98 protein-coding genes and 10 pseudogenes (2 of these 108 only partly in view) are annotated in these 115,343 nt (G+C 66.2%); 58 read left to right on the forward strand and 50 right to left on the reverse strand.

Annotation, left to right across the window (positions count from 1 at the left end):
- Positions 1–919 (reverse strand): annotated as a pseudogene (locus CKW28_RS16910) (acyl-CoA synthetase) (it extends 475 nt beyond the left edge of the window).
- Between the two features lie 34 nt (positions 920–953).
- Between CKW28_RS16910 and CKW28_RS16915 the strand changes: the two are divergent.
- Both CKW28_RS16915 and CKW28_RS16920 read left to right on the forward strand, forming a co-directional pair.
- Positions 954–1,505, forward strand: coding sequence for an NUDIX domain-containing protein (locus CKW28_RS16915; protein ID WP_040547582.1), 552 nt, complete (start codon positions 954–956; stop codon positions 1,503–1,505).
- A gap of 34 nt (positions 1,506–1,539) precedes the next feature.
- Positions 1,540–2,640, forward strand: coding sequence for a DmpA family aminopeptidase (locus tag CKW28_RS16920; protein WP_003926035.1), 1,101 nt, complete (start codon positions 1,540–1,542; stop codon positions 2,638–2,640).
- Here the strand turns inward: CKW28_RS16920 and CKW28_RS16925 are convergent.
- Positions 2,633–4,834 carry a SpoIIE family protein phosphatase gene (locus CKW28_RS16925; RefSeq protein ID WP_003926036.1) on the reverse strand — a complete coding sequence of 734 codons (2,202 nt, stop codon included), beginning with the start codon at positions 4,832–4,834 and terminating at the stop codon, positions 2,633–2,635. The two genes, CKW28_RS16920 and CKW28_RS16925, sit on opposite strands and share 8 nt — an antisense overlap.
- 13 nt (positions 4,835–4,847) lie before the next feature.
- A complete protein-coding gene (locus CKW28_RS16930) occupies positions 4,848–5,267 on the reverse strand; it encodes an ATP-binding protein (RefSeq protein ID WP_003926037.1) in 420 nt (139 codons plus the stop codon).
- Between the two features lie 260 nt (positions 5,268–5,527).
- Here CKW28_RS16930 and CKW28_RS16935 point away from each other — a divergent pair, with 260 nt between their 5' ends.
- Positions 5,528–5,896: an STAS domain-containing protein gene (locus CKW28_RS16935; RefSeq protein ID WP_040547084.1), complete on the forward strand. Its 369-nt coding sequence runs from the start codon at positions 5,528–5,530 to the stop codon at positions 5,894–5,896.
- Positions 5,897–6,029: 133 nt separating this feature from the next.
- Complete coding sequence (locus CKW28_RS16940; protein ID WP_081475514.1) at positions 6,030–6,545, forward strand: Rv2253 family sensor-like surface protein; 516 nt, start codon at positions 6,030–6,032, stop codon at positions 6,543–6,545.
- Here the strand turns inward: CKW28_RS16940 and dapC are convergent.
- The 5 genes from dapC to CKW28_RS16965 form a co-directional block, all read right to left on the reverse strand.
- Positions 6,533–7,639, reverse strand: a complete 1,107-nt coding sequence (gene dapC / locus CKW28_RS16945; protein WP_220096801.1) for a succinyldiaminopimelate transaminase — start codon at positions 7,637–7,639, stop codon at positions 6,533–6,535. The two genes, CKW28_RS16940 and dapC, sit on opposite strands and share 13 nt — an antisense overlap.
- A 17-nt stretch (positions 7,640–7,656) precedes the next feature.
- Positions 7,657–7,980: a ferredoxin gene (gene fdxA / locus CKW28_RS16950; RefSeq protein ID WP_003926041.1), complete on the reverse strand. Its 324-nt coding sequence runs from the start codon at positions 7,978–7,980 to the stop codon at positions 7,657–7,659.
- 300 nt (positions 7,981–8,280) lie between these two features.
- Positions 8,281–8,835: a YceI family protein gene (locus tag CKW28_RS16955; protein WP_003926042.1), complete on the reverse strand. Its 555-nt coding sequence runs from the start codon at positions 8,833–8,835 to the stop codon at positions 8,281–8,283.
- A gap of 199 nt (positions 8,836–9,034) precedes the next feature.
- Positions 9,035–10,897: a hypothetical protein gene (locus CKW28_RS16960; protein WP_131588044.1), complete on the reverse strand. Its 1,863-nt coding sequence runs from the start codon at positions 10,895–10,897 to the stop codon at positions 9,035–9,037.
- A 593-nt stretch (positions 10,898–11,490) separates the two neighbouring features.
- Positions 11,491–14,106, reverse strand: coding sequence for a bifunctional FO biosynthesis protein CofGH (locus CKW28_RS16965; RefSeq protein WP_040547090.1), 2,616 nt, complete (start codon positions 14,104–14,106; stop codon positions 11,491–11,493).
- Between the two features lie 309 nt (positions 14,107–14,415).
- On the opposite strand from CKW28_RS16965, the gene CKW28_RS16970 reads away from it, so the two are divergent.
- Positions 14,416–15,573 (forward strand): hypothetical protein, encoded by a 1,158-nt coding sequence (locus tag CKW28_RS16970; RefSeq protein ID WP_157997572.1) that lies wholly within the window; start codon positions 14,416–14,418, stop codon positions 15,571–15,573.
- Positions 15,574–15,617: 44 nt separating this feature from the next.
- Here the strand turns inward: CKW28_RS16970 and CKW28_RS16975 are convergent, their stop codons facing one another.
- Entirely contained in the window at positions 15,618–15,956 is a 339-nt protein-coding gene (locus CKW28_RS16975) for a hypothetical protein (RefSeq protein WP_050811979.1), read from the reverse strand.
- A 215-nt stretch (positions 15,957–16,171) separates the two neighbouring features.
- A complete protein-coding gene (gene mshB / locus CKW28_RS16980; protein WP_003926048.1) occupies positions 16,172–17,059 on the reverse strand; it encodes an N-acetyl-1-D-myo-inositol-2-amino-2-deoxy-alpha-D-glucopyranoside deacetylase in 888 nt (295 codons plus the stop codon).
- A gap of 544 nt (positions 17,060–17,603) precedes the next feature.
- On the opposite strand from mshB, the gene CKW28_RS16985 reads away from it, so the two are divergent.
- From CKW28_RS16985 to CKW28_RS17010, 6 genes are all read left to right on the forward strand, one after another.
- The gene (locus CKW28_RS16985) at positions 17,604–19,550 is read left to right on the forward strand and encodes a hypothetical protein (protein WP_003926049.1); all 1,947 of its coding nucleotides are present in this window, start codon (positions 17,604–17,606) and stop codon (positions 19,548–19,550) included.
- A gap of 335 nt (positions 19,551–19,885) precedes the next feature.
- Positions 19,886–21,124 carry a hypothetical protein gene (locus CKW28_RS16990; protein ID WP_131588046.1) on the forward strand — a complete coding sequence of 413 codons (1,239 nt, stop codon included), beginning with the start codon at positions 19,886–19,888 and terminating at the stop codon, positions 21,122–21,124.
- A gap of 830 nt (positions 21,125–21,954) precedes the next feature.
- The gene (locus tag CKW28_RS16995; RefSeq protein ID WP_040547096.1) at positions 21,955–23,373 is read left to right on the forward strand and encodes a hypothetical protein; all 1,419 of its coding nucleotides are present in this window, start codon (positions 21,955–21,957) and stop codon (positions 23,371–23,373) included.
- A gap of 639 nt (positions 23,374–24,012) precedes the next feature.
- On the forward strand, positions 24,013–25,446 hold the full coding sequence (locus CKW28_RS17000; RefSeq protein ID WP_131588047.1) for a hypothetical protein: 1,434 nt from the start codon (positions 24,013–24,015) through the stop codon (positions 25,444–25,446).
- A gap of 480 nt (positions 25,447–25,926) precedes the next feature.
- On the forward strand, positions 25,927–27,225 hold the full coding sequence (locus tag CKW28_RS17005) for a hypothetical protein (RefSeq protein ID WP_131807475.1): 1,299 nt from the start codon (positions 25,927–25,929) through the stop codon (positions 27,223–27,225).
- A 318-nt stretch (positions 27,226–27,543) separates the two neighbouring features.
- The gene (locus tag CKW28_RS17010; protein WP_003926054.1) at positions 27,544–28,857 is read left to right on the forward strand and encodes a hypothetical protein; all 1,314 of its coding nucleotides are present in this window, start codon (positions 27,544–27,546) and stop codon (positions 28,855–28,857) included.
- A 132-nt stretch (positions 28,858–28,989) separates the two neighbouring features.
- Here the strand turns inward: CKW28_RS17010 and CKW28_RS17015 are convergent, their stop codons facing one another.
- The 3 genes from CKW28_RS17015 to CKW28_RS17030 form a co-directional block, all read right to left on the reverse strand.
- A complete protein-coding gene (locus CKW28_RS17015; RefSeq protein WP_085975133.1) occupies positions 28,990–30,819 on the reverse strand; it encodes an ABC transporter family substrate-binding protein in 1,830 nt (609 codons plus the stop codon).
- Positions 30,820–30,990: 171 nt separating this feature from the next.
- Positions 30,991–32,868: a translational GTPase TypA gene (gene typA, locus CKW28_RS17020; RefSeq protein ID WP_003926056.1), complete on the reverse strand. Its 1,878-nt coding sequence runs from the start codon at positions 32,866–32,868 to the stop codon at positions 30,991–30,993.
- A gap of 213 nt (positions 32,869–33,081) precedes the next feature.
- Positions 33,082–33,756: a helix-turn-helix transcriptional regulator gene (locus tag CKW28_RS17030; protein WP_003926057.1), complete on the reverse strand. Its 675-nt coding sequence runs from the start codon at positions 33,754–33,756 to the stop codon at positions 33,082–33,084.
- An 89-nt stretch (positions 33,757–33,845) separates the two neighbouring features.
- On the opposite strand from CKW28_RS17030, the gene CKW28_RS17035 reads away from it, so the two are divergent.
- From CKW28_RS17035 to CKW28_RS17045, 3 genes are all read left to right on the forward strand, one after another.
- The gene (locus CKW28_RS17035) at positions 33,846–34,286 is read left to right on the forward strand and encodes a DoxX family membrane protein (protein WP_003926058.1); all 441 of its coding nucleotides are present in this window, start codon (positions 33,846–33,848) and stop codon (positions 34,284–34,286) included.
- A gap of 81 nt (positions 34,287–34,367) precedes the next feature.
- Positions 34,368–34,892, forward strand: a complete 525-nt coding sequence (locus CKW28_RS17040; protein WP_003926059.1) for a DUF488 domain-containing protein — start codon at positions 34,368–34,370, stop codon at positions 34,890–34,892.
- Between the two features lie 77 nt (positions 34,893–34,969).
- Entirely contained in the window at positions 34,970–35,233 is a 264-nt protein-coding gene (locus CKW28_RS17045; protein ID WP_003926060.1) for a hypothetical protein, read from the forward strand.
- Between the two features lie 273 nt (positions 35,234–35,506).
- Here CKW28_RS17045 and CKW28_RS17050 read toward each other — a convergent pair whose 3' ends face one another.
- The 7 genes and pseudogenes from CKW28_RS17050 to CKW28_RS17080 form a co-directional block, all read right to left on the reverse strand.
- Positions 35,507–36,844 (reverse strand): IS110 family RNA-guided transposase, encoded by a 1,338-nt coding sequence (locus tag CKW28_RS17050; protein WP_157997571.1) that lies wholly within the window; start codon positions 36,842–36,844, stop codon positions 35,507–35,509.
- A 121-nt stretch (positions 36,845–36,965) separates the two neighbouring features.
- Positions 36,966–37,694: pseudogene (gene narI / locus CKW28_RS17055) on the reverse strand (respiratory nitrate reductase subunit gamma); the annotation flags it as partial.
- Entirely contained in the window at positions 37,685–38,323 is a 639-nt protein-coding gene (gene narJ, locus CKW28_RS17060) for a nitrate reductase molybdenum cofactor assembly chaperone (RefSeq protein ID WP_003926149.1), read from the reverse strand. The pseudogene narI and the gene narJ, both read right to left, overlap by 10 nt.
- Positions 38,320–39,972, reverse strand: a complete 1,653-nt coding sequence (gene narH, locus CKW28_RS17065) for a nitrate reductase subunit beta (RefSeq protein ID WP_040547128.1) — start codon at positions 39,970–39,972, stop codon at positions 38,320–38,322. The genes narJ and narH overlap by 4 nt, the downstream gene beginning before the upstream one ends.
- A gap of 35 nt (positions 39,973–40,007) precedes the next feature.
- Entirely contained in the window at positions 40,008–43,697 is a 3,690-nt protein-coding gene (locus CKW28_RS17070; protein WP_003926151.1) for a nitrate reductase subunit alpha, read from the reverse strand.
- Positions 43,694–44,914: a nitrate/nitrite transporter gene (locus CKW28_RS17075; RefSeq protein ID WP_050811984.1), complete on the reverse strand. Its 1,221-nt coding sequence runs from the start codon at positions 44,912–44,914 to the stop codon at positions 43,694–43,696. The genes CKW28_RS17070 and CKW28_RS17075 overlap by 4 nt, the downstream gene beginning before the upstream one ends.
- A gap of 93 nt (positions 44,915–45,007) precedes the next feature.
- Positions 45,008–45,412: a (deoxy)nucleoside triphosphate pyrophosphohydrolase gene (locus CKW28_RS17080; protein ID WP_040547132.1), complete on the reverse strand. Its 405-nt coding sequence runs from the start codon at positions 45,410–45,412 to the stop codon at positions 45,008–45,010.
- A gap of 122 nt (positions 45,413–45,534) precedes the next feature.
- Here CKW28_RS17080 and CKW28_RS17085 point away from each other — a divergent pair, with 122 nt between their 5' ends.
- Positions 45,535–45,819, forward strand: a complete 285-nt coding sequence (locus CKW28_RS17085) for a 4a-hydroxytetrahydrobiopterin dehydratase (protein ID WP_003926155.1) — start codon at positions 45,535–45,537, stop codon at positions 45,817–45,819.
- Here CKW28_RS17085 and CKW28_RS17090 read toward each other — a convergent pair.
- Positions 45,764–47,023, reverse strand: a complete 1,260-nt coding sequence (locus tag CKW28_RS17090; protein ID WP_197700654.1) for a mannosyltransferase — start codon at positions 47,021–47,023, stop codon at positions 45,764–45,766. The two genes, CKW28_RS17085 and CKW28_RS17090, sit on opposite strands and share 56 nt — an antisense overlap.
- A gap of 135 nt (positions 47,024–47,158) precedes the next feature.
- Here CKW28_RS17090 and CKW28_RS17095 point away from each other — a divergent pair, with 135 nt between their 5' ends.
- Both CKW28_RS17095 and CKW28_RS17100 read left to right on the forward strand, forming a co-directional pair.
- Positions 47,159–47,737 (forward strand): hypothetical protein, encoded by a 579-nt coding sequence (locus CKW28_RS17095; RefSeq protein ID WP_003926157.1) that lies wholly within the window; start codon positions 47,159–47,161, stop codon positions 47,735–47,737.
- A gap of 46 nt (positions 47,738–47,783) precedes the next feature.
- On the forward strand, positions 47,784–48,818 hold the full coding sequence (locus tag CKW28_RS17100; protein WP_003926158.1) for an Rv1157c family protein: 1,035 nt from the start codon (positions 47,784–47,786) through the stop codon (positions 48,816–48,818).
- Positions 48,819–48,951: 133 nt separating this feature from the next.
- Here CKW28_RS17100 and CKW28_RS17105 read toward each other — a convergent pair whose 3' ends face one another.
- Together CKW28_RS17105 and CKW28_RS17110 are read right to left on the reverse strand one after the other, a co-directional pair.
- Entirely contained in the window at positions 48,952–49,098 is a 147-nt protein-coding gene (locus CKW28_RS17105) for a DUF1059 domain-containing protein (RefSeq protein ID WP_003926159.1), read from the reverse strand.
- A gap of 36 nt (positions 49,099–49,134) precedes the next feature.
- Positions 49,135–49,722 (reverse strand): HhH-GPD-type base excision DNA repair protein, encoded by a 588-nt coding sequence (locus CKW28_RS17110; protein WP_003926160.1) that lies wholly within the window; start codon positions 49,720–49,722, stop codon positions 49,135–49,137.
- Between the two features lie 126 nt (positions 49,723–49,848).
- Between CKW28_RS17110 and CKW28_RS17115 the strand changes: the two genes are divergently transcribed.
- From CKW28_RS17115 to CKW28_RS17125, 3 genes are all read left to right on the forward strand, one after another.
- The gene (locus CKW28_RS17115; protein WP_003926161.1) at positions 49,849–50,145 is read left to right on the forward strand and encodes a hypothetical protein; all 297 of its coding nucleotides are present in this window, start codon (positions 49,849–49,851) and stop codon (positions 50,143–50,145) included.
- A gap of 46 nt (positions 50,146–50,191) precedes the next feature.
- The gene (locus tag CKW28_RS17120; RefSeq protein ID WP_003926162.1) at positions 50,192–51,364 is read left to right on the forward strand and encodes an MFS transporter; all 1,173 of its coding nucleotides are present in this window, start codon (positions 50,192–50,194) and stop codon (positions 51,362–51,364) included.
- A 71-nt stretch (positions 51,365–51,435) separates the two neighbouring features.
- Positions 51,436–52,728, forward strand: a complete 1,293-nt coding sequence (locus tag CKW28_RS17125; RefSeq protein ID WP_003926163.1) for an acyltransferase family protein — start codon at positions 51,436–51,438, stop codon at positions 52,726–52,728.
- An 81-nt stretch (positions 52,729–52,809) separates the two neighbouring features.
- Here CKW28_RS17125 and CKW28_RS17130 read toward each other — a convergent pair whose 3' ends face one another.
- On the reverse strand, positions 52,810–53,253 hold the full coding sequence (locus CKW28_RS17130; protein WP_003926164.1) for a PPOX class F420-dependent oxidoreductase: 444 nt from the start codon (positions 53,251–53,253) through the stop codon (positions 52,810–52,812).
- A 32-nt stretch (positions 53,254–53,285) separates the two neighbouring features.
- On the opposite strand from CKW28_RS17130, the gene CKW28_RS17135 reads away from it, so the two are divergent.
- Together CKW28_RS17135 and CKW28_RS17140 are read left to right on the forward strand one after the other, a co-directional pair.
- A complete protein-coding gene (locus CKW28_RS17135) occupies positions 53,286–53,813 on the forward strand; it encodes a DUF1697 domain-containing protein (protein WP_040547614.1) in 528 nt (175 codons plus the stop codon).
- Between the two features lie 35 nt (positions 53,814–53,848).
- A complete protein-coding gene (locus CKW28_RS17140) occupies positions 53,849–54,700 on the forward strand; it encodes a class I SAM-dependent methyltransferase (RefSeq protein WP_003926166.1) in 852 nt (283 codons plus the stop codon).
- Here the strand turns inward: CKW28_RS17140 and CKW28_RS17145 are convergent.
- Positions 54,655–55,041: an Rv1152 family transcriptional regulator gene (locus CKW28_RS17145; protein ID WP_040547134.1), complete on the reverse strand. Its 387-nt coding sequence runs from the start codon at positions 55,039–55,041 to the stop codon at positions 54,655–54,657. The two genes, CKW28_RS17140 and CKW28_RS17145, sit on opposite strands and share 46 nt — an antisense overlap.
- A gap of 55 nt (positions 55,042–55,096) precedes the next feature.
- Here CKW28_RS17145 and CKW28_RS17150 point away from each other — a divergent pair, with 55 nt between their 5' ends.
- A complete protein-coding gene (locus CKW28_RS17150; protein WP_040547136.1) occupies positions 55,097–55,810 on the forward strand; it encodes an NAD-dependent deacylase in 714 nt (237 codons plus the stop codon).
- A 77-nt stretch (positions 55,811–55,887) separates the two neighbouring features.
- Here the strand turns inward: CKW28_RS17150 and CKW28_RS17155 are convergent, their stop codons facing one another.
- Positions 55,888–56,520, reverse strand: coding sequence for a class I SAM-dependent methyltransferase (locus CKW28_RS17155; RefSeq protein WP_003926169.1), 633 nt, complete (start codon positions 56,518–56,520; stop codon positions 55,888–55,890).
- Between the two features lie 368 nt (positions 56,521–56,888).
- Between CKW28_RS17155 and CKW28_RS24330 the strand changes: the two genes are divergently transcribed.
- Positions 56,889–57,020: a hypothetical protein gene (locus tag CKW28_RS24330; RefSeq protein WP_003926170.1), complete on the forward strand. Its 132-nt coding sequence runs from the start codon at positions 56,889–56,891 to the stop codon at positions 57,018–57,020.
- 99 nt (positions 57,021–57,119) lie between these two features.
- Here the strand turns inward: CKW28_RS24330 and CKW28_RS17165 are convergent, their stop codons facing one another.
- Genes CKW28_RS17165 through CKW28_RS17175 form a run of 3 tightly spaced genes read right to left on the reverse strand, consistent with a single transcriptional unit; the run spans position 57,120 to position 60,012 of the window.
- Positions 57,120–58,121: an NAD(P)H-dependent flavin oxidoreductase gene (locus CKW28_RS17165; RefSeq protein ID WP_095176471.1), complete on the reverse strand. Its 1,002-nt coding sequence runs from the start codon at positions 58,119–58,121 to the stop codon at positions 57,120–57,122.
- A gap of 13 nt (positions 58,122–58,134) precedes the next feature.
- On the reverse strand, positions 58,135–58,890 hold the full coding sequence (locus CKW28_RS17170; RefSeq protein WP_003926732.1) for a 3-hydroxyacyl-CoA dehydrogenase: 756 nt from the start codon (positions 58,888–58,890) through the stop codon (positions 58,135–58,137).
- Between the two features lie 24 nt (positions 58,891–58,914).
- Entirely contained in the window at positions 58,915–60,012 is a 1,098-nt protein-coding gene (locus tag CKW28_RS17175; protein ID WP_003926731.1) for a CaiB/BaiF CoA transferase family protein, read from the reverse strand.
- A 98-nt stretch (positions 60,013–60,110) separates the two neighbouring features.
- On the opposite strand from CKW28_RS17175, the gene CKW28_RS17180 reads away from it, so the two are divergent.
- Positions 60,111–60,914: an enoyl-CoA hydratase gene (locus CKW28_RS17180; protein WP_003926730.1), complete on the forward strand. Its 804-nt coding sequence runs from the start codon at positions 60,111–60,113 to the stop codon at positions 60,912–60,914.
- 284 nt (positions 60,915–61,198) lie between these two features.
- A complete protein-coding gene (tet(V), locus tag CKW28_RS17185) occupies positions 61,199–62,461 on the forward strand; it encodes a tetracycline efflux MFS transporter Tet(V) (protein WP_234785060.1) in 1,263 nt (420 codons plus the stop codon).
- 28 nt (positions 62,462–62,489) lie between these two features.
- Here the strand turns inward: tet(V) and CKW28_RS17190 are convergent, their stop codons facing one another.
- Genes CKW28_RS17190 through CKW28_RS17200 form a run of 3 tightly spaced genes read right to left on the reverse strand, consistent with a single transcriptional unit; the run spans position 62,490 to position 64,920 of the window.
- Positions 62,490–63,194, reverse strand: coding sequence for a CPBP family intramembrane glutamic endopeptidase (locus tag CKW28_RS17190; RefSeq protein ID WP_003926728.1), 705 nt, complete (start codon positions 63,192–63,194; stop codon positions 62,490–62,492).
- Positions 63,194–64,351: an NAD(P)H-binding protein gene (locus tag CKW28_RS17195; protein ID WP_003926727.1), complete on the reverse strand. Its 1,158-nt coding sequence runs from the start codon at positions 64,349–64,351 to the stop codon at positions 63,194–63,196. Before CKW28_RS17195 ends, CKW28_RS17190 begins: the two co-directional genes overlap by 1 nt.
- 44 nt (positions 64,352–64,395) lie before the next feature.
- Positions 64,396–64,920, reverse strand: coding sequence for a gamma carbonic anhydrase family protein (locus CKW28_RS17200; protein ID WP_003926726.1), 525 nt, complete (start codon positions 64,918–64,920; stop codon positions 64,396–64,398).
- A 226-nt stretch (positions 64,921–65,146) separates the two neighbouring features.
- On the opposite strand from CKW28_RS17200, the gene CKW28_RS17205 reads away from it, so the two are divergent.
- Positions 65,147–65,887 (forward strand): fasciclin domain-containing protein, encoded by a 741-nt coding sequence (locus CKW28_RS17205; RefSeq protein WP_003926725.1) that lies wholly within the window; start codon positions 65,147–65,149, stop codon positions 65,885–65,887.
- Between the two features lie 316 nt (positions 65,888–66,203).
- Here the strand turns inward: CKW28_RS17205 and CKW28_RS17210 are convergent, their stop codons facing one another.
- The 4 genes from CKW28_RS17210 to CKW28_RS17225 all read right to left on the reverse strand — a co-directional run bounded on the left by CKW28_RS17210 (position 66,204) and on the right by CKW28_RS17225 (position 70,637).
- Complete coding sequence (locus tag CKW28_RS17210) at positions 66,204–67,346, reverse strand: acyl-CoA dehydrogenase family protein (RefSeq protein ID WP_003926724.1); 1,143 nt, start codon at positions 67,344–67,346, stop codon at positions 66,204–66,206.
- Positions 67,347–67,358: 12 nt separating this feature from the next.
- Complete coding sequence (locus CKW28_RS17215; RefSeq protein ID WP_003926723.1) at positions 67,359–68,159, reverse strand: crotonase/enoyl-CoA hydratase family protein; 801 nt, start codon at positions 68,157–68,159, stop codon at positions 67,359–67,361.
- Positions 68,156–69,313, reverse strand: coding sequence for a thiolase family protein (locus CKW28_RS17220; RefSeq protein WP_003926722.1), 1,158 nt, complete (start codon positions 69,311–69,313; stop codon positions 68,156–68,158). The genes CKW28_RS17215 and CKW28_RS17220 overlap by 4 nt, the downstream gene beginning before the upstream one ends.
- Positions 69,314–70,178: 865 nt before the next feature.
- On the reverse strand, positions 70,179–70,637 hold the full coding sequence (locus tag CKW28_RS17225; RefSeq protein ID WP_003926721.1) for a MaoC family dehydratase: 459 nt from the start codon (positions 70,635–70,637) through the stop codon (positions 70,179–70,181).
- A 102-nt stretch (positions 70,638–70,739) separates the two neighbouring features.
- On the opposite strand from CKW28_RS17225, the gene CKW28_RS17230 reads away from it, so the two are divergent.
- The 6 genes and pseudogenes from CKW28_RS17230 to CKW28_RS17255 all read left to right on the forward strand — a co-directional run bounded on the left by CKW28_RS17230 (position 70,740) and on the right by CKW28_RS17255 (position 77,312).
- Positions 70,740–71,921 carry a thiolase family protein gene (locus tag CKW28_RS17230; protein WP_003926720.1) on the forward strand — a complete coding sequence of 394 codons (1,182 nt, stop codon included), beginning with the start codon at positions 70,740–70,742 and terminating at the stop codon, positions 71,919–71,921.
- 1 nt (position 71,922) lies between these two features.
- Positions 71,923–72,354 carry a Zn-ribbon domain-containing OB-fold protein gene (locus CKW28_RS17235; protein WP_003926719.1) on the forward strand — a complete coding sequence of 144 codons (432 nt, stop codon included), beginning with the start codon at positions 71,923–71,925 and terminating at the stop codon, positions 72,352–72,354.
- Positions 72,355–72,544: 190 nt separating this feature from the next.
- Positions 72,545–73,702, forward strand: coding sequence for a thiolase family protein (locus tag CKW28_RS17240; protein WP_003926718.1), 1,158 nt, complete (start codon positions 72,545–72,547; stop codon positions 73,700–73,702).
- A gap of 171 nt (positions 73,703–73,873) precedes the next feature.
- Positions 73,874–75,031, forward strand: a complete 1,158-nt coding sequence (locus CKW28_RS17245; protein WP_003926717.1) for an acyl-CoA dehydrogenase family protein — start codon at positions 73,874–73,876, stop codon at positions 75,029–75,031.
- A gap of 250 nt (positions 75,032–75,281) precedes the next feature.
- Positions 75,282–75,542, forward strand: a pseudogene (locus tag CKW28_RS24195) (2Fe-2S iron-sulfur cluster-binding protein); the annotation flags it as partial.
- A gap of 612 nt (positions 75,543–76,154) precedes the next feature.
- Entirely contained in the window at positions 76,155–77,312 is a 1,158-nt protein-coding gene (locus CKW28_RS17255; RefSeq protein WP_003926715.1) for an acyl-CoA dehydrogenase family protein, read from the forward strand.
- 604 nt (positions 77,313–77,916) lie between these two features.
- Here CKW28_RS17255 and CKW28_RS17260 read toward each other — a convergent pair.
- Positions 77,917–78,465, reverse strand: a pseudogene (locus CKW28_RS17260) (AMP-binding protein); the annotation flags it as partial.
- A gap of 929 nt (positions 78,466–79,394) precedes the next feature.
- Here CKW28_RS17260 and CKW28_RS17265 point away from each other — a divergent pair.
- From CKW28_RS17265 to CKW28_RS24435, 6 genes are all read left to right on the forward strand, one after another.
- The gene (locus CKW28_RS17265) at positions 79,395–80,456 is read left to right on the forward strand and encodes a hypothetical protein (RefSeq protein WP_003926713.1); all 1,062 of its coding nucleotides are present in this window, start codon (positions 79,395–79,397) and stop codon (positions 80,454–80,456) included.
- A 231-nt stretch (positions 80,457–80,687) separates the two neighbouring features.
- A complete protein-coding gene (locus CKW28_RS17270) occupies positions 80,688–81,599 on the forward strand; it encodes an LLM class F420-dependent oxidoreductase (RefSeq protein WP_003926712.1) in 912 nt (303 codons plus the stop codon).
- Positions 81,600–81,824: 225 nt separating this feature from the next.
- Positions 81,825–81,962, forward strand: coding sequence for a hypothetical protein (locus CKW28_RS17275; protein WP_003926711.1), 138 nt, complete (start codon positions 81,825–81,827; stop codon positions 81,960–81,962).
- A complete protein-coding gene (locus CKW28_RS23650) occupies positions 81,959–82,126 on the forward strand; it encodes a Rossmann-fold NAD(P)-binding domain-containing protein (RefSeq protein WP_157997573.1) in 168 nt (55 codons plus the stop codon). Before CKW28_RS17275 ends, CKW28_RS23650 begins: the two co-directional genes overlap by 4 nt.
- Entirely contained in the window at positions 82,127–82,465 is a 339-nt protein-coding gene (locus CKW28_RS17280; protein WP_081475570.1) for an SDR family NAD(P)-dependent oxidoreductase, read from the forward strand.
- Positions 82,462–82,668 (forward strand): SDR family oxidoreductase, encoded by a 207-nt coding sequence (locus CKW28_RS24435; protein ID WP_061252302.1) that lies wholly within the window; start codon positions 82,462–82,464, stop codon positions 82,666–82,668. Before CKW28_RS17280 ends, CKW28_RS24435 begins: the two co-directional genes overlap by 4 nt.
- On the opposite strand, the gene CKW28_RS17290 is transcribed toward CKW28_RS24435, so the two are convergent.
- A complete protein-coding gene (locus tag CKW28_RS17290) occupies positions 82,634–83,257 on the reverse strand; it encodes an IS5 family transposase (RefSeq protein ID WP_328588361.1) in 624 nt (207 codons plus the stop codon). The two genes, CKW28_RS24435 and CKW28_RS17290, sit on opposite strands and share 35 nt — an antisense overlap.
- Positions 83,248–83,451, reverse strand: a pseudogene (locus CKW28_RS24200) (transposase); the annotation flags it as partial. The pseudogene CKW28_RS24200 and the gene CKW28_RS17290, both read right to left, overlap by 10 nt.
- A gap of 62 nt (positions 83,452–83,513) precedes the next feature.
- Between CKW28_RS24200 and CKW28_RS17295 the strand changes: the two are divergent.
- Positions 83,514–83,678: an SDR family oxidoreductase gene (locus CKW28_RS17295; protein WP_328588399.1), complete on the forward strand. Its 165-nt coding sequence runs from the start codon at positions 83,514–83,516 to the stop codon at positions 83,676–83,678.
- A gap of 506 nt (positions 83,679–84,184) precedes the next feature.
- On the opposite strand, the gene CKW28_RS17300 is transcribed toward CKW28_RS17295, so the two are convergent.
- Together CKW28_RS17300 and CKW28_RS17305 are read right to left on the reverse strand one after the other, a co-directional pair.
- On the reverse strand, positions 84,185–84,790 hold the full coding sequence (locus tag CKW28_RS17300; RefSeq protein ID WP_003923510.1) for a TetR/AcrR family transcriptional regulator: 606 nt from the start codon (positions 84,788–84,790) through the stop codon (positions 84,185–84,187).
- Positions 84,783–87,242: a CaiB/BaiF CoA transferase family protein gene (locus CKW28_RS17305; RefSeq protein ID WP_040545856.1), complete on the reverse strand. Its 2,460-nt coding sequence runs from the start codon at positions 87,240–87,242 to the stop codon at positions 84,783–84,785. The genes CKW28_RS17300 and CKW28_RS17305 overlap by 8 nt, the downstream gene beginning before the upstream one ends.
- 203 nt (positions 87,243–87,445) lie before the next feature.
- On the opposite strand from CKW28_RS17305, the gene CKW28_RS17310 reads away from it, so the two are divergent.
- The 8 genes and pseudogenes from CKW28_RS17310 to CKW28_RS17345 form a co-directional block, all read left to right on the forward strand.
- The gene (locus CKW28_RS17310) at positions 87,446–88,585 is read left to right on the forward strand and encodes an amidohydrolase family protein (RefSeq protein WP_003923512.1); all 1,140 of its coding nucleotides are present in this window, start codon (positions 87,446–87,448) and stop codon (positions 88,583–88,585) included.
- Between the two features lie 3 nt (positions 88,586–88,588).
- Positions 88,589–89,788 carry a thiolase C-terminal domain-containing protein gene (locus CKW28_RS17315; RefSeq protein ID WP_050811856.1) on the forward strand — a complete coding sequence of 400 codons (1,200 nt, stop codon included), beginning with the start codon at positions 88,589–88,591 and terminating at the stop codon, positions 89,786–89,788.
- A complete protein-coding gene (locus tag CKW28_RS17320; RefSeq protein WP_003923514.1) occupies positions 89,785–90,252 on the forward strand; it encodes a Zn-ribbon domain-containing OB-fold protein in 468 nt (155 codons plus the stop codon). Before CKW28_RS17315 ends, CKW28_RS17320 begins: the two co-directional genes overlap by 4 nt.
- On the forward strand, positions 90,242–90,454 hold the full coding sequence (locus tag CKW28_RS17325) for a hypothetical protein (protein WP_003923515.1): 213 nt from the start codon (positions 90,242–90,244) through the stop codon (positions 90,452–90,454). The genes CKW28_RS17320 and CKW28_RS17325 overlap by 11 nt, the downstream gene beginning before the upstream one ends.
- A 271-nt stretch (positions 90,455–90,725) precedes the next feature.
- A complete protein-coding gene (locus tag CKW28_RS17330; protein WP_040545858.1) occupies positions 90,726–91,625 on the forward strand; it encodes a DUF2889 domain-containing protein in 900 nt (299 codons plus the stop codon).
- A gap of 156 nt (positions 91,626–91,781) precedes the next feature.
- Positions 91,782–92,339 (forward strand): annotated as a pseudogene (locus CKW28_RS17335) (NAD(P)H-dependent flavin oxidoreductase); the annotation flags it as partial.
- A gap of 47 nt (positions 92,340–92,386) precedes the next feature.
- Positions 92,387–93,263: pseudogene (locus CKW28_RS17340) on the forward strand (IS5 family transposase).
- Between the two features lie 10 nt (positions 93,264–93,273).
- Positions 93,274–93,723 (forward strand): annotated as a pseudogene (locus CKW28_RS17345) (NAD(P)H-dependent flavin oxidoreductase); the annotation flags it as partial.
- Positions 93,724–94,673: 950 nt separating this feature from the next.
- On the opposite strand, the gene CKW28_RS17355 reads toward CKW28_RS17345, so the two are convergent.
- Complete coding sequence (locus CKW28_RS17355) at positions 94,674–95,264, reverse strand: VOC family protein (RefSeq protein ID WP_234785066.1); 591 nt, start codon at positions 95,262–95,264, stop codon at positions 94,674–94,676.
- Between the two features lie 56 nt (positions 95,265–95,320).
- Here CKW28_RS17355 and CKW28_RS17360 point away from each other — a divergent pair, with 56 nt between their 5' ends.
- The 5 genes from CKW28_RS17360 to CKW28_RS17380 all read left to right on the forward strand — a co-directional run bounded on the left by CKW28_RS17360 (position 95,321) and on the right by CKW28_RS17380 (position 100,592).
- Positions 95,321–96,643, forward strand: coding sequence for an IS256 family transposase (locus CKW28_RS17360; RefSeq protein ID WP_003923522.1), 1,323 nt, complete (start codon positions 95,321–95,323; stop codon positions 96,641–96,643).
- A 19-nt stretch (positions 96,644–96,662) separates the two neighbouring features.
- Entirely contained in the window at positions 96,663–97,601 is a 939-nt protein-coding gene (locus CKW28_RS17365; protein ID WP_061252275.1) for an acyl-CoA dehydrogenase family protein, read from the forward strand.
- A gap of 44 nt (positions 97,602–97,645) precedes the next feature.
- The gene (locus tag CKW28_RS17370; protein WP_003925531.1) at positions 97,646–98,596 is read left to right on the forward strand and encodes an acyl-CoA dehydrogenase family protein; all 951 of its coding nucleotides are present in this window, start codon (positions 97,646–97,648) and stop codon (positions 98,594–98,596) included.
- 7 nt (positions 98,597–98,603) lie between these two features.
- On the forward strand, positions 98,604–99,746 hold the full coding sequence (locus tag CKW28_RS17375) for an acyl-CoA dehydrogenase family protein (protein WP_003925530.1): 1,143 nt from the start codon (positions 98,604–98,606) through the stop codon (positions 99,744–99,746).
- Between the two features lie 105 nt (positions 99,747–99,851).
- Positions 99,852–100,592 (forward strand): FadR/GntR family transcriptional regulator, encoded by a 741-nt coding sequence (locus CKW28_RS17380; RefSeq protein ID WP_040546937.1) that lies wholly within the window; start codon positions 99,852–99,854, stop codon positions 100,590–100,592.
- Positions 100,593–101,042: 450 nt separating this feature from the next.
- Here the strand turns inward: CKW28_RS17380 and CKW28_RS17385 are convergent, their stop codons facing one another.
- The 3 genes from CKW28_RS17385 to CKW28_RS17395 are packed head-to-tail and all read right to left on the reverse strand — an operon-like array spanning position 101,043 to position 104,226.
- Positions 101,043–101,852: an enoyl-CoA hydratase/isomerase family protein gene (locus CKW28_RS17385; RefSeq protein ID WP_003925528.1), complete on the reverse strand. Its 810-nt coding sequence runs from the start codon at positions 101,850–101,852 to the stop codon at positions 101,043–101,045.
- 11 nt (positions 101,853–101,863) lie between these two features.
- The gene (locus CKW28_RS17390) at positions 101,864–103,024 is read right to left on the reverse strand and encodes a thiolase C-terminal domain-containing protein (RefSeq protein WP_040546935.1); all 1,161 of its coding nucleotides are present in this window, start codon (positions 103,022–103,024) and stop codon (positions 101,864–101,866) included.
- The gene (locus CKW28_RS17395; RefSeq protein WP_003925526.1) at positions 103,021–104,226 is read right to left on the reverse strand and encodes a Zn-ribbon domain-containing OB-fold protein; all 1,206 of its coding nucleotides are present in this window, start codon (positions 104,224–104,226) and stop codon (positions 103,021–103,023) included. The genes CKW28_RS17390 and CKW28_RS17395 overlap by 4 nt, the downstream gene beginning before the upstream one ends.
- 2 nt (positions 104,227–104,228) lie before the next feature.
- On the opposite strand from CKW28_RS17395, the pseudogene CKW28_RS24205 reads away from it, so the two are divergent.
- From CKW28_RS24205 to CKW28_RS17410, 3 genes and pseudogenes are all read left to right on the forward strand, one after another.
- Positions 104,229–105,086, forward strand: a pseudogene (locus CKW28_RS24205) (IS481 family transposase); the annotation flags it as partial.
- A gap of 69 nt (positions 105,087–105,155) precedes the next feature.
- Positions 105,156–106,304: an acyl-CoA dehydrogenase family protein gene (locus CKW28_RS17405; RefSeq protein WP_003925533.1), complete on the forward strand. Its 1,149-nt coding sequence runs from the start codon at positions 105,156–105,158 to the stop codon at positions 106,302–106,304.
- Positions 106,301–107,374 (forward strand): acyl-CoA dehydrogenase family protein, encoded by a 1,074-nt coding sequence (locus CKW28_RS17410; RefSeq protein WP_040546941.1) that lies wholly within the window; start codon positions 106,301–106,303, stop codon positions 107,372–107,374. The genes CKW28_RS17405 and CKW28_RS17410 overlap by 4 nt, the downstream gene beginning before the upstream one ends.
- Before the next feature lie 633 nt (positions 107,375–108,007).
- On the opposite strand, the gene CKW28_RS24400 is transcribed toward CKW28_RS17410, so the two are convergent.
- The 3 genes and pseudogenes from CKW28_RS24400 to CKW28_RS17425 form a co-directional block, all read right to left on the reverse strand.
- The gene (locus CKW28_RS24400; RefSeq protein WP_328588364.1) at positions 108,008–108,871 is read right to left on the reverse strand and encodes a 3,4-dihydroxy-2-butanone-4-phosphate synthase; all 864 of its coding nucleotides are present in this window, start codon (positions 108,869–108,871) and stop codon (positions 108,008–108,010) included.
- Positions 108,787–109,368 (reverse strand): annotated as a pseudogene (locus CKW28_RS17420) (TetR/AcrR family transcriptional regulator); the annotation flags it as partial. The gene CKW28_RS24400 and the pseudogene CKW28_RS17420, both read right to left, overlap by 85 nt.
- A complete protein-coding gene (locus CKW28_RS17425) occupies positions 109,358–110,344 on the reverse strand; it encodes a Rieske 2Fe-2S domain-containing protein (protein ID WP_003925536.1) in 987 nt (328 codons plus the stop codon). The gene CKW28_RS17425 and the pseudogene CKW28_RS17420, both read right to left, overlap by 11 nt.
- 1,018 nt (positions 110,345–111,362) lie before the next feature.
- On the opposite strand from CKW28_RS17425, the gene CKW28_RS17430 reads away from it, so the two are divergent.
- Complete coding sequence (locus CKW28_RS17430) at positions 111,363–112,787, forward strand: IS1380 family transposase (RefSeq protein ID WP_095176473.1); 1,425 nt, start codon at positions 111,363–111,365, stop codon at positions 112,785–112,787.
- Here the strand turns inward: CKW28_RS17430 and CKW28_RS17435 are convergent.
- Positions 112,750–113,103: an alpha/beta fold hydrolase gene (locus CKW28_RS17435; protein ID WP_235653873.1), complete on the reverse strand. Its 354-nt coding sequence runs from the start codon at positions 113,101–113,103 to the stop codon at positions 112,750–112,752. The two genes, CKW28_RS17430 and CKW28_RS17435, sit on opposite strands and share 38 nt — an antisense overlap.
- A gap of 228 nt (positions 113,104–113,331) precedes the next feature.
- On the opposite strand from CKW28_RS17435, the gene CKW28_RS17440 reads away from it, so the two are divergent.
- Positions 113,332–114,699 (forward strand): IS1380 family transposase, encoded by a 1,368-nt coding sequence (locus CKW28_RS17440; protein WP_003924782.1) that lies wholly within the window; start codon positions 113,332–113,334, stop codon positions 114,697–114,699.
- Positions 114,700–114,898: 199 nt separating this feature from the next.
- Here CKW28_RS17440 and CKW28_RS17445 read toward each other — a convergent pair whose 3' ends face one another.
- A protein-coding gene (locus CKW28_RS17445) for an alpha/beta fold hydrolase (RefSeq protein ID WP_234784952.1) crosses the window boundary here: on the reverse strand, positions 114,899–115,343 show its 3' portion. It continues 140 nt past the right edge of the window; 445 of the gene's 585 nt are visible here — the last part of the coding sequence; its start codon lies beyond the right edge, outside the window — the gene reads right to left on this strand; it ends in the stop codon at positions 114,899–114,901.

Consider the following 115,343-nt stretch of genomic DNA (forward strand, 5'->3'; position numbering starts at 1 on the left):
CGAGCAGCCGGGTCTGCACCCCGGCCAGCGGCAGACCCACCCAGCCGGCCCGGCGTTCCCCGTCGACGCGGGTGCTCAGCGTGATCAGCGATTCGGTGCTGCCGTACCGTTCCACCGCCCGGTGCCCGGTCAGCTCTGCCAACCGGTCGAACACCGGCACCGGCAACGGCGCGCTGCCCGACACCAGCAGCCGCGCGGCCGACAGCGCCCGCGCCGCCGACGGGTCCTTGACCACACGCGACCACACCGTGGGCACCCCGAAGTACAGCGAGCCGCCGGCCGCCGCATAGGCCTCCGGGGTGGGCCGGCCGGTGTGGACGAACCGGTTGCCGATCCGCAGCGACCCCAGCAGACCCAGCACCAGCCCGTGCACGTGGAACAGCGGCAGCCCGTGCACCAGGGTGTCGTCCGGACTCCACTGCCAGGCCTCGGCGAGCGCGTCGATGTCGGCGGCGATCGCGGCCCGGCTGATCGGCACCCCCTTGGGCGGGCCGGTGGTTCCGGAGGTGTACATGATCAGCGCGGTGGACTCCGGCGCGGGCTCCGGATAGCGGTGCCAGGACCGGGCGTGCAGCCGCACCGGCACCACCGGCAGGCCCTCGGTGTCGGCGGGGCTCTCCCCCAGCCAGGCCACCGCACCGGAGTCGGTGAGGATGTGACGGCGTTCGGCGACGCCGACGTCGGCGGGCACCGGCACCACCGGGACACCGGCGATCAGGCATCCGGTGACCGCCAGCACCGTGGTCGCCGTCGGGGTGGCCAGTACCGCCACCCGTGGGGCGCCGGCGATGCGTTCGGCCACCGAGGTGGCGGCGCCGACGAGGTCGCTGCGGCTGAACACCGTGTCGTCGATCCGGACCGCGTCGGCGATGTCGGCGCCGCGGGCCACCGCGGCGGGGTTCAGGGAAGCCAGCAACACGCCCGAGAGGCTACTCGGCGGGGATACTGGCCGGGTGACCGACATCCGACAGGTGGGCTCGCGGCAGGTGTACGCCAACAGGTGGATGACGCTGCGCGAAGACGACATCCGCCTGCGCGACGGGCGGTCCGGCGTCTACGCGGTGGTGGACAAACCCGACTACGCGCTGGTGATCGCCCGCGACCGGGACCGGTTCCGGCTGGTCGAGCAGTACCGCTATCCGATCGGTCTGCGCCGCTGGGAGTTTCCGCAGGGCACCGCACCGGATCTGGCGGATCTGGAACCGGAGGCGCTGGCCGCCCGGGAGTTGCGCGAGGAGACCGGGTTGCGGGCCGGTCGGCTGCGACGGCTCGGTCAGCTCGACGTCGCGCCGGGGATGAGTAGTCAACGCGGCTGGGTGTTCCTGGCCACCGATCTCACCGAGGGTGAGCACGATCGCGAACCCGAGGAGCAGGACATGCACAGCGCCTGGTTCGAGCGGTCCGAGGTGGAGGCGATGATCCGGTCCGGGCAGATCACCGATGCCCAGTCGATCGCCGCGTGGACGCTGTTCCTGCTGCACGAGCGCACCGCACCGCTATATTGACCACCACGATAATTCATCGCGGAGGAGGAGCGGCGTGGCACGAGCCCGCGACTACGGCGCCACCATCGGCGTCCTGCCCACCGGACCGAACAATGCGATCACCGACGTCGCCGGGGTGCGGGTCGGCCACACCACGCTGATCGAAGGGTCCGGGCCGCGTGTCACCGGGCAGGGCCCGGTGCGCACCGGCGTCACCGTGGTCATCCCCCGCGACGAGCCGTGGAACCATCCGCTGTTCGCCGCGGCGCACCGACTCAACGGCAACGGCGAACTGACCGGGCAGCACTGGGTCGAGGAATCCGGGCAACTCACCAGCTACATCGGGCTCACCAACACCCACAGCGTCGGCGTGGTCCGCGACGCGCTGATCGCCCACGAGAAGAACGCGCGCGGCGCCGACGAGTTCTTCTTCGCGCTGCCCGTGGTCGGGGAGACCTGCGACGGAATCCTCAACGACATCAACGGTTTCCACGTCAAGCCCGAGCATGTGGCCGCGGCCATCGACGCCGCGGCCGACGGTCCGGTGCCCGAGGGCGCGGTCGGCGGCGGCACCGGCATGATCGCCCACGGCTACAAGGGCGGCATCGGGACGTCGTCGCGGGTGGTCGGCGACTACACCGTCGGCGTGCTGGTGCAGGCGAACCACGGTGCGCGGGAACGGTTGACGATCGACGGGGTTCCCGTCGGCCGGCTGTTGCCCGAACCGCCGTCCCCGGCGGCGATGCCGGGCCGTCCGCCGGAGGGCACCGGATCGATCATCGTGCTGGTGGCCACCGACGCGCCGTTGATTCCGACGCAGTGCGCCCGGCTCGCCCAACGCAGCGCGCTCGGCATCGCCCGTACCGGCGGGGCCGGTGAGAACGGCAGCGGCGACATGGCCTTCTGCTTCACCACCGGCAACACATTCGCCGGCGACTTCGCCGCCACCGCCGGCCCGGACGTCGTCGAGGTCCGGATGCTCGCCAACCGGCTGATCGACCGGCTGTTCTACGCCGCCATCGAGGCGACCGAGGAGGCGATCGTCAACGCGCTGTTCGCGGCCGAGACGATGGAAGGCCCCGAGGGCCTGGTGGTGACGGCGTTGCCGCGGGAACAGACCGCCGAGCTCCTCCGCCGATACCGGCAACTCAGGTGAGCGCCGGTTGCCCGGACAGCGTGAACGTCAACTCCACCACGGTTCCGCTGCGGGTGTTGTCCACCTGCACGTCGGCACTGATCGCCCGCATCATCGGCAGCCCCCGGCCCCGGATGCGCGGATTGGGTTCCGGTGTCTTCCAGGTGCCGAAATCCCTGACCTGCAGCATGATCTGACCGTCCCGCAGGTCGGCGTACACCTGCATCGGACCCGGCTCGCGATCGCGGTAGGCGTGTTCGACGGAGTTCGTGCACGCTTCGTTGACGGCCAACACGATGTCGCTGATCAGTAGTTCCGGCGCCCCGGCCGCGGTGAGCCAACCGGTCAGCCGGGCCCGCACCTCGCTGAGCCGATCGGGGGTGGCGGGCAACTCGATTCGCAACGGCGCGAAGGTGTGCCGGTACACCACGATCGCCACGTCGTCGTCGTACCCGTCAGCGGGCGCCAGCGTGTCGAGCATGGCGTCGGCGACCGCCTCCGGCTCGGCGTCGAGCATCGCGGTGAGCACCTGACAGGCCCGGTCCATCCCGGTGTCGATCGGGCTGTCGCGCCGCTCCACCAGCCCGTCGGTGTAGAGCATCAGCGTGGATCCGGGCGTCAGCTGCCGGCTGACCTGTGGGCGGGGCCGGTTCTGCTGCACCCCCAGCGGCACCGAGGCCCCGTCGGTCAGAACCGTCGCATGCGGGCCGGGTCCGGCCAGCAGCGCCGGAACATGACCGGCGTTGCTGTAGCGCAGCGTCCCGGATTCGGTGTCGAGCACCGCCAGCAACACCGTCGCGCAGTACGCGTCGGGGATGAGCGCCGCCACCGCGTCGAGGTTCTCCAGCAGCCGCGCCGGTTCGGCGCCGCTGAGCAGCAGCGCCCGCGCGGAACTGCGCAGCTGCCCCATCACCGCGGCGGCGGGCAGCCCGCGCCCCACACAGTCGCCGACGATGATGCCGATCTGGTGGTCGTCGAGCGGCAGCACGTCGTACCAGTCGCCGCCGATCTCCAGCGGCCGCACGGCCGGTTCGTAGCGCACCGCGAACCCGGGAGGAGGCACGATGTCCGGCAGCATCGCGCGTTGCAGCGTCAACGACGACTCCCGGGCGATCTCGAAGCGCCGGACGTGCTGCACGGCCAGGCTGACATGGCCGACCAGGGCATTGATGAGCCGGCGGCCGTCGATCCCGACCGGGCGGGGCACCCGGTGTTCGAGCCACAGCACGGTGGCCGGGGTGCCCGACAGCACCGCGACGATGCCGCGGGACGTGTTCTGGCCCGCATCGGAGACGGGTTGCACGGTCAGCGGCGGCCAGTCCCGCGCGGCCAGCAGGGTGGTCCGCAGCGACTCGTCGAGGTCGGCCCAGGTGGAGGCCGGCGGGTCGCCGACGACCTGGATGGTGGGTTCGGCGTCCTCCCGGGCCCACGTGACCGCGATGACGCGTCGGGAGTCGATCGCCGGCCGGCACTCGTCCAGCATGATCGAGAGGACCTCGGACACGCTGGTGGCGACGCCGGCGGCAGTGGCCAGCCGGGTCAGCGCGCTCTCCCGGGCGGCGGCCTTGTGCGCGGCGGTGATGTCGCGCATCGTTCCGACGAACGCGGTCCCGTTCGGGTTCACCACGTTCACGCTGATCGCCACCCAGGCCAGATGGCCACTGCGGTGGCGGATCTGGCGTTCGAGTTGCACCCGGCCGTGTTGGAGCAGTTCGAGCAGGTCCTCGTCGGCGCGGGGTTCGTCGACCACCCAGGGGTGCGGCCACCGATACGGCAGATCGTGGCCGTCGTATCCGGTGATCTCGGCGAACGCCTCGTTGATGTCGATGACCGAACCGGTGCGGTCCATCACGAAGAACGCCTCCTGCATCGCGTTGACCAGCGCGCTGCGGAAGGTGTCGCGCCCCGCCAGACCCTCGGCGCGGGCCCGTTGCTGCTCGTAGCGCCGGGTGCCCTCGAGGTATCCGCGCACCGCGACGTCGACCGCGGCCAGGGCCTGCAGGAGGAACTGCAGGGCGGTGTCGGTGTCGACCGGTTGCCGCCGGGAGAGCTCATCGACCAGGCGGACGTGGTCCTCGACGATCTGCAGCACGCTGATCCGTCCGAGCAGGGCCTGGCGTCCCAGGTCGTGTGCCACGGCGAGGCGGCGTTCGCTGCTGTCCTCCAGATAGGCCGCCAACGCCGCCGCGTAGCGGGCCCCGAAGTCCGGGCTCATTCAGGCACACCCGTCATCCGGGAGGTATCCATTTCCACATCTCCACCACCGTGCCGCGGTCCGGGTCGGAGTCCACGACCAGCCGATCCATCAGGCGGCCGGCACCGGGAAGCCCCAGCCCCAGACCGCTCCCCGTCGAATATCCGTCTTCAAGCGCTCGTTCAACGTCCCCTATACCCGGACCGCGATCCTCCGCACACACGACGAGAGCTTTTCGTCCCTCCCGGTCGCCGACTCCGATCCGGATGGAGCCTCGACCGGCGTAGCTGGTGATGTTGTGAGCAACCTCGGCGATCGCCGTGGTGATCATCGTAACGTCGGCCAGCGAAAATCCCAGTTCCCGCGCCCGCAGCCGGCCGGCATCCCGGGCCGCCAGGATGTCGTCGGAGTTCTCGATCTCGATGACGGTTTCGTCCCGGTCGTCGCGGGTCACCGATCCGGCCCCCGACCTTCGCGGAACTGCCGTGGGAGCAATATCACCCTCTCTTCGCTACGGGCCCGGCCTGCGCTTTCGGTTCGGCCTGCGGTGCGGCATGGGGCGCCGACGGGGATGGTGCGCGAATCGCCGCCCCGAGACTAACCTGATCATCACGAGCACGCCGGAACCGCGGAGTTCGACATCTCCGTGGCCATGCCGCAGGCTAGGCTCGCGGTATCAGCAGTGCGGGTCACTCCCAGGAAAAAGGACGGCCGTTGTCAGCTACCGGAGCACTCACCACATCGGTGGAGCATCGCGACGATTCAGCGGTCCTGCGGGTGCAGGGCGTCGTGGATCTGGCCACCGGGGATGCGCTGCAGCAGGCGATCGACGATCTGATCGCGACCAGACCCTCGGCACTCGTGGTGGATCTGTCCGCGGTGGACTTCCTGGCGTCGGTGGGATTGCAGATCCTGGTCGCCACCCATGAGCGGCTGAGCCCGTCGGCACGGTTCGCGGTGGTGGCCGACGGACCGGCGACCAGCCGCCCGATCCAACTGACCCGGCTCGACGAGGTCATCGCGCTCTACCCCACGCTCGATGAGGCGCTCTCCGGGGTGCGCACCGGGGAGCGCGCCGAGTAGACCCGGCGCTCGTCGCACGGTGTTATCGGACCGATACACCTCGGTCATCTCATTTGCCGTGTTCGGCCGATAACCTGGGCCGGTCCGTGTATCGGCCCACCTGAAGGGTCCTTTATCAGCAGTAGGAAACGAGATGACCGTCCGCCGAATGTGTGCTGCGTTGTTCGTCGCAGGGTGCGTTGCGGCTGGTGTGATCTTTCCCCCTGCAGCGGTGACCCCTTCAGCCGCGGCAGCCGTCCACAACTGGACCGGCCGCTACGTGATGATCAGCTACGCCAGCCAGAAGCAGGGCACCAGCATCGCGGCCCGGCAGGCCGAACCCGATTTCAGCGCCGGCTACGTGTTCGTGACGAACTGTGCGGGCGGGACCTGTGTCGCCACCGCGGTGCAGGGGCCCGCACCGCAGAACCCGACGATTCCGCGGCCGCAGCGCTACACCTGGGACGGCGGCAAGTGGCTGTTCGTCTATGACTGGCAGTGGGACTGCTACCGCGGCGACGGTCTGCCCAAGGAGTGGGCCCCGGCCCGGTCGTGGGCGTTCTATGAGCCGCAACCGGACGGATCGCTGCGCGGTATGTGGCACACCGACATCGAGGGCGGCGTGTGCCGCGGCAGTGTGGTCATGCCCGTGGCCGCCTATCCGGCCTGAGCCAGCCGGGCGGCGGCGGCGGTGATGCGCTCGTCGGGTGCGGTCAGCGCGATCCGCACATGCTCGGCGCCGCGGGGGCCGTAGAACTCCCCGGGCGCCACCAGGATTCCACGCCGGGCGAGCCAGTCGACGGTCGCCCGGCACGGTTCGCCGCGGGTGGCCCACAGATAAAGCCCGGCCTCGGAGTGGTCGACGGTGAAGCCGGCCTGCTGCAGCGCCGGCAGCAACTCCCGGCGCCTGCGCTGATAGCGCTCGCGCTGCTGCCGTTCGTGCGCGTCGTCGTCGAGTGCGGCCACCATCGCGGCCTGCACCGGGGTGGGCACCATCATGCCGGCATGCTTGCGCACCGCCAGCAGCTCGGCCACCAGGGCCGGATCCCCGGCGACGAATCCGGCCCGGTAGCCGGCCAGCGACGATGTCTTGGACAGCGAATGGATGGCCAGCAGATTGGTGTGGTCGCCGCCGCACACCGTGGGGTGCAGCACCGACACCGGCGTCTCATCCCAGCCGAGGCCGAGGTAGCACTCGTCGGAGGCGACGATCACCCCGCGGTCGCGGGCCCAGCCGACCACCTTGCGCAGGTGGTCCACGCCGAGCACCCGGCCGGTGGGGTTACTGGGCGAGTTCAGGTAGATCAACGCCGGGGTCTGCGGTCCCAGCTGGGTCAGGGAGTCGGCCCGGAACACCCGCGCGCCGGCCAGCCGGGCGCCCACGTCGTAGGTCGGGTAGGCCAGCTCCGGGACGACGACCGTGTCGTCACCGCCCAGACCGAGCAGTGTCGGCAGCCAGGCGATGAGCTCCTTGGTGCCGATCGCCGGCAGCACCGCATCCGGGGTCAGGCCGGTGATGCCGTACCGCCGTTCCAGCGCCGCGGCGGCCGAGGCCCGCAGGGCGGGGGTGCCGGCGGTGGTGGGATAGCCCGGTGCGGCACTGGCTTCGGCCAGCGCTGCCCTGATGACCGGCGCCACCGGATCGACCGGGGTGCCGACCGAGAGGTCGACGATGCCGTCGGGGTGCGCACGGGCGGCCGCGGTGGCGTCGGCCAGGGTGTCCCACGGGAACTCCGGCAGCCTCGCCGAGACCCGGTTACGCAGTGTGGGGCGCGACGTCCTCAGTCCTCACCCTGCGGCGGCAGATCCTTGACCGCCTGCGGATCGTTCTCGGTCAGGCCGACCTTGGAGGCGCCACCGGGCGAGCCCAACTCCTCGAAGAAGTCGGCGTTGATCTGGGTGTAGCCGGCCCACTGATCCGGCACATCGTCTTCGTAGTAGATGGCCTCCACCGGGCAGACCGGCTCACACGCCCCACAGTCGACGCATTCGTCGGGGTGGATGTAGAGCATTCGGGCGCCCTCGTAGATGCAGTCGACAGGGCACTCCTCGATACACGCCTTGTCCTTGACGTCGACACAAGGTTCGGCAATGACGTACGTCACGAAGTCTCCTCGATCTCCTGTCCAGTGTGGGGCTGCCAGCTGGTGGGGTCTGAAGCCGTTGCCCAGTATGCGATGCCGCTCCTGGGACGTGCGTCTCAGTGTGCCCTAACCCGCGCACCGCCCAGTTAAGGGTGGCGCGTGGTTACAGATACTAACCGTCGCGGTTACCGGCCCAGTAACGGGAGTCACCCTTTCGCGGCGCACTCGGGCCGCCGCGCGAACTGACAAACGCCGAGTGTCGGGTTCGTGTCGCGCCGCCGGACGCGAAACGTGCACGAACCCGACACTCGGCCGAGCCGATCAGGCGTCCTGCTGCTTGACGGCCTCGATCTCGAGGGTGACGGTGACCTTGTCGCCGACCACCACGCCGCCGGTCTCCAGCGGCGTGTCGATGTCGATGCCGAAGTCGCGCCGGTTGAGCACCACCGAGGCCTCGAAGCCGGCCACCTCCCCCTGGCCCATACCGGGGTTGACGCCGTTGAACTGCATCTCGAGGGTGACCGGGCGGGTGATGCCCTTGATCGTGAGGTCACCGTCGAGCAGATAGTCCTCGCCGTCGCGGCGCAGCCCGGTGGAGACGAACGTCGCGGTCGGATGGTTGGCGACGTCGAAGAACTCGGCGGACTTCAGGTGTGCGTCGCGCTGCTCGTTACGGGTGTTGATCGAGTCGATGTCGATCTCGGCCCGTACCGATGCGGTGCCGTCTTCGGCGACCTCGATCGCGCCGTTGAACCGGTCGAAGGTGCCGCGCACCTTGCTGACCATGAGGTGGCGCACGCTGAATCCGACGGTCGAGTGGACCGGGTCGATGTTCCAGGTACCTGCGCTGAGTCGGGTTTCGGCTGCCGTGGTCATATGACGTCTCCTTCACACTCGGGTTGACGTGAATCTGCGAAAAAAGCGGAGTCCTCGTCGACCCGCTGTCCCGCATAACCGGACCACGGTCCAGTTTTATTTCTCGGCCCGGGCCGGACATGGTGAAGCCCTCCCCTCCGCGGCGGGGGATCCGCGGAAGGGAGGGCTCTGGTGGGGGTTCTTCGAGAACCTCAGCGGGTCAGTCGTCGTCCCCTGACGTGTCCAACCCGCCGCCCGTGCCACCGCCGGCTGCGACACCGGCGGTGACCTTGGTGGCGCCGCCGGCGTCCTTGCCGTCGCCTCCACCGGCCTTGGGCGAGTCGGTGTCACCGCCGCCGAGGCTCGGCGACTCGGTCACCGGCCCGTTGACCCGCACCTCGTTGAGGACCGGCTTCTTGACGACCGAACCGGTCACCAACTTCTCGGTGCCGCCGATCTTCTCGACGGGGGCCTTGTCGAGGACCGTTTCCACCTCGCCGACCGCGATCTCGGTGAGATCCAGGCCCTCGCCGGCGGCCACGTCGACCGGCACCAGGTCGGCGACCGGTGCGATGGTCACATCGGTGACGGCCACAGCCGACCGCCCCTTCCCGGGCTTGCCGGGTTTCATACCGTCCTTACCCTTGTCGTCACGCCTGTCGTCCCCGTCCTTGTCCTGATCCGTCTGGCCGTCGTCCGGACCCTCGTCGGACTCACCCACATCCACCGGGGCGCCCGCCTTGGCGTCCATATCGACGGGACCGCCACCGCCCGGCCGCTCGACGAAGTCCTGGGCGGCGTTCTGGGCGCTGATGATGACGCCGTCGATGGTGCGGCCGATCTGTTCCAGCGGGGTACGGATGACCTCGGGCAGCAACCCGAGGACCGCCGCGATGATCGGCTGGAAGCCCTCCCGCGCGGAGTTGATCGAGTAGTTGAGGAAGGTCACCGCCTGCCGGCCGAAGTCCAGCGGGTTCGCGATCACCGCGCGGACCGCTTCGCCGAGCAGTTCGGGCACATCCCCGATTCCGGCGACGAAGTCGGTCACCGCGGTGCGCATCGCTTCGATGACTTCCTCGATGTCACCGATGCCGGGCAGCAGCCCGCCGATGTCGCCGATCCCCGGCAGCAGACCGTCGAATGTGGCCGGCGCCGCCAGCAGCGCCATGCCGTCCATCTCCTGCGGCGGCGGCGACGGGATGAACGGGTCGATCGGGTCGGGCAGCACACCGAGGACGGTGCTCACGACGTCGAAGAACACGTCGCGCGCACCCTCGATCAGTCCGCCCACCAGCGGCACCCCGGCCGCCGCGTCGACCAGCGGGTTGATCAGCCCGGCGATCAGCGAGCCGGTCGGCGCGAAGACGCCGGACACCAGGTAGGAGAGCAGCCCCGGGATGTCGCTCGGATTCTCGATCGCCGCGCCGAAGGTCGCGGCGAGCATCGCGGGCATCCCGCCGAGCGCGGTGAGGGTGTTGCTCACCGACGCACCCAGCGCCTCGGCGAGCGTTTCGATGCCGCCGACGATGTCGCCGATCAGGCCGGGCAGCGGGGCGCCAGGCACCAGCGCGGCGAATCCCGCGGTCGGATCCGGCAGGAATCCGAGGAAGCTGGCGATCAGCTCATTGATCTGGCCGGACACCTGGTTCGCGAGGTCGCGCAACGGTTCGGGCAGCACGCTCGTCGCCAGAGCCAGGTGCGGCGTGAGCTGCTTGATGAAGGAGGTCGGGCTGTCCACTCCGGGCGGAGCGAAGGCCAGATGCACCAACGCGCTGAGCAGGCTGGGGATCGCGCTCGGGTCGGCGATGCCGGCCGCCACGGCGGTCACCAGGTATCTCGGCACGGCGCCGACGCCGGAGAGGATGACGTCCGCTGCCATGCCGCCCGCACTGCCGAGCAGGGCGATGTTGGCGAGGAGGTCTTCGACCACGCCGGCAGGTTCGACTTCCAGCGACACCGCCGGCGGCGCGGCAGCGCGAACCATGGTGTCCGGCGGCAGTGCAGTAATCGGGGTGACGGCGATGATGCCGGCTCCGACGATTGCTACACCGGTCGTCATATAGGACTTGAGCTGTACGTCCATGACTTTGCTCCTGTGTAGTTGTTAATGGGGGCAAGAAAGCAATCTAAGCCAGAACCACCGGGTTTTCTAAGGTTTTTCTTCGTTTTGCGACGGATATTTTCGCTAGTAATAATATTTGCTATAGCGGATTCTTCGCTGGCTTCTCCAGACGTTCACCGTGATTGCTGACCCAGCAAACATCTGAGCCTGGCAAACAAAAGACCCCCGGCCCACCCCGGCCGGGAGCCTCGAGATCGGCCGCCCCGTTTGCCCGACCGTCACACGGATTCGAGAAACCGTGATCAACTGCGCACTGTGCCCACCGCAGGACCTTTGCCAGATCTGCATGTCGTCGATGTGACAACACACGTGGACCCAGCTACCGCCCGGACATCGGCACCCCAGCGCCCACCGAGCCGGGGCAACCGCGGCAAGCGTAGGACGTGCAGAGCCGATAGTTAACTAACGTCGACGTAAATAGATCGTGGTTATCCCAGAAAAATCCCGGGTACGGACGTGCCGGAAGCCCACAGCCAGCAACGCGATTTCGGCGTGCGCACGACCGCTGAGCGACCGTCAGCACGCCGAAATCGCAGTTTGACGCGACGGTGTTGCTAGGCGGCGAGTGGGGTGTAGGTGGTGGTGCGTTGCCGGGCGGGCCGGCCGATGCCTTCGGCGATCGCGACGAGTTCGGCGACGGTTTTGGCCGATCCGTGTTCGGAGCCGGCCATGCGGGAGATGGTTTCCTCCATCAGGGTGCCGCCGAGGTCGTTGGCGCCGCCCTGGAGCATCACCTGGGTGCGTTCCACACCCAGTTTCACCCAGCTGGTCTGGATGTGGTTGATGCGTCCGTGCAGCATGATGCGGGCCAGGGCGTGCACGGCGCGGTTGTCGCGGTGGGTGGGTCCGGGCCGGGCTCCGCCGGCCAGATACAGCGGTGAGCTCTGGTGCACGAACGGCAGCGGCACGAACTCGGTGAATCCGCCGGTGCGGTCCTGGATGTCACGCAGGATGCGCAGATGCCCGATCCAGTGCCGCGGGGTGTCGACGTGGCCGTACATCATCGTCGAGCTGGACCGCAGCCCGACCTCGTGGGCGGTGGTGACGATCTCGATCCACATCGAGGTGGGCAGCTTGCCCTTGGTCAGCACCCAGCGCACCTCGTCGTCGAGGATCTCCGCGGCGGTGCCGGGAATGGTGTCCAGTCCGGCTTCGCGCAGGCTGATCAGCCATTCCCGGATCGACAACCCGCTTCGGGTGACGCCGTTGGCGATCTCCATCGGCGAGAACGCGTGCACGTGCATCGACGGCACCCGCGCTTTGACCGCGCGGACCAGATCGGCGTAACCGGTGACGGGCAGTTCGGGGTCGATACCGCCCTGCATGCACACCTCGGTGGCGCCGGCGACGTGGGCCTCCCAGGCCCGGTCGGCGACCTCCTCCACCGACAGCGAATACGCGTCGGCGTCACCTTTGCGCTGGGCGAACGCACAGAACCGGCACCCGGTGTAGCAGATGTTGGTGAAGTTGATGTTGCGGTTGACCACGTAGGTGACGTCGTCGCCGACGGTGTCGCGGCGCAGCGAGTCGGCCAGCGCGGCAACGGCATCCAGCGCCGGTCCGTCGGCGGTGGCCAACGCGAGGTATTCGTCGTCGGTGCAGCCGGCCGGATCGCGTTCGGCCGAGCGCAGCGCGGCCAGCACATCGGTGTCGATGCGTTCGGGGGCGCGCGCGGTCAGCTCGCTGATCTTGGCGCGGATCGAGTCCCAGTCGCCGAAGGCCTCACCCAGATCACTGCGGGTCCGGGTGTGTCGCCCTTCGGTGTCGATCGCGGTGTGCAGATCCACCCGGCCCAGCGAGCCGGCGGCCTCATCGGGTTCCTGCCAGGGCCGCCCGACCGGGCGCACATCGCGGGCCAGTCCGGTGGCCGGATCGGCCAGGGCGTCGACGTGGGCGCGCACCCGCGGGTCGATCCAGGCGACCCCGGCCTGCACATAGGCCGGTTGGGCGGTGAGCCGTTCGGTCAGCTCGAAGCCGGCCTCGGCGGTCACCGCGGCCAGCTCATCCAGCGCCGGCCACGGCCGTTCCGGGTTCACATGGTCCGGCGTCAGCGGCGACACCCCACCCCAGTCGTCCACCCCGGCGCCGAGCAGCGCCAGACATTCGCTGCGCGACACCAGGTTCGGCGGCGCCTGAATGCGCATCTTCGGGCCCAGCACCAGCCGCGCGGTGGCGATGGTGGCCACGAACTCCTCGAACCCGGCGTCCGGTGCACCGGCCATCGCGGTGTGCTGTTTGGCCCGGAAGTTCTGCACGATCACTTCCTGCACATGGCCGAATTCCTTGTGCGAGCCACGGATCGCGTGCAGGGTCTCCGCCCGTTCCCGCACGGTCTCGCCGATGCCGACCAACAGCCCGGTGGTGAACGGGATCGACAACCGCCCGGCGTCATCGAGCGTGCGCAACCGCACCGCCGGATCCTTGTCCGGGCTGCCGTAATGCGCCATCCCCTTGGTCTCGAACAGCCGCCGCGAGGTGGTCTCGAGCATCATCCCCATCGACGGGGCGACCGGTTTGAGCAGCGACAGCTCCGACCAGCTCATCACCCCGGGATTCAGATGCGGCAGCAGACCGGTCTCCTCCAGCACCCGGATCGCCATCGCCCGCACATACGCCAGCGTCGAGTCATAACCCCGCTCATCGAGCCACTGCCGGGCCTCCGGCCAGCGGGACTCGGGCCGGTCCCCCAGCGTGAACAGGGCCTCCTTGCAGCCCAGTTCCGCACCCCGCCGGGCGATCTCGACGATCTCGTCGGGCTCCAGGTACATGCCGCGGCCCGCAGCCCGCAACTTGCCCGGCACCGTGACGAACGTGCAGTAGTGACAGGTGTCCCGGCACAGATGTGTGACCGGGATGAACACCTTGCGCGAATACGTCACCGGCAGCCCTCCGGCCGGCCCGCGCCGCCCGGCCGATTCCAGCCCGGCGTCGCGCACCCGCGCCGCGCTGGCGCACAGATCGGCCAGCGCCTCGCCGCGGGCCGTCATCGCGATCGCCGCCTCGTCGACGTTCAGCACCATCCCGTCGCGGGCCCGGCGCAGCACCCGACGCAAACCAGCCGCACTCGGCGCTCCCCCACCGGGCCCCGCAGCACCGGACCCGGCCGCGCTGGGCGGGGGCGGAACCACCGGTTCGGGCAGATCGACACCGCGCTGAGGATTCACAGCCACCGGCGGCGGACTCCGGTGCGCTCTGAGATCACTGAGCCTGGCATACCCGTCACAGTAGTCCGCGCCCCGAGACCGGTGCCCGGTACGGGTGCGGTTGACGGTGGAGAGCCGACCGGAGTCGACGCCCCGGCCTGAAAATCGGCCCCGGGAATCGACCCAGGAAATCGACCCCGGGAATGGGCTGAAATCCGCTCGAGATCGGGAGAAAACGGTGCCGTCACTTTCGTTCTCGGCGCCCTGCGACGTTAAGGTTGAGTCCGGTCGGGGCGCATCGGATCGGGTCGTGTCAGGGCGTGTCAGGGAAGGAATATGGCTGCTGTCCGGACTTCTGTCCACTCATACCTGCTGGCCGGGGTGGCCGCCGTCGGCGCCGCCGCCGTCGCGTTCGCCCCGGTGCAGGCGCTGCCGCCGGACATCGCGGTGACTGCCGAGCAGCCGGTTCTGGATGCCTCGGCGTCCCGGGAAGCGGTTGCGCTGCTGGCCGCCGTGCAGGGGCTGGCGGTGCGGCCCGCATCCCCGCCGGTTGCCCCCACCGCCCCCACACCCGACGAAGTGCAGGCGGCGGTGACGGCGATACAGGAGCTCGCCGCGCCCGGCGCGCCCGCAACGACAGCTGCGGCCGACTCCGCGATCGAGGTGGGGACGGCGGCGTTTCCCGGCGCGGCGAACGCGATCAAGGACGTCTACAACCTGATCGAACCCTACGTGGCCTGGGGTGTCGAGGTGGCCCAGTGGGCGGTCGGCTGGGTGCCGTGGGTGGGTCTGCTGTCCGGTCAGATCGGCATCTTCTACACCTTCGGTGAAGCGATCGTGTACAGCGTGGTCTTCAACGTCGCGGATTGGATCGGCGGAACGGTCGGCTTCGGTGAGGGTCTGGCCAATATCGCCGCCGCCACGTCGCAGGCGGTGACGGATCTGATCCGCGACGAGATCAACTGGGTGCGCAGCTTCTTCCCACCGCTGCCGCCGCTTCCGCCGGTTCTCCCGGCGGCCCTCCCGATGAGCCTCCCGACGAGCCTCCCGACGAGCGAAGCCCACCCGGCCCAGCAGGTCGGGATCGCGAAGGCGGGTGCCGCAGCCGAGGTGGCGGGATCGCCGACGGCGACCACGGTCGTCGAAGGTGACCTGCCGGCCGATGAGGCGCCTGAGCCGCCGGCCCAGGCTCAGCGACAGCCGGTGCAGCGCGGTGCTCTGCTCGCGGAGACCGACCCGGTCGAGGACGATTCGTCGGCGCCGGACGCCGGGGAGAGCCCCGCCCCGGGCGTCGACGTCCGGCCCGGACCGCGCCCGGGCACCGCGCTTCGCGACTCGCTGCAGGAGGTCGCCCGCGCCGCCACGGCGAGTGTGGAGCGGGCCCGCGGGGCCGCCGACCGGACGGACCGGCGGGCCGGGGGCGCCACGGTCACCAAGAAGCCGACGGCCGGGGCCGCGAAACCCGGTGTACGCAAAGTCGCCGGCGGCGACTGACCCGAACGGCGACTGACCCCGACTGCGACGGACCCGAACGGCGGCTAGGCCGTTCGGCGCTTCAACACGACCGTCGGCGGGACCATCCCGCACACCAGCAGGATCAGCAGCGCCAGCGCGCCGAGGCCGCTGGAGCCGAACATGATGTTGCCGCCGGGACCGCCGAGGGTGAACACGCCGACAGCGGCCAGCCAGGTCCACATGGGCAGCGCCGCCAGTCGCACCGAGTCGGTCCACAGCAGCGCGGTCCATACCAGGGCGACGTTCAACGCCCCGCTGAGCACCGCGCTGACCGGGAAGGGGACGACACCGATCCGCAGCGGCAGGAAGAACACGGCGAGGATCGCCGAGAGGATGCCGTTGACCGCGAGCACGCCCAACACGATCGCCGGCGTGGCGCGGCCGAGCGCCGAGGTGGTCAGGTCGGGATGCTGTCGAGCAGTCCGACCAGCGAACCCACCACCCACTGGAAGTTGTCCAGGCGGTCCTGCCAGTGCTGCAGGTTCGGGTCCAGATCCGGGTCCATGGACGTTCCCCTTCACGCGTCGCTGATGTAGGTGGAGCCTACTCGGTCGCCGGGCCGCTGTTCCAGGGGCGGCTAGTCCAGGGTGAGACCTGCGAGCAGGTCGGTTTCGAACCCGCGGGCGTCGGTCGGACCCTTGCTGCCGGACACCAGGATGTAGTGCTCCTCGGCCAGGATCGGCATCGCGATGTTGTTCGACAAGGTGAAGGCCTGCTCCCCGGGCGCGACGGTGACCTGGGTGGCGTGCGCCTTGAGCGCCGCGATCTTGGCGGGCAGGCATGCGGTGGTGTCGATGACGGCGTCGATCCGCTCGTCGGGATAGCCGAACGGCACGTCCTCGATCGACACCCGGATCCAGTCCGCGGGGACGTCGCCCAGTTGGCGGAGGCCGGCGTCGATGGCGCTGCGGGCGTGGACCGTCCAGTAGAACTTCGGTACCTGCCACGGTTGGTCGGGATGGCCGTCGTCGGCGCCGGCCGCCGCCACGGCCGCGGTGGTGACGCGGTGCGCCTGGATGTGATCGGGATGCCCGTAACCGCCGTTCGGATCGTAGGTGACCACGACGTGCGGCCGGAGGCGGCGGATGATCCGGACGAGGGCGCCCACCGCCTCGTCAATATCCGCGTCGATGAAGCGCGGATGGTGCCGGCGCGGGGTTCCGACCATCCCGGAGTCGCGCCAGCGGCCGGCGCCGCCGAGGAACTCCGGTTCCTCCACGCCGAGCGCCTCCAGCGCCCGGGTGAGCTCGCAGATGCGGTAGCCGCCCAGTTGGTCGGCGTGGTCGACGGCGAGGCGCGCGTACCGGTCGCCGATGACCTCGCCCTCTTCCCCGAGCGTGCAGGTGACGACGCGGACGTCGGCGCCGCGGGCGGCGTAGTGGGCGATGGTGCCGCCGGTCATCAGCGTCTCGTCGTCGGGGTGGGCGTGCACGAACAGCAGGCGGGGTAACGCATTGGGGTCCATCGCGCGCCACGCTACAACGTGTTTCCGCCCGCTAACTCCCCTACGTTCCGTCGTGGCGTTGCTGTGTCCGTCTCCCGGTGCCTGACAGGTTCACCCGGCACGATTGTTCTCAGCTTTCTCTCCGCTCACGGTCGCCCCGGCGACACGGCACCGCTCACGCGTTGTTCTCACCTGGACCGATGTCGCTGGAACCGGTCCGCCGGTTGTCGAGTCCGGCTCTCGCATCGCTGCGAACCGAGCGGGAGAGCGCGAGATATGCCTGCTACCAGCGCTTGCGCCGGATTGCCCCGGTGACCGGGCTGCGCTGTACGGCGCCCGCAGTCCGGCGCAGCCGGATTGCCGACCAGGGCGAGGAAGGGCGAGGAAGGTTGACCCCCGCCGGCGGATCGGCACCCCGACCGGCAACCCTCCTTGTTACCGACACAAAAAAACCCTCAGAAACCGATAAGTTTTGTCGGCCACTGAACTAGATTGCTGAGTAGCAAGTCGGGGAATATCTGGAAAACAGGGGGCGAGAGCTGTGAGAGCTCATTTCAATGCATTTGTGACGTCCGGTGTCGCGATCGTGGGGGCCGGCATCATCGCCACACCATCGCTCATCACAGCTCCACCGGCCGACATTCTGGTCCGCGCGGACGCGAACACGTCTCACGCCGTCAACCTGGCGGCGGACGCCGACGCGCTACAGCTGCAGGAGCAGTTCGACGCGCTGCTGGCGGCCACCGATCTGATCGAACGCATCCAGCAGGCGGTCGGCTACATCATCGAAGCCGGCTTCGGCAGCGGCTTCGACCCGCACGAGTCCGCCGATGATCCGATCGACGGCACCTTCCGCCTCATCGAGGGCTTCGGCGCGTCGGCGGTGCGCACCGCCCGGGGCGCGGCGCTGCTACCGCTCGGAGTCATTGCCGCGCTTCAGGCCGTCGCAGAGGGTGGCGACCCCGCGGAGGCGTTGGCGCAGTTCATCCGGCAGGTGATCGACGGGCCCGGTTGGGCGGTCAACCCGATTCTGTATGCGTTGCGCGACACGCTGATCGTACCGCTTGGTGGGGACCCGGGCTTCTTCGCCGACGTCCAGTTCGGTTTGGCGCAGGCCGGCACCGCCCTCGGTGACGTCATCGTGGCGCTGCTGGGTCTCGATGACAGCGACGTGATCGGCCGGATCCAGGAGGCGGTCGATCGAATTTTCAGCGACGGGTTCGGCAGCGGCTTCGACCAGCACGAGTCCGCCGATGATCCTGTCGACGGCATGTTCCGGTTGATCGAGGGGGTGGGCGCGTCGCTGATCCGCACGCTGTCCGGTCTCGCCCTGCTCCCGCTCGGCCTGCTGAGCGTCCCGGCCGCCCTCCTCTCCGGTGACGATCCGCGGGTGGCGCTGGCGGAGTTCATCCGAAACACCGTCGACGGGCCGTCATGGGCGGTCAACCCGATCCTGTTCGCGTTGCGCGACAGCCTGATCGAGCCGCTGGGCGGCCAGCCGGGGGTGTTCGCCGACATCCAGAACCAGCTGCAGTCGGTGAGCAAGCAGATCGGCAACACCATCGTGGATCTGCTCGGCCTGCCGACGGTGTCGACGATGGCGGCCGGCGCCGCGGCCTCGGACGCGATGAGCGTCGACCCGCTCACCCGGGCGCTGGAGGCCATCGATTACATTGTCGACAAGGGTTTCGGCAGCGGGTTCGAGGGGCACCGTCCCGCCGAAGACGTGGTGGACGGATTCTTCCGACTGACCGAAGGTTTCGGTGCGGCCGCGGTCCGCACCGTCTACGGCGCGGCCCTGCTCCCGCTCGGCCTGATCGACGTCGCGGCCTCCGTCGTCGATGGCGGCGACACCCGAGCCGCGTTGGCGGACTTCATCACCCAGACCGTCCACGGTCCGTCCTGGGCGATCAACCCCGTCCTGTTCGCATTGCGCGATGCGCTGATCGAACCCCTCGGCGGCAAGACCGGCGTGTTCGCCGATGTCCAGAATCGGCTGCAGTCGGCGAGCAAGGACGTCGGGGCGGCCATCGTGTCACTGCTCGGGCTCGACGCCGCGGCGGCAGAGGGCAATTCGACCGGATCGCAGAATGTTCTTCGCACGGCGGGTGAACGGAACGAGCCGGGGCAGGCCGGCGCGATGCGTTTCGCTCAGGACGGTCCGACCGCCCTTCCCGGTGGTGGTGAAACCCTCGTCGTCGAGAGTCCCGCTGCGGACGGGCTGAAGCAGGAGCAACCCGACAAGCCGAAGATCGAGCACCGGAAGGTGGAGAAGCGCGAGCTGCGGACCGGTCTTCTGCCGACGCCGGTGGATCTCGGGACGCATCGTCAGCCGCAGCGTGCTCAGACGCCGGTTGAGCTCCAGCAGAAGCCCGGTGGGGTGAAAGTCGACCGAAACCACAAGCGGTTCACCAAGTTCACGACGCACGAGTCCGGATCGCCGCAGGGGGCGTCGTCCGAGGCCCCGTCCTCACCGGACAGGTCGAACGACAAGCCCACGACCAAGAAGTGAGTCCCCGTGCGCTGAGCAGCGCCTCGGACTCGGTGATCGGCCCCCTCTGGCGAGGGGGCCGATTTCCGTTCGGATGGCGTCGAATTACTGAGAATCCCGGCGGTGTGACGCCGAGCCGACGGGCGAATAATTTGCCATCTGCAAATGGCATAATCGTTGCCGTTATCGAGGTTTCCGTCGCCGATATGCACGAATCTTCTTGCTTGCCAAGGCGGCCAGCGTTATCCCGGCGGTATTGACCGGACGCCATGATGTTCGCCAGCTATCCACTGTTTTCTTATGAATTACTCAGCTAGAATGAATGACTCGAATTCGCCGGGTACACAGGAGTTGCTATGTCGTGGGGCGCCGGCCCTGTTGTCGCCACCGCAGTGGCGATCGTCGGCGCAGCGGCCATTGCCGTCAACCCCATCGTCCCTCCCCCACCGGACATCCGGGTGTCGCCATCGGATCTCACCGCCGACGGACACCCGATGGACGTTCTGGACCCCGATTTCCTCAAGAAGGTCGGCGCCGGGGGCGGCTGGCCCAATCCACTCCAGATGCTCGACGGCGTGGTGTCGGGTTGGATCACCGACGGTTCCGATGACGAACCGCGGCATACGATCGACGACCTGCTCAGTGCCGCCAACCCGCCGGCAGGTGTCGGCGGCCGCGCCGGGCAGCCGATCTACGACGTGTGGGTACCCCCGGCCGACAACGGTTCCGGCAGTGAGAACCTCGGACTGGCGCCGATACCGGACATGTCCGGCGAGCTGACCGGCCCGATCGCGGATCTGGTCGCCGGTCTCCCCACACCGCAGCAGGCGATCATCGACGTTGTCGAGACGCTGGTGACGATCGGCACCGAATTCGGGGAGGCGGGCCGGGCATTCATCGATCAACTCGGGGCGGCGACCGGGTTCACCGGAGCCGTCGAGGTGTTCAGCGGCCTCGGTGAGCGATTGCGGGAGCTGGTGATGCTCCCGTTCACCCTGGCGACGGCGCGGGACTCGAACCGGATCGACCGCCTGGAGTTCTTCTGGCAGCGTTCCATCGAGTTCGTCCGTGCGGTGATCGACTCGTTGATCCGCCTGCTGCCGGTGTCGGTGCGACCGCCCGAGCAAGGCATCTCTTCTGAGCCCCGCGGGGTCGGCAAGTCGGCCGTCCGCGATGCCGGGACGGTCGAGACGCCGGCAGGCCCGCCCGCGCCGGCCGGCTTCACCCGGACGGTCGAGACGCCTGGAGTGCCCGCCAAGGGTGGCGAGGACGCATCGAGTTCGTTGCCGCGTGACGTCGGCGACGATGCCGCCCAACCCCGGGATGAGGTCTCTCCCGACCCGGCGACGGCCGACGCGTCCGACGAAGCGGTCACCGACGCCTCCGCGACGCTGATCATCGAAGATCCCGAGGGCACGACACCTCCGTCGGCGGCTGCCGGTCCGCCCGTCAAGTCGACAAAGCCCGCCGGGACCGTCAGTGGCCCGTCGACCGGCACCCAGATCCAGCGCGGTGTCACCCGCCCCGGCCTCGCAGGTTCCTTGTCTGCCGGAGACGACGACGCCGGATCCGACAGGGCCGCCGGTACGCAGTAACCGACGCCACGCGCCGTCTGCGATTAACCGCTCGGGTCTACCGCAAGCACCGAATCGATTGCTACGGTTACGCACCCGCGGCATTCGCGCTCTGGTGCACAGCGATTTCAGTGCGGAACTCCGCGCGACGAATCCGTAGCGATATTTGCCATGGCAATCAAGTCGAGTTCCGGCGATTTCGCTCGTGAATCACGAGTCCAGCCGGAAGGAGTTCGCTACATCCGCAGAAATTGAGGTGGGGAGCCCCCCGGAAGTGAAGTTGTCCGACATCACGGCTGGAAGGGCCCCCCGAGGCGGCAGAACCGCCTGCGACGAGGCTACCAGCGCGGAGCGCAAAACGGATGGCCAAGTGGGATTTTTCCTCGGTGTGGCGTTCGCCACGATGCACCGATCCCGGCGCCGATGAATTTGCCTGCACCAAAAAGACCAGGGTGCGGTCCTCGAGAAACCCGGCGCTGGCAACGCCGCGCCGCATCCTCCGCGTCCGACTGGGGCACCGCCAACCGCTGGCGCTGTTCCTGGCCGCGCCGACCCGCTCAGAGCCGTTCGCGCGCCCAGCGAGCTTTCGCGGGGGCGGAGCAAAGCAGCCCGACGGCGACGCCGGAGGCGGCGACCACTCGCAGACAACGGCAGAAGTCCGAATCCGATCGTCGCCGAGATGGGCCCAGGCGTCTGGGCCAACGCTTGGAACCTTCTGAGCAGCCGGTCAGGAGTCCCCGCCGCGTGGCTGAGAGATTCTCAGCGATTTCAAAAGTTTTGACATCCACAACCCTACTGTCGGGTAAGTTTACGGACGTCCGACATCTGCAAACGGCTGGAAGGAGTCGTGCATGTATGCGCGTCTGCGGTCATTCACCACGGCAGGCGTGGCGCTTGTCGGGGCCGGCATCATCACGGTGGCCCCGACAATCGCCCCGCCCGTACCCGACATCACGGTAGAGGCGAAATACTCGTCCGCCTCGGTTCAACCGACGGCGTTCGCGAACCCGTTGGACGCCTACGGGCAACTGTTCCAGAACACGGCCGAGAATCTCCAGGGCCTGTTCAGCGTCCTCTCCGCGAACCCAGCCCCGATCTTGCAGCAGATCGTTGCCAATCAGGTCGAGAACGTCGAAGCGTTCTTCCCCGAACTGGTGTCCACACTCCAGTCTCTTGCGTATGCGTTCTCGCCCGAGAACCCCCAGGGCGTGTTCTTCATGATCGAGACCGCTGTCGACCTGCTGCGGGCCGGCGAGATACAGCAGGCATTCGACGTCCTGGCAATGGGTCCGGTGATCGTGATCGGTTTGCCGTTGCTCATGGGCAATCTGGTGCCCGCCGCGATTGATCTCATCGGGAAGCCTCTTCAGAACCTGACCAATGTGATCACCTCGTTCGCCACCGACCCGGGGACCCTGCTCGGCCTCGTCCTCGCCCCCCTCAACCCGGTCATGGCCTTGGTGGGTGGCACTGGACTGGCTCTCCAGAACATCGTCGAAGCAGCGGGTGATCCCGCGCAGCTCGTCAGCGCGTTGATAGCGGCACCGGCCACCATCCTGGACGCGGCGCTCAACGGCTACACACCGGATGGTGGCCTGTTGCTCGGCGGACTGCTCGGCTCGGGAGTCGACGGAAATACCGGTGGAACGATCGCGCTCCTGCATGGGGTTCGGGTGGCGATCGCTCAAGTTCTCGGCTACACACCCAATCCGGTCTCGACCATGATGTCGACTCACACCGTCTCGACAGAGACGCCTGTCGAGATCGACTCCCTCGATGAAGGAGATCTGGTCGAGAATCAATCGGCCGGAAGCCAGGCGACGGCGGAAACGAACGATGGTCCCGCCATCCGGGAGGCAGGCGTGCAGCGACTGGCCGCCCCCACGGAGCCAACCGTCGAATCCGGGCTCGAAGCCGACTCGAAATCCGCTGAGGACGGCGACACCTCAGTTTCGGCGGCCGAAGAGACCACCGGTGCGAAGGAGGCGAGCCTGACCGCGGTCGAGAGCCGCGCCTCGCTTGTTCGTGACAGCCTCCGGGCGGTTCCGGGCGAGACCGTCGCCGACGGTGCAAAGCCCCGCGAGCAGTCGGGCCCTGTCCGCGGCGTTCGAGGCCAACTCCGCACTACGGCACCCAGCGTCCAGAACGGAGTTGCAGCGACGTCGGCCGTCGGTGAGCGCGTAAGCACCAACGCCAAGGATGCTTCCGGTTCGTCGACTTCGACTGCCACCGGCAGCAACGACAGGGGTCCGGGCGACGCCGACGAGTAATCCCTCTGATGGTGGGGCCCCTTGCGATCAAGGGGCCCCACTGTTTCTTTCCGAATTCTTTTCCGAACCCGCCGGTTCATCGGCACACGACCTGCGCACCGCAACCGCCGGCAGACGGTACCGGCTACGCGGGCGAAGTTCCGCCGGCGATGCTGATTCCGCTGCCCTGTCGTCACGGCGCGGGGCAGACTCGGCTGTATCGGCGTGTCGTCTCAGGTAAAGCATTCGGACCTTCGCCACGGGACGAAGGCGCACTCTCCTCAGCATGGCACGAGCCGAATCAACGGTAACTTCAGGGCGGCGGCGACGCACCCTGCCCCACCCGACCTCTCTCACGCAAATCGATACCGCCGTTTCGGTGTCGCATTATCGAGCGACATCATCGGATATCCACCTATCCAGCTAACACGTGTTGCCAAGATCGTCCGGGTAGCCAGCGAACAATGAGCCGGATCGACATTCACTTCTTCCGAAGTCATAGGCACAGTCCAAAATCAGTCGACACCATGGATTCCGGACAGCCGGTACGCCGACACTGAGAATCTCTCAGTTTTTTTCCCAGATTGCGCCGCAACCTTATTACTGTGCGGTAAATTCTCAGTTGTCCGACATCTGCAAACGGCTGGAAGGAGTCGTTTCATGCTTGCGTCCATCCGTCCGTATGCGACGGCCGGAGTTGCCCTGGTGGGCGCCGGAGTCATCGCTGCCGCCCCGGTGGTCGCTCCGCCCATCCCGGAGAGTCACGTCACCGTTCCACAGGTTTCGTCCCAGGCGGTGGAGCTGTCCGCCTTCTTCGACCCGCTGACCACCTGGATCGAGGTCTTCACGGCCGCGTTCGAGAACGGCGGTGTGATCGCCGAGGAGGTCCTGAGCAACCCGGCTCCTGTCCTGCGACAAATCCTCGCCAACCAAATCGGTTACCTACAAACAATTGGGACTGCAGGGCAAGGCCTGGTCGAGGGGTTGACCGAGTTCCTCTCGCCCGACAACCCGGACGGTTTGATCGCCGGCTTGCAAGAGGCGGTAGCCGAGCTCACCGCGGGTAACTTCGCCGGCTTCGTCGCGGTCGCCGCGAGAACCACGCTCCTCGGTCCTGTCATAGCGATCGGTTTGCCACTCTTGGCTTCCGGGCTGTTGGAGATCCCGGCGGAGATCGTGCAGAACGTCGCCAACGTGGTCACCACTCTCACCAGCCCACTTGGCCCGGTGACCATGGCCTTGCTGAGCGGTGCGGGCACCGGCCTCGGGGTGGCGAATGCCTTCGGCGACAGTATCCAGCTGGCAATCAATGCGATTGGCGAGGCCGACCCGCTGGGCGCCCTCACCGCGCTGCTCAATGCGCCCGGTGTGATGGCCGGTGCGCTGTTGAACGGTTACTCCAGCTTGGAAGGCTTCGATTATCCGGGGCTTCTGGTGGGAGCGGACGGTATTCCCGGACTCGTGGAGGTACTCACGGTCACCCTTCCTCGGGCGATCGCCGATGCGCTGGGCGCCTCCGGCGGCGTTCCGACGAACCCCTTCGGCGGATTGTTCAGCGCCGCCGAGAAGTCCGCGCCGTCCGCGGCGGGCGGTGTCGGCGACCCGAGCACCGGAAGTGGCGAGTTCGTCGCTGTCGGTTTCGATGACGGAGACGGGGACGCGAGCGGAGGCGACGCCGTCGGCGACAACACCGGCCAGGGGTCCGATGCCGAGACCGTCGAGGTCGCAGGCTTTGTCGACAAGCCTGCCAAGAAGGCGAGCAACGCCGCCCTGACCGACGCCACTTCCGAGAACGGCGGGGTCGAGGTGGTCGAGACCGACGCCGGCTCGGATGAGCTCGACCTTTCCGTCGATGTCGGTGCCGACGACGAAACGCCCAGCATCGGCGGCACAAACGCCGACGGCCCGACCGCTGGTGGCTCGGGCGGTGCCACCAAGAACCGGGGATTGACCAAGGCCTCGCTCGGAGATGCCACCGGCGGGGGCTCGGGCAACGACTCCGGCTCGGCCACCGGTTCCAGCCGGACCACCGGCGGTTCCGTCGCCGGAGGCGGTTCCGTCGCCGGAGGCGGTTCCGACTCCGGCGACGAGTAGGTCGATCACGTAGCCGATCACGAGGTCGATTACGTAGAGGTCCTTGCCGCGGCACCCCTCCTTTCTCAGCCCGGCAACAGGACACGGCCCCGCCTTCCGTGGTGTCGAGAGACCCACGGGAGGCGGGGCCCCCTCTGGCGTGTGCCGCCGCTGTCCCGCGCTCGCGCCCGGAGGATATCGAGCAAATACCGTTGATCAGCCGTACGGCAACTCCGCAGACCGTACGGCAACACCTGCGGTTCGACCGTGCCCGCTCACATCGCGCCCTGATCGATTGTCTCGTACGCCCAAACACGCCTACCCACAGGGCATCTCACGAAGCGATGTTCGCGACTGGGAGATCTCAGATTTTTGGCCAACCTCTTCCGCAATCTTATTACTCTGCGGTAAGTTCCTGGTTGTCCGACATCTGCAAACGGCTGGAAGGAGTCGTTGATGCTCTCATCCATCCGACCGTATGCGACGGCCGGCGTCGCCCTGGTGGGCGCCGGCGTCATCGCGGTCGCCCCGACGGTCACGCCACCTCTGCCGGACATCAAAGTGCCGGCGACCGTGGCCTCCCCGGTGCAGCTCACCGTCAGCCCCATCGAGTTCTACACCGGGCTGTTCGAGCGAACGACCGGCAACGCGAGTGCACTGGTCGAGAAATTCCTCGCCAACCCGGCGCCGATCCTGTCGCAGATCATCGAAAACCAGGTGGCGAACCTCGAATTCGCCATGGAGGTCATCCCGACCTCCATCAACGACGCCATCGAAGTATTCAACACCGTCGGACGGGCCCAGCTGGAAATCGCGTTCCAACAGCTCGCCGAGGGAGATCTCTACGGCGCCGTGCAAACGGTGCAGAACATCATGCTGCCCGTGGCACTCCCGCTCCTCGAAGCGCTGGGCGCTCCGCTACGGCCGATCATGATGGCGTCCGACAATCTGAACAGGGTCGTCCAGCAGGTCATCCCCTCACTCATTCTGGCCGGCCCCATCGCGCTCATCGGGCCCATCAACGCCACCATGGCCGCGGCCGTCTATGTCGTGCAGAGCATCGCCGACGGTGTGATGTCCGGCGACCCGATCGAGGTCGTGAACGCTCTGATCAATGCCCCCGGCGTGGTCATCGACGGCTTCCTCAACGGCGGTTACGGCGGCGTACTGAACGGGGGCATCCTCTCCGTCGCGGGAATGGGCCCGCCCGGACCGATCGACCTGCTGCTGACTTTCCGGGAACAGATCGCACAGGCGCTTGTCCCGCAGGGTCCGTACGCCCCGACCACGTCGGCCGCCTCCGCTGTTGAGGAATCAGCTCCTCCGACGGCGCAGGTCACCAAGACAACGCTCGGAAACAATGTGGTCGATGTCGAGGTGTCCGCGACCAGCCTTGACACCACCACGTCGTCTGCCGCGGGGCCCGAGGGCAACAGCACCCCTGTCGCCAAGACCGGGAACGACGGTGCCGGCAGCGAGAATCCGGTCGAACAGGTCGAAAGCGAAGGCTTGTCGGACACCGGCCTGTCGGATGACGACTCGACGACGGCGCTGAAGAACGACGAGTCGACCACACCGAGTGGCGGAACCGACCTCAGCAACGGCAACAAGGTGTCGCCAACCGCGACGACCGCCGCGACAACGCAGAACGGCGTCGCCAAGAACCGGGGCCTGACCAAGGCCTCGCTCGGGGATGCCACCGGCGGGAGCTCGGGCGGCGACTCCGGCTCGGCCACCGGTTCCAGCCGGACCACCGCAGGCTCGGGCAACACCGGAGGTTCGGACTCCGGCGATGAGTAGGTCGATCACGTAGTCGATCACGAGACGTCCTGCCGGGGCACCCCTCCTCAGCCCGGCAACAGGACACGGCCCCGTCGCCTGTGGTGTCGAAAGACCCACGGGGACGGGGCCACTCGCGTCTCGGCCAGTTTTCCCGTCGCACACGCGACGGATCATCTCGGACAGCCGGAAATTCCCACCACCACCGCCACGGCAGTTCAGAGCCGCCGCTCTACTGAGAATTTCTCAGCTTTTTCCCAGATTTGCGCCGCAAATTATTTACCGTGAGGTAAGTTCAGGCGTGTCCGACATCTGTGAACGGCTGGAAGGAGTCGTTTCATGCTCGCATCGATCCGTCCGTACGCGACGGCCGGTGTCGCCCTCGTGGGCGCCGGCGTCATAGCTGTGACCCCTGTGGCACCCCCACCGGCCGACATACAAGTATCCAGACAGGCGGTAGCGCTGTCCGCCATCTCGAATCCCGGAGATCCCGTCGTCGCCTACGGGGAGCTGATCGCGAACACGATCGGCAGCCTGCAAGGGCTCGGCGGGCAGTTCGCGGCAGATCCCGCGCCGGTCCTCGTCAAGATCCTCCAGAACCAGATCGCCAACGGTCAGCTGATCGGCTCGGCGCTCGACGAGGCGTTGGGATTCCTCCTCCAGGGCGTCGAAGCACTGCCCGGTGCGCTGGAAGAGGCATTCGCCCTGCTCACTCAGGGCGACCTGAAGGGCGCCGTCGACGCCTTCATGATGGGCATCATCCCGGCCGCGCTCGGGATGATCGTCCCGCTCGTCGCGGGCAGCATGATCATCACCAACACCGCCGACAATTTTGCGAGGGCGGTGTCAGCAGTGCTCGACGTCGACGCCATGCTGCCGACTCTGCTGGGCTTCGCCGGCCCCGTTCTCTCCGCCGTGGACGGGTTTGTGACCAGCGGCCAGGCGGTCCTCGACGGCGTTCTCGCCGGAGATCCGATCGCGGTGCTCAATGCCGTGGCGAGCACACCCGCCGTACTCATCGACGCGGTGCTGAACGGGTCCGGAGCGCTTCTCGGGTTCCTTCCGCTGCCGGGCCTGCTCACCCCGGCGACGGCGCCCATCGGTGGCCCCATAGCCACGCTGCTCGGCATCCGCAACGCGATTGCGGACGCATTGCAGCCAGTGGAGCAGATCGCCGCAGCGAGCGCGGCCGCACCGATGGCTGCGAAAGCCGAAGTGAAAGCCGAAGAGGAAGTCGACGCTGTCGCCGCTGTGACGAGCGTGCCCGGTGAGAACTTCAGGACGGTCAACCTGACGACAGAACTGTCGACGGCCGTCGAGAATCCCGTTGCCGGCGAGCCCAAGAAGTCCGCAGCCGTTGACGGGGTCCCCACCACCGTGGCCACCGAAGAGGCCACCACTGGGGCGACCGAATCGCTCGATCCGGCAGCTGCGACGGAAGGCGACGACGGCCTCGAGGACGACTCCGCTAAGAACGCCAACGGTGGAACCGACCTGAGCGACGGCAACAAGGCCACCCCCGCCACCACCGCCGGTGACACCTCGGCCGACTCGGGCTCGAACAAGGCCGGGCAGTCCACGTTGCGCGCCGGCGTCAAGAAGGCGACCGCGAAAGCGTCCGCTGCCAGCAGCACCGGCGGAAGCGACGAGTAACCGGTAACCACAGCTCCACCGCGTAGGCCCCCTCTCACCAGAGGGGGCCTACTGCTGTCGTTTGTCGCTCCGAGGTGGGCCAGTGCACGCCCCCGTCCAGCAGCGGTTGCCACATACCGCCCAAAATGCCGTCTATTGCGGCACTTTGGCCCACTTGCCGGCGTCACCGACGATGCCCACCGGCACCGCTCCGGACAGGTTGACGCCCCGCACCGACGGTCCGGCCGCCACGATCGTGGTGTCCTGCATGATCGGCAGCACCGTCGCCATCTCCCACAACCGCGGCTCCACCGCGTCGATCACCTCGCCGATGTCGGCGGTGCCGTCCAACGCGGCGTCGATCCGGGGCTGGATGCTGCGGTCACAGATCCCGGTGAGGTTCGACGGCGCCTGCACCAACTCCTGATTCTCGGGTTCCGGTGGGGGCGGCGGCGCAGAGGTGGTCGGGGTGGCCGTCGGCGTCTGATCCGTCGGCGGGGACGGTGGCTTTCCGTCTTCGGTCGGTTCGGCGGTGCTCGGCACCGTCGGCACCGGGGTGGCCTCCAACGCCCGGCAGCCGTACCGCGACGCCAACACCGTCGCCAGATCGCCACCGGCCCGCCGCCAGCCCACCACCGCGTCGACCCGGTTGTTGGTCAACGCTTCGCCGTACAACGCAACGGGATCCAGCGCCAGCACCGACGCCTCGATGCCGACACTGCGGAGCTGGTCGGCGGCGGTGTTGGCGACCGCCACCGAGGTCGGATCGTTGGCCGCGGCGCCGAACACCATCGTCAGCGGCGCGCCGTCCTTCACGACGCGTCCGCGGTTCGGTACGGGTGGTGGAGCGCCGGGGGGTGCGGGATCCGGACTCGGCAGCGGCTCGATCTCGTAGCCGGCGTCGAGCAGCAACTGCAGCGCGGACTCGCGACTCATGGCCGGCGGCGCCGTCGGCTCATAGCCGGGATCCGACGGCGCGCGGACCAGCGCCTGCGCCAACGTCACGGTGTTGTCGTCACCGGCGGCCACCGCGGCCAGGAGATCCACGTCGAGCAGTCCCAGGATCGCTTTGCGCACCTGCCGGTCCGCCAGGTGCGGCTGCTGCGCCCGCAGCGTCACCTGCATCACCCGGGGCGTGACGATACGCTCCGTGCGCACGTCGGGAATCGCGTTCAACTGCGCGTATGCGGCCGCCCCGCCGTGCACCTGGGCGACCTGGGTGTCGCCGTTGCGGATCGAGTCGGCCAGCGCAGCGGTCGGCCCGCCCCGCCGGAACAACACCTGGTCGGGTTTGGCCGGCTCACCCCAGTACCGGTCATTGCGGGCCAGCAGGATCTCGTCCCGCTGGGGGTCGATGTTCTCCACCCGGAACTGCCCGCCGGTCACCGGCAGCGCCTGCGCCAACCCGGCTCCGAACCCGCCCGGTACGTCCTTGACGATGTGCGCGGGCAGGATGTTGTAGAACAGTTCCCGCCACGCCGGGTAGGGCTGGGAGAAGGTCACCACCGCCGTCTTGCCGCCGTTCAACGACTGCACCCCGGTGATCAGGTCATAGCCGGCCGGGTCCACCACCCCGGGATGGCTCACCATCTGCCGCCACAGGTACCAGAAGTCATCCGCTCCGATCGGGGCGTTGTCGGTCCACTGCGCCTCCGGCCGGATCTGATAGGTGACGGTGAACGGATCCTCGTTGGTCACCTCCGCCGACACCAGCAGGGTGGGATCGAGTTCCCAGCGCGACCCGGTCGGCGAGGTGTGGTCCGGGATCGGCCGGAACGCGCTCGGCAGCACCAGCGCCGCCACCGCCGCGTTGACCGGTGACTGATCCGACAGCAGATGCGGGTTGAAGCCCGGCCCGATCGAGTCGATCGCCATGATGACCTGCATCGTTTTCGCAGGTGGCGGCGGTGGTGGCGGATCGTTCGTCTCGGTGCTCTGCGGCGCCGGCGGCGGGCTGACCGTGCATGCCGCCGCGAACATCATCAGCGCCGACAGCGCAGCGACGATGCGGAGAGGACGGGCAGGCACGCAGAACAGGGTATCCGCCGGTGACGGCCTGACCGCCGCGACGGCGCTGACTCGCGGTTGGGCGGCGGCACCGTGGGAGATGTGCGACCGGGCCCCTGCCTCAGGGCAGTCCCGCGAACAGACGCCTCACGCCCGCGCCTTGGCCCGCGACCGGGCCCGCGCCCGGGCCGTCGCGCTGAGTTCCACCTTGCGCACCCGGATGCTCTCCGGGGTGACCTCGACGCATTCGTCGGCCGCGCAGAACTCCATCGCGCGTTCGAGGTCCAGCTGGATCGGCTTGGCCAGCGTCTCCATCACCTCCGCCGTCGACGCCCGCATGTTGGTCAGCTTCTTCTCGCGGGTGACGTTCACGTCGAGGTCTTCGGCGCGAGGGTTCACGCCGACCACCATGCCCTCGTAGGTCTCGTCCCCCGGCTCGACGAAGAACGTTCCGCGGTCGGCCAACTGCAGCAGTGCGTACGCCGTCACCTGGCCCGCGCGGTCGGACACCAGCGAGCCGCTGCGCCGGGCCCGGATCTCCCCCGCCCACGGCCGGTAACCGTCGAACACCGCGTGGGCGATGCCGGTGCCGCGGGTCTCGGTGAGGAAATCGGTGCGGAAGCCGATCAGCCCGCGGCTGGGGATCGTGTAGTCCATCCGCACCCAGCCGGCGGCGTGGTTGACCATGTGCTCCATCCGGCCTTTGCGGGCGGCCATCATCTGGGTGATCGAGCCGACGAACTCCTCTGGGCAGTCGATCGTCAACGCCTCGTACGGTTCATGCAGCTTGCCGTCGATGGTCTTGGTCACCACCTGCGGCTTGCCCACGGTCAGCTCGAAACCCTCCCGGCGCATGGTCTCGACCAGCACGGCCAGCGCGAGCTCGCCGCGGCCCTGCACCTCCCACGCGTCGGGACGGCCGATGTCGACCACCCGGATCGACACATTGCCGACCAGTTCGCTGTCCAGTCGCGACTTGACCATCCGCGCGGTCAGCTTGTGGCCGGACACCTTGCCGGCCAGTGGCGACGTGTTGGTGCCGATGGTGACCGAGATGGCCGGCTCGTCGACGGCGATGCGCGGCAGGGCCACCGGATGCTCCGGATCGGCCAGAGTGTCCCCGATCATGATGTCGGGCAGACCGGCGACCGCGACGATGTCCCCGGCCTGCGCCTCGGTGGTCGGGCTGCGCTCCACCCCGACGGTGACCAGCAGTTCGGTGATCTTGGCCTGGGTGGTCTCGCCCTCGCGGATCCACGCCACCTGCTGGCCTTTGCGCAACCGGCCGTTGGCGATCCGCACCAGCGCCAGCCGGCCCAGGAACGACGACGCGTCGAGGTTCGTCACCAGCGCCTGCAGTGGTTGATCGGGGTCGCCGGACGGCGGCGGGATGTGCTCGAGCAGCACGTCGAACAGCGGGTCGAGGTTGGTGCCGTCCGGAACCCGGCCGTCCGGCGGCGGGGTGGTGCTGGCGATGCCGGCACGGCCCGAGGCGTACAGCGTGGGCAGGCCCAGCGCGTGTTCGGCGGCCTGTTGGGCCTGCTCGTCGAGATCGGCGGCGACGTCGAGCAGCAGGTCGTGGCTGGCCTCGACCACCTCGGCGATCCGGGCGTCGGGCCGGTCGGTCTTGTTGACCACCAGGATCACCGGCAGGTGCGCGGCCAGCGCCTTGCGCAGGACGAACCGGGTCTGCGGCAGCGGGCCCTCCGAGGCGTCGACCAGCAGCAGCACCCCGTCGACCATGGACAGGCCGCGTTCCACCTCACCGCCGAAGTCGGCGTGGCCGGGGGTGTCGATGACGTTGATCACAGTGACGCTGCCGTCGGGGTGATGACGGTGTACCGCGGTGTTCTTGGCCAGGATCGTGATGCCTTTTTCCCGCTCCAGGTCACCGGAGTCCATGATGCGTTCGGTGGTGTCGTCCCCGCGGGCCTTGAGCGCGCCGGACTGCCGCAGCATGGCGTCGACCAGCGTCGTTTTGCCGTGGTCCACATGTGCGACGATGGCGACGTTCCGGAAGTTCACTCCGAAATTGTGTCAGCGTGAGTACCCGAATGAAAAACCGCGGAAGGTCGGGTGAAGTCGAAGAAGCTCGCCGGCCTCAAGCCGAAAAAGAAGTGCTGCCGGAGTAAACCCCGCTGTAAACGGTGCCCGGTGGTGGTGTCGAAGGTCCGCGAGGCCGAGCGCGACGGTATGCGCGGCAAGGACTTACAGAAGGTGTTCAAGCGCGCCCGAAGGTCATGACCGGCTTGCCGCGCGTCGGTGCACGACGACACAGCACCGGGTTGGATGCGGCTCCAGGCGCGGGCGGGCGGTGCGATCCCGGCTGCCCTCGACGATGCCCTCGATCAACCGCAGGTTCAGCCCGCACACCACCTCGGTGTGGTCCTCGGCCACCGCATGGAACGGACAGTTGCGCAGGATGACGGTGTCGTCGTCGCTCACGGCCGGACGGTAACCACAGCTGCGCAGCGCCGCGATCAGATCGCCCGCGGCGTCGGCGCCGACCCGCCGTCCGGCGTCGTAGGCGGTCTCGTTCACCGTCGTCCGCACGTGGTCGTCGCGCTCGGCGGCCTCGACGATCAGCCGCGCCAGGAACTCGTATGCGCGCGGCGGAACCGAGACGCTGACCTCCCGGGCCGACGGCGTGTACACCTTCGCGGGCCGTCCGGCGCCCGGACCGCTGCGGCCCGGGGGACGCTGATAGCTGACCGTCAGCAGGCCGGCCTCGGCCAGTTTGTCCAGGTGGTAGGCGGCCAGCGTGCGGCCGACCCCGGCCGCGGCCGCGGCCTCCTCGCGGGACACCGGACCGTCGGCGTCGGCCACGAACTCGTACATCTGCCGGCGCAACGGATCGTCCAGGCTGCTCAGAGCCGCTACCGCAACGCTGTCGTGCGAGCCGCCGATCGCCATACCCAATTCTAACACCAAAAAGTATTGACAATCACATCGGCCGGGAGGATTCTAAAAACATCATCCGTTATCGATAGAAGGAGATGAGGATGATGGCCACCTCAGCAACGCCCGCATCCGACGCACCGGTACTTCGCCGTGCCACCGAGGATCCCGCCTACGGCGTGTTTCTGCTGTTGCGGATCGGCTTCACGGTGCTGCCGATCGTGATGGGGCTGGACAAGTTCACCAATGTGCTGACCGACTGGACCGGGTACCTGGCGCCGTGGATCGTCAGCCTCAGTCCGTTCGGCGCGACCGGCACGATGATCGTCGTCGGCGTGATCGAGATCGTCGCCGGTGTCGCCGTCGCCCTCACACCGCGCTACGCCGCGTACGTCGTCGCGGCCTGGCTGGCCGGCATCATCATCAACCTGCTCAGCTATCCGGGTTTTTACGACGTGGCACTGCGCGACCTCGGTCTGCTGCTCGGCGCGTTGGCGCTGGGCCGCCTCGCGTCGGTGTACGACCCGCCGGTGCACCGCGGATAGTCCGGTCAGACCCCTCCACACCCGCCGACTCCCCGGTCGGCGGGTGTTCCGCGCGGGACGGCCGGGTTGAATGGAGTCCACATGGAGCTGATATCGGTGGGGCACGGCGCCCTGGACCGCCCCGGGTTGTTGACGCTGCTGCGCGACGCCGGGATCGACGCGGTGGTCGACATCCGCCGCTATCCGGGTAGCCGGCGCAACCCGGATGTCGCGGGCGAGGCGATGGCGCAGTGGCTGCCCGCCGCCGGCATCCACTACCGCTGGGACGCCCGGCTGGGTGGGCGCCGCCGGCTCCCGGCCGACTCCCCGGTGCTCGATTCCTGGTGGCGCGTCGAGCAATTCGCCGCCTATGCGGCCCACACCCGCACCCCGGAGTTCGCCGGGGGGCTGGCGGACCTGCTGGCCCAGGCCGAACAGCAGCGCACCGCGATGATGTGCAGCGAGGCGGTGTGGTGGCGGTGCCATCGCCGTCTGGTCGCCGACGTCGTGGTGCTGGCGCATTCCCGGCCGGTTCGCCACCTCATGCACGACGGCCGGCTGGTCGGACACCCGCCGTCCGAAGGCGCCCGCCTCCAGCCCCGCGGCCGGCTGGTCTGGGACGGCTGAACGCCTCCTGACCGGCTCATTTGCGGCGTAGGGTGGGGGTATCCGTCAGATGGTCGCAAGCCAGTTGGAGGTACCTCATGACGGTCTTCGAATGGTTCACCGCGGCGTTGGCCGCAGCCCTGGTGCTGGCGACATTTCTCGGGTTCTTCATCGGCCTGCTGGGCTGGCTCGGCGGGGTCTACATCGTCCGGTGCAGCGGCTGCCACCACCTGACGCTGTCGTCGGAGCGTGATCCGCGGCCGTCCTGTGTGCACTGCCGGCATCCGATGCTGACCCATCCGCTGTACTCGGTGCGGCACCCACATCAGAAGCCGATCGTCGACGACCCGCTGCGGTATTAGCGCCCGTCACCTGCCACGAGCGTCCGCGAATGTACGCCCGTGGCGGCGTGTCGGGGTGCAGACACCTTCGTAAGTGGTTTTTGTCAAGGGGTTGGGGGGCTCTGCCCGGTCCTCGTCTCTACGTAGTCATCAAACGGGTTTGGTACCCAACTGCGTGCAACCGAGTTCGGTGAGGACGGGCGGGGCCTGCTCATGGTGTCTGGCGAGGTCACCAAGTGGTGCCTCAGGGGCGCTTGGAGCTTGGCCCCAACCGTGGTTATTCGAGTGGCTTGGTTAAGCGGCCACGGGCATCACCTGCGCGGCGGCGATGGCGCCATCCCAGCGCACCCGCTGGGTGACCACGACATGCAGCCAACGCAGCAACGCCGCAGCGATCGCTGCTCGGGCCTGGCCGTCGGTGAGCTTGTTGTCGTCGCGGGTCGTCAGATACCGGTAGCGAGCGAGCATCACCGGATTATGTTGAAGGGCACCCCATGTCGCGCGCCAGGCGGCCAGCCGCAGCCGGGGTCGGCCACGCCGGGAGATCCGCGCTCGGCCGTTGAAGGTGCCGCTGGCGTTGTCGCGTGGGCACAGCCCGGCATGTTTGACCAGCGCGCGAGGGCTGTCAAAACGGGTGGGATCGCCGGTTTCGGCCAACATCGCCGCCGCTCCCACCGCCGAGACTCCGGGGATGCTGGTGACCAACTCGGTCAGCTCGAGTTCGTCGAGCACCTCAACCATGCGGGCTTCCACCTCGGCCAGCCGGATGCTGGCCGCGCGCCAATCAGAAAGCACCCAGCGGGCCCGCTCCAGTACACCGCGGCGTTGGACCATCACCCCGGCCGGGTCGACCAGCGCGACGAAGACCGCCTCGATGATGGCCCGACGCCGCCGCTGACCACCCCAACGGCCCAGCTCGCGAACCACCGCGGCCTCAAACCGTGCCAGCCCACGTCCCTTGAGCCGTTCCGGGCGGCCGTCACAGCGGTCGAGCACCACCGCCACAGCCGCACACCAGTTGCTCGAACCGAAGGGATCCGCCGCCGCCTCCAGCACCCCCGGCCAGACGCACTCCAGCAGGTCGCGCAGCTGCTGCACACACGCAGTGGCCTCGGTGACCAGCCGCTCACGGCGCGCTCCCAGCTGGCGCAGCCGCGCCCACGTCTCCTCAGCACGCTCGGGGCGGTAACAATGCAGCTGGGCCACCAGCCGCGCGATCAACATCGCATCCTTGTCATCGCTTTTGTCACGGGTGTAGTCCTCAGCTTCACGTGCCCGACCCACCAACATCGGGTTCACACACATCAACGTCATATCGCGTTGAGTGGCAAGCTGATTGAGCACCATCCAGCGATGCCCGGTCGGCTCACACCCCACCGTCACACCACAGAACCCATGCTTGTGCGCCACGCGCTGCGCCCACTCCAGCACAGGACCCAATTCCCACGCCCGAGCCTTCACCGTCTTGCGGGCCAGCACCTGCGAATCGTGATCACACACCACCACCGCCTGCTTCTTATCCGCCAGATCAATACCGACGATCACATGATCGGCCGGCACCAGCCGCCGCAGCTCGGCCAACTTGGCATTACGGCGCTTGTCACCACGCGACAGACCACTACCCTTGGACACGACGCCCTCCTCCATGTCATTGGGACTCGAACCCGTCAACGACATCAGGAGGGCGTCGCCACTTTCATCACCAACACGCCGCATAGCTCTCTTACTACGGACGCTCGCGGCAGTTGGGCGGTCACCAGCCGCGGCGCGGGGCATGACTGCCGACGAGCTCCCTGGTCGCCTCGCGGCTGCGGTAGACGATGTAGGGCCGGAACAGGTATCCGATCGGTGCGCTGAACACATGCACCAGCCGGGTGAATGGCCACAGGCAGAACAGCACCAACGCGATGACCACATGGATCTGGAACCAGGCCGGCGCCTGCACCATCAGATCGCCGCGCGGTTGCAACACCCAGATCGACCGGAACCACGGCGACACCGTCTCGCGGTAGTTGTGATCGGCCCCGACCGGCGTCGCACCGATCAGGGTGCACGCCAGTCCCGCGACGATCGCCATCACCAGCACCAGATACATCACCTTGTCGTTGACGGTGGTGGCCAGGAACACCGGTCCGGTGGTGCGGCGCCGGTACACCAGCAGCACGATGCCGGTCAACGTGCAGACCCCGGCGATACCCCCGAGCACCAGCGCCTGAATGTGATAGGCGTGCTGGCTCAACCCGATCGCCGACGTCCACGACTTCGGGATGACCAGGCCGATGATGTGGCCGACGATCACCACCAGGATGCCGAAATGGAACATCGGGCTGCCGATGCGCAGCAACCGTGACTCATACAGCTGCGACGAGCGGGTGGTCCAGCCGAACTTGTCGTAGCGGTAACGCCACCAGATGCCGACGGCGACGACCGCCAACGTCACATACGGCACCACGTTCCAGAACAGCGGCGACATCAGGTCTCCTCCCGGCGGGGCGGCACGGTCAGGGTGAACGGCTCCAGCCCCACGGCCTCGGCGGGCGGGCCGGCGGTCGCGAGCCGCTGCGCGCGCTGCCTCTCGGCGTCGGTGACCGGCGGCAGCGTCGACAGCACCGCGGCCACCGTCGACGCGTACGGGGATGCGGTCTCGGCCAACGCCCGGTGCAGCACCTCGATCGGCACCCGGTGCCCGGTGAGCAGCCGCCGCCCGCCGTCCGGATCGACGGTGGCGGCGAACTCCAGCACCACCGGCAGGTGATCGGGAAGCTCCCGGGCCGGCGGTTCCACCCCGGCGGCCCGGTAGGCCTGCGCGAACGCCAGCAGCGCATTGCCCCGGTTGCGGGTGTCGCCGTCGGTCCAGTAGGTCAAATACATCGTGCAGCGCCGCTTGAGATCGAAGGTGTCCACGTACAGCTGGGCGGCCCGCATCGGATCGAGCTCGCGCAGCGCCGCCGCGGTGGCCGAAAGCCCCTCGGCCACCGGCCCGTCGAGGTGCACCAGCATCTCGTCGGCCATCCGCAGGGAATCGGCGTCCGGGTAGCTCAGCAGCAGCGAGGCGCACTGCCAGCCCAGTCGGTGGTCGGTGGCCGGCCGGCCCCGGCGCACCAGCCTCATGTCGACTCCGCGTCCGGGAACATGCCGGCCGGCACGCCACGGCCGTCCCAGTTGAGCAGGTTGACCCGGGACGGCCGGGACGCGTTGGCCGCCATCCCACCGGAGGTCTGGCGGTGCCGCAGCGCGTGGAACGTCTCCACCGCCACCGGCACCGGATCGCCGCTGGCCTCGCCGAACGGTCCCGACTCGTACATGCCGGGGCCGCCCTCGAAGTCCAGCGAACAGCCGGCCTCCTCCACCGCACCGGGCACCGTCGCCGGGTAGGCGGTCGGAATCACGTACCGCTCATCGTATTTCGCCAGGGCCAGCAGCCGGTACATGTTGTAGACCTGCTCCTCGGTGAGGCCGACCGACTCCGGGATGTGCGGCTGGGTCGGCCGGCCGAGGTTGATGTCGCGCATGTAGGAGCGCATCGCGGCCAGCCGGCGCAGCGCCGCTTCCACGACGGCGGTGTCGCCGGCCGTGAACAACCCGGCCAGGTACTGCATCGGGATGCGCAGCGCCGACAGCGCGCCGAACAGGTTGCCCAGATCCTCACCGTCGTGGCCGTCCCGGGCGACCGCGTCGACCACCGGGGACAGCGGCGGGATGTACCACACCATCGGCATGGTGCGGTATTCCGGATGCAGCGGCAGCGCAACCTGATATTCGTGGATGAGCGCGTACACCGGTGAGCGTTGCGCCGCCTCGATCCAGTCGTCGGGGATGCCCTCGGCCCGGGCGGCGGCGATCACCTGCGGGTCGTTCGGGTCCAGGATCAGCGCCTTCTGCGCCTCGTAGAGGTCGGTCTCCTTCTCCACCGACGCGGCCGCGGTCACCGCGTCGGCGTCGTAGAGCACCAGCCCGATGTAGCGCAGTCGGCCCACGCAGGTCTCCGAGCACACCGTGGGCAGTCCGACCTCGACCCGCGGATAGCAGAAGGTGCACTTCTCGGCCTTGCCGGTCTTGTGGTTGAAATAGACCTTCTTGTAGGGACATCCGGACACACACATGCGCCAGCCACGGCAGCGGTCCTGATCGACGAGCACGATGCCGTCCTCGGAACGCTTGTACAGCGCGCCGGACGGGCAGGACGCCACACAGGACGGATTGAGGCAGTGCTCGCAGATCCGCGGCAGGTAGAACATGAACGTCTGTTCGAGTTCCAGCTTGACCTGTTCGTTGACCTTCTTGAGCACCGGATCATCCGGCACGATCTCCGGGGAGCCGCCCAGGTCGTCGTCCCAGTTCGCCGACCATTCGATGGTCATCGGCGCACCGCTGATCAGGCTGCGTGGCGGGGCCACCGGCATCTGATCACCCAGCGGTGCGGACAGCAGGTTGTCGTAGTCGTAGGTCCACGGCTCGTAGTAGTCGTTGATGCTCGGCATCTTCGGGTTGGCGAAGATGCGCAGGAGTTTGGCGAACCGGCCCCCGTCGCGCAGCCGCAGCCGGCCCCTGCGGTCGCGGACCCAGCCGCCGCGCCAGCGTTCCTGATCCTCGTAGGTGCGTGGATAGCCCTGTCCGGGACGGGTTTCGACGTTGTTGAACCAGACGTACTCGGTCCCCGGCCGGTTGGTCCACGCCTGTTTGCAGGTGACCGAGCAGGTATGGCAGCCGATGCACTTGTCGAGGTTCATCACCATCGCCAGCTGCGTCATGACTCTCATGTAGACCTCACTTCGCGAGCTCCGTGCGGCGGCATTCAGAACACCACCCTCTGGCTGCGGCGACGCACCACCGTCACCTCGTCACGTTGATTCCCGGTGGGGCCCAGATAGTTGAAGGCGAACGCGTTCTGCGCATACCCGCCGGCCAGGTGGCTCGGTTTGATCAGCAGCCTCGTCAGCGAGTTGTGGATGCCCCCGCGCTTGCCGGTGGTCTCGGCGATCGGAACGTCGATGGTGCGTTCCTGCACGTGGTAGACGTAGACCACCCCTTCCGGCATCCGGTGGCTGACGATCGCCCGGCACACCAGCACCCCGTTCGGGTTGACCGCCTCCACCCAGTCGTTGTCGGCGACACCGATTTTCGCGGCGTCGGCCGGGCTCATCCACATCGTCGGCCCACCCCGCGACAGCGACAGCATCAGTAGGTTGTCCTGGTACTCCGAGTGGATCGACCACTTCGAGTGCGGGGTCAGATACCGCACCGTGAGCCCCACCCCGTCGGAGTGGCCGATCTGCTGCGCGCCGAACAGCCGGGCCATGTCCAGCGGTGGGCGGTACACCGGCAACTGTTCGCCGAGTTCCTCGAGCCAGTCGTGGTCGAGGTAGAAGTGCATCCGGCCGGTCAGGGTGTGAAACGGCTTGAGATGCTCGATGTTCACGGTGAACGGCGCGTACCGCCGGCCGCCGGTCTCGCTGCCGGACCACTCCGGGCTGGTGATCACCGGCACCGGCCGGGCCTGGGTGTCGGCGAACGTGATGCGGCGCTCCTCGCTGCCCTCGGCCAGCTGCGCCAGCCGTTGTCCGGTGCGTTTCTCCAGCTCGCGGAAGCCCTCGACGGCCAGCCGGCCGTTGGAGGTGCCCGACAGCGCCAGGATCACCTCGGCCATCCGGGCGGCGGTGGTGATCGCGGGCCGTCCGGCGGCGGGCCCGGAGTCCATCACCCCGAACGCCTTGGCCAGTTCGGCGACCTCCTGCACCGGCCACGTGGTGACGCCCTTGGTGGTGACCCCGAGCTCCTCCACCAGCGGCCCCAGCGCGGCCCACTTGTCGGCGATCGCGGTGTAGTCGCGTTCCACCACCGCAAGCGGCCCGATCGTCTTGCCGGGCACCGGCACCTCCCCGGTGACCCGCCAGTCCCGTTCGGTGCCACCGGCATACGCCATCGCTCCCGGTGTGTCGTGCTGCAGCGCTCCGAGCACCACGTCGGTGCGGGTGCCCAGGTGCTTTCGGGCGAGCGCGCTGAACGCCCGGGCAATCGCCCCGAACGCGTCGTAGTCCGAACGGGTTTCCCACGGCGGGTCGATCGCCGGACTGAACGCGTGCACATAGGGGTGCATGTCGGTGCTGGACAGGTCGTGCTTCTCGTACCAGGTGGCGGCCGGCAGCACGATGTCGGACAGCAACGTGGTGGAGGTCATCCGGAAGTCGATCGACATCAGCAGGTCGAGCTTGCCTTCCGGAATCTCGTCGGGGCTGCGTACGTCGTTGGGCCGCAACGCTTCCGGCGTCCGGGTGGCCCGCAGATTGGAGTCGGTGCCCAACAGGTGGCGCAGGAAGTATTCGTTGCCCTTGCTCGACGAGCCGAGAAGGTTGGACCGCCACACGCTGAGCACGCGGGGCCAGTTGCGCGGGTCGTCCGGGTCGGTGACCGCCAGTTTCAGCCCGCCGGAGGCCAGTTGCTCACAGACGTAGGCTCCGATCTCCTTGCCCGCGGCCCGGGCCTCGTCGGCGATGTCCAGGCTGGACCGGTCGAACTGTGGGTAGAACGGGGACCAGCCCATCGCGGTGGCCGACGCCAGCACGTCCATGGTGTGCTTGCCGCGGAACCGGCCCCGCCCGATCGGGCTGGCCAGCGCGTCCGCCCGGTATCCGTCGTAGTTCCACTGGTCGGTGTGGACGTACCAGTACGAGGTGCCCGGCATCTGCCGCGGTGGCCGCGACCAGTCGGTGGCCATCGCCATGGTCGCCCACCCGGTGACCGGCCGGCATTTCTCCTGGCCGACGTAGTGCGCCCAGCCGCCGCCGTTGCGGCCCATCGAGCCGGTCAGCAGCAGCAGCGCCAGCACCGCCCGGTAGGTGGCGTCGCCGTGGAACCACTGGCAGATCCCGGCCCCCATGATGATCATCGACCGGCCGCCGGATTCCTCGGCGTTGCGGGCGAATTCGGTGGCGATCCGGATCACCTGGGCGGCCGACACCCCGGTGATCGGTTCCTGCCAGGCCGGCGTGTAGGGCCGGGTCGCGTCGTCGTACCCGGTCGGCCAGTCTCCCGGCAGCCCTGGCCGGCTCACGCCGTACTGGGCCAGCATCAGGTCGAACACCGTGCAGACCCGGTGATCGCCGACGTGACGCACCGGCACACCGCGGGTGACCGTCGTTCCGTGCCCGTCGACGCTGTCGAAGCACGGCAGCCGCACCTCGGTGACCGGACCGTCGCCGGTACGCACCGTCAACGCCGGAACCACCGGCCCGAGGTCGAGGTTCCACTTGCCCGCACCGTCGGTGCCGTACCGGAACCCCAGCGATCCGTGGGGCACCGTGACGGTGTCGGTGGCCTCGTCGAGCAGCATGGGTTTGAACGCGGCGTTCTCGTGCTGGCCGAAGACCTCGCCGAGGTCGGCCACGGTGAGCATCTTGCCGGGGACCAGCGCGCCGTCGCGCTCCTCGAGTTTGACCAGGAACGGCAGGTCGGTGTAGCGGCGCACATAGTCGGTGAAGAAAGGAACCTGCTTGCGGACAAAGAATTCGGAGAGGATCACATGACCCATCGCCATCGCCATGGCGCCGTCGGTGCCGGCGGCGCAGGGCATCCACTCGTCGGCGAACTTGGTGTTGTCGGCGTAGTCCGGGCTGACCGCGACGACCTTGGTGCCGCGGTAGCGCACCTCGGCCATCCAGTGCGCGTCCGGGGTGCGGGTGACCGGGACGTTGGAGCCCCACATCATCAGATAGGCCGCGTCCCACCAGTCACCGGACTCGGGCACGTCGGTCTGATCGCCGAACACCTGCGGGGAGGCCACCGGCAGGTCGGCGTACCAGTCGTAGAACGACGTCATCACCCCGCCGAGCAGTTCGATGAACCGCGACCCGGCCGCGAAAGACACCATCGACATCGCCGGGATCGGTGAGAACCCGGCGACCCGGTCCGGCCCATGGGTCTTGATGGTGTGCACATGGGCGGCGGCGATCATCTCGGTGGCCTCCGCCCAGCTGATCCGCACCAGCCCGCCCTTGCCGCGGGCCTGCTGATAGCGGCGGCGCCGCTGCGGGTCGGCCTGGATGTCGGCCCACGCCAGCACCGGATCGGTCAACCGGGCCTTGGCTTCCCGGTACATCTCGACCAGCACTCCGCGGGCATACGGGTAGCGCACCCGGGTCGGCGAATAGGTGTACCAGGAGAACGCCGCACCCCGGGGGCAGCCGCGCGGCTCGTACTCCGGGCGGTCCGGCCCCACGCTGGGATAGTCGGTCTCCTGGGTCTCCCAGGTGATGATCCCGTCTTTGACGTAGACCTTCCACGAACACGACCCGGTGCAGTTGACGCCGTGGGTGGAGCGCACCACTTTGTCGTGGCTCCACCGGTCCCGGTAGAACACATCGCCCTCGCGGCCGCCGCGCCGGTGCACGATGCGGCCGTCGTCGGACACGTCACCCGGGGTGAAGAACCGTCCGCTGCGCTGCAGCAGGTCCTCGATCGGGCCGCCGACACGCGGTGGGCTGGTCACTGCGGCGCTTCCTTCGGTTGGGGTTCGCGGGCGTGCAACTTCAGCGCGGTGTAGGCGAATGCCGCCAGCGCGGTCATCACCAGCAGCGCCAGCCCGATCGTGTAGTCGTTCTCGGCCGAGTCGTAGGTCGCCCCCATCACCAGCGGCGGGAAGTAGCCACCCAAACCGCCTGCGGCGGAGACGATTCCGGTCACCGATCCGACCGCGTTCGCCGGCGCGCGGCGGGCCACCCAGGCGAACACCCCGCCGGTGCCGATGCCCAGGAACAGCGCCAGGGAGATGAAGGTGACCGCCGACCAGAAATCCGGGGGCGGCTTGAGCGACGCCACGGTCGCCGCCGCCGCGGTGCCGCCGAACGACACCAGCACCACGTACTTGGGCGCGAACCGGTCGGCCAGCGCGCCGCCGACCGGCCGGGCCAGCACGGCGGCCAGCGCGAAGCCGGCGGTACGGGCCCCGGCGTCCACGGGGTCGAAGTCGTAGATCAGTCGGATGTAGGTGGGCAGATAGTTGCTGAACGCCACGAATCCGCCGAACACGATCGCGTAGAGGATCGACATCTCCCAGGTGACCGGGAGTCTGGCGGCGGCCTTGAGCTTGGGCAGCACCCGCTCGGTGTTCGGGGTGAAGTCCGGCGAGTCATGCATCGCGACCAGGCACAGCAGGGCGGTGAGGCCCAGCGCGACGGCGATGATGACGTGGGTGGTGAACAGCCCGAACGACTCGACGAAGCGCGGGGTGAAGAACGCCGACAACGCGGTGCCGACCATGCCCATGCCGAACACGCCGGTGGCGAATCCGCGCCGGGACGGGGCGTACCAGTTGTTGGCGAACGGGATGCCGACCGCGAAGATCGTGCCGGCGATGCCCAGGAAGAATCCGAACACCAGCAACAGCGGGTAGGACCCGGCCGCACCGGCGGCGCCGACGGCCAGCACCGGCACGATCGAGGCGAGCGTGATCGCGATGAACATCGCCCGGCCGCCGTACCGGTCGGTCAGCGATCCGACGACGATGCGGCCCACCGCGCCCACCAGAATCGGGGTGGCCACCAGCATCGACGCCTCGGCGCTGCTGAGCGAGATGTCGACGGCGTAGGTGGTGGACAGCGGGCCGATCATGTTCCAGGCCCAGAAGTTGATGGCGGACACCCACGTCGCCAGCGCGAGGTTCCACCCTTGTCGTGCGCCGGCGCGCGGCGCCGTCACCGTCCTCACCGTCCCTAGGTAACCACCCTTAGGCGGCGATTTCCGGCCGATTAGCGTAACCGTTACCCGGTTGCCCGGGTTCGTCACGTTCCGGCCGGCGCGTCACCGGGCCGACAACAGCGCCGTCAGCTCGGGGATCCAGGCCCGGTCGGCGGGCACCCAGTCCAGGTCGTGCAGCTCGGCGGCGGTCACCCAGCGCAGCGCACGGTGGTCGTTGGGGCTCGGTGACCCGCCGCGGTGATGGACCCGGAACGCCCGCAGGACCATCGATTCGGTCAGCGCCACCTCGACACCCAGCCGGGCGCCCACCTCGACGTCGACGCCGAGTTCCTCTTTGAGTTCGCGGACCAGGGCCTCAGCCTCGGTCTCCCCCGGCGCCACCTTGCCGCCGGGCAGTTCCCACCGGCCGGCCAGCTCCGGCGGCCGATTGCGTTGCGCCACCAGCAACGCCGCGTCGGCGATCAGCGCACCGGCCACCACAATCTGAGGTTGGGGGATCTGGGTCATCGGCTACCGACCGTATACGAGCCGTGGCTCGCGGTTTGCGTGACGCTGTGGCGGTTCGGGCGCCGCTTTTCCGCCCTGGCGTTACGCAACTGTCGGCGTATCGTCGGCGTATCGTCGCTGGCATGGCTGTGTTGACCGATGAGCAAGTGGACGCCGCGCTGTCGGGGCTCAACGGCTGGGAGCGGAAAGACGGCGCCCTGCGCCGGTCGGTGACGTTCCCGACGTTCCTGGACGGCATCGAGGCGGTCCGCCGGGTCGCCGAGCGCGCCGAGCAGAAGGACCACCACCCCGACATCGACATCCGCTGGCGCACCGTGACTTTCGCGCTGGTGACACATTCCGCGGGCGGGATCACCGAGAAGGACTTGGAACTGGCAAAGGAGATCGACGAACTGATCGACCGGTGACGGCGGGCCGGGTACCGGCGATCCACGCCAGCGTCGCGATGGTCGCGACGACGTAGCAGAGCCCGGCCCAGGCCAGATACCAGGGCCGGCCGATCTCCCAGATGCTGGGTTGGGCGAAGCTCAGCAGCCACGGCACCCCGATCAGGGTGAGGGCGAGCCAGCCCCACCCGAGCACCTTGGCGCCCACCCGGTCCCGCAGTGGACCGTGGATCAACCAGATCATCAGCGGGATCAACCAGACCCAGTGGTGGGTCCAGGAGATCGGCGACAGCAGCAGCCCGAACAGTTGCACGATGACCAGCGCACCGAGTCGGTCGCCGTTCTCCCCGCGCGCCCCGCCGATGGCACGCCAGGCCAGCACCGCCAGCACCGCGGTGAGGGCCAGCGCCGTGAGCACCAGCGGACCGTAGCCGGCGTCGTAGCCCAGCACCCGGGACAGGCCGCCCCGCCAGGACTGGTTGAACGACGTCCCGATCGGCCCGACCCGGTCGGCGTCACCGAGCAGGTCGGTGAAGTAGTACCGGGCCTGTTGGTCGACGACCAGGATCGACAGCCCGACGGTCGCGAAGAAGACGACCGCGGAGAAGATCGCCGCGCCCCATCGGCGTGCCCCGAGGAAGTACAGCCCGGTGATGGCCGGGGTTAGTTTGACCCCGGCGGCCAGGCCGACCAGCAGGCCCGACAGCCACCACCGGGTGCTGTACACCGCCCACAGTGCGGCGAACACCAGCACGACGTTGATCTGGCCGTAGTCGAAGGTGCTGCGCAGCGGTTCGGTCCAGATGCCCACCGCCGTCCACAGCATCGCGACACGCCGGTCCTGCGGGCCGGCCAGCAGCCGCTGGCTGAGGCGCACCACCCCGTACAACGCGGCGATGGTGCCGAGTTGCCACAGGAACCCCAGCACGCCGAACGGCAGCAGGTGCATCGGGTAGAAGATCAGCGCGGCGAACGGCGGGTAGGTGAACGGCAGCGGGAAATCCGGGGTCTGATCGGCGTAGACGTAGTCGTAGAGCGCCCCGGGGCCGTCGACCCGCTCGGCTCCCCCCACGTAGACGTGCAGGTCGACGAAGTTGGCCCCGTTGGGCAGCAGGTAGGCCCACGCCAGCCGTGCGGCGATGCTGACCACCAACAGCACCGGCGCCGCGATCAGCAGGCGATTCGACCGGCGCACGGTGGTGGACACAGGTGGTTCGGTGTTGATGTCCCGACTCTAACGATCGGTCACCGTAGCCCCTCACATCCGTAACGGTTGAATAAATGCCACACATGTCACTTGAGTAACAGCAGTAACGCCGTAGCTTGGGGCTTGCATGCCGTCAACGGGATTGGGAGAACTATGCGAGCCACCAGAAAACTCATCACCAGCAGCGTGATCGCCGCAGGCGGTGCCGTCGCTGTCGCGTTGACGTGCAGCGCGACCGCGGCGGCCCAACCCGCCCCGGCCCCCGCGCCGTCGCCCGGCGTTCCGTTCATGGACCAACTGGCCACCGCGGCGGCCAACGCACCGGCGATCCTGCAGAGCGCAGCCGCCGCCCTGGGCGGGACGAACACCATGCCGTCCGCTCCGGTGGTGGCCCCGCCGCCGGCGGCGACCGCGCAGATCACGGTGCCGCAGCCCGCGCTGCCCGCAACGGTGGCCCCGGCGACCGCGCCGATCATCAAACAACCGGGCACGGTGACACCCACCGCGCCGGGAGTCCCGCTGCCGACCGCCGAGGCGACGCTGCCGAACGTTGCGGGGACCCCGGTTCCGCAGCAGGTCTCGTTGCCGGCCGACGTGTCGGCGCTGTTGCCCGCGGCGGGAAGCCAATTGGCGAACCTGATGCCGGCGGTGCCGAACGAGCCCGGCGCCCCGGCACCGGCGACACCGCCGATGCTGCCGTCGGGGCTCTTCCCGACGTCGGCGCTGCCCTGAGCCGCCCCGTCAGCAGACCGCTTCCGACAACGATTTTTGGGGGACCATGTCATCGACCAAGACGCTCGTCGCGCTCGGCTCCTCGGCGGCTCTGCTGCTGATGACCCCGGCGTTCGCGATCGCGCAACCGGTGTCACCGCCGCCGGTCGACGGGGTGCAGGCTCCGGGCCTGCCCGCCGTGCAGGGGCTGGCGCCGGTGATCCAGGACGCGGCCAGCGATCCGACCAACGCGACGTCGATGTTGATGGCGGCCGCGGCGATGTTCACCGGCAACGCCGAGGCATCCCCGGAATCCCGGAATGTGGCTGCGGCGGTCAATGATTTCGTCAGCAAGCCGGCGACTCCGGTTGCCCACAAGCCGGCGGCGGGTGCCGTGCCGGGGGCGCACGCGCACCTGCCGCCGGGAGTGAATCCGGCGCACGCGGTCGGTCCGCTGCCGGCCCATGCGCCCGAGGTTCCGCAGGCGCCGGGCCCCGCGCCCGGTCCCGCCCCCGAAGCGGCCGTTCCCGGAGCGGCTGCTCCTGACGCGGCTGCTCCCGCCCCGGAGGCCGCTCCCGTCACCGAGGCGGCGGCGCCCGTTCCGGAGGCGCTCTCGGCTGTCGAGCCGCCGGCCCCCGCTCCGTCGCCCGAGGCATCCGGCCCGAACACCGCACCACCCGGGTTCGCACCGGACAGCCCGCCGACGCAGGAGTTCATGTATCCCTCGATCAGCAACGGCTGCCTCGCCGACGGCGGAAACGTCTTGGCGACAGCGATTTCGGTGGCCGGTCCGGCGGACATCCCCACGCCGGGGCCGGGTCCGGGTCAGACGGCGTATGTGTTCACCGCGGTCGGCACGCCCGGACCTGCACCGGAACAGAAGCTGCCGCTGAACGTCACCTGGGTCAACCTGACCACCGGGAAGTCCGGCACCGCCACGCTCAAACCGCGGCCGGACATCAACCCGGACGGGCCGACGACATTGACCGCGATCGTCGACACCGGCTCGGGGAGCATCATGTCGACGATCTTCGGGCAGGTGACGACCGTCGACAAGCAGTGTCAGTTCATGCCGACGATCGGCTCGACCGTCGTGCCCTGACCCGAGCGGACTTCACCGAGCGCACGCTGCGACGCTGTCGGCGGCCGAGCGTGCGCTCGGTGCGTTCAGGACCTCCGTGTCAGGACCTCGTGGTCGACAGGCGGGACGACGAACGGGGAACCCGGTAGGCCACTCAGTAGGCCATGAACAGGATCTCGTCCCGGCCGTACTCCATGCCGGGATGCTTGTCCTTCAGGTGCGCCTGGGTCTTCTCCACCAGGTCGTCCTCGTCCTTGCCGACAATCGCTTCACCACAGGGGCAGTTCAGATGTGTCTTCACATACACACCATCGCATATGTCCGGCCGGTGCTGTAGTCAGCTTTTGACCTTCTTCTCGCCGGCCTTCTGCCCGGCCTTCATCTGCTTCTTGTAGGACCGCACCTTCTCCAGCGAAGCGGGGTCGGTGACGTCGGCGATCGACCGGTGTCCGGGCTGACCGTAGTCACCGGCGGCCTCCCGCCACCCCTTCGGAGTGACGCCGTACTGCTTGCCCAGCAGCGCAAGGAAGATCTTGGCCTTCTGCTCGCCGAAGCCCGGGAGCTCCTTCAGCCGGCGCAGCACCTCCGGCCCGTCCGGGTCGCCGGAGGTCCAGATCGCGGCCGCGTCACCGCCGTAGCGGTCCACGACCATCTGGGCGAGATCCTGGATGCGCTTGGCCATCGAACCCGGGAACCGGTGCACCGCAGGGCGTTCGGCGCAGACCTCGGCGAACTGCTCCGGGTCGTAGTCGGCGATGACGGCCGGGTCGAGCGTGCCGAGCCGGTCGGCGAGCTTCTTCGGCCCGGCGAATGCCACTTCCATCGGTATCTGCTGATCGAGAAGCATCCCGAGCAGCAGTGCGAACGGATCGGATTCCAGCAGCGCATCGGCGGCCGGGTCTTGGACTAGCTGCAGTTTCGCCACGGCGTCAGTCTAGGCCGACGCAGCTGCCGGCCCCGAACGGTTCAGCCGTTCCGGCTTCGCTGTCACCGGGGTATGTCATTGTGGGAGCAACGACCGGACAGGCGTTGAGAGAGTTGGGGAGGGGATATGAGACGGGGGCTGATCGGGTTGGGCGCCGCGTTGTGTGTTGCTGTCGCCGTGGCTGTCCCGGCGCACGCGGTGCCGGATCAGGGCACACCGGCCTTCGATGAGTACATGCAGGGCCTGGAACGCAACGGCTACCACCTCAACCCGGACACCGCATGGCGGCTCGCCCATCAAGCGTGCATCGGCGGGCTTCCCGGATACATCGGCTGGGAACTGGCCGCGCAGGGCGTCGTCGGCCCCGGCGCACAGCAGCGGGCGATGGAAGTGGCCCGAAAGTACGCCTGCCCGGTCCAGTAGCCGGCCCGATTCGACGCGCACCACGCCCACCCGACACACTCGGCGGGTGCGTCGCTTCGCGTTTCCGCTCCTGGCCTACGCCTTCGCGGCGGTCATGGTCGGCACCACGGTCCCCACCCCGATGTACGCCGTGTACGCCGAACGACTCGGCTTCGGGGTGCTCACCACGACGGTGGTGTTCGCGGGCTACACCGCCGGGGTGCTGTTCGCGCTGGTGGTGTTCGGCCGCTGGTCCGATGCGCTGGGCCGGCGACCGATGCTGCTGGCGGGAGTGGGCTGCGCGATCGTCAGCGCGCTGGTGTTCCTCATCGCCGGGTCGGTGCCGCAGCTGATCGCGGCCCGATTCGTCTCGGGCATGTCGGCGGGCATCTTCACCGGCACCGCCACCGCCGCGGTGATCGAAGCCGCACCCGAGCGCCGGCGATCCCGCGCCGCCGCGGTCGCGACGGTGGCCAACATCGGCGGCCTGGGCGCCGGTCCCCTACTGGCGGGAATCCTGGTGCAGTACGCGCCCTGGCCGCTGCACCTGACGTTCTGGGTGCACATCGTGCTGATGGTGCTGGCCGCCGCGGCGATCGCCGTCGCCCCCGAAACCTCGCCGCGCACCGGCCGGCTCGGGGTGCAGCGACTGTCACTGCCGCCGCAGGTGCGCAAGGTATTCGCGATCGCCTCCCTCGCCGCGTTCGCCGGGTTCGCGGTGACGGGCCTGTTCACAGCGGTGGCCCCGTCGTTCCTCGCCGAGGTCATCGGGGTCCGCAACCACGCCGTCGCCGGGGCGGTCGCCGCCTCGATCTTCGCCGCGTCGGCGGTCACCCAGGTACTGGGCGCGTCGGTGTCGCCGCGGCGGGCGGTCGCGGTGGGATGTGCGCTGCTGATCGTCGGCATGGTGTTCCTGGCCGCGGCCCTGGTCTGGTCCTCGCTGCCCGCACTGATCGCCACCGCGGTGGTGGCCGGCGCCGGGCAGGGCCTGAGCTTCAGCAGGGGCCTCGCCGCGGTGTCGGCGAGAACACCGTCGGATCAGCGCGGTGAGGTCAGTTCGACCTACTTCGTGGTGGCCTATGTCGCGCTGCTCGTCCCGGTGATCGGTGAGGGGTGGGCCGCCCATCACTGGGGGCTGCGCACCGCGGGCATCAGCTTCGCCGTGGGGGTCGCGGTGCTGGCGATCGGTTGTCTGATCGCGATCCTGATCCAGGAATCCCGCGACCCGCAGGCGATCTGAGTAGTCCCACCGGGCGCATGTGAGTGCTTCTACTCAAGATCGGCGTCGCAACTGTTCCATACCGTCAGCTCATGAACTTTCCGAGTCCCGCCGAGGTGGCGGTCGCGACACCGGCCACCCGCGACCGCGCCATCGACGTCATCCGCATCGTGTCGCTGCTCGGCGTGGTGGCCGGCCACACCCTGATGGCCACCAGCACGCTGCGCGACGACGTGTTCATCTGGCAGAACCTGCTCACCGCGTCGCCGATCCTGCAGGCCCTGACCTGGGTCTTCCAGATCATGCCGTTGTTCTTCTTCGCCGGGGTCGCGGCCAGCGTCTCGGGCTGGGCGCCGGGATCCAGTTGGGGCGACTGGCTTCTGCGCCGATGCACCCGGCTGTACCGGCCGGTGTTCTACTACCTCGGCTTCTGGACCGTCGCGCTGGTGGTGCTGCGGTGCCTGGTGCCGGTCGACGTCTACCGGCCGATCGCCGGGATCAGCATTCAGCTGCTGTGGTTCCTCGGCGCCTACGTGCTGGTGCTGGCGGCGGTGCCGATGCTGGCCCGGATCCGCACCATCGGTCAGGCCGCCGCGGCGGTCCTCGGCGTCTACGGTGTCGTCGCCGCCGTCGACGTCATCCGTCTGACCACCGACGCACCGTCCGGGCTGGCGTTCGTGAACCTCGTGGCCTGGCTGATCCCGGGCATCCTCGGGGTGGTCTACCGCCGGCGACTGCTGTCGACGCGGGCCGCGCTGCGGGTCGGCCTGGCCATGTTGGCGGTCAACCTCGGACTGGTCGCGTTCGGGCCCTACGAGGTCAGTCTGGTCGGTATCGAGACCCAGCAGCTGAAGAACATGTTCCCGCCGTCGCTGCTGCTGGCCGGTCACGCGATCATGATGTGCGCGTTCGCGATCGCCGCCGCACCCGCGATCGCCCGCTGGGCGCGGCGGCCGCGGGTGTGGTGGCTGACCGTGCTCGGCAACTCCGGGGCGATGACGCTGTACCTGTGGCACATGCCGCCGCTGCTGCTGATGCACCTGGCGTTCGACTACCTCGGGTGGGACCGGATCGACCCGTCGGCGCCGGATTTCGTCGTGATCTCGGTGGTGCAGGCGGGGATCATGGCCGCGGCGGTGGCGGCGCTGTTCGTGCTGCTGCGTCCGCTGGAGAGCAATCCGCTGCCCGGCTGGGACGGCGGGGCGGTCACCGCACCGGGCCTGCGCAGCGCCGCGGTCGGCACGCTGTTGTGCATCGCCGGGGCGGCCACCCTGGCGTCGGTCGGCTGGGGCCTCAAGGACACCGGGCTGGTCTGTGTGGCGGTGCTGCTGGCGGCGCTGGTGGCCGCCCGGACCCTTGCCGCACCGGCCCGTCAACCCCGGTGAGGGCGTCCCGAGTTCTGCACCATGGTCGTTGTTTCGTGCAGCGAACGACCCTGAGGCAGAACTCGGCGCGTCGGTTCCGGCTCAACGCATCCCCGGCGGCATGCCGTACACATGCGAGATCGGCATGGTCAACAACACCCGACGGTCCTCGACCATGGCGCGGCGGTAGTCATCCCAGTCCGGATGCTCGCCGGCGATGTTGCGGTACAGCTCGATCAGCCCCTCGACCGTGTCGTCGTACGGGTCGGCGGCCTCCGGGGTCAACGTCACCGTGCCCTCGGCGACAGCGTACGACCACCCGTCGTCGGAGCTGACATGGATCGACGCGCGCGGATCGCGCCGCAGATTACGGGTCTTCGCGCGCGGCTCGGTGACCGACACCTGGATGGTGAGACGCCGTGGATCGAAGTAGTAGGTCACGTTCGACAGCTGCGGTCGGCCGTCGCGTTTGATGGTGGCCAACACTCCCAGCGAGTTCCCGGCGATCACGGCCAACAACTTGTCGTCGAACACGCGGCGGGTCATGCCGTTGAGCGTACGTCGCTAACATGGTTTTCGTGGCCCGCTACGTCGCCTTTCTGCGGGGCGTCAACGTCGGCGGTGTGAACCTGAAGATGGCCTCCGGAGATGACTCGGTGGCCGCGGTGTTCACCGCCGCCGGGTTCTCCGCGGTCCGCACCGTGCTGGCCACCGGCAACGTGATCCTCGACAGTGCGGCGCGGCCGGACACCGTGCGGGCGACGGCGGAGCGGGCGCTGCGGGACCGCTTCGGCTACGACGCGTGGGTGCTGGTCTACCCGTTCGATGACGTCGCCGCGATCAGCGCGGCGTTCCCGTTCGAGCGGGTGATACCGGACCATCATTCCTATGTCACGTTCGTCTCCGATCCGCAGGTGCTCGACGAACTCGCGGCGCTGGACCCGGGCCCCGGAGAACAGATCGCGCCCGGCGACCGGGTCGTCTACTGGCAGGTGCGGCGTACGCAGACGTTGACCAGCGCGATGGGCAAGACGATGGGCAAGAAGCGGTACAAGTCCTCGACGACAACCCGCAATCTGCGCACACTGGAGCGGATCGTGGGCTGACCGGCGCGGCGGCGGCTTTCGGTACATTTGCGACCGTGAGCTCCGGACCCCTCGCCAAACCCGAACTGACCGGCGTCTCCGAGACGGCGCTGCTGACGTTGCTGGTGCGCGCCACCGAGGCGCGCCGCCCCGACGGCATCATCGACGATCCGATGGCAGTCCGGCTGGTGGACTCCATCGACTTCGACTTCGCCAAGTTCGGCCCGTCGCGCCGCCAGGATATGGCGCTGCGCGCCAAGGCCTTCGACACCGCAACCCGCCGCTATCTGCGGGCCCACCCGAAAGCCACGGTCGTCGCGCTGGCCGAGGGGCTGCAGACCAGCTTCTTCCGGCTGAATGCCGCCGACGTCGGTGACGAGTTCCGTTGGGTGACGGTCGATCTTGCACCGGTCATCGAGCTGCGCCGGCAACTGCTGCCGGCCGACGACCGGGTGACGATGCTGGCGCAGTCCGCGCTCGACTACAGCTGGATGGACCGCATCGACACCAGCGAGGGCGTGTTCATCACCGCCGAGGGTCTGCTGATGTATCTGCAGCCCGACGAGGCGATGGGGCTGATCCGCGAGTGCGCGAGACGGTTCCCGGGCGGGCAGATGATGTTCGACCTGCCGCCGTCGTTCTTCGCCTGGCTGACCCGGCGCGGCTTCCGCACCTCGCTGCGGTACAAGGTGCCGCCGATGCCGTTCACGCTGTCCCCCGAGCAGGCGGCCGATCTGGTCAACACCGTGCCCGGTGTGCAGGCCGTGCACGATGTGCCCATTCCGCGGGGCCGTGGCGTGCTGGTCAACACCCTGATCTGGGCGGCACAGCGGACCCCGCTGTTCGACAACGTCCGCGGGACTTACACGCTGCTGGAGTTCGGCCCGCCGAACTCCGCCTCCACATAGGCGATCGCCTCGGCCGGGTCGACGCCCAGCTTCCGCGCGGTGGCCACATACATCTGCGCGGCCCGGGCCATCTCGGCGTCCGCCGGGTCGGTGCGCGCGACATAGGTCCCGAACCGCCCCCGGGTCTCCACCAGACCCGCCATCTCCAGTTCCCGGTAAGCGCGGGCCACCGTGTTGACGGCCATCCTCAACTGCCGGGCCAGGTCGCGCACCGTCGGCAACCGGGTGCCGGACGGCAGCCGCCCATCCCGGATCCTCGCGATGATCTGCGTCCTGAGCTGGTCATACGGCGGACGGTCGGAACGCGGATCGATTCGCACCTCCTCGCCCAGTTCGGCCACGTGCCCAGTATCACCCACGACGACCGGTATTCCCCAGAACGGCTACGTTGGTGGTGTGCGAGTAACTGTGGTCACCGGGGCCGGCATGTCGGCGGAGAGCGGCGTGCCGACCTTCCGCGATGTCGAGACGGGGCTGTGGGCGAAAGTCGACCCCTACGAGATCTCCAGTGCGGAGGGGTGGCGGAAGCAACCGGAGAAGGTGTGGGCGTGGTACCTGTGGCGGCACTACATGATGTCGGAGGTGAAGCCCAATGACGGCCACCGCGCGGTAGCCGCCTGGGAGGACTACGCCCACGTCGACGTCGTCACCCAGAACGTCGACAACCTGCACGAGCGGGCCGGCAGCAGCCGCGTGTACCACGTGCACGGCAGCCTGTTCGAATTCCACTGCGACGCCTGCCGCGCCCCGTTCGAAGGCAACCTGCCCGAGATGCCCGAACCGGTGGAGGCGGTGGATCCCCCGGATTGCTTCTGCGGCGGGCTGATTCGCCCCAATGTGGTGTGGTTCGGCGAGAACCTGCCCGAGGACGTCTGGCAGCGTTCGGTCGGTTCGGTGATGAACGCCGACGTGGTGATCGTGGTCGGGACCTCGGCGATCGTCTACCCGGCGGCCGGTCTGCCCGAGCTCGCGCTCACGCAGGGCAAACCGGTCATCGAGGTGAACCCGGAGCGGACCCCGCTCACCGAGAACGCGACCGTGTCGCTGCGGGAGACCGCCGCCCGCGCACTGCCGGATCTGCTGCAGCGGCTGCCGGAGCTGCTCGACTAGCTGGGCCGCACCGCGCGGCTCGACTAGCTGGGCCGCACCGCGCGGCTCGACTAGCTGGGCCGCACCGCGCGGCTCGACTAGCTGGGCCGCACCGCGCGGCCGACGGCGAGTTCGGCCACCGGCACCGGCACCCACCGCGGCACCGCCCACTCCCGGCGGCCGTGCACGATCTGGAATCCCGCATCGGCGATGGTCCGCTCGGTGTGCCGGTGGGTGTGGCAGTTGCCCGACACCCGCGGCCACACCGTGGCATCGGCGAACCGTTGCAGCCGGCCACGCGCCCCGGCGCTGGCGATGTGCTCGAGATAGCGCAGTTCCCCGCCTGGCCGCAGCAACGAGAACAATTGACGCACCACGCCTGCCGGATCGTCCACCGAGCACAGCACCAGCGTGCACACCACCGCGTCGAATGGCTCGGAGCTGTCGAAGTTCTCGACGGTTTCGGCGCGGACGGTCACCGGCACCGGGGCCTCGGCGGCGGCCTGCCGGACCACCGCGACCAACCGCTGCTCCGGTTCGACGGCGACCACCTCGGTGACGCCGGGCGGGTAGAACGCGAAGTTCGTCCCGGTGCCCGCACCGACCTCCAGCACCCGACCGGACAGCCCGGCCAGCAGTTGCTCGCGGCGTTGCCGCATGGCCTCGGGTTCATGGCTGGACAGCCATGTCCACATCCGCGCGAAGAACGGATTGTCGACGGTACTGGTCATGACTCTTCCTCCCCGGCGGGTATCCCCGGCCGCATTACCAGGGCTGCATCCGCCCAGTCAATCACGGCAGCCGCGGCGAAGCGTGCGACTGCTGCGGTGACTGTGCGGCTGGCGACGTGAACGTGCGGCCGCCGCGGCGAGGGTGCTGCCACGGCGGGAAAACCGACTCGGGAGCAACACCTGGACATACTCGGATTCGCCGCCGCACACCCAACGCACCCGGCGCACGCTCGACGCCGCTGGGTCACGCTCGACGGCGTCCGTGCGCGAGCAAACGCCGCACCGGAACCTACTTGTCGGTAAGAATTGCCACAGTATTCCGAAACGTGACTCACTGATTCCTTAATGGTGACCAATAGGCTCAGGGCATGTGGATCGACGACACCAATGCCGATGTCATCAAGATCGACTTTGACGCGCTCTACCACGGCGATGTGCTGGTGGAGGGCGACACGTCGGAACAGTTCGACGACTGGCAGGAACTCCCCGAAGCAGTGTGAGGGCGCGCGCCCGGCGGCGCACGCCCTCACCTGACCAGTTTGCCCGTCGGGGCAGCTGATTATTGCGTTTGGAACTACCTCCGAGTTCGTTTCCGCCTTCTAGGCCGAACCCGCCTCATCCACCGACGGCTCGATGAGCTCCGCCAGCCGGCCGGCGATCAGATCCTCGGCCTCCGCCACCATCCGCGACACCAACTCGCCGACGGTGGGGATGTCGTTGATCAGGCCCATCGACGTGCCGACCGACCAGATACCGGCGTCGAGGTCACCCGTCTCGTAGACCTTGGCGCCGCGGGTCCCGGCCACCAGATCCTTGACGTCCTCGAACTTGCCGCCGCGGTTGAGGATCTCCACCACCTCACGCGACACCGCGTTGCTGGCCACCCGCGAGGTGTTGCGCAGCGGCCGGAAGATCAGCTCGGTGTCCAGCTCGGTGCCGGCCACGATCGCTTCCTTGACCTTCTGGTGGATCGGCGATTCCACGGTGCACATGAACCGCGAACCCATGTTGATACCGTCGGCGCCCAGCGCCAGCGCGGCGACCAGACCACGGGCGTCGGCGAACCCGCCGGACGCGATCATCGGGATGGTGATCTTGTCCGCGGCCGCCGGGATCAGCACCAGACCGGGGATGTCGTCCTCACCGGGATGCCCGGCGCATTCGAACCCGTCGATGCTGATGCCGTCCACACCCAGGCTCTGCGCCTTGACCGCATGCCGCACCGAGGTGCACTTGTGCAGCACCTTGACGCCGTTCTCGTGGAACATCGGCAGATGCGGCGCCGGGTTGGAACCGGCCGTCTCGACGATCTTGATGCCGGACTCGACAATGACCTGACGGTACTCGTCATACGGCGGCGGGTTGATCGTCGGCAGGATCGTCAGGTTCACCCCGAACGGCTTGTCGGTCATCTCCCGCGTCCGGGCGATCTCCTTGGCCAGCGCCTCCGGGGTGGGCTGGGTCAGCGCGGTCAGGAAACCCAACGCACCGGCATTGGCCACCGCGGCGACCAACTCCGCGCGACCGACCCACTGCATGCCACCCTGCACGATCGGATGCTCAACCCCGAACGCCTCGGTGAACTTCGTCTTCAACGCCATATGGCCCGCCTCCTTACCGCGGTGCCATACGGATTGCGCCGTCGAGGCGGATCACCTCACCGTTGAGCATCGGGTTCTCGACGATGTGCACGGCCAGCGCACCGTACTCGTCGGGATCGCCGAGCCGCGCCGGATGCGGCACCTGCTGGCCGAGCGACTTCTGCGCCTCCTCGGGCAGCGAGCCCAGCAGCGGGGTCTTGAACAGACCCGGCGCGATGGTCACCACGCGGATCAGCTCACGGGCCAGGTCACGGGCGATCGGCAGGGTCATGCCGACGACACCGCCCTTGGACGCCGAGTACGCGGCCTGACCGATCTGGCCCTCGAACGCCGCGACCGAGGCGGTGTTGATGATGACGCCGCGCTCCTCGCCCTTGAGCGGCTCGGTCTTGGCGATCCGCTCGGCGGCCAACCGCAGCACGTTGAAGGTGCCGATCAGGTTCACCTGGATGACCTTGGTGAACTCGTCGAGCGGGAACGGGCCGTTCTTGCTCAGCGTCTTGATCGCGTTGCCGATGCCGGCGCAGTTGACGTTGATGCGCACCGGGCCCATCTCCTCGGCCACGTCGAGCGCCTTGGCGACGGCGGCCTCGTCCGTGACGTTGGTTTCGACGAAGCGGGCACGGTCACCGAGCGCCTTGACGGCGTCCTCACCCTTGAGGTCGAGCACCACGACCTGAGCGCCCCGATCGAGCAGACGCTTGGTGGTCGCCAGGCCCAGACCGGATGCGCCGCCGGTGACGACTGCGACCGAGTCTTTGATCTCCACTGCTATTTCTTCCCTTCCCTTGTGTTACTGCCAGTCCTGCAGCACGGCGTCGGTGTCGGCGCCGGGATCGCGCGGCGGCGTCGGCGCCGACGGCACGCTGCGGGAGAATCGCGGGGCCGGTGCGGGCAGCAGGTGGTCGCCCTCGCGGTAGAAGGTGTTGCGTTCGACCACGTGGGCCTCGCTCTCCACCTCGGCGAACGACAGCACCGGCGTCACACACGCGTCGGTGCCGGCGAAGACCTGCGCCCAGTGGTCACGGTCCTTGGACTTGAACACCTCGGCGAACCGGGCCCGCAGCTCGTCCCAGCGGCTCATGTCGTTCTGGTCGGGCAGGTCCTCCCCCTCCAGGCCCAGTCCCTTGAGCATCTCGGCGTAGAACTGCGGTTCGATCGCGCCGACGGCGACGTACTTACCGTCGGCCGTCTCGTAGGTGTCGTAGTACGGCGCCCCGGTGTCGAGCATGTTGACCCCGCGCTCGTCGGACCACATGCCCATCGCGCGGAACGCCCACATCATCTGCATGAGCACCGCCGAGCCGTCGATCATCGCGGCGTCGACGACCTGTCCCTTGCCCGAGGTCTGCCGTTCGAACAGCGCGGCGAGAATGCCGACCAGCAGGAACATCGAGCCGCCACCGAAGTCGCCGGCCAGGTTCAGCGGCGGCACCGGACGCTCACCCTTGCGGCCGACGGCGTGCAGCGTGCCGTTGAGCGAGATGTAGTTGATGTCGTGGCCGGCCTGCTGGGCGCGAGGACCGTCCTGCCCCCAGCCGGTCATGCGGCCGTAGATGAGCCGAGGATTGATCTTGGCGCAGTCCTCGGGCCCCAGGCCGAGCCGTTCGGTCACGCCGGGCCGGTAGCCCTCGATGAGCACGTCGGCCTTGGCGATCAGCTTGCGGACGAGCTCCTTGCCTTCTTCGGTCTTGAGGTCCGCGGCCACCGAGCGCCGGTTGCGCAGGAGGTGGTCCTTGGCGCCGCGCGGGATTCCCGGCCCGGGCGTGTTCCGGGGGCGTTCGATACGTACGACATCGGCTCCGAGATCACCCAGAATCATGGCCGCATGCGGCCCCGGGCCGATGCCGGCCAGCTCGACGACTCGTAAACCCTGCAGCGGACCGGCCATATTCAACCTCCCAGTGTTGACCGCGACATAGCTTACTTGTATAACCTTCTCGGCCGATCTCCGGCTATCCCGTAGGGCCCTACCGTTAGGCTGCATCGATGAGTTCCGTTACCTACCCCAGCATCGACGACCTGCGTGTCGCCCTCAGCGACGGGGTGCTGACCGTCACGCTCAACCGGCCGGACAGCCTCAACTCGCTCACCGCGCCGATGTTGCAGACGCTGGCCGAGGCGGTGGAACTGGCCGCGAGCGACCCCCGTGTCAAGGTGATCCGGCTTACCGGGGCCGGGCGGGGATTCTGCGCCGGCGCGGGTATCAGTGAGGACGATCAGGCGGCGCGTGAATCGGGCGGCGGGAACGCGTTGCTCGACGGTGCCAACCGCTCGGTGACCGCGATCGTGAACTGTCCCAAGCCGGTTGTCGCGGTGGTACCGGGCGCGGCCGCGGGTGTGGGGGTGTCGCTGGCGCTGGCCTGCGATGTCGTGCTGGCATCGGAGCAGGCGTTCTTCCTGTTGGCGTTCACCAAGATCGGTCTGATGCCGGACGGTGGCGCGTCGGCGCTGGTGGCCGCGGCGATCGGCCGGATCCGGGCGATGCGGATGGCGCTGCTGGCCGAGCGGATCTCGGCTGCCGAGGCGCATCAGTGGGGTCTGGTGACCGGCGTGTACCCGGCCGACGAGTTCGACGCCGCGGTCGACAAGGTGATCTCCACGCTCACCAACGGGCCGGCGGTGGCGTTGCGGGAGACCAAGCAGGCGATCAACGCCGCCACGCTCGGCGAATTGCCGGACGCGATCAAGCGGGAGACCGAGGGTCAGGTGCGACTGTTGGGTTCCAACGACTTCCGGGAAGGCACGCAGGCGTTCCAGCAGAAGCGGGCGCCGAAGTTCACCGACGTCTGATCGCGTCGACGGTGCAGCGGCCGAGGGCACGCTGTCACCGTGCACACGCTGCGGTCTCTGTGCAGGCAGTGCGTTGGTTGTGCCCCCACCGCGGGGATTCGGCCGAAACGCCGCCCCCACCGCACCCCCGGCGCGCCCTGGGCACACTCGCCGCAAGGTAAACACCGTCGCCGCGGGGTAGCCACACTCGCCGCGGCTGATGCACGCTCGCCCGCGTCGCCGAAAATCATTGGACGCTGCGCGGGACCGTCGGCCACCATCGTTGGGTGAGTACGCAATACGACATCGAACCGTCAGCCGGTACGTCCGGCGGATGGCGCGTACTCGCACCGTTCCGCATACGCGAGTACCGCCTGCTGATCACGGCGGTGGCGATCACGATCTTCGCCGAGGGCATGTGGGCGGTCGTGATGGCGCTGCAGGTCATCGCCATCGACAACGATCCCGCGTCGCTGTCGCTGGTCGCCACCTGCATGGGTGTGGGCCTGGTGGCGTTCGTGTTGGTCGGCGGAATCACCGCGGACCGGATAAACCAGCGCACCATCATCATTGCCGTCGAGGCGGTCAACGCCGTCACCGTGGCGGTGGTGGCGATGCTCGGCTTGACCGGGCAGCTGCGGATCTGGCATCTCGCGGTCGCCGCGGCAGTGCTCGGCATCGCGGCCGCCTTCTTCTTCCCCGCCTACAGCGCGCTGCTGCCGCGCATCCTGCCGCCCGAACAACTGTTGGCGGCCAACGGCGTTGAAGGCGTGGTGCGTCCGGTCTTCCAACGGGCGGTCGGTCCGGCGGTGGCCGGCATGCTGGTGGGCGCCACGTTCCCATCGCTGGGTTCGGCGGTCGTCGCGACCCTGTTCGGCGTCGGCCTGGTGCTGCTGGTGGCCACCCGTCCGCCGGCCAGTCCGTCGGTGCCGGGCGAGCACCGGTCGCGGGTGCTGCGGGATCTGCGCGACGGCTTCATGTTCATGGTGGCCACCCCGTGGCTGCTGTGGACGTTGTTGTTCGCCAGCGTGTTCGTGCTGGTGGTGCTCGGTCCGATCGAGGTGCTGCTGCCGTTCATCGCCCAGGAGCGCTTCACCGACGGCGCCCGGATGTACGGGTTCGTGCTGGCCGCGTTCGGGGTCGGCAGCGCGGTCGGCGCGCTGACGGTGTCCTCCCGGCAGATGCCGCGCCGCTATCTGACGGTGATGATGCTGATGTGGGCCCTGGGTTCGGTTCCCCTGCTGGTCATCGGGTTCACCTGGTCGTTTCTGCTGATGTCCGCGGCGTCGTTCGCCATCGGGGTGACCGATGGGGCCGGCATGGTCATCTGGGGCACGCTGCTGCAGCGGCGGGTGCCACGCGAACTGCTGGGCCGGGTGTCGAGCCTGGACTTCTTCGTGTCGCTGGTGTTCATGCCGGTGTCGTTCGCGATCGCCGGACCACTCTCGAAAGTCGTGTCGATGCAGACGATCTTCCTGGTCGCCGGGCTGGCGCCGCTGCTGTTCGCGGTGGTCGCGATGACCGCGGCGCGGATGCCGCGCGACGAGTTGGAGCATCCGCTGAATTAGACGCCGAAGATCGGATGCCCCGGCGGCGTCAGACGCCGAAGATCGGAGGAAGCGCGAGCACCATGATCAGACCCCAGAAGAAGTGGGTCAGCATCGGTGCGAGCACTCCCCCGGTCATCCGGCGTTCGAACGCGCACACCGCACCGAGGATGATCGCGGCGAAGCCCAGCATGGGGTTGCCGGTGGCGGAGGTGACGCCGATGTAGATGATCGTCGAGATCACCGCGGGATAGGCGGTGCCCAACGCGGTGTAGAGCGCTCCGCGGAAGAACAGCTCCTCGGCCAGACCGTTGATCACGGTGATGAACACCACCAGGAGCAGCGGACCGTGGTTGCTGAATTCCAGGACCCGCGTGATGTAGTCGCGGACGCCCGGGATCTCCCGGGCGATCAGCCCGCCGACCACGAACAGCCCGCCGAGCAGCAGCCCGACGACGGTCCCGGTGATCACCGGACGCTGGTTGCGGCCCCGGAACCGCACACAGCCCAGGTGCAGCGGGCCGGACACCAGGGCGCCCACCGCCCACACCGCGGCCAGCACCAGCGTCAGCCAGTAGAACGATTGGTCGCCGGGCGGCCGGGTGAGCGAATAGGCGAGCAGCCCGCTGCCGATGAGCAGCACCACGATGACGATGACGCGTCGCCGCCGCACCACCGCCGGGGTCTCCTGATGCGGCACCGCAACGGTGCGGGCGATGTCGCCGAATTCCCGTAGCACGCCGCGGTCGGTCATCACGGAAGGACCCGCGGCGCCAACCCGAGCACGGTGTCCAGCCCGGTGCGCACCGCGCCGGCGACCGGGCCGGGCACCACGTCGATCATGCCCAGCGCCGGGTGGATCACCGACGGGGTGACCGACCGGGCCAGCCGCTGGATCCGCAATGCATCACCGCCGGCCCACTGCGGGTCGGTGGTGGCGAGGTGATGGGGATCCAGCAAATCGTCAACCGGTCTGGCCTCACGACTCGACAGCGCTCGCGCGATCGCGTCATCGACGCCGACCAGCCCGCCGGGCGGATCCGGGACCAGCCCGTGCAACCGGTCCGCCGAGGCGACCATCGGATAGTCCAACGACTCGACGAGATCGGCGGCCAACCCGCCCGGGACCGGCAGCATCGCAGCGCTGAGCCGGGACACCACCGCGGTGTCCACCCCGCGGATCGGCAGATCGGCGCGCCACTTCCCGGCGATCCGGGCATAGGTGTGCAACAGATCGCCGTAGGTGGTGGTGTCCGGCCCGCAGATGTCGTAGGCCCCGGCCGGGACGCTGTCCGCGTCGGCGGCGGCGACCAGGTAGTAGAGCACGTCGCTGATCGAGATCGGATCGATCGGGTTGGCCGACCATTCCGGCAACGGCAACACCAGGAACCGGTCGCCGACATAACGCAGCATCTCGAACGACGTCGACCCGGCGCCGATGATCATCGCCGCGCCGAGCCACACCACGTCGGCGCCGCCGTCGACGTGCAGTGCGTGGGCGACCTCGGCCCGCGAGGACAGGTGTTCCGACAACGCCTCCCCGTCCGGGACGAAGCCGCCGAGATAGACGATGCGCCGCACACCGGCGTACTTCGCCGCCGCGGCGACGTTCGCCGCGGCGCGGTTGTCGGCCTCCCGGAATCCGTCCTGGCCGATGCCGTGCACCAGGTAGTAGATGACGTCGACGGGTCGGGCCCCGGACCCGGCCCGGGCCAGCGCCGCGGACACCGAATCCTCGTCGTGGGCGTCCAGCGCGACCGGGGTGACGCGGTCGTACCAACCGAAATCGGTCAGGCGTCTCGGGTTGCGGCTGGCGGCGACGACGTCGTGACCGGCCGCCAGCAGCGAGGTGACCAGCCGGGATCCGACGTAGCCGGTTGCGCCGGTGACAAGGACGCGGAGGTTCTTCACCGTAGGCCTGTACCCCGGGTTCCGCATGGACAACCTCAGCCGGCCTATGAGTTGGCCGTGCGATGCGGCTCGATCAGGCCCTGATACACCTGCGAATTGAACCGGTTGGCGGCCACCTCGTCGTCGCTGAGCTCACGGCGCACCTTGCCCGGCACTCCGGCCACCAGCGACCGCGGCGGCACCACGAAGCCCTGCGGAACCAGCGCGCCGGCGGCCACCAGCGAACCGGCGCCGACGACCGCGCCGTTGAGGATGATCGCGCCCATCCCGATCAGCGCACCCTCTTCGACGGTGCAGCCGTGCAGCACGGCGTTGTGTCCGACGCTGACCGCGGCGCCCACCGTCACCGGGAAACCCGGGTCGACATGGATGGTGGTGCCGTCCTGGATGTTGGTGCCCTCTCCGATGTCGATGGGTTCGGCCTCGGCCCGCAGCGTGGCCCCGTACCAGACGCTGACCTTTGCGGCCAGCTTGACCTGCCCGATCACACTGGCGGTGGGCGCCACCCAGGACTCCGGGTGCAGCTGCGGGGCATGGTCGCCCAGGGCGACGATGAGGGGCTCAGGCATGCGCGTCATGTTAGGCGGCGGCGCAGGTCAGACGGCTGCTGGGGTGGGATGCGCCGCACCGTCGGGGCGATCTGGACGTCGGCGGTGACTTTGAGGCCGACGAGCGGTGCCTTTACCATCCCAAAGCGGTGCCGTATCCGGCGCCGTGACTTCGGGGAGTCATGAGGAACACGTCGCTGTCGGCTACCTGATGGTTCAGCGACCCGACATGTTGGAGAAAAGAACAGTGCAGACTCGGACCAAGGTTTTCGGCGCCGTGACGGGTGCGGCGGCGATCGCGTTTTCGCTGCCGCTGGCCGGCACCGCCCACGGTGAACCGGGCGATCCGCCCACCCCCGCCCCCGACCTCATGGTGACGGCGGACATCCCCGATCCGGAGGGGCCCGGCTGTGACGCCTTCAAGGCGGAGGTTTCCGATTTCAAGAACCTCGCCCGGGTGCCGGTCGGGGACGCGTTGGCCGCCATCCCGCAGATCAGCACGTTCAACTCGGCGATCTCGGGTCAGCTCAATCCCGAGGTGAACATCGTTCCGGTGCTCAACAACGGCCCGTATGTGGTGTTCGCGCCCACCAACGAGGCGTTCGAGGAACTGCCGGCCGGCAAACTCGACGCGCTGGCCGCCGATCCGGCCGCGCTGACCCAGCTGGGCTACTACCACGCGTTCCTCGGTCTGCTCGGCCCGGACACCGTCAAGGGGCAGCGCCCGACGCAGGACGGCGCCGAGATCAAGGTCACCGGTGAGGGCGGCGACATCACCGTCAACGACACCGCCGAGGTGGTGTGCGGTGGCATCCAGGCCGCCAATGCGCGCATCTACCTGATCGACAAGGTGCTCGACCCGGCCCAGGCGCCGGATCCGATCACCCCGGGCAGCTCGTCCACGAATTCGTCGTCGGATTCGTCTGACTCGTCCGGCTCGTCTGACTCGTCGGAGCAGGCGCTGCCGGCGGAGGATCCGACCGCCTGATTTCACGCCGACGAGCAGGTCCTCGACGATGTCGGGGGCCTGCTCGTCGCATTTGCGGGGGTTTCGGCCCGTCGAGGGTGCGGGCGACGCTTCGAGTGCGAGCCCTGCTGGGAGTGTGCACGCGCGGATTTGAAAGTGTTGCCGCTGCGGGATTTCCGGCGTAATCGCACCGTACCGGCACGCTCGAATCCACCACCGCACACCCATCGCAGCGGCAGCACACTCGCCACAACGCCCACTGCCGAGGAGACACAAAATCCCCCGAAGATCGCACGTTGCACGCGATCTCGGGGGATTCTGCGACTGCTCGTGAAGGTTACAGGCCGAGGTCGCGGCCGATGATCTCCTTCATGATCTCGGTGGTGCCGCCGAAGATCGTCTGGATGCGACCGTCGACGAAGTCACGGGCCACCCGGTACTCCATCATGTAGCCGTAGCCGCCGTGCAGCTGCACGCACTGGTCGACGACCTTCTTGGCCACCTCGGTGCACCACCACTTGGCCTTGGCGGCCTCCACCGCGGTCAGCTCCCCGTCGACGACGGCCTGCAGGCACCGGTCGATGTACTGCTCGGACACCTCGAGTTCGGTGTCCATCTCGGCCAGCAGGAACCGGTTGTGCTGGAAGCTGCCGATCGGCTTGCCGAACGCCTTGCGGTCCTTGGCGTATTGCAGGGTCTCGCGCCAGGTCGCCCGCGCCCCGGCGATCGCGCTGATCGCGATCGAGAGCCGCTCGGAGGGCAGGTTCTGCATCAGGTGGTAGAAGCCGTGCCCCTCCTTGCCCAGCAGGTTGGCGTGGGGCACCCGCACGTTCTCGAAGTGCAGCTCGGCGGTGTCCTGGGCGTGCAGACCCATCTTGTCGAGCTTGCGGCCGCGGGTGAAGCCCTCCATGCCGCGCTCGACGACGAACAACGTGAAGCCCTTGTGGCCGGCCTCCGGATCGGTGCGGCACACCACCACGACCAGGTCGCAGTTGATGCCCGACGAGATGAACGTCTTGGATCCGTTGATGATCCAGTCGTCACCGTCGCGCACCGCGGAGGTGCGGATACCGGCCAGGTCGCTGCCGGCGCCGGGTTCGGTCATCGCGATCGCGATGATCGTCTCGCCGCTGGCGATGCCGGGCATCCAGCGTTCCTTCTGCTCCTCGGTGCACAGATTGTTGAAATACGGTGCGACGACGTCGTTGTGCAGGCTCAGCGCCGGGCCGGGCACCCCGGCCTTGGCCATCTCCTCATCGATGACGGCGTTGAACCGGAAGTCGTCGGTGCCGCCGCCGCCGTACTTCTCGGGCATGTTGAACCCGATCAGCCCGTACTTGCCGGCGGCCACATAGGCCGAGCGGTCGACGATGCGTTCGGTCTCCCACTTCTCGGCGTGGGGAACGAGCTCACGCTCGATGTACTCCCGCACCGTCTCGCGGAACGCCTCATGTTCTGGTTCGTATACGGTTCGTTTCATGGCCTACCTGGCTTACCTTGCCTTCCAAACTGGTTCGCGTTTCTCGGCGAACGCCAGCGGGCCTTCCTTGGCGTCCTCGGTCTTGAGCAACGTCGAGAACTCGCGGTTGGTCAGTTTCCAACCGTTCTCGTCACCGGGCACGGTGCCGTTCTCGGCGCCGTAGGCCACCCGCTTGCTGGCCTGCACCGCCAGCGGGGCGTTGACGGTGATCCGCTCGGCGAGCGCCAGGGCGGCGTCCAGCTCGGCGCCGTCCGGCACGACCTCGTTGATCAGCCCCCAGCGCAGCGCCTCGGCGGCGGTGATCGGCTCCCCGGTGAACAGCAGCTCCAACGCCACCTTGCGGGGCAGCTGCTCGACGATGCGGAACACCCCGCCGGCACCGGCGATCAGGCCGCGCTTGACCTCGGGCAGACCGAACACGGCGCTCTCCCGGGCCACCACCAGATCGCTGGCCAGCGCCAGCTCGGTGCCGCCGCCCAGCGCGGTGCCGTTGACCGCGGCGATCGTCGGCTTGTCCATGAAGTGGCGCACGTACCCGGCGAAACCCCACTCCGGGTGGTCGGGGTGGAACAGGTTCTCCCCGCGGGCGATCGCCTTGAGATCGGCCCCGGCGCAGAACGATTTGTCGCCGGACCCGGTGAGCACCACCGCCCGGATGTCCGGGTCGGCCTGCGCGGCGGCCAGCGCATCGCCGACCGCGATGCTCACCGACGCGTTGATCGCGTTGCGGGCCTCGGGCCGGTTGATGGTGATGATGAGGACGTTCCCCCGGCGCTCGGCCAGAGCGCCGGGGGCGGTGACGGTCTCGGTCACAGCAGTTCGAGGATGGTCGCGTTGGCCTGACCGCCGCCCTCGCACATGGTCTGCAGGCCGTACCGGATCCCGTTGGCGCGCATGTGGTACAGCATCGTGGTCATGATGCGGGCACCGGAGCCGCCCAGCGGGTGACCCAGCGCGATCGCGCCACCGTTGGGGTTGAGCTTCTTCTCGTCGGCGCCGATGTCCTTCAGCCAGGCCATCGGGACCGGGGCGAACGCCTCGTTGACCTCGAACACGCCGATGTCGTCGACCGACAGGCCGGAGCGCTTCAGCGCCTTCTGGGTGGCCGGGATCGGCGCGGTCAGCATGATGACCGGGTCGGCGCCGGCCAGCACCGCGGTGTGCACCCGGGCGATCGGCTTGAGACCGAGCTCCTTGGCCTTCTCGGCGGTCATGATCAGCAGCGCGGCCGAGCCGTCGGAGATCTGGCTGGAGTTGCCGGCGTGGATCACGCCGTCCTCCTTGAACGCCGGCTTGAGCTGGGCCATCTTCTCCAGCGTGGTGCCGCGGCGGATGCCCTCGTCCTTGAGGACGACGGTCTCGTTGCCGTCCTCGTCCTTGGTCTTGATGCCGATGATCTCGTCGTCGAACGCGCCGGCGTCCTGCGCGGCGGCGGCCTTCTCATGCGAGTCCAGCGAGAACTGGTCGAGCTGGGTGCGGCTGAAGCCCCACTGCTCGGCGATCATCTCGGCGCCGATGCCCTGGTTCGGGGTCTGGCTGTAGCGCTGTTTGAAGGCCTCCGGATACGGGTTGCCGCCGTTGGCCAGCGACGACCCCATCGGGGTGCGCGACATCGACTCGACACCGCCGGCGACGACGACGTCATAGTGCCCGGCCACCACACCGGCCACCGCGAAGTGCACCGACTGCTGGCTGGAACCGCACTGACGGTCCACGGTGACACCCGGGACGGTCTCGGGCCAGCCGGCGCTGAGCACCGCGGTACGCGCGATGTCGAGCGCCTGCTCACCGGCCTGCATGACGCAGCCCCAGATCACGTCGTCGACCAGCGCCGGGTCGACGCCGGCACGCTGCACCAGCTCGTTGAGCACCTGGGCGGACAACTCTGCGGGATGCACCCCGGAGAGCGCACCGTTGCGCTTACCGACCGGTGAGCGTACGGCTTCGACGATGACGGCTTCCGCCATGGACTTACTCCTTCAAGATGATTTATGAACCCGACACCGGGTTGATACCAGAAACTAGCTCGACTTGGTTTACTAGGTCAACCTACTGATTAGTGGCGTCGGCGTAAGTCACCCGGACAAGGCCGCGATTGCGCGGCTTACCTCGGTCGAGGCCTCACCACCCGCGGCATGACGGGGGACGGCACGTCGGCATGTTCCTGAACACGGGTCGGTTGGAACTCGCACGCTTCCCGGCGTCCATCGTGAACGTGACCTGCCACTGCTGGCGTTCTGCGAAAGATGCCGCACTTCGATGGCCTGTAGTACCGCATAGGAGGATCAGGCCTGCGAGGTCGTCGTGGTGTGCGCAGAGAACAAGATCGCCGGTTGCGCCACTATTGACAAACTCCTCACAGTGGTCATATCTGAGTGGCGTCCCACCTCCGATACATACAGCCTCGGCAACGCCGCAAGTTCGACGACGATCGACGCGAATTCGTCGGCACAAGAAACGATTGACGGCCGCCCCAGTGTGGGACGTTACGGATCCCATTGCGGCGAAGGCGGAAAGCTCACCGTAGCGAGGATAATTCCACTCAGTCGGCAAGGCTGCCGTGTGACCTCGGGAAGTTTGACCGCTTGAGTTCAAGGTCGCGACGCGGTCCTGATACCGGACGCCACCTTCGTCCCACACCACCGCACACTCCGCAATTGGGCGGGCGCCACCCTCGCAGTCCGACAGCCGGTAGGCGATCACATCGGAAACAGTCGGGGTTGTCGGTGACCGATCGCCCAGCGCCGTCGAGGCGTCACCAATCAGGGTGCCACCGGGCTTCTCCGCGGCCGGGCATTCGGCAGTCCGCCCCACACCGAAGCGTTGTGGACATCAGAACACGTACCGCACGATCAAGTCGGCGACGGCGGCCGGCTTCACGGATCCGTCGATTTCGACGGTGTGCCGCACGATCAAGTTCACCGTGTCATCCCCCACCTTGACGGCATCGACGACTTCCGAGCGCACTCGGACTCGGCTACCCGCGATCACCGGAGCCAGAAAGCGGACCTTGTTCAGCCCGTAGTTGAGGCCCATTCTGGCGTTTTCGACGCGGTAGTTGTCCTTGCTCAACCCGGGGATCAGCGAGAGTGTCAGAAAGCCGTGTGCGATCGTCGCGCCGAAAGGGCTTTGGCTTTTCGCTCGCTCGACATCCACGTGGATCCACTGGTGATCGACGGTGAGCTCGGCGAACTGGTCGATGCGTGCCTGGTCCACCTCGAACCACCGACTGACACCGAGCTCCTCGCCTATCGCCTTGAGCGCCTCATTGACGGAACCGATCGTTTTCATGCAAACTCCTGCCAACCGCCAAATCTATATCTATTTAACGGTATACTCTGCAAAAGTACCAAAGGCGCCCGTTTGGGCCTGTCCGACGACCCCGGGAGAAATATGACATCGCGCGCCGCAATCGTGGCCGCCGCCCGCAGCGCTATCGGCACCGCGCGCAGGGGCACGCTCGCGAACATGTCTGCCATCGAACTGGCCGAACCCGTGGTCGCGGCGGCGGTCGAGCGGTCAGGCATGGAGGCGGTCGACTTCGACGACCTTGTGCTTGCGGAAAGCCTGCAGGGCGGCGGGGACAGCGCCCGCTATATCGCTGTCAACCTGGGCCTGACGGCGATTCCAGGGATAGCCGTCAACCGGCAGTGCGCCTCGAGCCTGTCCGCGATCGCGATGGCTGCAGGGCAGGTGGCCGCCGGAATGAGCCGTGCCGTGCTTGCCGGGGGCATGGAGTCGTGTTCAACCACACCGACAATGCGCAAGCGCAAGCCCTTTACCTCGGGTACAGCGCCGGAAGACTATGAGGACCCGTGGTTGCCGTTCTCACATCCACCGACCGACGACGCGCCCGCCCTGGACATGTCGATCACGGTGGGGCACAACTGCGCAGTCCAGTACGGCGTTACCCGCGAGGACCAAGACGAATGGGCGCTGCGCAGCCATCAGCGCGCGGTGAGGGCAATCGATGCCGGCCTATTCGTCGACGAGATCGTGCCAGTCAAGGTGCCGCAGGCCGACGGATCGACGACCGTCTTTGCACAGGACGAGCATCCGCGCCGCGACACCAACCGAGATGTGCTAGCCGGGCTAAAGGTGCTTCACCCGGAAATCGAGGGCTTCACGGTGACGGCCGGGAACTCGTCGGGCATCAACGATGCTGCAGCTGTGGTCGCACTGGCCAGGCCCGGCACCAATCATCCCGTCCTGGCTAACGTGCTGTCGTGGGCGACGGTCGGCGTCGAACCGAAATGCACCGGCAGCGGCCCGATTTCGGCCATTCTCAAGACGCTCGACCTCGCCCGTCGCAAGATCAAGGACGTCGCGCTCTTTGAGATCAACGAGGCGTTCGCTGCCCAGTCGGTGGCCTGCGCCCGAGAACTCGGTCTCGATGAGGAGATCGTGAACGTGTACGGATCCGGTATCAGCCTGGGCCACCCGATCGCGGCCACTGGAGCGCGGATGGTGACGTCGGCAATCTACGAGTTGCGCCGCCGCGGTGGTGGACTCGGAGTCCTGTCGATGTGCGCAGGCGGCGGAATGGGAGCGGCAATGTTAATCGAGGTGGCATAACATGACTCAACTCATCGCAGAGAATCTGTTCCGGGTCGACGGCGAACGGGCCATACTACTGGGATCGCGGCGGCGGTCGACGGGTGTGGTGAAATTCCCCGCCGAGCGGCCCGAATTTCACGACGCCAACCCGGCAATCCAGGACGATATCGAACTTGTCGAGCTGGCCACCGAGGGCATGCTCTACACGTTCACCACGCAGGAGTTCGCGCCCCCGTTGCCGTACAAAGGCAACCGCTCGCCCGACGTCTTCCAGCCGTACATCGTCGGTTTCATCGAACTCGACGGACGTGTGCTCGTCGAGACGCTGATTATCGGAGCTTCAGCCTGGGAGCTGCGAATAGGTCAGGAGATGGTGAGCACCACAACGGTCTTCGTAACTGAAACGGGCGAAGAGTTGCTCACTTTCGCATTCCGGCCGAGGGAAACTTGACAACGCGCGCGATGACGCCGTACACCACCACCCGGAGCAGTGATTGCATCGCTGCAGCGCCAGACCCCGGTGAGCACGCCGCGATGAACGGTCTCACCGGAACATGCAAGGCCTCCGACCTTTAATCCATTAAATAGTTAAGCTTTTGTGCACGTGTTAATCCACTCGGCCGTCCGGCGAAGGAGTACCCATGAGCAGTAGTAACGCAGATATCGCAATCATCGGCGTCGGTATCCACCCGTTCGGCCGTTACGAAAACCGGTCGGCGCTCGAAATGGGTGCGGTCGCGATCGGACGCGCACTCCGCGATGCTGGCGTGGGGTGGACTGAAGTCGGCAGTCTTTACGCAGGCAGCCTCGAAGTCGCCAACCCCGAAGCAGTCACTGGCCTGGTTGGCATGACCGGCATTCCCGCCCGCGCAACGTTGAGCGGCTGCGCCACCGGTAACTCGCTGCTCACGCTCGCGGCGCGCGACGTCCAGTTGGGGGAAGTGGACATCGCGGTCGGCGTCGGCCTAGACAAGCACCCACGGGGCGCTTTCGGAGCGGATCCGTCGGTCGCGGGGCTGCCGCAATGGTACGGCGACCAAGGGATGTTCCTCACAACGCATTATTTCGGCACCAAGATCATGCGGTACATGCACGACTGGGGGATCAGCGAAGAAACCCTTGCCCGGATCGCGGTCAAGAATTTCTCGAACGGAGCCCTCACTGACCATGCCTGGCGACGCAACGCGATGAGCCTCGAGACGGTTCTGAGCTCACCGGTGGTCAATGCCCCACTGCGCCAATACATGTACTGCAACCCCAACGAGGGCGCCGCGGCCGTAGTCATTTGTCGGGCTGACGTCGCCAAGCGTTACACCGACAGCCCCATCTATCTGCGGGCGACCGCGCTTCGTAGCCGGCAGGAAGGCGCCTACGAGCTATTACGCACGTCGATCGAGCTGCCGATCGTCCCCGGCACCACCGCCGAAGCCGCTAAGGCCGCCTACGAACTTGCCGGTATCGGCCCTGAGGATGTCGACGTGGCGCAGCTTCAGGACACCGACGCTGGCTCAGAGATCATTCACATGGCCGAGACCGGACTTTGCAAGGACGGTGAGCAGGAGGCTCTTCTGCGCGAGGGGGCGACGAATATCGGTGGCCGTCTACCGATCAACACCGACGGCGGATTGCTCGCCAATGGGGAGCCGGTCGGCGCGTCGGGCCTGCGGCAGGTATACGAGCTGGTCCACCAGCTGCGGGGTACGGCAGGCGATCGCCAGGTGCCCAACGATCCACGCGTGGCATTGGCCCAGCTCTACGGCTCACCCGGAACTGCAGCCGTTGCCATCTTGTCGAAGTAGAAGCCGCACCACATTTGGCGGCCAAGACATTTCTCTCGACGAGGATCGGCACTCCTCGACCAACGCAGACTGATGCAGCCCGACTGGCTTAACGTGCCCGTCGACGCCTGTCGATGGCCTGAACGAAGTCACCGAACTCAATTTTGAAGAATCGATCGCAGGAGGTCCTCGATGACGACGCTGAGCATCGATGAACGGCAGCAGCTCGCCAAATCTGTCCGAGCGGCCTGTGAGCGGCTGTCCTCGGAGGAACGAGTGCGCGCGGTGGCCTATAACGGCATACATCAGCACAAGGGTTTTGACGCCGAACTCTGGACTGTGCTGTGCAGCCAGGTGGGCGTGACCGCGATCGCCTTGCCGGAGAATCTCGGTGGGGCCGGATACGGTGCCTCGGCGTTGGGAGCAGTCGCCCACGAACTCGGACGCTCACTGGCCGCTGTACCGTTCGTCGCATCAGCAGTGCTGGCCACAACGCTACTTGTGGCCGCGCAAACCGAACAACCGGAAGTGGACCGGCGATTGGCGGGACTGGTCGAAGGATCCCGCACGGCCGCGGCGGTGATCACCAGTGACGGCGGCCTCTGGCGGCCCGATGCGATACCAGTCACCGCCGAGCAGTCAACGGCAGGGTGGGTGCTAACTGGCACCGCCCGGCACATCCTCCATGGCAGTGCGGCCGATGATCTGGTGGTGGTGGCAACCATCGGCGAGGTACCAGCCCTGTTCGTGCTCGATGCGATGGCTCCGGAGGTTTTTAGAAAGGACGAGCAAGTCCTCGACCACACCCGACCGATGGCCACGATCACCTTCTCCAGCGCACCGGCGACCCTGGTGTCTCGCCGCGAATCGATACCCGAATTGGTTTCGAGAACAATGGATCTGACGATGGCAGTACTCTCCGCCGAACAAGTCGGGGCATGCGAGCGGCTGCTGGAGATCTCAACTGAGTACGCACGCACGCGTCACCAATTCAACCGGCCCATTGGCAGCTTCCAAGCCGTCAAGCACAAGTGCGCCGATACGCTGGTTGACCTCGAGTGGGCCCGCTCCGCATCCCAAGCCGCACTTGAAGCCATGGACGACGGCCTAACCGGTGAGTCGACGTGGTACGCCAGCATGGCCAAAGCGGTGTGCTCGGAAGCGTTGCAGGGCGCTGCGCACGTGAACGTTCAAATCCACGGTGGGCTCGGGTTCACCTGGGAGGATTCGGCGCACCTCTATCTGCGGCGGGCGCGCACCGACGAGGTGCTGTTCGGCAAACCTAGCGAACACTGGGACCGGCTAGCCCTCGAGTCAGGCATCTTCACAGGAGGAAATGCAAAAAGATGAGGGAGTTCACCAAGTTTTGTGCGAGGCCGGCCCACCTCGGCCGGCCTTCCCCTCCGACAAGGGAAGTCACGTTGCGGCCGAGGGGGGTACTCGGCCTGGGTCGGTTCATTATCCTCTACCCGGATACGGCATTTATCAGACAATCGCCTTCTCCCAGCGGCGCCGTGATGCCCGAAGCGCTGATGCGATGACTTGGGTTGAGCCGGTGCTCGATGAGGCGTCCGAGGAGTGCGCCGACAGTTCCATCGTGGTCAAGCTCGAAGGCCAACAACACAAAATCCGGTGGCCGCGTGGCACGAAGCTCCTCGATGCGCTTCTGGACGAGGGTCTTGATGTGCCGTTCGCGTGCCGCGAAGGCCACTGTGGCGCTTGTGCGGTGACGAAGGCCCGCGGTGCGGTCGAAATGGAAACCAATGACGTACTCGATCAGTCGGACCTGGACGACGGGCTGATACTTACTTGCCAGGCGCTGTCCGCGTCGGCTGCCGTAGAAATCAACTACGACGAATGAATCGTGCAGCGGGCGACTCATCCCGCCCGAGATGACGTGCGGAGAGTATCGACGCGCACCTTTGCCTGCTGTTGCTGGTCCGTACAGGCCGTGTACCGCCAGGGAAGCGATGCGGGTAGAACGCTAAGCGCCTCGCTTCTAACGGTTTCGGCTTACAGCATCCGTCATCGAACCGATGTTTCACCCGCACGATTCGGCGCGCCGGCATCGCGTGACCAATGTGGTGAGGAACCTCGCCATCGTCTGTCCACACAACATGGAGTGGTCGCGCCTGCCCTCTCGCGGCCGAACATGCTGTGCGGCAACCAGTCCATGCTTTGTTGCCTAACGCCGCTGCACTAGACTATCCTGAATCCACTAACTGTTTGACTGATTGGTCGGTGAGGAGACCGGCGTGCCCGCTGCAGAGTTCCCCCCAACTTCTTGCGCGTGCAGACGGCGAGGAGATCCGCCCTTCTCAATCGCCTTTCGTTCTCCGACGTGTTTACGCCTTCATCATGCACCGGAGACCGTGCGCCGGGTGACGGCGCGACAGTGAGGCTGTTGACGCGTCGGCTCGGTGCGTTGAACGAACCTGACATGAGTACGACAACTACTTGAACGGAAGATGATGTGGTAACCACCTCCGACGTAGCCGAGGATATCGAGGAACTGCGAGCGCAGTTCCGTGAGTTCCTCGCGAACGCCCCCAAGCCTCAGGGTCTCCGCAACTACGGGCCCACGCCGACGGCCGACGACATCGCCCCTGGGCGGGCCTGGCACAAGTTCCTCGCGGCCAACGGCTACGTGTGCCTACACTGGCCCGTCCGACACGGCGGAGCCGATGCTTCGGTAGCATTCCAGGCCACTTTTGCCGAGGAATGTGCCAGGGCAGCGGTGCCGCGGCAATTGGCAATCACAGCTATCGACCTAGTCGGCCCTGTTTTGATCGAGTTCGGCACCGAAGAACAGAAAGCCCGCTATCTCGAGCCTATCCGGCTAGGTGACGATATCTGGACCCAACTGTTCTCCGAACCGGATGCGGGTTCGGATCTGGCGGGGATACGCACCAAGGCAGAGAAGACCATCAGCGGTTGGCGCATCAACGGACAGAAGGTTTGGAGTTCGGGCGCCAACTCCGCGAAGTTCGGCCTGCTGCTTGCCCGCACCGGCCCGGAGTCGCACGGCGGCCTCAGCATGTTCGTCGTACCGATGGATGCCGAGGGCGTTTCGGTGCGTCCACTGCAGCAGATGGACGGCGAGAGCAAGTTCAACGAAGTTTTCCTCGACAACGTCGACCTACCTGCCGATGCGCTGATCGGAGAGCCTGGACAAGGCTGGAGGATCGCCATGGTGACTTTGGGCCGTGAGCGGTTGACGCTAGGCTCGCACGCCGTCGTGATGTTCGAACTGCACCATCGCCTGGTCCAAGCGGCGCGCGCCCGCGACGCGCTGGACCCAACGCTAATGCGGGCCATGATCAGACTTTGGATACGGATCTGGCTGCTGCGTTACACGTGGCAGCGCGCTATCGACGAAAGTGACCTGCAGTCCTCGGCATTTTCGGTGCTGAAGTTAATGACATCGGAGACCGACCGCGACCTCGGCGACCTGGCTACCGACGTGCTCGGCACCGACGCCTGCGTGGACCCCAGCGGCGGTTCGGAGGAAGCCGAACTCGTCCGCGCTATGTTAGTGGGCCGCGCGCAAACGATCCTCGGCGGCACCAGCGAAATTCAGCGCAACATCCTTGGCGAGCGGGTATTAGGTCTACCTAAAGAGCCACGGTGACAGTACATTTGGCCGGGACTCCGCTAAGTAGCGCATTGCGTCGCCACCTACGGTCCAACATCACCGTGGCGGTTGGTGACGGCGTCGGGGCGCCGCACCGCATCGACGACGGAACTTCGCTCTGGGCGGTGCTCAGTTCGGTAGCGCGAGAAATCGGCGGGATACGGCTCGTCCTGGGCTGGCTGCCATCGGCACCCACGGGTATCGAAGCAGATGCCTTTGCTGACATCGTTGCACTGATGCCGGGATGGGGCGTGCGGGATGTCTTGACCGCACCAAACGCGCGCTTTGTGCCAGCTCGGCTGAGCGCGACCCCTGCAATGCTAAGGGACATACTGCGCCCCGCCGTTCTGCTGGCTCGACTCGTTCGTCGCGGCAACATGTTCCACTTTTCTACCGAGGTGTCTTGGCAACGCGGACTAGTCGACGCCGGTACGCCCGTGCTCGCCATCATCGAAGATGACGCACCGTGCGCGGATGCCGGCCCGCCGTTACCTTCCGACGCGGTGCACGTCGTCGGCTGTAGCGTGGGCGGACCGGCTACTGTCGATTCACCTGCTCCGGAACCGATTCATCAGGCTCTGGCCGCGCGGCAACGCCGCGACGAGGTGTCCTCAACATCGGCGGACGCAAACTCGACCGTGCCCGTGACATAACTCGTCAGGTTGTTGTGGGTCAGTTCGACGGCCTTCGGGCGCGACGTCGTGCCAGACGTAAACAGCACGATGCCGACGTCGTCGGGGTCGGCGAACTCCTCGACGGGATTGGCCGCGCGAGCGGCGGCGAGGAACTCATCGGAGCGCTGCACTTGCCTTCCGGCGCCGACCACCATGTCGACGTATTCGCCATCAGCGATCACCAGCGGGTTCGGCAGCCGGTCGATGAGTTGGTGCAGACCCTCGGCACTCAACCGGTAGTTCAGCGGCGTGAAGGGCACCGCCGCCCGCGCTGAAGCGAAAATCACCAACGGCAGCATTGCGCCACCGGTCCCGACGTATGCCACGTGCTGGGCGCCGGAATCCGCGATAACGGCGGCTCCCCCGCTGGCCAGCGCGCCAAGCTCGGTGGTGCTCAGCCGAACCTCACCATCGACAACCGCCACCCGGTCCGGGTCGTCCGATACGGCCATATCGAGCAGCAATGAAATACCCAACGCCATAACCCTCCGCTAATCCGATATACAGTTATACTCTTAGAAACTGTCGGATGTCCACTTCACCCAAGGAGGTTTATGCGCGCCCCAGACAGCGCGGCGACCGGCGTCGGAATCCTTCCGCTCGGGCGGCATGCAGACCGCTTCCCACTCGAGACGGGGCTCCGGAGCCGCTCGACCCGATCGTGAACCGTGCCGATGCCCATGAGACGGCGAGCGGTGTGGCCTTGGCTCCGCTGGCGACAGAACCGCGGTTCCCCAAGCTCGTTGCCACCAAGGATCGCGTTATCTGCGGACGTGCGGTATCACCTTTCGCTTCGAGGAGTTCGCCGTACCAATGAACCACTACCGGCTGCCACCCAAGGTTTCAACGGCCGACTTCAGCTGGGCGGCCCATCCGGCGATGTTCGAACCATCAAGCCCCTAGGCCTCTATATCGCCGGAAATTATTGCGCAGCACGCGTTCTGCACTATATTCGTCAGACACAGCCGGCACCGGAGGTTGACTCATCGGTCCTCCCCCGCCAGATGTCGCCGGCAGCCCAAAACGTCTCAGGCGGCGATGACCTAGCCGTTTTCTCGCTTCGCATGCTCATCACGGATGACGCCTCGCGCGTTCCCCTTCCCCAACCTCATCCGTGAGCCCGGCTGACGCCGAGCGGGGCCGCCCCACGAAAACTGTTGCTGTGCAGCCTAACTGGCGCATACCGAACGATGTCGACCGAGCCGAAAAGTTATCCAATCTACGGTTGACTTCCGGTGTGACGTCGCTTACCGTGACCAGTGTCACTGAAATCTCAGTGTACGAAAACAGAATGCGTTCAATCGGATTTGCGGTCCGGCAATCACGTACTTCTAGAACGCAGAATCCTTTCCGCAGTACATACAACGAAATCCCTTCCGCAGTACATACAACGAGAGGAGTCCTTGTGACGAACACCCGGCGACCCGCCATCAGCGACGTGCTTCCGGAGGAGACGCTCAGTTACCGCGACAAATTGGGCGAACCCCACTTCACGGGTATCCATCTGATCGAGGACAGCGCGTACCTGGTCACCGGCGAGACGGACGATCATGACATCTACGCAATCAGCCTGAGTTTCAACGTCGACGGCGAAGCGTGGGGCGGAAAACCCGCTCCGCTGCGACAGACGAACTTCATGGCGCTGCCGAAATCGCAGCGGACCAAAGGACTGGAAGACAACGACTACGTCGGCGTGCGCTCCGACCCCGTTCGGCCAACGCCCCTCGAGGTCACTCGCGACGGCAACAAGGTGATCTGGACGGAAGGTAACATTGTCACGACAGCTGACGTCCCATACTGGTCGATCGAGGGTGAGCACGCAGGGGTGCACTTCGATGTGACGATGGGTGGGCTCTGCGAAGCGGCCCGTTCCCTGGGCGCGTTCTCCGATCTGGAGACGAACGGGATGGCTGGGATCGAGCAGCCGCTTTGGGTTGAGGGGACCGTCTCCTCAGGTGGCGAATCGTACGAGCTGCAGCGCGGCCTCGGAATGCACCAGAAGGTCATTATCGGCGATCAGTGGGTGCACGGCGCTAATGTCGCCCGGAAGTCGCGTCACTATTACATCACCGTCCTTGATGAGGACTTGCGGGTCTTCGCCTTCATCAAGGAGGCCACCGGTGTGGAGTTTGGTCAGATCACCATCAACAATAACCACAGCGACTTCGGCGAGGGTCAGATCGAGGTCACCGAACTCGCATTCTGGACGGATCCGCGTACAGGTCAATCGATTCCGTCGAAGATGTCGCTGATGATGAAGTCCGAGGACACTACGGTCGCAGTGGTCCTCGAGGCGTACGGCCGTTTTATGTACTCCTACTGCCAAGCCGAATCGATCATCTCCTACTACGGACTGGGGTGCCGAGCCAACGGAACGATCAGCACACCCGAAGGCGTCATCCAGATCAAGGATGTACGCACGTACATTGAAAACGGTATCTACCCGATCCCGCTTGCCGTCAACTGAGCGCCGCGACGGCGGATAACATACCGGAATCATGTCAACCCGGCTGTGCCGGTCTAGTGGAGCGACACAATTCCACTAGCCGGCACAGTCGTGGCGCCGGCGCTCAGCGTGAGGAATCCCGAGGCCGGCACAACCCCCTAGTTACGGAGAACAAGTGCTCGAGCACACAATCGCGATGTCAGGCCTGTTGACAAACGCCATGGCCCCGCACGCCAACGGAGAGAAGCGTCGATGAAGTTCACGCTTCAGTATCCCGGTGAGTTAGCCCAGGATTCGCGAGACTTCTTCACCCCGTCGGCAATTCGAACGATCGCGACGGCGGCGGAAGCGGCGGGATTCCGGGCGGTGGCAGTCAGCGAGCACCCAGCGCCCTCCGTCAAGTGGCGCCAACACGGCGGGCACGACACCCTGGATCCCACTGCCGCACTTTCGTTCATGGCGGGTGTGACCGACGTTATCGGGCTGATGACCAATCTGATCATCCTGCCCTTTCGCAATCCCTACCTGGCTGCAAAAGCTCTCGCGAGCATCGACGTCGTGTCCGGGGGACGCTTGATCGTAGGAGCCGGGACGGGATACCTGCGGTCGGAGTTCGCGGCCCTCGGTGTGGACTTTCACCGCCGGGGCGCCCTTCTCGACGAATCGTTAGCGGCGTTGCGTGCCATTTGGACCGACCCGGAAGAACCCCGAAAGGGCGCCGCTTTCGGTGCCGTCGGACCAGTGTGCACGCAGTCTCCCGTGCAGAAGCCGCATCCACCGATCTGGATCGGTGGCAACAGCGCAGCGGCGCGTCGACGGGTGGTCCAGCATGGCCGTGGCTGGATGCCGGTTATCGCTGCCCCCGAGCTCACGTCGGCGATCGGAACGCAAACTCTGAGCAACTACGTCGAATTCGGCGCGGCGGTCCGCGAACTTCAGGATCAGCTCGAAATTGCCGGGCGGGATCCCTCGGATGTCGATATCCAAGTCGAGCAGCACGTCATCGATCTCGATGACGCCACCGCCGTTTCCCGCGCGGCCGAAGACATGAAAGAACTCGAACGTCAGGGTGCCACCTGGATGGCAGTTCGCGTCGACGCCTCGAGTCCAAGCGCTGCGCTGGACTACATCGGCGCGTTCGGAGAAATTTTCATCCGATCGTGACCGGACACGGCTTGATTCTCAAGAATGTCACGACTTCTGTGTAAGTCAGAGGAACACATGGCTATGGATCATTCGTCAAGACGGGGTAATTCGCCTTGCGGACACCGGGCGAAGTTATTCAACGCGACAGTCCGGTTGTAGATTTCGGTGCGTTAGCTTATTGAAGCGAACAATGGTGCACAGATCACTATCCAAGAAGAGAGATGGATCGGAGCGACCCAGTGCGTGCTCGCCGCACCGAGCGTGCTTGACCGGCGGGAGAACGACGGGGTCGTCATCCTGCTGAATGAGAACCCGCCGGACGCCGAAGCCGGCAACGTCGATGACGCCACCCCATTGTGTCCGCGCTGGAGCTTCGCGTGAACGGGAAACTGGCCGGCAAGTCCGCCGTCGTTGTCGGGGGTGGACAGACCTCGGGCGCAACCATCGGCAACGGGCGCGCCGCCGCACTGCTGTACGCCCGGGAAGGTGCTCGAGTTCTGGTGGTAGACCGAGATCTGCGCGCTGCCGAGGACACCGTGGAGTAGATCTGTGCCGAGGGCGGGTCCGCGCATTGCTACCGTGCAGATATCACCAGCGAACGCGACTGTGCCGAACTCGCCACCGCGGCAGCTGACCGGCTGGGGACGGTGAACATCCTGCATAACAATGTCGGCATCGTGTCCCTTGAGCGTACCGAGGTCCTTCCGGTCTCCGAGTGGCAGCGCGTCGTCGACGTCAACCTGACCGGCATGTGGCAGAGCATCAAATTCTTCCTTCCACTGTTGCGCGACAGCGGCAATGGCGTAGTCATCAACATCTCGTCGCTGGCAGGGCTGATTGCGGGGGTCAAGCCATCGGCTACTCGACGACGAAGGCAGCGGTGAACGCGCTGACGCGATCGTTGGCACTGGAATACGCGCCGCAGCGCGTCCGCGTGAACTGCATCGCACCGGGCATGGTCGACACCCCTTTGGGGGTCGACGAGGTGGTGCGTGCCACCGGTCAGAGCCGCGACGAGGTCGTCGCGAGCCGGTCCGCTCTAACTGACGGTTTCAGAATGATCTCCGCAGTCGCCTCAAACAGATGATGCTGCACGCGAGTTCGAGCAGCCCCTGATGCAAGTCCGCTCGTACCTCGGAACGTGTTCGCAGACGCTTGAACTGGTGCAACCAAGCGAAGGTCCGCTCGACGACCCAGCGGACCTTGCCGAGCCCGGAGCCATGCGCGGCGCCTCGGCGGGCAATCATCGGGGTGATCCCCTTTTCGCGAAGCAGGTTTCGGTACTTGTCGTAGTCGTAGCCTCGGTCGGCGAACAACCGGCGGGGCCGATTCCGCGGCCGGCCCCGCCGGCCTCGAATACGGGGGATCGCCTCGACGAGCGGCATCAGTTGAGTGACGTCGTGGCGGTTTCCGCCGGTCAGCGACACCGCAAGAGGGGTTCCGTGCCGGTCGACGATCACATGGTGCTTGCTGCCGGTGCGGCCGCGATCGACCGGTGAGGGTCCCGTGTGATCCCCCCTTTGAGGGCCCGCACGTGCGAGCCGTCGACGGCGACGTCGTCCATCTCGAGCAACCCGGCGGCTCGCAGCTCCGCGAGCAGCATCTCGTGCAGCCGCGGCCACACCCCGGCCTCGGTCCACTCCCGCAACCTGCGCCAGCAGGTCACTCCGCTGCACCCGATCGTCTCTGCCGGCACATCACGCCAGGCCACGTTGGTGCGCAGAACGAACATGATGCCGGCCAGGGCGACCCGGTCGTCGACCGGCTTGCGCCCCGGAAACCGGAACCGGCGGGCAGATCTGGGCGGAAGCAGCGGAGCTACACGCTCCCACAGATCGTCAGGAACAAGATCAACAGACACTCTCGACACGGTGCCCGAAACCGTCCCGGAACGCCATCTACCACGCCGAACTCATTCTGAAACGGTCAGTAATCCCGATGCGCCGGCAAGGAACGGCGTGGGACGTCGCCCGGGCAGCGCTGTTACTGGCCTCCGACGACGCCGGATTCGTTACCGGCGTAGTACTGGCCGTCGATGGCGGCAGCTCGCTTGGCATCGCGCCTCCGCTTCCGACGAAGGCCGGCACGGAGTCATGAGCGAACACGCGTGGTCATCGTCGGTACTGTGGTCATCGTCGGTACTGGAGCTGCCGGGCTGTCTGACGCGGAAAACCGGTGCCAACAGCCGCTTTACGTGCAGCAGGTCGTTCGCCGATGAACATCACCGTGGCGCTGTATCTGAACTCTGCCGGAGCGGGTAATGGAATTGCGCATCGATGAAAAGACCCAGTCTATGTTTCCGACGCTGCCGGGCCCTTGAAACGACAAGCCACGCCCCTACGGACGGATCAAGATCGCCAACCGAATCTTCGAAGCGCTGACTGCTGCCGGCGAACCAACGATTCACGACACTAATTTTCAACCGTCGTCAACATAGCCTCGTTGCCGGCGAGGAGGTCATAACCGCCGGTAGGAGTCGGAGGAGCTACCACTGCTGCTGGCACCGGCCCTGCGCCACGGTTAGCCAACTGGGGTTCAGCTGATCAGTGGGCGTCTACGACGCCCATCATTCACGGCGGCATATCCGCGTGGTTCAACGGCTATCAGGTGGCGACGCCCAGACCACGCAGGAAGAAGGCCAAGAGATGTTCGACCTCGTCGGCGGCGTCTGTTGTCGACTTCTGGTGGAACCGGTCGAGAAGCGCGGCCTCGAAAGCCGCGTGTATCGAGCGAGCATCCGCCTCCGGTGTACACGCGGTGAAAATTCCCTCGGCTTTACCGCGGTGCAGGATCGCCGCGATTGATGCTTGATCGGCTGCTGTGACGAGTTCGAGTTCCCGGACGTAGCCTGGAGTGCGCCGCATTTCCTCCGAGTAGAGGGTGGCTACCCTCCTGCGCTTGCGCGGATTCGACACAAGCTCGAACATATGCGTCATCCACGACCGCAGCGCCTCGACCGGGGTCGGGGCGCGCGCCACAGCCTCCCGCAGTTGCGCCTGCACCGCCTCCCGATCCCGACGAAACATCTCCAACAGAAGATCGTGTTTGGTGCTGAAGTTTCGGTAGAAGGCCCGCGTCCCTAGACCGGCCTCATCGAGGATCTCGGTGATGGATGCCGACGACCCGGAGTTGCGATCCAAACATCGGTAGGCAGCGTCGATTATGTGCTGCCGCTCCGATGAGCGATCGACCGTTCGTGTCTCAGCCACAGTTGATTACACCGGCATCCTGCCACTCCGCGATTGTCGCGTCATCGTAGCCGAACTCCCGCAGCACCGCGGACGTGTGCTGGCCGGCCAAGCAACCAGCTCGCGCCGTGGTCTTGGAACGGCTTAGTCCGACCAGTGGCGCTAGTCGCAGGTGTTCGTCGAAAATGGGGCTGACGGCAGACACGGCGTATTCGGCCGCCAGCTGCGGATCTGTCTGGATCAGGCGTGCCGGAGCGCCCTCGTAGAGTTCGACGCATCCGACTCCCGCGGCCCCGAAACGCTTCTCCCAGAAGGCGGCCGGCTCCTTGCTGAACACCGCCTCAAGCCGCGCGGATAGCGCGTCGTCGTTCGCCGCACGAGCGTCCGGTGTGGCGAAACGCTCCTCATCCAGGTCGGTGAAGTCGCGCAACGCGTCGACGAGCGCCGGCCACTCCTTGGGCTGCGGCGCGGCCAGGAAGATGCGCCCCTCGCTGGCGCCATAGATTCGGTACAGTGCCGACAACCCGTTCCCGTCGTGCACTGGCACAGCCGCCGCAGGGGCATCCGCGTAATCGACCAGCCAATCGCTCACCACGTGGGTTACGGTCGCCAGCATCGAGGTGCGCACGTCGTAAAGCGGTCGGCCCCGATCGCGGCCGACGAGCGCGGCGAGGATCGCCGACGCCACGGTCAGCGCCGCCAGACCGTCGCTCTGCAACTCCGCTGACGTACCGGCCGTCGTGATACGGGGCACGTGCTGCATGACTTCGTCGAGGGATGACGTCGCATATTCGGCATCGGGTGTGTTGGTCAACGCCACCCCACCTGCCGCGCTGATGCTCGGCGCGTACGCCGGCCGGGCAGCGTAGGGTCCGTCGACGCCGTATCCTCCCGCCGAGACGTAGATCACGTCCGGATTGATGGCGCGCAACGCCTCCACGCCGATACCCAGTCGATCGGCCACGCCGGCGCGCATGGATTGCAGCACCACGTCGGCCGACGCTACGAGCCGATGAGCAACCGCCCGTCCCTCGTCGGTGTGCAGGTCGACCTGGATGCTTTCCTTGCCTTGCATCACCTTCGCACCAGCCGCCTCCGGAAACTGCAGAAGGCTTCGGATGTTGTCGCCCTTGATGTTCTCGAACTTGATCACGCGGGCGCCGAGATCGGCCAGCACGCTGGACGCGTAGGGCGCCGCGAACATCTCACCGAACTCGAGAATCGTGATCCCGCTTAACGGCGGTGTCGTCATTTCGCGGTTTTCAGAGAAATCGGCGACCGGAGGGTTTTGCAACCACCCTCCTGAGGCGTCACCCAACCGAGGCGCCGGTAACGGCTGCCCTAGCGGACCACCCTTGGTGTGGACAAGGGTCGAGGGTTGCCGGACCGGTCCGACCTCGGGGTCCTCGACTATCGTCGAGCGTCCTTCGTGTAACAACTGAGGATGGTCGAAGACCTCATGCCCAGACCGGAAAATCTCTGCACAGAGATCCGGATTCTCATCGAAACGCTGCTGCCATTCCGCGAGCGTCCGTTCACCGACCTTCGACAACAGAATCGACCAGAACTCGCGATAAAGGTCTGGACTCTCCAGTGTCGGAAAGCCCTTCCACTTCGGGTCTTCAAGCAGTTCCATTACCCCGAACTCTGTAAGCATCGCGGTGAACAGGTGGGGTTGGACCTGGGCGAACTGCAGCCAGTGTCCGTCCTTGGTCGGCGCCGCCAACAGGGCAAGCAACATCGGGCTCTGCGGGGTGCCCTGCTCAGTCCAGGCCTCAACGCTGCTGTACGCCTCCGGCCAGCGAATGCCGACGAGCTCCCCGAACCAGGTCCAGGCGTCGATCGCATGCACACCACGGACCAAATCGGCGTCGACGATCTGACCGAGTCCGCTATGTTCCCGCTCGTGCAGCGCGGCCAGAATGCCATGCACTGCGATATGCCCAGCGGCGTAACTCGCATATGGGGTCGCGACATACGACGGACGCGGAGGTTGAGCCATCCGGCGCACCGCGTGTGAGAACCCGGCTTTGGCGAGCACAAGCCCCTCGTAGCCCTTGAGGTCGCGCCAGGGGCCGCTACGTCCCCAGCCGGTGATGTGCGCGCTCACCAAGCGGGGATGGCGTTCCGACAAGGCATTCGAGTCGACCCCAAGCGCGGTGAGTGCAGCCGGGCTGAACGTCGTGACCATGACATCGGCGCCGCGGAGCACCTCGTCGAGTTCAGTCACACCTCCGGGCGCCTTGAGATCGAGGACCCGGCTGCGCTTGCCCCGCCCAAACGCCGGCCAGCCGCGCAATGTGCGCACCGGGCTGCCTTCAGGCGGTTCCACCATCAACACGTCCGCACCAGAGTCTGCAAGGAACTGCGTGCAGAATGCGCCGGGCAACGTGGTGGACAGGTCGACGACGCGGATACCGGCCAGCGGCGCGCTAGGTTCGGGGGCGGCATGGGAGCCAGAGATAGCGACCATTCGAGGCAACTCCTTTGAAAAGAACATTTCCGCAATACGCCACAGCATACGCCCCGCGCTGTGACGCATATCGCTCGCTGATGGTTGAGCCACTGTAGGACAGCGAGGCTTTTCTGCGCAACCAGTATTGACAGAACACCCAGCACGAACCTAGACTTTGTGAAAATTAATTTTTCACCACTTGCGCCTGGTTGGAGGACCGCGTGACCAAGATCTGGACGAACTCTGGCGACTCACACTTCCTGGAACCCGACGATTTGTGGCATACCCGGTTGCCGAAGCGACTTGCCGAGTTGTGCCCGAGATCGGAGAAGGACCCCGATGGCGAGTACGAGACGGTGTTCGTGGACGGGCAAATCTTCCGTCGAAAGCTCCCGTCCTCGGCGCTGGTCACGTTCGCCGAAATGAGCACACGCCCCCAAGGCACCCGTGATGCCAAGGCTCGCCTGGGCGACCTCGACAAAGAAGGCGTATGGGGCGAAGTGATCTTCCCGTCGCTGGGCATGTGGTCCTCCACCTTCCGCACACCAGAGTTGCTCAAGGCGTGTATGCGGGCCAGCAATGAGTGGGCGATCGAGGAGATCGCGTCGGTGTCGCCGCGCTATGTGGTTACCGCGCAGGTCTCCACCCTGGTGATCGACGATGCGGTGGAAGAACTGCAGTGGGCGGCGGACAACGGATTCAAGGCCGTCTTCCTGCCGACCAGACCCCATCCCAGCGCGCCGGACTGGCACCGCAATGACTGGGAGCCGCTGTGGGCGGCCGCCGAAGAGGCTGGCATGGTGCTCGCCTTCCACATCGGTACCGATCCGGTGGACGCCACGGCCAGCAACAGCGTGTCCGGGGGCCTGGGCTCCGTTTACCGCGGTCCCGGTGGCGCCATCATGAACTACACCGAGACAACGTTCTCGGGCCAGCGGGCCGCCATGAAACTGGTAGCCTCCGGCGCTTTGGACCGGCATCCGAACCTGAAGGTGCTGATTTCAGAGGGCGGCGCAACGTGGGTTCCGTTCCTCGGCGACCGTCTGCTCGAGGGTTATCGCCAACACCATATGGCAGTACGCCCCAAGCTCAGCCGGGACCCGAAGGAAATTCTCTACAGTCAGGTGTACGCGTCGTTCCAGCACGACGAGAGCGCCGTCCAGGCGTTCGAGCACATGGGCTATCGCAATGTCATGTTCGGCAGCGACTATCCGCACATGGAGGGCACCTTCGGCCACACCCAGGACACATTGAAGACGCTCTTCGACGGGGTCAGCGAGGAGACCCGACTGCGCATCACACAGGGTGCCTTCTTCGAACTGTTCCCAGATGTCCCGCCAGTCCCGGCTGAAAGCAACTGATCGGTGGTGGATTCAAACGGTTTGCGTGACGTCGCCATCGTCGGTGTCGGCGCCACGCCGTTCTACAAGCGCGGCGGGTCGCTGCCCAAAACTATTGTCGAACTAGCTGGCGAGGCGATCATCGCCGCGTGTGAAGACGCCGGTCTGCCCGTACATGACATCGATGGTTTCGCCTACTACTCGGGCGCCAATGCCGGCTACACCGACAAGATGGACACCGCCGACTTCATGGAGACGCTTGGCATTCCGGAGGTCCGGTTCACCGCGGCGCTGACGTCGGGCGGTGGCGGGTCTGCCGGGGCGATCGGCCTGGCGCGCGCGGCCATCGTGGCCGGTGACGCGTCTGTGGTCGTCACCGTGATGGCGCTACAACAAGCCAAACAACGGCTGGGATCGGTGTTCTCGGCGATGGAGCGCGATCCGATCAACTCATTCCTGCAGCCGTCGGGTTTATTCGGTCCCGGCCAACTTATGTCAGTGTTGGCGCGTCGGCACATGCATCTGTACGGCACGAGGCGGGAGGCCTTCGCCGAGATCGCGATCTCCACACGTGCCAATGCGCTGAACCGGCCCAACGCCATGTATCGGGAACCTCTCACTCTGGAGAACTACTTCAACGCGCGGATGATCGCAGAACCGTTGTGTCTCTACGACTTCTGCCTGGAGACCGACGGTGCCGTCGCAGTCATTACCACCAGCATGGACCGTGCACGCGATCTTCGCCAACCGCCGGTCCCCGTCATCGCAGCGGCCCACGGCGGAGTCCGGGATTGGGGACGCGCGTTCGCCTGGATGGGTATGGCCGACGACTATTTCGCGTCCTCGGGTAACAGACCGATCGCCGACCGGCTCTACCGACAGGCCGACATCACGGCGGATGACATCGACGTCGCGCTTCTCTACGACCACTTCACCCCGATGGTGTTGATGCAACTCGAGGATTACGGGTTCTGCGGGAAAGGTGAGGGCGGCGCGTTCGTAGAAAGCGGAGCGATCCGCTACGACGGCGGCGCAATCCCGGTCAACCCGCACGGCGGCCAGCTGTCTGAGGCATACATCGTCGGGATGACACACATCATGGAAGGAGTCGAGCAGATGCGAGGCACCGCTATCAATCAGGTGCCTAATGCCGAACTTGCACTGGTCACTGGGGGCCCGGCCAGCCTGCCGGTCAGCGGCCTGATTCTGGGGAAGGCGGCATGAGCACAGCCGAGGCCACGCTCGCGACCACCATGCCCGGCGAGCATGTGCGGATCGCAGTCAACAATCACACCGAGCCGTTCTGGCAGGCAGCAAAACAGCGACGCCTCGTCGCGCCGCAATGCGCCGACTGTGGCGTCTTCCGGATGCCGCCGACCCCGTTCTGCCCGGGTTGTCAGTCCAAAGCCGTCAACTGGGTTGAGCTCAGCGGTGAAGCGACCTTGTACAGCTTCGCCGTAGTGCACGGCATCCCGGAGTTACCGGAGCTTACGCTGGTGCCTGTAGTCGTAGACCTGCCCGACGCCCCAGGCGCGCGACTGGTCAGCAACGTCGTCGACATCGCACCGGCCGATGTCACCATCGGAATGATGTTGCGCGTGGACTTTTCACCGATCGCCGACGGGTGGATGCTTCCAATCTTCCGCCCAGCGGTTTCCTCGATAGAGAGAAAGAATAATGACCAATGACGACAGCGCCCTCCACGAAAAGCCTTTGGAGTTCCTCACCAGCATCGCCAATACCGGCGGAGACTGTGACGGCCAGGCGATCCTCCCCGAGAACGGCCACTTCCGCGCATCCTGCTCTTGCGGCAACTGGAACATCGAGGTAGCCGACTCAGACGAAGGTCTCAGGTTGGCGCGACTGCACACCGGCAACACGTCCAGCTGACCGCGGGTGAGGAAATCAGTGGGAGGATTGGAAGGCAAGGTCGCCTTCACCACCGGCGCAGGCATCAAGATCGACGACATGGTTGGCGGTCGGAAGGCATCTCCGAGTTCCCGCGCAGCTAGGGCCGGCGTTGACTGACCCGTTGGTTGTACACGTAAAAGAGTTGGGTAACCCGCGTTTCGGGCTACATCCCCTGCACGGGATACATGAGCCGACACGCGCGACGCCGCATCGAGTGCCCAACTCGGTGCGGCGCACCAGCTCCATCGACATGACGCGCAATCCCGGTTCGCTAGATCCGGTATATCTGTGGGGGCTGGCTCGTGACCTCAAGACTTTACGCGACGGAAGTACCACTGAGTTGGGCCGAGCGGAGCTGCATGCGACAGTCGAAATGATCCCGCGAGTTGTGCAGCGTCTCGAGGTCGACCCGGCCGTGCCCGGCATGCATCTTGTTGGAGCCCCCGCGATGAGCGGGTTTCGCGCCGCATTAGACAAGGCGGCCCCGCACCTGCGACGACCGCGAGACTTGCGCTACACATTGCTCGACGACGTCCCAGGCGTCACGCTTATTTCAGGGCATTCGCTATCGGCGTCTGGCGCGCTCGGGCAAGCTTCGAAGTCAGGCTATCTACCGGTCGCCGACCAGTGCGCCGGCTTCGTGACCGGCGGTTTATTGATGTCATCGTTCGAAGCCGGTGATCCCGCCGTGGTGACCGGACCTGAATCCCCTGAACTCGACGACGCCCATGACCCGTTGGCCTGGCATGGCATGGTTCCGCTGCCTATTCACGGCATGCGTCGGCGACGCAGACTAGATGTCTGCCGAAGCCCGGATAATCCTGAGATATTAATCGATGCGATGTTCCGGGACACCTATGTGCGAGCCGACAGTATCGAAACTGTCATCCATGAGTACACGCTAGAAGCGGCCGTGGACCCCGGCACCGGGGTCGTCTTGCGGTCCCAGGCAGTGCCCAGGGTGCTGCCCTGGCAGGAATGTCCCGGCGCTGCCCCCAGTGCAACCCGGATCGCTGGGATGGCGTTGGAGGAACTGCATTTTCGGGTGCGGAGGGAGCTGAATGGCACCTCAACTTGCACACATCTCAATGACCTGTTGCGTAGCATCGCCGACGCGGCAGCGCTGATCCCGCTGCTCGACATCGGCTGAACCGCCACCTCGGATGCCGCAAAACCTGTGGCTGCCGGACGAACCGACCATACGCTTTGCAAGTGTCGAGTAAGAATCAAAGGTAGCCAACATGTCAGTGCATTTCATCAGCCACCAGGTGAGACATGCCGCTGAACGCGATCACAAGGAGCAAGCATGCCGCTGACAACCAAATTCACCGAGATGTTCGGCGTCGAACATCCCATCGCCCAAGGCGGAATGCAGTGGGTTGGCCGCGCCGAGTTGGTTGCTGCCGTCGCTAACACCGGCGCGCTCGGTTTCATCACCGCGTTGACGCAGCCCACTCCCGCCGACTTGGCCAAAGAGATCGAACGGTGTCGCGAACTCACCGACAAGCCGTTCGGTGTGAACCTGACAATCCTGCCGACCATCAACCCGCCGCCGTACGACGAGTACCGGCGGGTGATCATCGACTCCGGTATCAAGGTGGTGGAGACAGCGGGATCCAATCCGGCTCCTCACCTTCCGATTTTTCATGACAACGGTGTCAAGGTGCTGCACAAGTGCACCTCGGTGCGCCACGCGGTCAAGGCACAGGACCTCGGTGTGGACGGCATCAGCATCGACGGATTCGAATGCGCCGGCCACCCTGGGGAGGACGACATACCGGGTTTGGTGTTGATCCCCGCCGCCGCCAAGCAGATCGACATACCCATGATCGCCTCGGGCGGCTTCGCGGACGCGCGCGGCCTAGGGCGTGTCTGCTTAATGTGAACAGTGTTGTGACTGATGCTGTTTAGGTGATACGTACAGGTGTGATTTCTGATGAGTTGTGGTCGGCGATCGAGCCGGAGCTGCCCTCCGCCCGACGGCGGGGCCGCCCGTGGAATGATCATCGCCTGACGCTGGAAGGCATTATCTGGCGTTTCCGCACCGGATCACCGTGGCGCGATCTACCCGAGCAGTTCGGTGCCTGGCAGTCGGTAGCCGAACGACATCTGCGCTGGTCCACCGATGGGACCTACACACGGATCTTCGCAGCGATCGCTAACGATATTGATGACACCGACGCTGATCTGGCCGAACTGCTGCTGTCGGTGGATTCGACCAGCGTACGTGTGCATCAGCATGCTGCTGGTGCACGCCCGGGGCGGCACACAGGGGGATCTATCGAATTACAAGAAGTACCCCGACGAGCCTGACGACCACGCCATTGGACGTTCCCGGGGCGGGTTGACCACCAAGATCCATGCGCTGGCCGACCAACGATGCAGTCCGGTCGCCATGGTGCTGTCGGCTGGCCAGGCCGGCGACAATCCGATGCTATGGCCACTGCTGGACCTGCTTGCCGACACCGATATCAACACGTTCCGCCTGCTGGCCGACAAGGCCTATTCGCACGACTCGACCCGGGCGCGGCTACGCCAGCTGAAGATCGCGCACACCATCCCCGAACGCAGTGATCAGATCGAACGCCGCAAAGCCAAGGGCAGCAAAGGCGGACGGCCACCAGCATTCGCCGGGCGAATCTACAAGCATCGCAACACCATCGAGCGGTGCTTCAACCGCATCAAACACTGGCGAGCCATCGCCACCCGCTACGACAAGTACGCCCTTTCATACCTCGGCGGAGTCACCCTGGCCGCGATCATCACCTTCCACCGAGTCCGCAATTAACAGACACGACCTAGTCGCCGCGCTGGCACTGGGTGCAGACGGCATCAACATGGGCTCACGCTTCATGTGCACAGTTGAGTCACCGATTCATCAGAATGTCAAAGAGGCTATCGTCCGAGGTGACGAGCGCGGTACTGAACTGATCTTCCGGACGCTTCGCAATACCGGACGGGTAGCCAGCAACTCGGTGTCACGGGAAGTCGTGCAAACGCTCAACGCCGGAGGCCAATTCAATGACATCAAGCACCTGGTCTCTGGAGTCCGCGGCGCAAGGGTGTACGAGACCGGAGATCTGGAGGCCGGAATCTGGTGGGTCGGCACCGCCATGGGCCTGATCGACGACATCCCCACCGTCGATGCAATGATTTCCCGAATAGTGCGCGAGGCAGAGGAACTCATCAGGACCCGACTCCCTGGCATGATCCTCAGCCATGCGGCAGTCGCAGCCGCCGGCTCGTAGGAGGGCGCAGTACCCGGTCTGCGGCTACGTAGCGACGCGCCACCCGGCACCCGCGGTCGGCGAGGTCCTGGCCGCGGCTCCACATCTGGCGGTCACAGATACTCCGCGATCATCTCGAAACCCTCTAGAACGGAGGTGAACTCGATGAACGATTCGCATGCTGTTCCCCCGAGCGAACAGGTACCACACTTGCATCGAGGTCGAAGCAGGGAAGATCTGCCGGTAGGATTGTCTTTTCGCACCGGCAGCCGCACCGTGACCGAAAGCGATTTGTCCAGTTCATCACATGGGCCGGTTTTACCGAACCTCTTTTCCTGGACGCGTCGTACCACCTCGCCACCAACAAAGGTCGGCCCGTTCCAGCGGCCCTGACCTATAGCTTGGCGGAAGGGCTGGTGATACAGACACTCGCCTTCGCCGGTATCGGAGTCGCTTTCCTGAGCATGACTTTGACAGCGCGACGGCCGGTTTATCTCGGCGACACGCTGCACGCCGTGGTGACCGTTACCGAATCCTGCGCGACGAAGAACCCGGATCGAGGCATGGTGGTGAGCAACGTCAGTGTGCGCAACCATAACGATGAGGAAGTCCTCGAGTACATACCGACTCGGTTGGTGCGGAGCAGACCGCGGACGGCATCTTGACTACGCCTCTTCGCGGCTAAGCACGAAAGCACCGCCGCAAGGCGAATTACTTCAAGGGTGCCACCATAGTGCGCATCGGCGGGGCGCGCTGCGCCAGCGATGCGATCGCCCCCGAGCCGCTCTACGGGTTGCGGCTGGATACCCACACTGAGTTTCTAATGAGACGGCGCCTTAGGCGATGGTGCCCGGTTGCGACTACGGCATGACTTCGTGCGGCACAACAGTCGCGATCATGTGCGAGTCCACATGCCGCTCTATTGATTCGAGCCTCGAGCTCATACCCGCGTGGGTTTCATACATGCGGGCTTAGGTGCTGAAAACCTTGAGCGGGCGCTCGACGAACTCGAACACCACCCCGTCCGGCGAGCGCAGGAACGCGATGTACAACCCATCGATCTTGGTTCCGGGCAGCGGGCACCACACCGGTTCGCCGCATTGCTCAATCCAATCTGGCACGGCGGCAAGAGCTTTTTTAACACTTTCGACCCGCAAGGCACATCGGTATAGCCCTTGCTGGTTACCTCCCCACGGGACCGGATCGTCAGACGACGTCGCCGGATGCTGGACCACCGACACTGTGAACCGGTCCGCGTCCTCCGGCAGTGCGAATCGCGCAACCACGCATTCGACCGGCTCCCCTGTTGCCCCAGGTGCCAATTGCGAGCCGGCGACTGACACTGGCGTCGGCGGCAAGAGCTCAACGAAACCGATCGCTGTGAGAAACTCCGCCGTAGCGGCGGCATCGATCGACGAGATGCGGATTCCAGAGAACAAAGCACCGCCGGACGTATCGATACCAGTTGGCGACTGAGCCAACTGAGGAATGATCAGAACCTGTGGATGAGCCTCGGTGTGGGGGCGTGAAGATGGGCGCACCTTCCCGAGGATGATCTTCACGGAATCAGGTATTCGATCAAGACCGGCGTTGGCGCGCTGGTTGGGAAGGTACGCCCATGCTCACGGTAGTTCACGACGGCGCGGAGGCCAACGACAACACCGACAGTGGTGCTGGTCGGTCGTTGTTGGATGAGATTGTCCGCGACGGGGCCCGGCAGATGCTGGCCGCGGCGTTGCAGGCCGAGGTCGCCGCCTACGTGGCGCAGTTCGCCGATCAACTCGACGAGAACGGTCACCGGTTGGTGGTCCGCAACGGCTACCACCAGCCGCGCGAGGTGCTGACCGCCGCCGGCGCGGTGCAGGTGAGGGCCCCGCGGGTCAACGACAAACGTGTCGACCCCGACACCGGTGAACGCAAGCGGTTCTCCTCGGCGATCCTGCCGGCCTGGGCGCGCAAGTCCCCGCAGATGTCCGAGGTACTGCCGCTGCTGTACCTGCACGGCCTGTCGAGCAACGATTTCACCCCTGCCCTCGAGCAGTTCCTCGGCTCCGGTGCCGGGTTGTCGGCCAGCACGATCACCCGGCTCACGTCGCAGTGGCAAGACGAGGCCGCCGCGTTCGGTCGTCGCGACCTCTCGGCCACTGATTACGTGTATCTGTGGGTCGACGGCATTCACCTCAAGGTGCGGCTGGACCAGGAGAAACTCTGCTTGCTGGTGATGCTCGGTATGCGCGCTGACGGCCGCAAGGAGCTCGTGGCGATCACCGACGGCTACCGTGAATCGGCCGAGTCGTGGGCCGATCTGCTGCGCGACTGCAAACGGCGCGGCATGACCGCCCCCGTACTCGCGATCGGTGACGGTGCACTCGGGTTCTGGAAAGCAGTCCGCGAAGTTTTCCCGGCCACCAAAGAGCAGCGCTGCTGGTTTCATAAGCAGGCCAATGTTCTTGCCGCACTGCCGACATCAGCGCACCAGTCGGCGCTGGCGGCGATCAAGGAGATCTATAACGCCGAGGATATCGACAAGGCCCAGATCGCGGTCAAGGCCTTCGAGGCCGACTTCGGCGCGAAGTATCCCAAGGCGGTCGCTAAGATCACCGACGACCTCGATGTGCTGCTGGAATTCTACAAGTATCCGGCCGAACATTGGATTCATCTGCGAACGACGAATCCGATCGAATCCACCTTTGCCACAGTGCGTTTGAGGACCAAGGTCACCAAGGGGCCCGGATCACGAGCGGCCGGACTAGCGATGGCCTACAAGCTCATCGACGCCGCCGCGGCCCGCTGGCGCGCCGTCAACGCCCCACACCTGGTCGCCCTGGTCCGCGCCGGCGCGGTCTTCCATAAAGGCAAACTGCTCGAACGACCCACCGAAATCACCCCACCAACACCGCCCTCAGGCGACGATCAGCACACCGGAACGGAGGTCGCCTGAAACACCCCGATCCACAGGTATTGACAATTCCTCGCTACCCATCCCGGCTCAGGCCTGGACGCTTGAGGTGATGGGTCCGGCGACGCTGAAGTTCGCTCCTCGCCTGGCCACTGACTTCCTGCCCCGCTACCTCGACGGCTCCGAGTGGTGGGGGCAGGGCTTCTCCGAACCAGAGTCCGGCAGCGACCTGGCCTCGCTTCGGACGCGCGCGACCGACGACGGCGCGGGCGGGTTCATCGTCAACGGCCAGAAGATCTGGACTAGTCAGGGTGCCACGGCCACGCGGCTATACGTGCTTGTGCGCACCGGTACGCCGGAAAGCAGGCATCGCGGGCTGTCAATGCTTCTGATCGACAGCGACGCACCCGGCGTCACATTCCGTCCGATCGCCTTGGCCAGCGGGCGCCGCGAGTTGGCCGAATTGTTCTTCGATGATGTACGAGTCCCACCGGAGCGACTGGTGGGCGAGGTCGGTGGCGGCTGGGCGGTGACGATGTTCTTGATGCAATATGAGCGCGGCATGTACGGCTACGCGGCACTAAACAAGGTCATGATGGAGTTGGGCCGCCTGCGGGATTACATGGTCAACCGTGCTGTCAGCGCAGCGCAGCGGGAGCGATTCGCCCGCGTATACGTCGACGTCACCTCGGCACAGGCCCGTGCTGCCGCTACCGTTCGCAAGCTGGCCGCCGGGCAGGTTGTGGGCCCGGAGAGCAGCATCGACAAGCTGTTGTGCAGTGAGGCCGAGCGGGAGGCCCACGACTTGATCCTCGACGTCACGCGGGACCACATGATGGTCGGCACGGGCACCGGTATCGACCCGGCGGCGTTCGACACCGCGCGAGCGGGGTGGTGGTACTCGCGTGCCGCCACGATCATGGGGGGCACTGCCGAGGTTCAGCGTGGGATCATCGCCGACCACATCTTGGGTTTGCCGAAGGAAAGGCGCGCATCATGACGCGCACGCGACCAGCGAATCTGGCCGGTGACGAAACCTGGGCGATGATTGAAGAGACTGTAGTCCGTCTGTTCGACGAAGTTGCCGCCAGACAGGACCATGTCGCCATCGATCCGCTGCTGCAGAAACTGGGCTGGTCGGAAATCGAGGCCGAGTATCCGGTGGCAGCGTGTGCGCTGTTGTTCCGGACGCAGGGGCGGTGCCTGGCCCTCACCGATGCGCTGGACCGCGTCATGCTCGCCGAACTCGCGCCGTTGGTCGACGCGCCGGTCGACTGCATCGTGCTGCCGACGCTGTCTCAGGGTTCCGTGCCCAGTTCGAACGAGGGCCAAATGAAGGGAATCGTGCTTGGTCCGCTGCGCGGCCGCGTCGTGGTCCCGGTGTCCGATGTCCCGGGAACGGTTTCAGTCACGGTCGTCGATTCCGATCAACTTCGTGGTGATCAACTCGACACATTCGACGCGTCGGTAGTCTGGACTTGGGTCGAGGGCTCCATCGACGGCGACCTCGTTGACGCGTCGACAGAATGGGGCCGCGCCATTTCCGCGGCGCATCGCTCGCTCGCCACCGAGCTCATTGCCCTCGCCGATACTGCTCTGCGACTCGCGGTCGAGCACACCAGCGTCCGGGTCCAGTTCGGCTCGCCGATCGGCTCGCTGCAGTCCCCGCGCCACGCTCTCGCCGCGGCTGCGGCACGTTTGGAAGGCGCCCGAGCAGTGCTCGACGATTCGTGGTGGTACGGCGGCTTACTGTCGGCGCAAGTAGCGAAGGCCGCGGCCGGCCGGGCGCACCGCGCCGTCAGCGACGCGGTGCTACAGGTCTGCGGGGCAATGGGCCTGACGGCTGAGCATGACCTCCATCGTTACGTGACCCGCGGCTTCCAAATCGACGCGCTGTGCGGATCGTATCTGCAGTTGGAATCGCTATTGGCCGACCGCTTGTTCGATGTTCACGCGCCTGAGCGCGCACTCCCCGCGATCATCAACCTGGACTGAGGAAAGTATGCGCCGCAACATTTTCGACGAGGTACACGAGGATTTCCGCGCCACCGCACGGAAGTTCTTCGAACGCGAGTGTGTTCCCAATGTGGAGAAATGGGAACGCGACGGCAAAGTTAGCCGCGAAGCGTGGTTGGCCGCCGGCGAGCACGGCCTGATCGGCTGGGAGTTCGACGAGAAATACGGCGGCCTCGGCGTGAAAGATTTTCGGTTCAATCAGATCATCTCCGAAGAGATGTTCATGACAGGTTCAGTCGGCATCGGCCTCGGCATCCAGAACGACATCCTGATGCCTTACCTCAGCAGCCTGACTACCGAAGAACAGAAAGAACGGTGGCTACCGAAGTTCATCTCCGGCGAGTACATCGGTTCGATCGCAATGTCGGAACCCGCTGCTGGATCCGATCTGGCCGGCATCAAGACCACCGCATGCGACGAGGGGGATCATTGGGTCGTCAACGGTCAGAAAACGTTTATCAGCAACGGGTTGCTGTCCAAGCTCGTGCTTACTGCGGTCAAAACCGATCCGGCAGCCGGACATAAAGGCATCAGCCTGTTGATGATCGAGGACGGCATGGAGGGCTTCACCCGGGGACGCAAGCTGGACAAGATCGGCCAGCTCTCCGCCGACACCGCGGAGTTGTTCTTCGACAACGTGAAAGTGCCGAAGACGAACTTGGTTGGTGAACTTAACCGAGGTTTCTATCACCTAGTGTCCAACCTGCCCTTCGAGCGTGTCGGTGTAGCCTGTTACGCCTTGCCCGCAGCGCGGCGAGCCCTCGACCTGACGAAGGCGTATGCATTGGAACGCACTGCGTTTGGTCAGCCGATCGGGAAGTTCCAAGTCAACCGGCACTTCATCGCGGAGATGCAGGTCAAACTCGATGCTGCACAGACATATCTGGACCAGTGCGTACTCGCGGTCAACGAGGGCACCCTTTCCGCTCCCGACGCGGCAGGGCTGAAATGGTGGACCTCCGAGGTGCAGTGGGAGATCATCGATCGATGCCTACAGCTTCACGGTGGCTACGGCTATATCAACGAATACGAAGTCGCCCGCCTGTGGCGCGACTCTCGGGTCCAGCGCCTGTACGCGGGGACCACTGAGATTATGAAGGACCTGATGGGACGAGCCATGGGTTTCTGAGCAGATGAGCTTCGTCACTGCCTGGGTGCGCAACCCTTAAGGGAACAGCATTATAAGATAAACCTATATTCAGTTAGTTGGTTCCGACTACCGGTGGAGGACTATATGGAGGTCACCAACCTTCGGGAGCCGAAGATGGCAGATCGGGTGGCCACTGTGCTTCGCCGGATGTTCATCCGCGGTGAGATACCCGAAGGGACAATGCTCCCCCCGGAGTCGGAACTGATGGAGCGCTTCGGAGTATCTCGCCCGACCCTGCGGGAGGCATTCCGAGTGCTCGAGTCGGAATCGCTCATCGTCATCCAACGTGGTGTTCGTGGCGGCGCTAGGGTCACTCGTCCACGACGTGAGACTCTAGCCCGCTACGCTGGACTAATTCTTGAGTATGAAGAAGTGACGCTCAAGGACGTCTACGAAGCGCGAATGACGATCGAAATGCCGATGGTGGTAGAGCTGGCGAAGAAGCGCGATCCCGCAGTAATTGCCGAGTTGGAGGCGATTGTCGCCAACGAGTCGAACTTGAAGCCGGGAAGCGAAACGGTCGACCAATTGACCGACTTTCATGCTGCGGTTGCGCGGCTTTCAGGAAACAAGACGCTGCAGATCGTCGCTGACATGCTCCATCACATCGTCAAGACGGCGAATCGGTCGTTGCAGCCCACCGAGGGTACCCGCGCCGAGCAAGCAGTTCGGCGGTCCGCGAAGACCCATCGAATGGTGTTGGAACTGATTAAAGCCGGCGACGCCGAGAAAGCTGGCGAACTCTGGCAGCGTCACCTGCAGAAGGCAGAGGAATTCGTGCTTTCGGGCGCTGAAATGTCCACCGTGGTCGATCTTCTCGAATAAGCGCCGTTCGCCATGATGCCGCCCGCGAGATCGACGCCGTGCTGTCTGCCTCGCCGGTTTGATATCGAACTACTTGGGGCGGATAGGCGTCCACTGATGTGAAATATCGATGCTACCCCATTGGCGTAGGCACCGTTCGCTCGTACTAAATCACGACGGATATCGTCAACCTCAGCGAACCAGCCGAGACAGTGGAGCTGAGGCATGGCATTCCGCTGAGGCACGGTCCCCATGCCAGCAGCCGACCGGGTGCGCGTCTCCTACGTCAGCACCGGAATCCGATTCCCCATAAGACGGTTGACGTAGTCGACGCCGGAACGGACGCCGACGAGTACCCGTTACCAGTCGGTGCCGCTGCGAATCGAGCGCCGTCGTCGCCGAGTCACATGCGATCGGCGACGACGGCAGTCCTGCAGTTTATGCCGCGAGTCACCGCCTACCCGTAACCGCTTACTTCTGCGACCTGGCCCGGAACGCCGCGACCCGCTCCTTGAACTCCGGCGTGGAGAACGATGTGTACTCTTCAGCCAACGCATATTCGAGCACGCCGAGGGCGGCCCGCGACAGGTGCATGTTCATCGCGACTTTGGTGGCGCGCAACGCCTGTGATGGCAACGCGACCAACCTCTCACCGATAGCCAATGCCTCGTCGAGGACCGACTCATCGCTGGTCACTTTTGTCACCAGGTTAAGTTTCACTGCCGCTTCGGCTGTAATCCGGTCCCCTAGCAAGACATACTCTTTCGCCTTCATTAGACCGATCAGCAACGGCAGCATCGCGGCGCCCCCGTCGCCGGCGACAAGACCCACCGCAACGTGTGGGTCCGACAGAAAACTGCTCTGCCCCATGACGAGGAAGTCACTCAGCAGCGCGATCGAACACCCGAGTCCCACGGCCGGGCCGTTGACCGCCGACACCAATGGCTTGGCGAAATTGATCAATTCAAGAAAAACAGTTCTGGCTTCGGTGATCTGATGTTGTCGTGCCACTGGATCTTCGATCAGGCGGTCGAACATCGCCATGTCTCCACCTGCCGAGAATGCCTTACCGACGCCGGTAGTGACCACCGCGCGTACATCGTTATCCGCAGCGAGAGCACGCCATATTGTGGCGAACGCATGGTGCACTTCTTCGTTCACCGCGTTGAACGCTTGCGGTCGGTTGATGCTCACAACATGCACGCCGCCCCGCTTCTCCACCAGCAGCCACGGGGCGAATTCTTCGTATCTGGGTAGCGTGGCGATCTTCGAGTTGGTCATGGTTGCTCCTGTCACTTCTTGTCGCTGGAGAGAATGGTCACGGCTGAGACGGCGGTGGGACCGCCGATGTTATGCGCCAGAGCGACTCGAGCGCCGTCCACTTGGTTCTCGGCTTGACCGCGAAGTTGGATGAACAGTTCATAGCATTGGGCCACACCCGTCGCGCCCGGCGGATGACCCTTCGCCTTGAGGCCTCCGCTCGCGTTGATCGGGATGGACCCTCCGACATAGTTATCGGCGGCCTCTACCAACTTGTATGCCTCGAAACGGTCGGCGAATCCGAGATCCTCGTAACTGATCAACTCGACGCCGGTGAAACAGTCGTGCACCTCGGCCACATCGATATCGCCCGGCGTAAGGCCGGCCATCTTCATAGCCGACTTCGCCGCCCGTACCGTCGGCGGGAAGGTGGTCATGTCCTTCTTATGCTGGTGCATCACCCGGTCCATCCCGATGCCGACACCGCGCACCCAGACCGGAGAGTCGGTGTAGCGGTCAACGACCTCTTCGGCGGCTAAGATCACAGCCGCTGCCCCATCGCTCTGCGGTGTGCAGTCATAGAGGCCGAACGGCTCGACAATAATCGGGGCGGCCAACGCCTGCTCCACCGTGATCTCGTAGCGCAATTGCGCTTTAGGGTTCTTCAGAGCATGGAAGTGATTCTTGACCGCAATCATGGCCATGTGTTCTTTGGTCGCCGGCGACTCGTGCAGATAACGCGTGATGTGCAAAGCGAAGTTCGCCGGCGCCACCAGACCGAGCGGATAGTCCCAGGCGTTGTCGCGTGTCATCGCGGCCCAGTCCCAAAAAGTGGTGGTGGACGACGTCTCACGTACTTTGTCCGCTCCTACAACGAGCACGACGTCATACAGCCCAGAGGCGATCGCCAGTACACCGTTGCGAATCGCATCATTTCCTGTCGCACAGGCATTTTCAATGCGTGTCACCGGAATGTCGGTGAGGTCGAGTGTGTCCGCAAGTATTCCCGACGGGAAGCCGTCGGTAGTCGACAACTCGCCGAACCACGCTGCCTCGATCTCGGCCTTCTCGATGCCCTTGTCTACATTTCCCACGGCTTCGGCAAAGGCCATGGGTACGAGATCCTTGATGCCCAAATCGAAATGCTCACCGAAGGGTGTCATTCCCGCCCCTACTATCGCGACGTTTCTCATGCCTGAATTCCTTTTTCTGAACGGCCCGGCCAGAATGCATATCCGTCGTCGGGGATACCGGCCCTAATCGCAATCCGCCGCAACACCACTTCTCCTGCCTGGCCGATTTTGGTCTCGCCCGCCGGCACCGCGGTCACCTTGAGCAGTGCCCGGACAGGGCTGTTATCGAGTTGAACCACAGCTAATGAGTACGGACTCGGCAAGTCGGGCACCGGGATTCGTACTGTGGTGTGCGTATACACGGTTCCGGTGCGCGGCAGCGGCTCGAGCCGGTAGTCGCGGACTAGTCTTCCGGAGGCGTCCACCCGCAGCCGCGGCGGGAACTGCGGTGTCGTGTCCATTTCGGTCTGTTCTTCGAAAACCGCGGCTTCCCAACGGATCTTTGGTTCGAACGCGCGGCTGTAAGCAGGCATCGAAATCGGGATGCCAGTGCCGTCCGCGATCTCGAAGTCGGGCATCGCGCGGGGCGCGACCTCGTCGCGAGTAACGGTGACGACCTCGTTCGGTGACCGCAGCTGCGCGACACTCACGGCCGCCTGCTCGATCCCGATCATCATCCCGGACAGCTGTTTCTCGATCGCGGTCGCCAACGCGCGTATCACACCGGTCGCCGACGGCACCGCCTCTTCTACCGCATCCTCAGCGTCGACCCCCTTGCCGATCTGGGCCGCGGGCACACCGGCCACACCCGCGACCGCGCCGCTGAGGTTGAGCTTGGCCAGGCTGGCGCGCACACCTACCTCACGTTGCAGGCGGGGGTCCGAATATGTGTGACTAGAACCATCGTCACCCCGTGCGACCAGCGGAAGGCTACGGCTCTGCCGACCAGTGGCGGTGATTTCAGCGCCACGCTCGCCGGTCAGCACGGCCGCTGCACCCGCCACTCGGTCGTTGTCGTCAGCAGCGATGACCAGGGTGCCCGAGGCCGCACCCACGATCTGGTCCAGCACCGCAGGAGCGCCGCCGAGTACCTCGGCGACGGGCGTCTCGTTGGGCAATCCGAGCGCAGCAAGTAGGACTGCAGCGTTGCCACCTTCGATAAGCGGGAAGTTCCGAGAGATAAACACCACTCCGCGCGCTTGCGCGTTCGGGTCGGCCGCCCTGCCCGCAGCGACTGCCATGGTGAGCGCATCCTCGTCTGGCCCCCTGACTCTCTGTCTGCCGCTGCGCCACGGCGGCAGGTAAGTGCCGACCGACACAATAGCGGTTCCAATGTTCGGTGGCCACAGCCAAGAAATGGGCCGACCGTTATCGCGACGGTGGCGAAGCAGCGATGGTAGACCGGCCCAGCCGGCCGCATCGCAGTCCGTTGCGGTTGCCGAAACGACGTGAGCGGCGCATCGTCAACCTGCGCTTCACCCGGCGGTGGGGCCCACATCGTATCGCCGCCCATTTGCGGTTGGCGCGGTCAACGGTAGAAGCGGTGTTACGCCGCTACCGCATGCCATTGCTGCGGCACCTGGACCAGAACACCGGGTTGCCGGTACGCCGGCCCAAACCCCGCCGCTATGAGCACCCGGCTCCCGGCGACTTGGTCCATGTCGACGTCAAGAAACTGGGCCGCATCCCCGACGGGGGCGGCCATCGCAAGCTGGGTCGCCAAGCCGGCCGGCGCAACCGCTGCGGCATGGGATACACGTTCTTGCACCACGCCGTTGATGACCACTCCCGGCTGGCGTATTCCGAGGACCTCGCCGACGAACGCAAAGAAACCGCCGCGGGGTTCTGGAAACGCGCCAGCGCGTTCTTCGCCGACCATGGCATTACCGTCAAGCGGGTGTTGACCGACAATGGACCCTGTTACCGGTCAAAGAATTTCGCTGAAGCGCTCGGCCCCGACATCGCCCACAAGAGGACCCGGCCCTACCGGCCGCAGACCAACGGCAAAGTCGAGCGATTCAACCGCACCCTGACCACTGAATGGGCCTATGCGCAGACCTACCGCTCTGAGGCCGAACGCGCCGGAACCTACCAGCACTGGCTGCATCACTACAATCACCACCGACCCCACACCGGCATCGGCGGAATGACACCTATCGACCGCCTACGCGTTCACAACCTACCCGTGAAGAACAACCAGTGCCCAACTTCTATCTCGCGTCCACCCCACTGCCGAGGATCTAAGGAAGCTGTGAGTCAATTCGACGCGCTTTGCGCCAACGAACCCGAACTCGCCGCGTTGCGGGCGTCGGTCCGCGACTTCCTGAAAGCCGACCGTGCCGAGTTCGGTTGGCAGCCTGACGTCGATTCCTGGCTGGGTCAGTGGGACGAGGCCTTCAGTGCCCGCCTCGGCGCAGCCGGTTTTGTCGGACTGACTATTCCCAAGAAATACGGCGGAGCGGGGTTGACTCATCTACACCGCTATGTCGTTATCGAGGAACTGCTGGCTCAGGGTGCACCAGTGGCTGCGCACTGGGTTGCCGATCGTCAAGTCGTTCCAAGCCTGCTGAGCTATGGAAGCGAAGACCAGCGCAAACGACTGCTGCCCCGCATCGCCGCCGGAACCTTCTTCTCCTCCATCGGGATGAGCGAGCACGGGGCAGGTTCCGACCTGGCTGCCGTGCAGACCAAGGCAGTCAGCGCCGACGGCGGTTGGCTGCTCAACGGAACCAAGGTTTGGACCAGCGGTGCGCACAAGGCGCATCAAGTGGTCGTGCTCGCCCGAACCAGTCCGCCGGATCGACAGATGCGGCACTCCGGCTTCAGTCAATTTCTGGTCCCCTGCGGTACCGACGGTGTGCGGATCGAGCCAATCCTGATGATGAACGGCGACCATCACTTCAACGAGGTTTCGTTCGAGGACGTCTTCGTTCCTGAGAGCGACGTGCTCGGGCAGATAGGTCAGGGGTGGCACCAGGTCACCGCGGAGTTGTCCTTCGAACGCAGCGGACCCGAGCGAATCCTCTCGACCGTGCCGCTGATCGTCGCGGCGATCCGGGTGCTAGGTAACACGCCAACCACCGATGACACCACTGCCGGAATCCTCGGTGACCTGCTGGCACGGCTCATCTCGCTGCGGCAATTATCGATCTGGGTCGCACGCACACTCAATGAATCTCATGCGGCGGCGAATCAGGCCGCGTTGGTCAAGGACCTGGGCACCCAGTTCGAACAAGAGTCGACCGACGTAATCATCGACGTGCTGAACGCGGTGGAAGCGACGCCCGAGTTGGCTGCCTTGAGCGCCACCGCAATGCTGCACAAGCCGGTATTTACGCTGCGCGGTGGCACCAACGAGGTGCTTCGGGGCGTTGTCGCTCGAGGAATGGGGTTGCGTTGAGTGCACTTTCGGGCGGAGTATTCGCCACCGACATCGCAGGAGACGAGTACACCGACCTGCGGCAGCTGGTCCACGAAATCGGACGCCGGTCATTTGACGCACGCGTCGGCCAACGGCGAGTGCCCGAGCAATTCGATACGAACCTGTGGCACCACCTTCAGGAGTCGGGACTGACACGTTTGACTAGCAGCGGCGATGTCGAGGCCGGACCGAACGAGCTGGCTGTCGTGCTGGCAGGCATAGCCCAGCACTCCGGTGCCATCCCGCTCGCCGAAACCGATGCCTTGGCCGGCTGGCTCGGGCAACGGGCAGATGTTGATCTGCCCGTGGGGCCGTTGACCGTCGCAGTCGCCGACGCCGAGGAGACTGCCGGTTACGTGCGTGGAATCGCACCTGACGTCCCATGGGCGCGCTCCAGCGCTGCCGTGCTACTGGTGGCCCGGACGGCGGACCGAACGCTCGTCGGCACCGTCGACAACGCCACATCCGATCTGGCCGACGGGCATAACCTTGCCGGAGAACCACGAAGCCGGCTTACCTTCGATATCCCGGTCGAGAAACTGGCCGCCGTAGACTCGACCCTTGGAGTCGAGCTGTGGGTGCGTGGTGCGTGGTGTCGCTGCGTGCAGACGATTGGCACCCTGGATGCCGTCGTCGCCATGTCGGTGAACCACACCGCCGAAAGAATCCAGTTCGGGCGAACACTCAGCAGGTTTCAGTCCGTGCAACACGGGTTAGCCGCGATGGCCGGCGAGATCGAACGCGCCAGGGCCGCTGCCTCACTCGCCGTCGCAGCAGCTGCGGACAACGGATTTGAGTCTGCCCGAACAGAATTCGCTGTCACCGCGGCCAGGGCAGCTGTCGGGCGCGCTGTCACCCCCGTAACGACCATCGCGCATCAGCTGCACGGCGCGATCGGTGTCACTACTGAACATCCGCTGTGGTCAGCCACGATGCGTGCGCGAAGCTGGGCGGGCGAATTCGGCACGACGAACGGATATGCACGCCGGCTCGGCCGCATGGCTCTTCAGGCCCACGATCCGTGGGATCTGGTGATCGGCAATATTTGAGTGGCCAATGACGTTAGAAAGATGCGGCACTAAAGATTAGCGCATACCCCTGTCCCCACCCTGGAGTCGAAGCTGTTGCCCGTATTGACGGCGCGTGTCGTCGAGACGGTCCGGCGCCCCCCCCGACCAGCCACGGGAGCGGTTGTTCGACAAAGCTATGCGGTGCAAGGCCGATGAATAGCACTTAAGCCCGCGCTTCGGCGGTAGTGGCGACCGCCTTGGTCGTCTCCGGGCGCAGTGGCATCGTGCGGCAACCTTCAGATTGCTGGCACGCTGACCGTTATGCCGCTGGAGGGCACGACGACCTACCGAGGTGTGATAACCGCCCCAGCCGGTCGTGGATTCGCCGATTACCGAGGCGGGATGGTGACCAGCGGTAATCGGTCGGAGTTGGTGCGTTGTGATAACCGCCCCAGCCGGTCGTGGATTCGCCGATTACCGAGGCGGGATGGTGACCAGCGGTAATCGGTCGGAGTTGGTGCGTTGCGGGAATGCTCAGTCCCACTTCGATTCCGGCCGGTATAGGCGCTGACGAACCGATCCGGGACCAAACGGCGTTGCCCGCCGGAAGCGTGCCTATATGCAGCGATGCAATTTCTGGCAGCACCGACTTGGACCCGCGAGGACCCAGGTTCAGGCTCGAGCGTCGACCAGGGTGAGTCTGTGCCGGAACGCGAACGCCTTCGCTTCCTCGATACCAGCGGGACCGTCAACGCCTTGAAGGTCCGCACACACCGCTCCACTCGAGTGAGGTATCGCTGCGTCGGTAAGCGCGAGTGCGATGGCTGCGATTGCCTCGCAGTGATCAGGAGTTTGGGAGTTCCATCGAACCGGTAACACATGCCCACTCGGTGTTACATCACTCGGCGCGGAGTGTGACTCGGCGAGGACTCGTGCTGGGGCAATTCGGACCGCGCCCGAAACACCGGCGGTCACGGCGGATGACGTTTCGACGTTGACGCGTTGGCCCGTTAGTGGACGAGGGTCGCAGCAGCGATCTTGGAGCACGACCCGGATCGCTCCGGCGGTGTGCCGCGCGATGAATGCCATCTGGGCGGAAGTGGTGGTGTCAGCGCACCCGACAAGCACGACTCGGTGATCGTGTTGCAGGAGGATGAGTTCACCACGCGCGAGCTCGGCTGCCGCCGCAGCGATCGGCCACCACGGCATGTCGCGCGGGACAGGAATCGAATACACGGTCGTCACGTTCATGTCTGTGTTCTTCCAGTCGCGCGGATCACTTCCGGCCGATGGGGCCATGTGGAACCAGAAGCATGGCGGTGGGAGGCGAGGGCTTGCTGCGCCGGCGCCCGTCCCGGTTCGAGCTGCGTTCCGTCCCGACATCGTTGAGGCTCGACGCTGACGCGGGGCAAGATTTCCTGAATCGACGTCCCCGGTCGCCCATCGTCTTCGACCAACCGCCGGATTACCTCCGAGGCGGCGGCCAGTACCACGTCCCGGGGAGCATCGAAGACACCGTTGTGGTGGATCAACCATGACCGCTCGAGCATGGCCATGACAACGAGCCCTGTCGCCGCTTCATCAGCCGCGAGGGGAGTGGAGGAGGCCTTGGCGATTTGCTGACCGAGCGCTTGCGCCGCCCGGCGATGCGAACGAGCTACCGCGGTGCGAAACGCACCGTCTTGAGGCATGTCTTCTTCCGAGCGGATCACGAAGGCGCCATTGCGGTCGAGGTAGGTGAAGTAGCGGGACACCCACTGATCAATGATCACTGGCGACGCGGTGTCGCTGAACGTTTCGATCACTTCGAGGACTTCGCGGTAGGTCGCGGTTCCAAGTTCGACAAACAACTCGGTTTTGTCCTTGAAGTAATAGTAGAAGTTGGCGCGCGTCACGCCGGCCAGGTCGGTGATATCGCGGATCGTCACCCCAGAGAACCCCTTGCGAGCGAATGCGACCCGGGCGGCGTCGAGGATCGTCAGACGGGTGCGGTCCGACTTGCGAACGCCTGGTGCGGCGGCGTCAGAGTCCATGCCCGGCTGGTTCGGGGTAGAAGCCCTTCGCCCACGAACGTAGAGCGTCGTAGCCGGCTGCCTCCGAGGGCGCCAGGGCCGGCCGCTCCATATAGCGCTGATGCTCCCAGATCCGAATGTCGTCCGGTAGCGCCAGTTTGGCCACAGCCAACCGTTCTGCAAAGTCGTCATTCGACTCGTCACTGATCCAGTAACCAGCGAAGATATCCGACCTCGTGTCATCAACGGGCGTTGCGCAGACGGAGATAATGCGGACTCCCTCCCTAAGGTGCTCGCCAGTGAAGGAGAAGCCGACACCCGACCAATAGATCTCGATTGTGTTAATAGTGTCGTCGCGTCGGTCGACCCCGTCCGCCCACCGCTCTCCGAATCCGACCTTGGCCGACCAAGTCACCTCGTCGCGTGTCTCGTGCAGCACCCGCGGGCTGATCGCGGTGCGGTGCACGAAACGGAAATGATGTGGGTCCACGGCATTCTCGGCAATTACCTGTGGGTGAACCTTGACACGTTCGAACCGAGTCCGGCACTCCTCGGTGAACTCGTAATAGTTCCGCGACGCGACGTGGTTACCGAGCACTGCGCGTCCATCAGGCACCTGCCACTGGGGCGCCGTTCCCGTCGCGTCGTGCCAGATGTAGATCGAGTCGTTGGCCTCGGTAACGGGATACGACCGAACTCGGCGTCCCCGGTTCGGGCGCTTCTCGTACGGGATTCGCACGTTGCGCCCCTCGCCATCCCAAACCCAGCCATGAAACGGGCACTGGATTCCGTCCTCGACCACGCAACCGCCGTGGGCGAGATTGGCACCGAGATGCTGACAATGCGCATCCAGGACACTGACCGATCCGTCCGCCTTCCGGAAAGCCACAAGATCGCGACCGAAATAATGCAGCGGTACGACCGCACGTTCGGTGATGTCGGCGCTCCAAGCGATTTGGAACCAGCCGGTCGGCGACATGCTCGGCAGCTCGGCCATCAAGCCCTCCCTTATTCGATGCTGTCCGGCGGAGACACACTATCTGATTTTTGACAAAATCGTCAAGACTCCTGAACAACCTATCACTGCCCTCACCGATGAGCAGGACACGCGCGCGGCGGGCGATCCGACATGCACGGGTTGACGATCGGCGACATCGCCCGGGCGACGTCTACAGTTGCGGCAGGACCGGGTACTGCGTCTGGACGGCCTCCTCCCGCGTGTGTTTCAGCATGTCGGACTACCGGTACGCCGTCGATTTTCCCAGCGTCACCCACACCTCGATGTGGTGTTGGTCCCGACCAGTCCGAGCACGACCGTCTGATTCAGTGATACCGATCCCGCAGACCTGTAGGAGTTCCTTCGGCACTTCGCTCCCCTACAGGCTCTGGCGCGCGCCGTCGCCAAGCGGGTCTCGGTATGCGGCGTGGAATTGCAGCCGAATGACCGACTGATCGCTCCGGAGTTGTGGCTTCGGCCAATCAGGACGAGTCTGTTCGATCACTCCCGAACGAGCACAAGACATTCGGCATCGGAATTGCCGGCACCTCGGCTCCCACATGGCCCGGATCGAGTCAACAACGGTGGTTAGTCGAGTGCTTGCGCAAATGGCTCCTTTTCGCATTGACCATGACGCCGACCGGGTCGTTACCCCAGCATCGGGATCCTCAACGGGCGGATCAACGCTCCCGCGCAATCACACCAGGCAAACGGTTGAGCGACGAGACATTGCCTGGCGGGTAATGGAAAGTGCATAGCGGCACGCTATTTTGCAGTGAAGCTGCGTTCGATCATCGAAGGCAGCACCGCCCGTAAGAAAGAAACGGGCCGGTCAAGTCGACAGCCGTAAGAACCGGCCGCAACGGGAAGTCAACTCGCCGTACCGAACAGTCCTAGCCCGGATTTTTCGTGGAATGTTGCCCTTGATGGCGTGTAGATAAGCGAAAGTGCCTGTCCTGTAAGGAATAATCGGACTTGTCTAAGGTTCGGATCGTTCCCACGGAAAGGCACCTCGCAGGTGAAGAATATCGCGGTCGCACCACGGGTGAAAGTCTCAGCCGACGGCCACGGCGTCGTGTCGCACGCCGGGATGGGCATGGTGCGTGAACTCGCCGACCGCACGGGCCTATCAACGCAGGTCACCGTAGCTTTGGCCGACACCTACCGGGGCCCGTGGGTTTACGCCCCCGGTGATGTCTTCGCTGATCTGGCCGCCGCGGTCGCCGACGGGGCGGACTGCGCCGACGGGGCGGACTGCATCGACGGGGTCGGCCAGCTGTGCGGCGATCGTGAGCATGTGTTCGGTGCCGCGGCGTCGACGACGACGATGTGGCGGCTGGTCGATGAGCGCATCGACGCCGCCCACCTGCCCGCGGTGCGGGCCGCGCGGGCCGCCGCGCGAGCGGCGGCCTGGGACGCCGGAGCGGCCCCCGCTGATCAGGACTGGTTGCACATCGACCTCGATGCGACCCTGGTCATCGATCACTCCGACAACAAAGCCGGCGCCACGCCGACCTGGAAGAAGACGTTCGGCCACCATCCGCTGCTGGCGTTTTTGGACCGCCCGGAGATCGCCGGTGGGGAAGCTCTGGGCGGGCTGTTGCGCACCGGCAACGCCGGTGCCAACACCGCCAGCGATCACATCATTGTCCTGGAGCAGGCCCTGGCCGCGCTGCCCCCAGCGTGGCAGCCCGACCCCGATCAACCCGGCGACCCCGATAAGCCGAAGGTGTTGGTGCGCTGCGACACCGCCGGGGCCACCCATAAGTTCGCCGAGGCCTGCCGCACTGCCGGGGTGGGGTTCTCGTTCGGCTACCCCGTCGACGTTCGCGTCCAGGACGCCGTGGACACCCTCAACCTCGGTTCATGCTGGTATCCGGCCATCGACACCTGCGGCGGAATCCGCGACGGGGCCTGGGTCGCCGAGGCCACCGACCTGGTCAACCTCGAGAGCTGGCCGCCCGGCACCCGACTGATCCTGCGCAAGGAGCGCCCCCATCCGGGTGCACAGTTACGGTTCACCGACGCCGACGGGATGCGCGTCACCGCGTTCATCACCGACACACCCCACGGCGTGGTGCCCGGGCAAGTCGCCGGCCTGGAGCTACGTCATCGCCAGCACGCCCGCGTCGAAGACCGCATCCGCGAACTCAAAGCCACCGGCCTGCGCAACCTGCCGTGTCACTCGTTTTGGGCCAACGCCGCCTGGCTGGAAATCGTGCTGGCCGCCGCCGACCTGGTCACCTGGACCAGACTCATCGGCTTCCGCAACCAGCCCGGGCTGGCCCGCGCCGAGATCAACACTTTCCGCTACCGCGTCCTGCACGTCGCCGCCCGCATCACCCGCGGCGCCCGCCAACTACGGCTACGCATCGACGCCACCTGGCGATGGGCCGCAGCGATCCTCACCGCCTGGCAACACCTGCGCACCGCCTTCGGATAACCGCCAGCCCCGCGGACCACCGATCACGAAAGAACCACAGGCCCTGGGAAAGCCCACGATGCAAAATCGAGGCTAGGAAGTCGTCGAGCACGTCCTCGAAGACCGCGTTGGCATCGCCGGCCACCATGTGGTGTGCGCCGGCGACCGAGGCAAACTCGGCGTGCGGCACTAACTCCATGAAGCGCACCGCGTCGTCGACGAAAAGCACATGGGATTCCCCTCCGCGCACCAACAGCGTCGGCAGACGCAGGCTGCTCGCCGAGGCGCCCAGGAGGGCGGGGTCGACGAGCTGATTGCGCTGCACCGCTTGGTCCATGAGAGACGCCAGCAACGCGGGGTCCCAGTGCCAGTACCACCGACCGTCTCGGATCCGTGGGTTCTTCTTTAGCCTGAATCCACGGATGAATTAGCTGTTCATCGAGTGTCGGAATGAGGAAAGTGCCCTCTGAGCTGGGATGATTGATGTTCTCACGCATTAATCGGACCCGGCTCCGAAAAGGCACTTCCGGTGCAAGTTTCGCATAGATTTGCCGCGTAGTCTGCGGTGTTCGACGATGACAACCTCGTGTCATGTGCCGGTCTGGTGCCGGTGATGGGTCAGGCTGAGCAGACCGGCCTGTCAGATCTGTTGGCGCAGCACGTGCACATCACCGAGACGAGGATCAAGTCGGGGGCTGCCAACCTCGCTCCCAAATTGGCCACTGTGATCGCTGCGATGTGCGCGGGGGCGGACTGTATCGATGACGTCGACGTGCTACGCAGCGGCGGGATGAAGACCCTGTTCGACAACGTATACGCGCCCTCGACGATCGGAACCCTATTGCGGGAGTTCACCTTCGGTCATAACCGCCAGCTCGAATCGGTGCTGCGCCACCACTTGTCGGCATTGTGTGGACACGTCGATCTGCTTCCCGGCGCTGCCCAACGCGTGTTCGTCGACATCGATTCGCTGTTGGGTCCGGTCTACGGACACGCCAAACAGGGCGCCTCCTACGGGCACACCAAGATCGCCGGTAAACAGGTCCTGCGCAAGGGCCTGTCCCCGCTGGCGACCACGATCAGCACTGATACCGCTGCGCCGGTGATCGCCGGGATGCGACTGCAGGCGGGTAAGACCGGTTCGGGCAAGGGCGCGGGTCGGATGATCGCCCAGGCGATCGTCACCGCCCGCGCGGCCGGGGCGAGCGGGCAGATCCTGGTGCGCGGCGATTCGGTTTATGGCAGGCGCGCGGTAGTCAAAGCCTGCCGCCGTGCCGGCGCTCAATTCTCCCTGGTCTGGACCAAAAACACCGCGGTGCGCACAGCGATCGCGGCGATCGACGAGGACGCATGGATCCCGGTGCGCTACCCCGGAGCGGTGCAAGACCCCGACTCCGGCAAGTGGATCTCTGATGCCGAGGTCGCCGAAATCGGCTACACCGCCTTCGCGTCCACCAAAGACGCCATCACCGCACGACTGATCGTGCGCAGGGTCAAAGACGCCCGCCACCGCGACGCATTGTTCCCGGTATGGCGGTGTCACCCGTTCTTGACCAACTCTGATGAGCCCACCGCCGACGCCGACATCACCAACCGCCACCGCGCCGTCGTCGAGACCACCTTCGCCGACCTGATCGACGGCCCGCTGGCACGCATGCCCTCAGGGCACTTCGGCGCGAACTCGGCCTGGATACTGTGCGCCGGGATCGCCCACAACCTGCTGCGCGGCGCGGCAACACTGGCCGGCGAGCCCCACATTGTCGCGCGCGGGGCCATGCGCCGCAAGATCGTCAACATTCCCGCCCGCCTGGCCCGCCCACAACGGCGACCCGTACTGCACCTGCCCAGCCACTGGCCCTGGGCTGACGCCTGGCTTCGACTGTGGCACAACCTCTTCAGAGAACGCCCACCACCACAGACCGTCCCTGCCTGACCACTCGCCGCAAGGCCCGACCGGAACAAACAAGAAAAGCTGGGCAGACCAGCGACCCCTTCACGCCCAGATCCCAGCTAGTCAAGATCAAACAACAACCACCAAGCAATCAGGACTCATCCGTGGATTCAGGTTTAGGCCCTCGAGTTTGCGTGGGGCGCGGCCGATGCGGGACGTAGGCCGCGACGGCGTCCGCGGCCTACTCCAGCGTGCCGAACCCGGTCTCCGCGTGCGACACCATGAAGTCGCGGATTCGGCTCGTCCCGGCCGGCTGCAGGAATGGTGACACGTCCACCAGAACCAGGCCGAGCGCACGGTCGGGTCTTAACCCGATCGCTGCCAGGGAGGCGTTGCCACCCAGCGAGGCACCGACGTACACCGGTGGGCGGCCGAGGAAGTCGGCGACGCATGTCACATCACCGGCAAACCGGTCGAGACCGTACCCGTCCGGTGACCAGCCGCTCTCCCCGTGACCGCGCAGGTCGACGGTAACGGCGTACCAGTCCTTCGCGCCCAGGTCGGCTGCGGTGGATCCCCACGAATGCCTGGTCTGGCCGCCACCGTGCAGTAGCACCACCGGCGGATCGGCCGGGTCACCGTAGGCGTCCGCGACCATCGTCACGTCGCCCGATGGAATCTTCAGC

Origin of the sequence: Mycolicibacterium thermoresistibile (assembly GCF_900187065.1) — a bacterium.
Taxonomy (GTDB): domain Bacteria; phylum Actinomycetota; class Actinomycetes; order Mycobacteriales; family Mycobacteriaceae; genus Mycobacterium; species Mycobacterium thermoresistibile.

Coding starts and splice junctions, on each gene's coding strand:
- CKW28_RS16925 (WP_003926036.1), bottom strand. CDS start 4,834: ATGAGCCCGGACTTCGGGGCCCGCTACGCGGCGGCGTTGGCGGCCTAT.
- CKW28_RS16940 (WP_081475514.1), top strand. CDS start 6,030: ATGACCGTCCGCCGAATGTGTGCTGCGTTGTTCGTCGCAGGGTGCGTT.
- CKW28_RS16955 (WP_003926042.1), bottom strand. CDS start 8,835: ATGACCACGGCAGCCGAAACCCGACTCAGCGCAGGTACCTGGAACATC.
- CKW28_RS16960 (WP_131588044.1), bottom strand. CDS start 10,897: ATGGACGTACAGCTCAAGTCCTATATGACGACCGGTGTAGCAATCGTC.
- CKW28_RS16970 (WP_157997572.1), top strand. CDS start 14,416: ATGGCTGCTGTCCGGACTTCTGTCCACTCATACCTGCTGGCCGGGGTG.
- mshB (WP_003926048.1), bottom strand. CDS start 17,059: ATGGACCCCAATGCGTTACCCCGCCTGCTGTTCGTGCACGCCCACCCC.
- CKW28_RS16990 (WP_131588046.1), top strand. CDS start 19,886: ATGTCGTGGGGCGCCGGCCCTGTTGTCGCCACCGCAGTGGCGATCGTC.
- CKW28_RS16995 (WP_040547096.1), top strand. CDS start 21,955: ATGTATGCGCGTCTGCGGTCATTCACCACGGCAGGCGTGGCGCTTGTC.
- CKW28_RS17000 (WP_131588047.1), top strand. CDS start 24,013: ATGCTTGCGTCCATCCGTCCGTATGCGACGGCCGGAGTTGCCCTGGTG.
- CKW28_RS17010 (WP_003926054.1), top strand. CDS start 27,544: ATGCTCGCATCGATCCGTCCGTACGCGACGGCCGGTGTCGCCCTCGTG.
- CKW28_RS17015 (WP_085975133.1), bottom strand. CDS start 30,819: ATGATGTTCGCGGCGGCATGCACGGTCAGCCCGCCGCCGGCGCCGCAG.
- CKW28_RS17030 (WP_003926057.1), bottom strand. CDS start 33,756: ATGGCGATCGGCGGCTCGCACGACAGCGTTGCGGTAGCGGCTCTGAGC.
- CKW28_RS17035 (WP_003926058.1), top strand. CDS start 33,846: ATGATGGCCACCTCAGCAACGCCCGCATCCGACGCACCGGTACTTCGC.
- CKW28_RS17040 (WP_003926059.1), top strand. CDS start 34,368: ATGGAGCTGATATCGGTGGGGCACGGCGCCCTGGACCGCCCCGGGTTG.
- CKW28_RS17045 (WP_003926060.1), top strand. CDS start 34,970: ATGACGGTCTTCGAATGGTTCACCGCGGCGTTGGCCGCAGCCCTGGTG.
- narJ (WP_003926149.1), bottom strand. CDS start 38,323: ATGAGGCTGGTGCGCCGGGGCCGGCCGGCCACCGACCACCGACTGGGC.
- narH (WP_040547128.1), bottom strand. CDS start 39,972: ATGAGAGTCATGACGCAGCTGGCGATGGTGATGAACCTCGACAAGTGC.
- CKW28_RS17080 (WP_040547132.1), bottom strand. CDS start 45,412: ATGACCCAGATCCCCCAACCTCAGATTGTGGTGGCCGGTGCGCTGATC.
- CKW28_RS17085 (WP_003926155.1), top strand. CDS start 45,535: ATGGCTGTGTTGACCGATGAGCAAGTGGACGCCGCGCTGTCGGGGCTC.
- CKW28_RS17095 (WP_003926157.1), top strand. CDS start 47,159: ATGCGAGCCACCAGAAAACTCATCACCAGCAGCGTGATCGCCGCAGGC.
- CKW28_RS17100 (WP_003926158.1), top strand. CDS start 47,784: ATGTCATCGACCAAGACGCTCGTCGCGCTCGGCTCCTCGGCGGCTCTG.
- CKW28_RS17115 (WP_003926161.1), top strand. CDS start 49,849: ATGAGACGGGGGCTGATCGGGTTGGGCGCCGCGTTGTGTGTTGCTGTC.
- CKW28_RS17125 (WP_003926163.1), top strand. CDS start 51,436: ATGAACTTTCCGAGTCCCGCCGAGGTGGCGGTCGCGACACCGGCCACC.
- CKW28_RS17130 (WP_003926164.1), bottom strand. CDS start 53,253: ATGACCCGCCGCGTGTTCGACGACAAGTTGTTGGCCGTGATCGCCGGG.
- CKW28_RS17155 (WP_003926169.1), bottom strand. CDS start 56,520: ATGACCAGTACCGTCGACAATCCGTTCTTCGCGCGGATGTGGACATGG.
- CKW28_RS24330 (WP_003926170.1), top strand. CDS start 56,889: ATGTGGATCGACGACACCAATGCCGATGTCATCAAGATCGACTTTGAC.
- CKW28_RS17165 (WP_095176471.1), bottom strand. CDS start 58,121: ATGGCGTTGAAGACGAAGTTCACCGAGGCGTTCGGGGTTGAGCATCCG.
- CKW28_RS17175 (WP_003926731.1), bottom strand. CDS start 60,012: ATGGCCGGTCCGCTGCAGGGTTTACGAGTCGTCGAGCTGGCCGGCATC.
- CKW28_RS17180 (WP_003926730.1), top strand. CDS start 60,111: ATGAGTTCCGTTACCTACCCCAGCATCGACGACCTGCGTGTCGCCCTC.
- CKW28_RS17190 (WP_003926728.1), bottom strand. CDS start 63,194: ATGACCGACCGCGGCGTGCTACGGGAATTCGGCGACATCGCCCGCACC.
- CKW28_RS17200 (WP_003926726.1), bottom strand. CDS start 64,920: ATGCCTGAGCCCCTCATCGTCGCCCTGGGCGACCATGCCCCGCAGCTG.
- CKW28_RS17210 (WP_003926724.1), bottom strand. CDS start 67,346: ATGAAACGAACCGTATACGAACCAGAACATGAGGCGTTCCGCGAGACG.
- CKW28_RS17220 (WP_003926722.1), bottom strand. CDS start 69,313: ATGGCGGAAGCCGTCATCGTCGAAGCCGTACGCTCACCGGTCGGTAAG.
- CKW28_RS17225 (WP_003926721.1), bottom strand. CDS start 70,637: ATGAAAACGATCGGTTCCGTCAATGAGGCGCTCAAGGCGATAGGCGAG.
- CKW28_RS17230 (WP_003926720.1), top strand. CDS start 70,740: ATGACATCGCGCGCCGCAATCGTGGCCGCCGCCCGCAGCGCTATCGGC.
- CKW28_RS17235 (WP_003926719.1), top strand. CDS start 71,923: ATGACTCAACTCATCGCAGAGAATCTGTTCCGGGTCGACGGCGAACGG.
- CKW28_RS17240 (WP_003926718.1), top strand. CDS start 72,545: ATGAGCAGTAGTAACGCAGATATCGCAATCATCGGCGTCGGTATCCAC.
- CKW28_RS17245 (WP_003926717.1), top strand. CDS start 73,874: ATGACGACGCTGAGCATCGATGAACGGCAGCAGCTCGCCAAATCTGTC.
- CKW28_RS17270 (WP_003926712.1), top strand. CDS start 80,688: ATGAAGTTCACGCTTCAGTATCCCGGTGAGTTAGCCCAGGATTCGCGA.
- CKW28_RS17305 (WP_040545856.1), bottom strand. CDS start 87,242: ATGGTCGCTATCTCTGGCTCCCATGCCGCCCCCGAACCTAGCGCGCCG.
- CKW28_RS17320 (WP_003923514.1), top strand. CDS start 89,785: ATGAGCACAGCCGAGGCCACGCTCGCGACCACCATGCCCGGCGAGCAT.
- CKW28_RS17325 (WP_003923515.1), top strand. CDS start 90,242: ATGACCAATGACGACAGCGCCCTCCACGAAAAGCCTTTGGAGTTCCTC.
- CKW28_RS17330 (WP_040545858.1), top strand. CDS start 90,726: ATGACGCGCAATCCCGGTTCGCTAGATCCGGTATATCTGTGGGGGCTG.
- CKW28_RS17360 (WP_003923522.1), top strand. CDS start 95,321: ATGCTCACGGTAGTTCACGACGGCGCGGAGGCCAACGACAACACCGAC.
- CKW28_RS17370 (WP_003925531.1), top strand. CDS start 97,646: ATGATTGAAGAGACTGTAGTCCGTCTGTTCGACGAAGTTGCCGCCAGA.
- CKW28_RS17375 (WP_003925530.1), top strand. CDS start 98,604: ATGCGCCGCAACATTTTCGACGAGGTACACGAGGATTTCCGCGCCACC.
- CKW28_RS17380 (WP_040546937.1), top strand. CDS start 99,852: ATGGAGGTCACCAACCTTCGGGAGCCGAAGATGGCAGATCGGGTGGCC.
- CKW28_RS17385 (WP_003925528.1), bottom strand. CDS start 101,852: ATGACCAACTCGAAGATCGCCACGCTACCCAGATACGAAGAATTCGCC.
- CKW28_RS17390 (WP_040546935.1), bottom strand. CDS start 103,024: ATGAGAAACGTCGCGATAGTAGGGGCGGGAATGACACCCTTCGGTGAG.
- CKW28_RS24400 (WP_328588364.1), bottom strand. CDS start 108,871: ATGGTTGATCCACCACAACGGTGTCTTCGATGCTCCCCGGGACGTGGT.
- CKW28_RS17425 (WP_003925536.1), bottom strand. CDS start 110,344: ATGGCCGAGCTGCCGAGCATGTCGCCGACCGGCTGGTTCCAAATCGCT.
- CKW28_RS17435 (WP_235653873.1), bottom strand. CDS start 113,103: ATGGACCAAGCGGTGCAGCGCAATCAGCTCGTCGACCCCGCCCTCCTG.